The organism is Clostridium sp. L2-50 (assembly GCF_000154245.1).
GTDB lineage: Bacteria > Bacillota > Clostridia > Lachnospirales > Lachnospiraceae > Coprococcus.
On the sequence record NZ_DS480326.1, the window covers coordinates 1 to 115343 of the forward strand.

100 protein-coding genes and 1 riboswitch (1 of these 101 running past the window's edge) are annotated in these 115343 nt (G+C 42.2%); of the genes, 20 read left to right on the forward strand and 80 right to left on the reverse strand.

Translation table 11 applies throughout. The annotated features are described in order from the left end of the window. Nucleotides 1-35: 35 nt before the first annotated feature. The 3 genes from CLOL250_RS11140 to CLOL250_RS11150 all read left to right on the forward strand — a co-directional run bounded on the left by CLOL250_RS11140 (nucleotide 36) and on the right by CLOL250_RS11150 (nucleotide 5972). Nucleotides 36-2660 carry a heavy metal translocating P-type ATPase gene (locus CLOL250_RS11140; protein ID WP_044946100.1) on the forward strand — a complete coding sequence of 875 codons (2625 nt, stop codon included), beginning with the start codon at nucleotides 36-38 and terminating at the stop codon, nucleotides 2658-2660. Between the two features lie 82 nt (nucleotides 2661-2742). Continuing rightward, nucleotides 2743-4272, forward strand: a complete 1530-nt coding sequence (cls, locus tag CLOL250_RS11145; RefSeq protein ID WP_008402600.1) for a cardiolipin synthase — start codon at nucleotides 2743-2745, stop codon at nucleotides 4270-4272. Nucleotides 4273-4322: 50 nt separating this feature from the next. Further along, entirely contained in the window at nucleotides 4323-5972 is a 1650-nt protein-coding gene (locus CLOL250_RS11150; RefSeq protein WP_008402601.1) for an O-antigen ligase family protein, read from the forward strand. Nucleotides 5973-6020: 48 nt separating this feature from the next. On the opposite strand, the gene CLOL250_RS11155 is transcribed toward CLOL250_RS11150, so the two are convergent. After that, the gene (locus CLOL250_RS11155; protein WP_044944537.1) at nucleotides 6021-6953 is read right to left on the reverse strand and encodes a DDE-type integrase/transposase/recombinase; all 933 of its coding nucleotides are present in this window, start codon (nucleotides 6951-6953) and stop codon (nucleotides 6021-6023) included. A 218-nt stretch (nucleotides 6954-7171) separates the two neighbouring features. On the opposite strand from CLOL250_RS11155, the gene CLOL250_RS11160 reads away from it, so the two are divergent. From CLOL250_RS11160 to CLOL250_RS11175, 4 genes are all read left to right on the forward strand, one after another. Beyond that, nucleotides 7172-7837 carry a TetR/AcrR family transcriptional regulator gene (locus tag CLOL250_RS11160; RefSeq protein ID WP_008402602.1) on the forward strand — a complete coding sequence of 222 codons (666 nt, stop codon included), beginning with the start codon at nucleotides 7172-7174 and terminating at the stop codon, nucleotides 7835-7837. Next, nucleotides 7824-8654, forward strand: a complete 831-nt coding sequence (locus CLOL250_RS11165; RefSeq protein ID WP_008402604.1) for a class I SAM-dependent methyltransferase — start codon at nucleotides 7824-7826, stop codon at nucleotides 8652-8654. Before CLOL250_RS11160 ends, CLOL250_RS11165 begins: the two co-directional genes overlap by 14 nt. A gap of 21 nt (nucleotides 8655-8675) precedes the next feature. Beyond that, nucleotides 8676-9281, forward strand: coding sequence for an L-2-amino-thiazoline-4-carboxylic acid hydrolase (locus CLOL250_RS11170; RefSeq protein ID WP_044946060.1), 606 nt, complete (start codon nucleotides 8676-8678; stop codon nucleotides 9279-9281). 161 nt (nucleotides 9282-9442) lie between these two features. Then, complete coding sequence (locus CLOL250_RS11175; protein ID WP_008402607.1) at nucleotides 9443-10288, forward strand: M15 family metallopeptidase; 846 nt, start codon at nucleotides 9443-9445, stop codon at nucleotides 10286-10288. 114 nt (nucleotides 10289-10402) lie between these two features. Here the strand turns inward: CLOL250_RS11175 and CLOL250_RS11180 are convergent, their stop codons facing one another. Both CLOL250_RS11180 and CLOL250_RS11185 read right to left on the reverse strand, forming a co-directional pair. Beyond that, a complete protein-coding gene (locus CLOL250_RS11180; RefSeq protein ID WP_008402608.1) occupies nucleotides 10403-11125 on the reverse strand; it encodes a hypothetical protein in 723 nt (240 codons plus the stop codon). A gap of 237 nt (nucleotides 11126-11362) precedes the next feature. Continuing rightward, nucleotides 11363-11671, reverse strand: a complete 309-nt coding sequence (locus tag CLOL250_RS11185; RefSeq protein WP_008402610.1) for a leucine-rich repeat protein — start codon at nucleotides 11669-11671, stop codon at nucleotides 11363-11365. A gap of 80 nt (nucleotides 11672-11751) precedes the next feature. Here CLOL250_RS11185 and CLOL250_RS14245 point away from each other — a divergent pair, with 80 nt between their 5' ends. Further along, complete coding sequence (locus tag CLOL250_RS14245) at nucleotides 11752-11976, forward strand: hypothetical protein (protein WP_008402611.1); 225 nt, start codon at nucleotides 11752-11754, stop codon at nucleotides 11974-11976. 95 nt (nucleotides 11977-12071) lie between these two features. After that, the gene (locus tag CLOL250_RS14250; RefSeq protein WP_008402612.1) at nucleotides 12072-12566 is read left to right on the forward strand and encodes a hypothetical protein; all 495 of its coding nucleotides are present in this window, start codon (nucleotides 12072-12074) and stop codon (nucleotides 12564-12566) included. 186 nt (nucleotides 12567-12752) lie between these two features. Here the strand turns inward: CLOL250_RS14250 and CLOL250_RS11200 are convergent, their stop codons facing one another. From CLOL250_RS11200 to CLOL250_RS11290, 18 genes are all read right to left on the reverse strand, one after another. Then, the gene (locus CLOL250_RS11200; protein WP_008402613.1) at nucleotides 12753-13418 is read right to left on the reverse strand and encodes a V-type ATP synthase subunit D; all 666 of its coding nucleotides are present in this window, start codon (nucleotides 13416-13418) and stop codon (nucleotides 12753-12755) included. Between the two features lie 251 nt (nucleotides 13419-13669). Next, the gene (locus CLOL250_RS11205) at nucleotides 13670-15040 is read right to left on the reverse strand and encodes a V-type ATP synthase subunit B (protein ID WP_008402614.1); all 1371 of its coding nucleotides are present in this window, start codon (nucleotides 15038-15040) and stop codon (nucleotides 13670-13672) included. A gap of 4 nt (nucleotides 15041-15044) precedes the next feature. Continuing rightward, entirely contained in the window at nucleotides 15045-16808 is a 1764-nt protein-coding gene (locus tag CLOL250_RS11210; RefSeq protein WP_008402615.1) for a V-type ATP synthase subunit A, read from the reverse strand. Between the two features lie 21 nt (nucleotides 16809-16829). Then, the gene (locus CLOL250_RS11215) at nucleotides 16830-17150 is read right to left on the reverse strand and encodes a V-type ATP synthase subunit F (RefSeq protein ID WP_008402616.1); all 321 of its coding nucleotides are present in this window, start codon (nucleotides 17148-17150) and stop codon (nucleotides 16830-16832) included. Further along, the gene (locus CLOL250_RS11220; protein WP_008402617.1) at nucleotides 17143-18114 is read right to left on the reverse strand and encodes a V0D/AC39 family V-type ATPase subunit; all 972 of its coding nucleotides are present in this window, start codon (nucleotides 18112-18114) and stop codon (nucleotides 17143-17145) included. The genes CLOL250_RS11215 and CLOL250_RS11220 overlap by 8 nt, the downstream gene beginning before the upstream one ends. Nucleotides 18115-18127: 13 nt before the next feature. Continuing rightward, entirely contained in the window at nucleotides 18128-18721 is a 594-nt protein-coding gene (locus tag CLOL250_RS11225) for a V-type ATP synthase subunit E (protein WP_008402618.1), read from the reverse strand. A 51-nt stretch (nucleotides 18722-18772) separates the two neighbouring features. Continuing rightward, a complete protein-coding gene (locus tag CLOL250_RS11230; protein ID WP_008402619.1) occupies nucleotides 18773-19246 on the reverse strand; it encodes a V-type ATP synthase subunit K in 474 nt (157 codons plus the stop codon). A 5-nt stretch (nucleotides 19247-19251) separates the two neighbouring features. Next, nucleotides 19252-21300, reverse strand: coding sequence for a V-type ATP synthase subunit I (locus CLOL250_RS11235; protein ID WP_008402621.1), 2049 nt, complete (start codon nucleotides 21298-21300; stop codon nucleotides 19252-19254). Nucleotides 21301-21338: 38 nt separating this feature from the next. Next, nucleotides 21339-21632: a hypothetical protein gene (locus tag CLOL250_RS11240; RefSeq protein WP_186847325.1), complete on the reverse strand. Its 294-nt coding sequence runs from the start codon at nucleotides 21630-21632 to the stop codon at nucleotides 21339-21341. 851 nt (nucleotides 21633-22483) lie between these two features. Beyond that, nucleotides 22484-22912, reverse strand: a complete 429-nt coding sequence (gene rpiB / locus CLOL250_RS11245) for a ribose 5-phosphate isomerase B (protein WP_021944910.1) — start codon at nucleotides 22910-22912, stop codon at nucleotides 22484-22486. Between the two features lie 310 nt (nucleotides 22913-23222). Further along, entirely contained in the window at nucleotides 23223-24266 is a 1044-nt protein-coding gene (locus CLOL250_RS11250; protein ID WP_044946108.1) for an L-threonylcarbamoyladenylate synthase, read from the reverse strand. A 936-nt stretch (nucleotides 24267-25202) separates the two neighbouring features. Beyond that, a complete protein-coding gene (locus tag CLOL250_RS11260; protein ID WP_008402629.1) occupies nucleotides 25203-26705 on the reverse strand; it encodes a sodium:solute symporter family transporter in 1503 nt (500 codons plus the stop codon). A 2-nt stretch (nucleotides 26706-26707) separates the two neighbouring features. Further along, a complete protein-coding gene (locus tag CLOL250_RS11265; protein ID WP_008402630.1) occupies nucleotides 26708-27052 on the reverse strand; it encodes a YhdT family protein in 345 nt (114 codons plus the stop codon). Nucleotides 27053-27163: 111 nt separating this feature from the next. Beyond that, the gene (locus tag CLOL250_RS11270) at nucleotides 27164-28492 is read right to left on the reverse strand and encodes a lanthionine synthetase LanC family protein (RefSeq protein ID WP_008402631.1); all 1329 of its coding nucleotides are present in this window, start codon (nucleotides 28490-28492) and stop codon (nucleotides 27164-27166) included. An 84-nt stretch (nucleotides 28493-28576) separates the two neighbouring features. Beyond that, on the reverse strand, nucleotides 28577-29566 hold the full coding sequence (locus CLOL250_RS11275; RefSeq protein ID WP_044946064.1) for a PLP-dependent cysteine synthase family protein: 990 nt from the start codon (nucleotides 29564-29566) through the stop codon (nucleotides 28577-28579). 365 nt (nucleotides 29567-29931) lie between these two features. Further along, the gene (locus CLOL250_RS11280) at nucleotides 29932-31116 is read right to left on the reverse strand and encodes a MalY/PatB family protein (RefSeq protein WP_008402633.1); all 1185 of its coding nucleotides are present in this window, start codon (nucleotides 31114-31116) and stop codon (nucleotides 29932-29934) included. 107 nt (nucleotides 31117-31223) lie between these two features. Then, complete coding sequence (locus CLOL250_RS11285; RefSeq protein WP_044946111.1) at nucleotides 31224-32378, reverse strand: trans-sulfuration enzyme family protein; 1155 nt, start codon at nucleotides 32376-32378, stop codon at nucleotides 31224-31226. A gap of 372 nt (nucleotides 32379-32750) precedes the next feature. Continuing rightward, nucleotides 32751-33677, reverse strand: coding sequence for a LysR family transcriptional regulator (locus CLOL250_RS11290; RefSeq protein ID WP_008402635.1), 927 nt, complete (start codon nucleotides 33675-33677; stop codon nucleotides 32751-32753). 522 nt (nucleotides 33678-34199) lie between these two features. Here CLOL250_RS11290 and CLOL250_RS11295 point away from each other — a divergent pair. Then, nucleotides 34200-36815: a cation-translocating P-type ATPase gene (locus CLOL250_RS11295; protein WP_044946066.1), complete on the forward strand. Its 2616-nt coding sequence runs from the start codon at nucleotides 34200-34202 to the stop codon at nucleotides 36813-36815. An 87-nt stretch (nucleotides 36816-36902) separates the two neighbouring features. Here CLOL250_RS11295 and CLOL250_RS11300 read toward each other — a convergent pair whose 3' ends face one another. Continuing rightward, nucleotides 36903-37376: an NUDIX hydrolase gene (locus tag CLOL250_RS11300; protein ID WP_446714956.1), complete on the reverse strand. Its 474-nt coding sequence runs from the start codon at nucleotides 37374-37376 to the stop codon at nucleotides 36903-36905. A gap of 238 nt (nucleotides 37377-37614) precedes the next feature. Here CLOL250_RS11300 and CLOL250_RS11305 point away from each other — a divergent pair, with 238 nt between their 5' ends. Next, on the forward strand, nucleotides 37615-38061 hold the full coding sequence (locus CLOL250_RS11305; RefSeq protein WP_021944919.1) for a GatB/YqeY domain-containing protein: 447 nt from the start codon (nucleotides 37615-37617) through the stop codon (nucleotides 38059-38061). A 203-nt stretch (nucleotides 38062-38264) separates the two neighbouring features. Here CLOL250_RS11305 and CLOL250_RS11310 read toward each other — a convergent pair whose 3' ends face one another. Both CLOL250_RS11310 and CLOL250_RS11315 read right to left on the reverse strand, forming a co-directional pair. Next, the gene (locus tag CLOL250_RS11310) at nucleotides 38265-40373 is read right to left on the reverse strand and encodes a PTS sugar transporter subunit IIC/EAL domain-containing protein (protein WP_274922285.1); all 2109 of its coding nucleotides are present in this window, start codon (nucleotides 40371-40373) and stop codon (nucleotides 38265-38267) included. Between the two features lie 51 nt (nucleotides 40374-40424). Then, on the reverse strand, nucleotides 40425-42083 hold the full coding sequence (locus CLOL250_RS11315) for a putative polysaccharide biosynthesis protein (protein ID WP_008402642.1): 1659 nt from the start codon (nucleotides 42081-42083) through the stop codon (nucleotides 40425-40427). 198 nt (nucleotides 42084-42281) lie between these two features. On the opposite strand from CLOL250_RS11315, the gene CLOL250_RS11320 reads away from it, so the two are divergent. Further along, nucleotides 42282-42467, forward strand: coding sequence for a DUF4250 domain-containing protein (locus CLOL250_RS11320; protein WP_008402643.1), 186 nt, complete (start codon nucleotides 42282-42284; stop codon nucleotides 42465-42467). Nucleotides 42468-42635: 168 nt separating this feature from the next. Here CLOL250_RS11320 and CLOL250_RS11325 read toward each other — a convergent pair whose 3' ends face one another. Continuing rightward, nucleotides 42636-44123, reverse strand: a complete 1488-nt coding sequence (locus CLOL250_RS11325; protein ID WP_008402644.1) for an AI-2E family transporter — start codon at nucleotides 44121-44123, stop codon at nucleotides 42636-42638. Nucleotides 44124-44465: 342 nt separating this feature from the next. On the opposite strand from CLOL250_RS11325, the gene CLOL250_RS11330 reads away from it, so the two are divergent. Beyond that, nucleotides 44466-44915, forward strand: coding sequence for an NfeD family protein (locus CLOL250_RS11330; RefSeq protein ID WP_008402645.1), 450 nt, complete (start codon nucleotides 44466-44468; stop codon nucleotides 44913-44915). Between the two features lie 54 nt (nucleotides 44916-44969). Beyond that, nucleotides 44970-45905, forward strand: a complete 936-nt coding sequence (locus CLOL250_RS11335; protein WP_008402646.1) for an SPFH domain-containing protein — start codon at nucleotides 44970-44972, stop codon at nucleotides 45903-45905. Nucleotides 45906-46015: 110 nt separating this feature from the next. On the opposite strand, the gene CLOL250_RS11340 is transcribed toward CLOL250_RS11335, so the two are convergent. The 3 genes from CLOL250_RS11340 to CLOL250_RS11350 all read right to left on the reverse strand — a co-directional run bounded on the left by CLOL250_RS11340 (nucleotide 46016) and on the right by CLOL250_RS11350 (nucleotide 50601). Next, on the reverse strand, nucleotides 46016-46858 hold the full coding sequence (locus CLOL250_RS11340) for a deoxyribonuclease IV (protein WP_008402647.1): 843 nt from the start codon (nucleotides 46856-46858) through the stop codon (nucleotides 46016-46018). A gap of 149 nt (nucleotides 46859-47007) precedes the next feature. Next, nucleotides 47008-49299 (reverse strand): hydratase, encoded by a 2292-nt coding sequence (locus tag CLOL250_RS11345; RefSeq protein ID WP_044946070.1) that lies wholly within the window; start codon nucleotides 49297-49299, stop codon nucleotides 47008-47010. 120 nt (nucleotides 49300-49419) lie between these two features. Beyond that, entirely contained in the window at nucleotides 49420-50601 is a 1182-nt protein-coding gene (locus CLOL250_RS11350) for a transglutaminase domain-containing protein (RefSeq protein WP_274922286.1), read from the reverse strand. Between the two features lie 292 nt (nucleotides 50602-50893). Here CLOL250_RS11350 and CLOL250_RS11355 point away from each other — a divergent pair, with 292 nt between their 5' ends. The 4 genes from CLOL250_RS11355 to CLOL250_RS11370 are packed head-to-tail and all read left to right on the forward strand — an operon-like array spanning nucleotide 50894 to nucleotide 53903. Beyond that, nucleotides 50894-51469: a 2-oxoacid:acceptor oxidoreductase family protein gene (locus tag CLOL250_RS11355; RefSeq protein WP_008402650.1), complete on the forward strand. Its 576-nt coding sequence runs from the start codon at nucleotides 50894-50896 to the stop codon at nucleotides 51467-51469. Further along, the gene (locus CLOL250_RS11360) at nucleotides 51469-51771 is read left to right on the forward strand and encodes a 4Fe-4S binding protein (protein ID WP_008402652.1); all 303 of its coding nucleotides are present in this window, start codon (nucleotides 51469-51471) and stop codon (nucleotides 51769-51771) included. The genes CLOL250_RS11355 and CLOL250_RS11360 overlap by 1 nt, the downstream gene beginning before the upstream one ends. After that, nucleotides 51772-52953 (forward strand): 2-ketoisovalerate ferredoxin oxidoreductase subunit alpha, encoded by a 1182-nt coding sequence (gene porA / locus CLOL250_RS11365; RefSeq protein WP_008402653.1) that lies wholly within the window; start codon nucleotides 51772-51774, stop codon nucleotides 52951-52953. It abuts the gene before it with no gap. Between the two features lie 14 nt (nucleotides 52954-52967). Beyond that, nucleotides 52968-53903: a thiamine pyrophosphate-dependent enzyme gene (locus CLOL250_RS11370; RefSeq protein ID WP_008402654.1), complete on the forward strand. Its 936-nt coding sequence runs from the start codon at nucleotides 52968-52970 to the stop codon at nucleotides 53901-53903. A 270-nt stretch (nucleotides 53904-54173) separates the two neighbouring features. Here the strand turns inward: CLOL250_RS11370 and pnuC are convergent, their stop codons facing one another. From pnuC to CLOL250_RS11400, 6 genes are all read right to left on the reverse strand, one after another. Next, nucleotides 54174-54854 carry a nicotinamide riboside transporter PnuC gene (pnuC, locus tag CLOL250_RS11375; RefSeq protein WP_008402656.1) on the reverse strand — a complete coding sequence of 227 codons (681 nt, stop codon included), beginning with the start codon at nucleotides 54852-54854 and terminating at the stop codon, nucleotides 54174-54176. Between the two features lie 143 nt (nucleotides 54855-54997). After that, nucleotides 54998-55198: a cold-shock protein gene (locus tag CLOL250_RS11380; protein WP_008402657.1), complete on the reverse strand. Its 201-nt coding sequence runs from the start codon at nucleotides 55196-55198 to the stop codon at nucleotides 54998-55000. A gap of 135 nt (nucleotides 55199-55333) precedes the next feature. After that, nucleotides 55334-55882 (reverse strand): GNAT family N-acetyltransferase, encoded by a 549-nt coding sequence (locus CLOL250_RS11385; RefSeq protein ID WP_008402658.1) that lies wholly within the window; start codon nucleotides 55880-55882, stop codon nucleotides 55334-55336. A gap of 60 nt (nucleotides 55883-55942) precedes the next feature. After that, complete coding sequence (gene glgB, locus CLOL250_RS11390) at nucleotides 55943-58414, reverse strand: 1,4-alpha-glucan branching protein GlgB (protein ID WP_008402660.1); 2472 nt, start codon at nucleotides 58412-58414, stop codon at nucleotides 55943-55945. A gap of 18 nt (nucleotides 58415-58432) precedes the next feature. After that, nucleotides 58433-59116: a hypothetical protein gene (locus CLOL250_RS11395; RefSeq protein ID WP_008402661.1), complete on the reverse strand. Its 684-nt coding sequence runs from the start codon at nucleotides 59114-59116 to the stop codon at nucleotides 58433-58435. A gap of 473 nt (nucleotides 59117-59589) precedes the next feature. Then, nucleotides 59590-60096, reverse strand: coding sequence for a GNAT family N-acetyltransferase (locus tag CLOL250_RS11400; RefSeq protein ID WP_008402664.1), 507 nt, complete (start codon nucleotides 60094-60096; stop codon nucleotides 59590-59592). A gap of 194 nt (nucleotides 60097-60290) precedes the next feature. On the opposite strand from CLOL250_RS11400, the gene CLOL250_RS11405 reads away from it, so the two are divergent. Beyond that, nucleotides 60291-60575 (forward strand): DUF1294 domain-containing protein, encoded by a 285-nt coding sequence (locus tag CLOL250_RS11405; RefSeq protein WP_008402665.1) that lies wholly within the window; start codon nucleotides 60291-60293, stop codon nucleotides 60573-60575. A 79-nt stretch (nucleotides 60576-60654) separates the two neighbouring features. Here the strand turns inward: CLOL250_RS11405 and aguB are convergent, their stop codons facing one another. From aguB to CLOL250_RS11425, 4 genes are all read right to left on the reverse strand, one after another. After that, on the reverse strand, nucleotides 60655-61509 hold the full coding sequence (gene aguB, locus CLOL250_RS11410; RefSeq protein WP_044946072.1) for an N-carbamoylputrescine amidase: 855 nt from the start codon (nucleotides 61507-61509) through the stop codon (nucleotides 60655-60657). Between the two features lie 148 nt (nucleotides 61510-61657). Next, entirely contained in the window at nucleotides 61658-63307 is a 1650-nt protein-coding gene (locus CLOL250_RS11415) for an amidohydrolase (protein WP_008402667.1), read from the reverse strand. 20 nt (nucleotides 63308-63327) lie between these two features. Next, complete coding sequence (locus CLOL250_RS11420) at nucleotides 63328-64683, reverse strand: Na+/H+ antiporter NhaC family protein (protein WP_044946075.1); 1356 nt, start codon at nucleotides 64681-64683, stop codon at nucleotides 63328-63330. Between the two features lie 183 nt (nucleotides 64684-64866). Next, the gene (locus tag CLOL250_RS11425) at nucleotides 64867-65484 is read right to left on the reverse strand and encodes a cytidylate kinase-like family protein (protein WP_008402669.1); all 618 of its coding nucleotides are present in this window, start codon (nucleotides 65482-65484) and stop codon (nucleotides 64867-64869) included. Between the two features lie 242 nt (nucleotides 65485-65726). Between CLOL250_RS11425 and CLOL250_RS11430 the strand changes: the two genes are divergently transcribed. Then, a complete protein-coding gene (locus CLOL250_RS11430; protein WP_044946077.1) occupies nucleotides 65727-66479 on the forward strand; it encodes a helix-turn-helix transcriptional regulator in 753 nt (250 codons plus the stop codon). Here CLOL250_RS11430 and CLOL250_RS11435 read toward each other — a convergent pair. From CLOL250_RS11435 to rplO, 42 genes are all read right to left on the reverse strand, one after another. Then, nucleotides 66462-67484 (reverse strand): Gfo/Idh/MocA family protein, encoded by a 1023-nt coding sequence (locus tag CLOL250_RS11435; RefSeq protein ID WP_342413224.1) that lies wholly within the window; start codon nucleotides 67482-67484, stop codon nucleotides 66462-66464. The two genes, CLOL250_RS11430 and CLOL250_RS11435, sit on opposite strands and share 18 nt — an antisense overlap. Before the next feature lie 32 nt (nucleotides 67485-67516). After that, the gene (locus CLOL250_RS11440; RefSeq protein ID WP_008402675.1) at nucleotides 67517-68806 is read right to left on the reverse strand and encodes a dihydroorotase; all 1290 of its coding nucleotides are present in this window, start codon (nucleotides 68804-68806) and stop codon (nucleotides 67517-67519) included. A 727-nt stretch (nucleotides 68807-69533) separates the two neighbouring features. After that, nucleotides 69534-72263 carry an ABC transporter permease gene (locus CLOL250_RS11445; protein ID WP_008402678.1) on the reverse strand — a complete coding sequence of 910 codons (2730 nt, stop codon included), beginning with the start codon at nucleotides 72261-72263 and terminating at the stop codon, nucleotides 69534-69536. Between the two features lies 1 nt (nucleotide 72264). Further along, the gene (locus tag CLOL250_RS11450) at nucleotides 72265-72966 is read right to left on the reverse strand and encodes an ABC transporter ATP-binding protein (protein WP_008402679.1); all 702 of its coding nucleotides are present in this window, start codon (nucleotides 72964-72966) and stop codon (nucleotides 72265-72267) included. Nucleotides 72967-73066: 100 nt separating this feature from the next. Beyond that, a complete protein-coding gene (locus CLOL250_RS11455) occupies nucleotides 73067-73690 on the reverse strand; it encodes a TetR/AcrR family transcriptional regulator (protein ID WP_008402680.1) in 624 nt (207 codons plus the stop codon). Nucleotides 73691-74307: 617 nt separating this feature from the next. Then, complete coding sequence (locus tag CLOL250_RS11460) at nucleotides 74308-76545, reverse strand: hypothetical protein (protein WP_008402681.1); 2238 nt, start codon at nucleotides 76543-76545, stop codon at nucleotides 74308-74310. Between the two features lie 20 nt (nucleotides 76546-76565). After that, nucleotides 76566-78845, reverse strand: coding sequence for an efflux RND transporter permease subunit (locus tag CLOL250_RS11465; RefSeq protein WP_008402682.1), 2280 nt, complete (start codon nucleotides 78843-78845; stop codon nucleotides 76566-76568). A 238-nt stretch (nucleotides 78846-79083) separates the two neighbouring features. Further along, nucleotides 79084-79683, reverse strand: a complete 600-nt coding sequence (locus CLOL250_RS11470) for a TetR/AcrR family transcriptional regulator C-terminal domain-containing protein (protein ID WP_008402684.1) — start codon at nucleotides 79681-79683, stop codon at nucleotides 79084-79086. Nucleotides 79684-79744: 61 nt separating this feature from the next. Continuing rightward, nucleotides 79745-81826, reverse strand: a complete 2082-nt coding sequence (locus CLOL250_RS11475; RefSeq protein WP_044946081.1) for a heavy metal translocating P-type ATPase — start codon at nucleotides 81824-81826, stop codon at nucleotides 79745-79747. Nucleotides 81827-81854: 28 nt separating this feature from the next. Then, on the reverse strand, nucleotides 81855-82178 hold the full coding sequence (locus CLOL250_RS11480) for a DUF6110 family protein (RefSeq protein WP_008402686.1): 324 nt from the start codon (nucleotides 82176-82178) through the stop codon (nucleotides 81855-81857). 132 nt (nucleotides 82179-82310) lie between these two features. Further along, complete coding sequence (locus CLOL250_RS11485; protein WP_008402687.1) at nucleotides 82311-83642, reverse strand: MATE family efflux transporter; 1332 nt, start codon at nucleotides 83640-83642, stop codon at nucleotides 82311-82313. A 16-nt stretch (nucleotides 83643-83658) separates the two neighbouring features. Beyond that, on the reverse strand, nucleotides 83659-84489 hold the full coding sequence (locus CLOL250_RS11490; protein ID WP_008402689.1) for a glycosyltransferase family 8 protein: 831 nt from the start codon (nucleotides 84487-84489) through the stop codon (nucleotides 83659-83661). A gap of 240 nt (nucleotides 84490-84729) precedes the next feature. Beyond that, the gene (locus CLOL250_RS11495) at nucleotides 84730-86559 is read right to left on the reverse strand and encodes a fibronectin type III domain-containing protein (protein ID WP_044946083.1); all 1830 of its coding nucleotides are present in this window, start codon (nucleotides 86557-86559) and stop codon (nucleotides 84730-84732) included. Between the two features lie 221 nt (nucleotides 86560-86780). Further along, nucleotides 86781-88331, reverse strand: coding sequence for a response regulator transcription factor (locus CLOL250_RS11500; RefSeq protein ID WP_008402691.1), 1551 nt, complete (start codon nucleotides 88329-88331; stop codon nucleotides 86781-86783). A gap of 85 nt (nucleotides 88332-88416) precedes the next feature. Continuing rightward, nucleotides 88417-89556, reverse strand: coding sequence for a cation diffusion facilitator family transporter (locus tag CLOL250_RS11505; RefSeq protein ID WP_008402692.1), 1140 nt, complete (start codon nucleotides 89554-89556; stop codon nucleotides 88417-88419). A gap of 128 nt (nucleotides 89557-89684) precedes the next feature. Further along, nucleotides 89685-89779, reverse strand: a riboswitch (NiCo riboswitch). Nucleotides 89780-89932: 153 nt separating this feature from the next. Beyond that, nucleotides 89933-91708, reverse strand: a complete 1776-nt coding sequence (gene thrS / locus CLOL250_RS11515) for a threonine--tRNA ligase (RefSeq protein ID WP_008402695.1) — start codon at nucleotides 91706-91708, stop codon at nucleotides 89933-89935. A 448-nt stretch (nucleotides 91709-92156) separates the two neighbouring features. Continuing rightward, nucleotides 92157-92957, reverse strand: a complete 801-nt coding sequence (locus CLOL250_RS11520; RefSeq protein ID WP_008402696.1) for an SDR family NAD(P)-dependent oxidoreductase — start codon at nucleotides 92955-92957, stop codon at nucleotides 92157-92159. Between the two features lie 107 nt (nucleotides 92958-93064). Then, nucleotides 93065-94771, reverse strand: coding sequence for a putative bifunctional diguanylate cyclase/phosphodiesterase (locus CLOL250_RS11525; RefSeq protein WP_008402697.1), 1707 nt, complete (start codon nucleotides 94769-94771; stop codon nucleotides 93065-93067). A gap of 193 nt (nucleotides 94772-94964) precedes the next feature. Further along, nucleotides 94965-96053, reverse strand: coding sequence for an MFS transporter (locus CLOL250_RS11530; RefSeq protein ID WP_008402700.1), 1089 nt, complete (start codon nucleotides 96051-96053; stop codon nucleotides 94965-94967). Nucleotides 96054-96310: 257 nt separating this feature from the next. After that, nucleotides 96311-97213: a sensor histidine kinase gene (locus CLOL250_RS11535; protein ID WP_008402701.1), complete on the reverse strand. Its 903-nt coding sequence runs from the start codon at nucleotides 97211-97213 to the stop codon at nucleotides 96311-96313. Nucleotides 97214-97433: 220 nt separating this feature from the next. Further along, the gene (locus tag CLOL250_RS11540; RefSeq protein ID WP_274922287.1) at nucleotides 97434-98261 is read right to left on the reverse strand and encodes a metallophosphoesterase; all 828 of its coding nucleotides are present in this window, start codon (nucleotides 98259-98261) and stop codon (nucleotides 97434-97436) included. Between the two features lie 162 nt (nucleotides 98262-98423). Then, nucleotides 98424-99203 carry an amino acid ABC transporter ATP-binding protein gene (locus tag CLOL250_RS11545; RefSeq protein WP_008402704.1) on the reverse strand — a complete coding sequence of 260 codons (780 nt, stop codon included), beginning with the start codon at nucleotides 99201-99203 and terminating at the stop codon, nucleotides 98424-98426. Between the two features lie 12 nt (nucleotides 99204-99215). After that, nucleotides 99216-99902: an amino acid ABC transporter permease gene (locus tag CLOL250_RS11550; protein WP_008402705.1), complete on the reverse strand. Its 687-nt coding sequence runs from the start codon at nucleotides 99900-99902 to the stop codon at nucleotides 99216-99218. Between the two features lie 52 nt (nucleotides 99903-99954). After that, a complete protein-coding gene (locus CLOL250_RS11555; RefSeq protein WP_274922288.1) occupies nucleotides 99955-100746 on the reverse strand; it encodes a transporter substrate-binding domain-containing protein in 792 nt (263 codons plus the stop codon). A gap of 136 nt (nucleotides 100747-100882) precedes the next feature. Beyond that, a complete protein-coding gene (gene purM, locus CLOL250_RS11560) occupies nucleotides 100883-102133 on the reverse strand; it encodes a phosphoribosylformylglycinamidine cyclo-ligase (RefSeq protein WP_008402707.1) in 1251 nt (416 codons plus the stop codon). Nucleotides 102134-102324: 191 nt separating this feature from the next. Next, complete coding sequence (rpsI, locus tag CLOL250_RS11565; protein WP_008402708.1) at nucleotides 102325-102723, reverse strand: 30S ribosomal protein S9; 399 nt, start codon at nucleotides 102721-102723, stop codon at nucleotides 102325-102327. Nucleotides 102724-102740: 17 nt separating this feature from the next. Further along, a complete protein-coding gene (gene rplM / locus CLOL250_RS11570) occupies nucleotides 102741-103175 on the reverse strand; it encodes a 50S ribosomal protein L13 (protein WP_008402709.1) in 435 nt (144 codons plus the stop codon). A gap of 213 nt (nucleotides 103176-103388) precedes the next feature. Next, nucleotides 103389-104534, reverse strand: a complete 1146-nt coding sequence (locus CLOL250_RS11575) for a glycoside hydrolase family 3 protein (protein ID WP_008402710.1) — start codon at nucleotides 104532-104534, stop codon at nucleotides 103389-103391. Further along, nucleotides 104527-105264: a tRNA pseudouridine(38-40) synthase TruA gene (gene truA, locus CLOL250_RS11580; protein ID WP_008402711.1), complete on the reverse strand. Its 738-nt coding sequence runs from the start codon at nucleotides 105262-105264 to the stop codon at nucleotides 104527-104529. The genes CLOL250_RS11575 and truA overlap by 8 nt, the downstream gene beginning before the upstream one ends. Before the next feature lie 15 nt (nucleotides 105265-105279). Beyond that, nucleotides 105280-106080, reverse strand: coding sequence for an energy-coupling factor transporter transmembrane component T family protein (locus CLOL250_RS11585; protein ID WP_008402712.1), 801 nt, complete (start codon nucleotides 106078-106080; stop codon nucleotides 105280-105282). A gap of 108 nt (nucleotides 106081-106188) precedes the next feature. Next, nucleotides 106189-108117, reverse strand: a complete 1929-nt coding sequence (locus tag CLOL250_RS13475; protein ID WP_008402713.1) for an ABC transporter ATP-binding protein — start codon at nucleotides 108115-108117, stop codon at nucleotides 106189-106191. A 138-nt stretch (nucleotides 108118-108255) separates the two neighbouring features. After that, complete coding sequence (locus tag CLOL250_RS11595) at nucleotides 108256-108792, reverse strand: bL17 family ribosomal protein (RefSeq protein ID WP_008402714.1); 537 nt, start codon at nucleotides 108790-108792, stop codon at nucleotides 108256-108258. Between the two features lie 72 nt (nucleotides 108793-108864). After that, complete coding sequence (locus CLOL250_RS11600) at nucleotides 108865-109821, reverse strand: DNA-directed RNA polymerase subunit alpha (protein ID WP_008402715.1); 957 nt, start codon at nucleotides 109819-109821, stop codon at nucleotides 108865-108867. A gap of 129 nt (nucleotides 109822-109950) precedes the next feature. Further along, nucleotides 109951-110544, reverse strand: coding sequence for a 30S ribosomal protein S4 (gene rpsD, locus CLOL250_RS11605; RefSeq protein ID WP_008402717.1), 594 nt, complete (start codon nucleotides 110542-110544; stop codon nucleotides 109951-109953). A gap of 19 nt (nucleotides 110545-110563) precedes the next feature. After that, on the reverse strand, nucleotides 110564-110959 hold the full coding sequence (gene rpsK, locus CLOL250_RS11610) for a 30S ribosomal protein S11 (RefSeq protein ID WP_008402719.1): 396 nt from the start codon (nucleotides 110957-110959) through the stop codon (nucleotides 110564-110566). Between the two features lie 112 nt (nucleotides 110960-111071). Continuing rightward, nucleotides 111072-111440 (reverse strand): 30S ribosomal protein S13, encoded by a 369-nt coding sequence (gene rpsM / locus CLOL250_RS11615; protein WP_008402720.1) that lies wholly within the window; start codon nucleotides 111438-111440, stop codon nucleotides 111072-111074. A 245-nt stretch (nucleotides 111441-111685) separates the two neighbouring features. Further along, a complete protein-coding gene (gene rpmJ, locus CLOL250_RS11620; RefSeq protein WP_044946087.1) occupies nucleotides 111686-111799 on the reverse strand; it encodes a 50S ribosomal protein L36 in 114 nt (37 codons plus the stop codon). Nucleotides 111800-111978: 179 nt separating this feature from the next. Further along, nucleotides 111979-112197: a translation initiation factor IF-1 gene (gene infA / locus CLOL250_RS11625; protein ID WP_008402721.1), complete on the reverse strand. Its 219-nt coding sequence runs from the start codon at nucleotides 112195-112197 to the stop codon at nucleotides 111979-111981. Between the two features lie 48 nt (nucleotides 112198-112245). Then, nucleotides 112246-113013, reverse strand: coding sequence for a type I methionyl aminopeptidase (gene map, locus CLOL250_RS11630; RefSeq protein WP_044946089.1), 768 nt, complete (start codon nucleotides 113011-113013; stop codon nucleotides 112246-112248). Between the two features lies 1 nt (nucleotide 113014). Continuing rightward, complete coding sequence (locus CLOL250_RS11635; protein WP_021944968.1) at nucleotides 113015-113659, reverse strand: adenylate kinase; 645 nt, start codon at nucleotides 113657-113659, stop codon at nucleotides 113015-113017. Between the two features lie 171 nt (nucleotides 113660-113830). After that, the gene (gene secY / locus CLOL250_RS11640) at nucleotides 113831-115144 is read right to left on the reverse strand and encodes a preprotein translocase subunit SecY (protein ID WP_008402725.1); all 1314 of its coding nucleotides are present in this window, start codon (nucleotides 115142-115144) and stop codon (nucleotides 113831-113833) included. A 2-nt stretch (nucleotides 115145-115146) separates the two neighbouring features. Continuing rightward, a protein-coding gene (gene rplO / locus CLOL250_RS11645) for a 50S ribosomal protein L15 (RefSeq protein WP_021944970.1) crosses the window boundary here: on the reverse strand, nucleotides 115147-115343 show its final stretch. 244 nt of this gene lie beyond the right edge of the window; only the last 197 of its 441 coding nucleotides appear in the window; the start codon falls outside the window, past its right edge; its stop codon occupies nucleotides 115147-115149.

A 115343-nucleotide genomic window follows, 5' to 3' on the forward strand; every position in this document is an offset into this window, starting at 1 on the left:
ACATGATAAAAAAGCTCGATAAGAAGGTGAATGATTTGGATAAATATAACGTAACAGGAATGAGCTGTAGTGCCTGCAGCGCAAGTGTGGAAAAGGCAGTAAAGAAAGTGAAAGGGATTGACAGTTGTACAGTCAGTCTGCTTACAAATTCGATGACGGTAGAAGGAAAGGCTGATCCAAAAGCAGTTATCGAAGCAGTAGAGAAGGCAGGATACGGAGCCAGTCTGATGACAGGAGAAGACCGGAAGGATGCCGGGAAGAAGCAGGCGATGGATGCAGATGAACTGGATAATCATGCAGCTCTGCACAAGATGAAGGTCCGGCTGATCGCATCTATCGTTATGTTAATTCCGCTGATGTATATTTCCATGGGACATATGATGTGGGGATGGCCGCTTCCGGCGATCATCAGTGATAACCATGTCGCTATGGGACTGATCCAGATGTTATTTGCAATTGCGATCATGGTTGTAAACCAGAAGTTTTTTATTAATGGATTTAAAGGTGTGATCCATGGAGCACCGGGTATGGATACATTAGTAGCACTTGGCTCAGGTGCATCCTTTATTTACAGCACATATGTATTATTTGCGATGACAGATGCTGTGATGAGACAGGATAACGATCGTGTTATGACCTTGATGCATGATTTTTATTTTGAATCGGCAGCGATGATTCTTGCACTTATAACGGTTGGTAAGACTCTCGAGGAATATTCCAAAGGACGTACGACAGATGCCTTAAAGGGATTAATGAAGCTTGCACCCAAAACAGCTATTGTTCTTCGTGGTGAAGAAGAACAGGAAGTCGCTGCTGAGGATGTGACAGTCGGAGATGTATTTATCGTCCGTCCGGGTTCCAGTGTTCCGGTAGATGGTGTGGTTATAGAAGGAAACAGTGCGGTTGATGAGTCTGCTTTATCCGGTGAGAGCCTTCCGGTTGATAAAGCTGAGGGAGATAAGGTATCTGCCGCAACGATCAATAAATCCGGTTATCTGAAATGTCGGGCTACCAGAGTCGGTACAGATACGACCTTATCCCAGATCATTGAGATGGTCAGTGATGCAGCAGCAACAAAAGCTCCGATCGCAAAGATCGCAGATAAGGTATCCGGTATTTTTGTTCCGGCTGTATTGATCTGTTCTCTGATCACTATTATTGTATGGATCATTGCAGGAGAGAGCACAGGATTTGTACTTGCCAGAGGAATATCGGTGCTTGTGATCAGTTGTCCGTGTGCACTTGGACTTGCAACGCCGGTTGCCGTAATGGTAGGTAATGGTGTCGGAGCAAAACAGGGTATCTTATTTAAGAATGCAGCGGCACTTGAGATGACAGGAAAAACAGATGTGGTTATATTAGATAAGACAGGAACGATCACAAACGGAACGCCGGAAGTGGTAGATGTAGTTCCGGAAAATGGATACAGTGAGACAGATCTGCTTACCTTTGCAGCAAGTCTGGAGCAGTACAGTGAGCATCCGATCGGCAAAGCCATTATGGAATATGTCGGACAGAAGGAAATTAAGCCACAGAAAATCGAAGATTTTCAGGTGCTTCCGGGAAATGGACTCCGCTGTAGATTAAGCAGTGGGGCGGCTTCACAGAATGAAAGTGTATTTTATGCAGGACAGAACCATTCTCAGATATCAGATCATATTTTGCTGGGAGGAAATGAAAAATTCATCAGCCGGTATGTAACCTTATCCGAGACGGATAAGACACTGGCAGAAGAATTAGCCTCACAGGGTAAGACGCCGATCTATCTGGCAATCGATGAGAATAAACTGATCGGTATCCTTGCAGTTGCAGATACGATCAAAGATGATGGAATCCTTGCGATCAAAGAATTAAAAGAGATGAATTATTCAGTTGTTATGTTAACCGGAGATAATGCAAAGACAGCAGAAGCAATCGGTAAACAGGCAGGTGTTGACCAAGTGATCGCTGATGTACTGCCGGATGGAAAAGAAGCGGTAGTAAGAGAACTGATGAAGGAGCACCGTGTAATCATGGTTGGTGACGGCATTAATGATGCCCCGGCATTAACCCGTGCGGATATCGGTATGGCGATCGGAGCCGGAACCGATGTTGCGATCGATGCGGCAGATGTGGTACTGATGCGGGAAGGCCTTCGAACCGTTCCTGCAGCGATCCGGTTAAGTATGGCAACGATACGAAATATCAAAGAGAACCTGTTCTGGGCATTTATTTATAACATTATCGGAATACCGCTTGCCGCAGGTGTCTGGTATCCGATGTTTGGCTGGAAATTAAACCCGATGTTTGGAGCATTTGCCATGAGCCTTTCCAGTTTTTGTGTAGTAATGAATGCATTACGGTTGAATTTCGTGAAGATATATGTTAATAATAGTAAATACAGAATACACCAAAAAATGGGATCAAAAAATGTTGAGGGAAATAATAAGATAGAAAAGGAGACTGGTACGATGAATAAGACGGTGTATATAGAAGGAATGATGTGCGGACACTGCGAGGCAAGAGTGAAGAAAGCATTTGAGGCACTTCCACAGGTAACAGAAGCGGAGGTCAGCCATGAGAAGAAGCAGGCGGTGCTTACTTTAAGTGGCGAGTTATCCGATAAAGAGATTAAGAATACAGTGAAGGAAGCCGGATATAAGGTAACTTCGATCAAGTAAAATAGAAATACGGGATAAAAGATAAAATGGCAGGGCACGGTTTACTGTGTCCTGTCATAAATTAATAAGAAGGAAATTGTCTATGAAGAAACTATTGAACAGGTTATTTAGTCGAATGGTAATTACATGTCTGCTGGTAGCGGCGCAGTTGATCTTCTTTATGGTAGAAGTATTCAAGCTGCAGCAATACTATGTATTGGTGGCGGCTATTCTGCATTTGTTAAGTTTTATAGCTGTGATGCATCTGTTATTAAAGGATGTGAATCCGTCAATTAAACTGGCATGGATCGTTCCGATCCTGATGTTTCCGGTTCTCGGTGGTCTGCTTTATCTGCTCTATGGACATATCATTATGCCGAAGAAGTTAGAGAAATACATGAAGCATGCGGCAGAATGGGACTACGAGACGGATCTGTATGCCAATATGGCATATTTTAGTGATGTGATAAAAGGGCAGCAGCCATACCGGTTGTTCAAATATACAGAAGATTATGCAGGTTCGCTTGTATATCAGAATACGGATGTCCGGTATTATCCGATGGGTGAAGATGTCTGGCCGGATTTTGTTGATGATCTGAAAGAGGCAAAGAAGTATATTTTCCTTGAATACTTTATTATTAATCCGGGTGAAATGTGGGATACGGTTCTTGACATCCTAAAAGAGAAAGTAAAAGAGGGCGTGGAAGTCCGTCTGATCTATGATGACATCGGCTCAGTCTTTTATGTGCCAAAGTATTACTGGCGTGAGATGGGGAGCTATGGGATCAAATGTATGGCATTTAATCAGGTGGTTCCATTTCTGGCAACGATCTTTAATAACAGGGATCATCGGAAAATCGCGGTTATGGATGGTAAGGTTGCCTATACCGGCGGCTTTAATCTGTCCGATGAGTATATAAATAAGAAAGCGCCTTATGGCAAATGGAAGGATAATGGTATCCGTATGGAAGGTGATGCTGCATGGCGTTTTACAATCCTGTTTTTACAGCTGTGGAACAGTATCCGAAATGAAGATAAGCATATCTTAAGCTATCGTCCAACAGAGCAGAAGAAACATTTGAACGATGGATATCTTCAACCATATACGACAAATCCGCTCAAGAAAGAGCCGATTGGCGAGAACATATATATGCAGATGATCAATGACGCAAGAGAGTATGTATATATCTTTACACCATATCTGATCGTATGCAATGAGATGATGACAGCATTAAAGCTTGCGGCAAAGAGAGGTATCGATGTCCGGATCGTAACACCGGCGATTCCGGATAAGAAGATGATCTTTCGTATGACACAGTCGAGCTACAAAGAGCTGCTTCGTGCTGGCGTGAAGATCTATCAGTACACACCGGGATTTATCCATTCCAAATGTATCCTGACGGATGATAATCTGACATCGATCGGTTCTATCAATATGGATAACCGAAGTTTTTATCATCATTTTGAATGTGGTGTATTGGTATATGATTCCAGTATCATTGCAGAAGTGAAGTACGATATGGTTTCAACGATGAGGGAATCCGAAGAGATCACACTGGACTGGTGTAAGGAGCATATGTCAAGAATTACACTGGTGGATGCTTTCCTCAGACTGTTATCGCCACTGCTTTAAACAGAATTGGAAATAAATGAAAAATGCTTTTGTAGAATGGATATAAAAATATGGGAAAAGTAGATCAGAAGAACAAAAGAGGAGATATTTATAAGATAACGGATGCAGTGATCCATCTGTATCTGGTCTATATGTTTGTGATTTTTCCTCTGGTTCTGCATGATGGATATAAAGATATTACCATAACAAAATATAATTTTTTTAAGAACGGTGTTCTGGCACTTCTTATAATCATGGCACTGCTTCTGGTTCTGTATCTGACAGATCGTTCGGGAAATACAGGTCATCCGGGAAGTGATAGGGCAGTATCAAAAAAACATACCATACTGGCATCGGATGTCTTTATGGTTTTGTTTTTGATTGCAGGATTTTTTGCTTTTTTAGCAGCAAAGGATCGGATGGCGGCATTCACCGGGGAATTGGGAAGAAGATGCGGTTTCGCATTTTTGCTTCTCGTCGGAGCAGCCTATATCTGCGTGGCAGTAGGATGCAGCGTGAAAGAATGGATCTATCCGGTATTTGCCTGTGTGAGTGGACTTACATATCTGATGAGTATTCTGCAGCATCTGGAGATTGATCTGTTTCATCTGTATGCGTCGATTCGATTTGACCAGAGACCGATGTTTATATCGACATTTGGCAATATTAATATGTACGCAAGTTTTCTCTGCTTGACGATCCCGTTATTTATGGCGGCAGGCATGTATGCAGACAAATGCTGGAAGCGTGTGTTATATACATTCGTTTTGTTCCTTGGAGGAATGGCAGTTATTGCCGCAAATAGTGATGTAGCTTATATTGGTATCGGAGTACCGATGGTGGTGCTGTTATTAGCAGGGATAAGAAATCGGGTAAAGACATATGATGATCGTATGGTGATCGGACAAAATTCCACCTGTGACCCGTTTTTAGGTTGGCTTATAGGATATGCCGGTATCGTTCTTGGTTATACGGTGATGGCATTTCTTACGACCGGAACCGGAAAGGGATACGATAAGCTGACAGGGCTTGCAAAGCTGGTGGATCATCGCCTGATTTTAACAATTGAATCTATAGTGTTGGTGATAGGCAGTCTGCTCTACGGATGGGGCAGTAGAAAAAAGGCAGATTGTGTAGTTGCCCAAAAGAAAGGTTTAAGGTCTGTTAAGGATAAAAAGCAGGCATCTACAATGGGATGTTGGAAGGTAATATTTTGGAGCGTGGTTGGGATATTGATCCTTACTGCATTTGTAACAGTGGTAACAGGAGTCGGCAACCAGTGGGAGATATTTACCTTTGACGATGAATGGGGCAATTACCGGGGATATGTCTGGAACAGACTTTTCCGGATTTATCAGGATCTTCCATTTGTGAATAAGGTATTTGGTACGGGAAATGAGAGTATCTATACATTGATGTCCGCAAGGTACAGTGATGAGATGATAGAAGTGACAGGAACAGTCTATGACAGTGCACATAATGAATATCTGCAATATTTGGTAACTATGGGTATCGTTGGTCTTATCACATACCTTGGGCTTATCATTACGTCCATTGTGAATGGAGTGAAGCTGGTAAAGGAAAATCCTTTATGTATGCCGCTTCTTGCAGGCATGATAGGATATGTCGTACAAGCATTTGTAAATGTGGAACAGCCGATCACGACACCGTTTTTATTCCTGTTTCTTGCGCTTATGGCAGGAATGAGAAGGAGAAGTTGACAGGAGTTGACGGGATTGTGGAAGTACTGTAGGTTTGTCAAACATATGTTACACAGATGCCAGATAATCCTTTAGTACCTGATTTGGAGATTTCCATCCTAATGGACGCATAGGAAAGTTGTTATAATCCCTGCGATTATACACTTTCAACTGTTTGGCAAAGTCCTCAAAAGAATAAAAAGTATGAGTTGCATAAAAACGCTCATTATCCTTTCGGTGGCTTCTTTCAACTTTCCCGTTATGTCGTGGTGTAAAGGGTCGTATAACTTTATGGCGAATCCCATGCTGCTTCAGATGCACCTGAAATAGTGTGGGTTTATCACGGTGAGTGGTAAAACGATTTGTAAATTCTGCTCCATTATCAGTTTGGATACATTGAATGGGTAACGGAAAGGCTTTCACCAGATGCTCTATAAACATAGCAGAAGAATACGTGTTGTGTTCTTCAAAAGCCTCTACGAAACGCCATCTGGAATACTCGTCAATGGCAGTATACTGAAAGAATTGTTTGCCGATGACCTTGGGGTTTTTGAGGCATGCAGAAGGAACAAATTTTACATCAACCTGTATGCGTTGTCCCGGATAATCCATCTGTTCGTAAGGCTTTGGAATATATTTAGGATTTGGCGGATGAACTGCCATAATTCCCTGCTTACGGAGAAATCTGTATAGTCCAGGGATGGAACGGGAGTAACCACGCTGCTTGAGTTTAACCCAAAAGACAACAAGACCGGCATTGGGATTGCGTCTGCGCATATCAAAGATCAGCTTGATCTCTTCAGGGGTATGTTGGTTTGGATGATGATGGGGTCTGCGAGAGCGGTCACGAAGGGACTCAATAGAACCATCATAACGTCGTTTCCAACGATAAATGTATTGACGGTTGGTTTTATATTTGATAGCAGCTTTGGTGACACCAAACCTTTCAGCGTATTTGATTAAGGATAGACGATACCGCATATCTTGTGTTATAGTAGCCATAGCAGAGAACTCCTTTTTTGTTTTTTTGTTGTGGTGACTAAAATATAACACAAAAGAAGCATCTCTGCTTTTTTTATATTCAGTTGTAACACATGTATTGTAATCCTACAAAGATATTGGCTGTATTCAGCGTTTTAATCTTATATTCATTATTCTCTTGATTTCATTTATGATCTGTGCTATAAAGTAAACAGTGTTTACCATTTGAGCAAAAAGGAGTGAGAACAATCCGAGAAAGTACAAAAGCAACAAGAGAAGCCATCCTTACAAGTGCCAGAGAAATCTTTTTGGAATATGGTTATCAGGATGCTTCAATGCGAAAAATTGCAGCACGGGCAGGTATAACCCCGGGAGCGATCTATAAGCACTTCTCCGGTAAGGAGGATATGTTTGAAGAGATTTTTGCTGAAAGTGGCAATAAACTTATGCAACTCACAGAATCCATGTTAAATATAGATTTTTCTGCCATGTCTGATGACCAGCTGATTCAGATCTTATATTCACGAATATCGGTCCGCACCTTCGAACTGTTAGAAGGTGACATGCAGTTATTTCATATGCTGCTGAAAAATGATTCAGGTACATATCTGAACCGTTTTCGTAAAATCTATATCGACCGCTGCGTCCCATTCAGCCTGCAGTATTATTCAGAATTATACAGACGCGGGCTGGCATCAAATATGTTATCGGAGAAAACGATATACATGCTCTCATCTTCCGAATTCTCTATGGTCTGCGATTTAATCGCAGATGATGACTGTAAGAACGGAATCACATCTGAGAGCAAACAGGCATTTTTAGAGGCAATGAATATTCTGCTTCACGGACTGGAAGCGGAACTTGGAATAAGAAAACAGGAGGACCCAGAACATGGAAAAAATTAAGATTGAAAAAGGAACCGTACAGGAAACACTGTTGATTCCTCTGTATGGAAGAAAATATGCTATGGATCTCTATCCGGATCTCTTCATGGATCATGACTGCCAGGCGCTTTTCAATAGAATTGATTTTACAGTTCCGGACAATATGAAAGGTATGCTGGGAAATATCGGCTGCATTATGGGTGCGACCAGACAATATGATATGGCAAGCGCCTGTCGTGCTTATCTGAATGCACACCCAAATGCCTGTGTTGTAAACCTCGGCTGTGGCCTTGACACCACATTCCACCAGGTCGATAACGGAAAGGTCAAAGGCTACAATCTGGATTTTCCGGATACCATTGCGATCCGGAACGAGCTGCTCGGCAACCATGAACGGGAGTTCAACATTGCCTGTGATCTGAACGATATATCCTGGTTCGATCAGATCGATTTCCACCCTGAAGATGGCATCGTATTCTTTGCATCCGGCGTATTCTACTACTTTAAAAAGGCCGATGTGGAAAAGCTGTTTACCGCCATGGCAGAACATTTCATCGGTGGAAAACTGGTCTTTGATGCAACGAAGAAAAAAGGACTGAAAAGTATGCTGAAGACCTGGTTAAAGGGCTTTGAAATGAAAGATATCAATGTGTACTTCAGCGTAGACGATGTACATACTTTAAAGGAATGGAGTGGTCATATCTCATCTGCAGTGAGCAACCCATATCTGACAGGTTACCGTCCGCTGGACAAGCGCTATGGTTTTATTACAAATATAGTTTTCCGTTATCTGGATCGATCAAAAATGTGCCAGATCATCGAATTGGAATTTGACTAAAAAATATGGAGGCATCTCGATATGGAATATGGATTCACTCAGAAATTATTTGGATATTTCTATCACAACTCCTGTATGAAGCAGGCAGCAAAACAACAACTGGATATTGATAAAGAAGCAATCAAGCAGGAATATGTATCTATTATCAAAAATGCAAAGGGCATCGGCAAATCCAGACTTATGAGCTCCTATTGCATGGGCGCATATTTTATTGCCTTGAATCGTAAGACATCCCTGTCACCGGAAGTCTGCTATGAGCTGTACAAGAACGGCTTATCTGCCAACAAGCTGTTTCATATAGCGGTTGGAAATGCCGACAGCTATCTTGATAAAAAGAAGATGCCGGGCAGACTGAAATGGTCAGCAGATTCTCATTTGCGCCGATATGAAAATGACTGGGTCGTTGATATCATTGAGGGAACTCCTCAAGATGATTTTGAACTTGGCTACGACTATCATACCTGCGGTATCTGTAATCTCTGTCGGGATGAAGGATGCTTTGAACTGGCGAAATATCTCTGTCGGATGGACTATGTTCTCGCGGATATGATGCAAATGAAACTCACCCGGACGAAGACGATCGCTGAGGGCGCAGATCTCTGCGATTTCAGATACAGTAGAAAATAAATCGAAAAACGATATGTACAAATTAGCATAATCTGTCAAAAAATACAGTCGGTCATCCGTGCAAAAAGGATGCAGAATTGATTCATTTCTTATGCTTTTTTGAGTGCCTTTCTATGCAGTGCAGTTATAGACTTAACAGCAGTTACAAAGGAGGACACATTATGTTACATATATTCGGAAGTACGGTAAAGAAAAGAACTGTCATATCACTTGCCGTCCTTTACATAGTATTATTAATGATTGTAATCATCGCAGGAAAGATTAAGAAAATGAAATTGTCTTCAGAAAATATATCTGCTCCCACTACCGGCAGCGATGAAGTCACCGAACTGTCAGCACAGGCAGTACAAACTTCAACCCGGAGATCAGATAATAATTCAGAATCATCCGATCTTGATACTCAGGCAGTTCTTCAAACACTTGCTTCTGCTACAGAGGCGGAAAATAATGGGCTCTTAACTCTGGTCAATATGTCTCACACATTACCATCTGACTGGAGCGTAGATCTGGTACAGCTCCGAAATGGTCAATCCATTGACCGCCGTGCATATGATGGCTTACAGGCTATGATGGATGATGCCAGAGCCGAAGGTCTTGATCCACTTATCTGTTCGTCTTACCGGACACAGGAAAAGCAGGAACAGCTCTACACGAATAAATACAATTCTTATATCGAACAGGGCTATAGCAGTGATGATGCAAAAGCCTATGCCGCTACCTGGGTCGCCTATCCCGGAACCAGCGAACACCAGCTCGGACTTACCGTTGATATCTGTTCTGTCAGCAACCAGAATCTGGATGATTCACAGGGAGACACCGCTACCCAGCAATGGCTCATGGCAAACTGCTACAAATATGGTTTCATTCTCCGCTATCCTTCTGATAAATCCGATATTACAGGGATCTCTTATGAGCCATGGCACTACCGCTATGTTGGTAAAAATGTGGCACAGGAAATCCACGATAAAGGAATTTGCCTGGAGGAATATCTGGAAATACAGCAATAAATATAAAAAACTGTTCCTTGGTTTTACATTTATATTAGAAAATCCAGATACGGCATTTCTGCCATATCTGGATTTTCTACTAAAATATACATGTTACCTGTTCTGCCTATGTCTTTATTCTATGATTGCCTTAATCTCAGCTTCACTCATTTCGGTTACATCCATGATCTGCTCTAAGGAATAGCCTTTCTTATGCATTTTCAGGATAATATCAGCTCTTTCTTCAGATTTTCCTTCTAATCTTCCTTCAGACCTTCCAATGGCCTTGCCTCGTGCCTCGCCTATTTTTTCGCCTTCTGCTCTGCCAGCAATCATTCCCGCGGCTTCGCCCTTTACACATCCCATTTCTTCTACGCCTTCACTCAGATTGCACATGATCTTCACCTCTTCCCTTATACTGTGTCTGTCTACCGGTATGTCATACTCCTGTTTTATAAGCTTCAATTTTTGTTCTGCCGTCATTGTCTGCGACGCTTCCAGATTGATGATCATTTTTGCCAGTCCGTCCCGCATCCGTACATAGAAAATGATGTCAAAATACACCTTTCCCTCATCGATCTCGGAACTTTCTGTATTCAGCCCGACAATCCGTTCACCGGTTCCGGCATCTACCATTTCTTTGTTCGTTAATCCGGGTTCTACCGGAACCTGGCTGATATACGGTTCGCCCTCGATCAGCGAAGCGACCGTCTCTGCATCCATGCCTTTAAATTCATCGACTACCCGTATCAGTATATGCGCCAGTATGATCTTCTGTCCAAGCAGCCGCTTGGCGCTGGCATCATACTGTACTTTCTGATATGTCGCATCAGCGGAATATACTAATTCATTATCCATGTTCCATCTCCTTTCCTGACAGAACAGAATAACATGCGTATTTTTTTACTTAGTATATTGCCGCCATCTCTCCATGTTTGATGATAACGGATATCCGAGGGGAAAACAAGTTTAACCATAAAAAATCCGGATACAGTATCTCATATCATATAAAATATAACAAAACCCCTGCCTGCTATAGATTCATATATTTCTCATATCCATAACAGGCAAGGAGTTTATAAATTCAGTTCCTTATTATTTTATCTTCCATGTCTTTACATATCCGATGGATTTCTTTTTCAACTGTTTCTTTAAAGCAATCTTTGCTTTCTTTGTGCCTTTCACAGTAATGGTTGCTTTCTTATTAATGCCCTTGAATGCATTCTTACTGATGGTCTTCAGCTTTCCAGCCGTAACGGTGATCTTCTTCAGGTTCTTGCAACCAGAGAATGCTTCTTTACCGATCTTCGTTACATTGCTTCCGATTGTAACTGTTGTCAACTTCTTGTTACCCTTGAATACTTTATCGGAAACCGCAGTTACTTTATAAGTAACACCTTTCACTTTTACAGTTGCAGGAATGGTAAGTTTCTTGGCTTTCTTGTCGACAAAAAAGGCGCCGGAAATTAAGAGGAAACAAATTTATGTACAATGAAAATAAAAACAATAATATCATGACCACATCAGAATATAACAGGTCAAAGTCTTCTATTACAAATATTAAACAGCTTTTCCCATCCCGAACCAACGATGAATATCTATTAGAATTAAAGAAGAATCCATCCATTTACCGGACATATCTGAACTGGCCTGACAAATGGAAATCGCGCTTTCTCGAATTCATGGAAGGGAAGAAAAGTCTGCCTTGAACCTATGATCCATTTTTTAAGAAACTATCAGAGTAAAAGGGGAAAAGGGAAGTACATTCACCTATCAGGATCTGAAAACCGTTTATACGATCGTAATGTTTGAAAACAGCCCGAATGAATGTAAGACTGCCGACCTGGCTGACATTTATCTGCATCATGGAAAAACAGCATTTGATACCGGGATCAATCTTCGTCTTCTACAGGAATACTATGTCGTTGCCCTTGACGTCTTCCGAAAAAGTAAGTATTCTAAAGATATCAACGAACTTAACGCATGGTTATCCCTGTTAACAGCAACTACCATGGATGACCTTGCAGCACTGATATCCGACTATCCATGGATGGAAACTATCTGCACAGATATGTCTGAGTATCTGTATCACCCGGAGGAGGTTGTTACCATGTTTTCTGAAGCATTACGAAAATTGGATGAGAATACAGTCAACTACATGATCGATGAATTGAAAAAAGAACGGGATGAAGCCATCGCTGAAAAGAATGCAGCAGTATCTAAAATTAATGCTACCTTATCTGAAAAAAATGATGAGATTGCAAGATTAAAGGCTCAACTTGCTGAACGAAACAAATAAAATCTTATTTATATATAATAACAAGCAGAAAACTCCTGATATTATATTTGTTATGTAGCAAACCTATCCGAGTGCCGGTTCTTAGGCAGCGTCCCTTGCTGCCTTACGTACCGTTGCACCGAGGATAGAGCGCAAGCGTTTTGCGTAATAACAATGTATAATATCAGGAGTTTTCGTCCGTCTGCATCACTCAAATTGATGCTCTTTATAGTGATGGGCTTCCTCCAGCATCATATCCTTAACCTTCATGAGTCGCACCTGCGTGCTTCGCTCATTCTCATCAAGCTTCATACTGATATATCGGATGCCCTCCTTTGTCTCAGGAATGATAACATGCTCCAGTGCATTTACACGTCGTCTGGTCTTTTCGATCTCCGATGCCAGAAGCTGACAGGATTTCTCGATCTCCGCCAGTTTCAGCATATCCGGAAGAATATCAGCAAGTGACTTTACTGCATCATCCAGATCACCGGAGGTAAATGCAAAACCGTAAGAATAGATATCATTCTCATCCGCACTTTTTGTTGTATATTCAAATACCGGAATATCTACACTCATAACATTTCGATCCTTGCAGGTAAGCTGGACTTCCTGTTTCGGTGCCATCAGTGCCGTATGAAGGATCTGTTCAGACATGCCGGCTTTTGCTATGACAAAATTCGTATTGGCGGCCTTGATACCGACCTCAACCTTCTCTCGAAGCGCCATATTCTCTCTTGCCATATCAAGGAACTGCCGCATCAGCTCATCTCGTTTATCTTTTAACAACTTATGGCCTCTGGTTGCCGTAACAAGCTTCTTCTTTAAACGAGTCAATTCCATTCTGGTAGGATTTACCTGTGTAGCTGCCATTTTTGCCTCCTTATAAAGTCAACTCGAAGCGCTCCACCTCGCCTAACGGCTCGTAGCGCTCTTCCGTTTATTAACTCAAAGCGCTTCACCTCGCCTGACGGCTCGTAGCGCTCTTCCGTTTATTAACTCGAAGCGCTCCACCTCGCCTGTCGGCTCGGTGGGTTCTGTCGAACCATGCTCGTATCCTTGCAAATCGTCTGCTATGAGCAAGCTCAAGCATCCCATTTGCAAGTCTACTCACGCGCTTCTCGTTACTTTCCATAATACATATCTAACCACTTATCATCGATACGTTTCAGTTCTGCTCGAGGCAGGATCGATAACAGCTTCCAGCCGATGTTTAATGTTTCTTCGATACTTCTGTCTGTCTCATAACCCTGAGATACATATTCCTTTTCAAATGCTTCTGCAAACTTTGCATATAAAATATCGATATCCGACAATGCTGATTCACCAAGGATCGTCATAAGCTCCTTCGCATCCTTACCACGGGAATATGCCGCAAATAACTGGTTCATGGTGCTGGAATGATCTCCTCTTGTCTTTCCCTCACCGGTACCCTTATCCTTCAGACGTGACAGGGATGGAAGTACATCGATCGGTGGTGTTACACCCTTTCTGTAAAGCTCACGGCTTAAAATGATCTGTCCCTCTGTGATATATCCTGTTAAGTCAGGGATTGGATGTGTCTTATCATCCTCAGGCATGGTAAGGATCGGGATCATTGTGATACTACCGTTCTTGCCACGCTGTCTTCCTGCTCTTTCATATAAGGTTGCAAGGTCTGTATACATGTATCCGGGATATCCACGACGACCCGGAACCTCTTTTCGGGCTGCAGATACTTCTCGTAACGCATCTGCATAGTTTGTGATATCCGTCAGGATAACCAATACATGCATGTTCTTTTCAAATGCAAGATATTCCGCAGCGGTCAGTGCCATACGAGGGGTAGCGATACGCTCAACCGCAGGGTCATTTGCAAGGTTGATGAACAGTACAGTTCTGTCGATCGCGCCTGTCTCCTTGAAGCTCTCCGTGAAGAAGTTCGCTTCTTCGAAGGTGATACCCATAGCTGCAAATACTACGGCGAATGGTTCATCTGTTCCACGTACCTTAGCCTGTCTTGCGATCTGGGCTGCTAGCTTCGAATGTGGAAGTCCTGATGCTGAGAAGATCGGCAGCTTCTGTCCTCTTACCAGTGTATTTAATCCATCAATAGCAGAGATACCTGTCTGGATAAATTCCGATGGGTAATTTCTGGCTGCCGGATTCATTGGCAGACCATTGATATCTCTTCTCTCCTCCGGAAGGATATCCGGTCCTTTATCGATCGGTCTTCCCAGTCCGTCAAATACACGGCCAAGCATATCTTCTGATACGCCAAGCTCCATGCTTCGTCCAAGGAATCTTACTTTACTGTTTGAAAGGTTAATACCTGTTGAATTCTCAAATAACTGTACCAGTGCATCTTCACCATTGATCTCAAGAACCTTGCATCGTCTGACTTCGCCACTTGCAAGCTCGATCTCACCAAGTTCATCATAGGTGACATTTTCTACACCATGTACCAGCATCAGAGGTCCTGCAACTTCCTGTATGGTTCTATATTCTTTTGGCATGTGCTTAGTCCTCCTTTGCTATGGCTGCTTCCAGTTCCTGATGAAGTGCCTTTATGATCTTGTCATATTCTGCTTCCACATCTTCCGGATGTGTATATTTGAAACGTCCGATTTTCTCACGAACCTCCATGTTCAGAATATTCTTTATAGTTGCACCACTCTTCAAGGCCTCTGATGATTCCTCATAGAATGCCAGCACAAGTTCCATCATGCGGAACTGCTTATCCAGTGGTGTATAGGTGTCGATCTCATGGAATGAGTTCTGATGCAGGAAGTCCTCACGGATAGATCTGGCTGCTTCCATCTTCAGACGGTCGCCTGCAGATAAGGCATCCATACCAACCATCTTAACGATCTCGTCAAGCTCTGCTTCTTCCTGTAATAATGTCATAAGCTTCTGACGATCTTCCATCCAGTGCTCATTGACATTTTCCTCAAACCATTTTCCCATGTTATCTACATACAGCGAATAACTGGTCAGCCAGTTGATCGCCGGGAAATGTCTCTTATAAGCCAGTGCGGAATCCAGTCCCCAGAATACCTTAACGATACGAAGGGTTGCCTGTGATACCGGCTCTGAAATATCACCACCGGGAGGTGATACGGCTCCGATTACGGATAAGGCTCCGGTTCTTCCTTCCGAACCAAGTGTCTTAACCATACCGGCACGCTCATAGAACTGTGCCAGACGGCTTCCTAGATATGCAGGATAACCTTCCTCACCGGGCATCTCCTGTAAACGTCCTGACATTTCTCGAAGTGCTTCTGCCCATCTGGAAGTAGAGTCAGCCATCAGCGCAACGGAATATCCCATATCACGGAAATATTCTGCGATCGTAATACCGGTGTAAATAGAAGCCTCTCTGGCTGCAACCGGCATATCCGATGTATTTGCGATCAGAACGGTTCTCTCCATCAGGGAGTATCCTGTCTTCGGATCCTTCAGTTCAGGAAACTCGTTTAATACGTCTGTCATCTCGTTTCCACGTTCACCACATCCAATGTATACAACGATATCGGCTTCTGCCCATTTTGCAAGCTGATGCTGGATAACGGTCTTTCCACTACCGAATGGTCCGGGAACTGCTGCTACACCACCCTTTGCGATCGGGAAGAATGCATCGACAACTCGCTGTCCTGTGATAAGCGGCATAACCGGCGGAATCTTCTCTGCATAAGGACGACCCTTACGAACCGGCCATTTCTGCATCAGTGTCAGTTTCTTATCACCCTTTGCTGTCTCGATCACACATACAGTTTCTTCTACTGTGAAATCTCCGCTCTTGATCTCTTTTACAGTTCCTTCTATACCATATGGAACCATGATCTTCTGAGTTACGACAACTGTCTCCTGTACGGTTCCGATCACATCTCCAGCCTCTACCTTGTCCCCTGCCTTAACGCATGGAACAAATGGCCATTTGATGTCTCTCTTTAATGATGGAACTTCAACGCCTCGCTGCAAATTATTTCCACAGATTTTCATGATATCATCCAAAGGTCTCTGGATACCGTCATAGATACTGCTGATCAGTCCCGGTCCAAGTTCTACGGACAGCGGCATTCCGGTTGACTCTACCGGTGCACCCGGTCCAAGTCCTGATGTCTCTTCGTAAACCTGAACAGATGCCTGATCTCCATGCATCTCTATGATCTCGCCGATCAATCGGCTCTCACTTACTCTGACAACGTCATACATATTCGCGTCACGCATTCCCTCTGCGATAACAAGAGGTCCTGCAACTTTTTTTATCTTACCTGTTGCCACGTTTTCTGGTCACGCTCCTTCCTAGTTTTCACTGAACAGAATGTCCGAACCGACTGCCTGTTCTACGGATTTCTTTACTCCATTTATACCCGCGGATGTATTACCGGAAACTCCTGGAATCAGGATGATCGCCGGAAGCATCTGCGTCTTATATCTCTCTATCTCTTTCTTGATCTGCTCTGCCATGCTCTCTGTTACATAGATAACGGCATATCCACTTTCTGCCAGTCTTCTGAGCTGTGTACTGCCCTGTTCTGCATCGGATACCGGGAAGGTCTCAAGTCCCAGAGTCGCAAAGCCATAGATGCTGTCATATTCACCTAATACTGCAATTCTATACATACATTTCCCTTACCCTTTCCCTGATCGCATCATCCGGCAGATGATTTAACTTTCCGGTCAGGATGATCCTGACTGTCTTAATCTCATTCTGCCTTGCAAGTACATAAGCAACAAGTGGTCCGATCGTAAATGAATTATATTTCTGTGGCCGGATCGCCTCTATGATCCGGTTGTCGCACCAGCGTTCAAATGCGGATGAACTGTCTGATAATGCCGCAGCTCCACCGGAATACGGTGTTTCTTCCAGATATTTGATCACATCCGGCATGCCGGAAAGTGCTGCCCGCATCAGCCGTTCCACATTGAGCGTCTGACATTCCTCCATCGCACGTCTCATAAAATCCAGTCCTTTTTCTGTCTTTACAGAACGGACTGCGATCTTGATATTTGCAACTGCCACAACTGTCTCTGCATATTCTTTTAATAATGCATCTCCATTCTTCTCCGCTGCCGCAAGCATTGCTCGCATGGCTGCCCGGTCGATGATAACATCACACATCTGACCATCTCCGGTATGCACCAGACACTCATATGCCTCTAATGCGCATTCCCGCATAGATTCCGGTAATGACTGGAAATCTTTATTTTTAATGATCTCGACTAATGCTTCACCCGAAACAGATGCATTGTCATAAAATACATTTGCCTGAACTTCTCCGTCTACAACGGTTTTGATCGCTGCCTTCAGATTATGGAAACTATCCTGGATCAACAATACGTCAAATACTGTCTGATCGGATACCATCTCCTTGACCAGTGTCCATGTTTTTTCCAGTTCCCTGTTCAAAATGGTCTCTGCATCCTGCACTCCGGCTTCTGTATCACCCCAGCCTTTTTCACCTAAGAACTGAAGGCAGTCCGCATATGTTTTCTGGGCAATCAACTGCTCGATCACAGCCTGTGAAAACAGGGACATCTCAAGTGCCCGGATTCTGGCAACAGCATATATATATTTGTCTGCCATTTTTCTACCTCCCTTATGTGAATAACAGGGAATTTAATTTGTCTGCCATTTCTTCTTTCTGCGCATGGAACATGGCAGCTAATGAACAATTCTCCTCGATACCGCCATAGATCAGGATAAATCCTCCGTCTATATCACTGGCTTTATCTGCGAGCGTCAAATCTCCTCCATGTGCTTTTGCTATCTCTGATACCCGTTTTGCAAATCCTGCCGGAAGCCGCTCCATATCTTTGGCTGAGAAGCTGATCTGTCCACTCTTCGGCTGTACTGCATTTCCGATCATACGCTCCATCATATGGAAATATCTGTCAACTTCCATATCGATCATTCCGTTATAGGCTTTACCTATCACTTCATTGATGATCTCCTGCTTTGCCTTTAAGACTGTCTGGCGTTTCTTCAGGTCGGCAGAGGATTGTGCCCTTGCCATTCCGTCCGCTTTTACATGGCTGACCTTTTCAGCTGAACCCGCCTTGATCTTATCTGCTTCCACCTTTGCATCTTCTATAATCTGATCTGCCTTTTTCTGTGCATCTTCAAGGATCATATCGGATTGAGTGTTTGCTTCTTCCAGAATCTGTTCAACGATCTTCTCTAATCCTGTCATACAAATCCTCCTGTACTACTTGTTCAATCATGTTTCAAATCTGCGCCTGTTTTATACCGGTACACCATTAATTGCAAGAATTGATACGAGCAGAGCAAGGATTGCATATGTCTCTACCATTGCAGGGAAAAGCATTGCTTTACCGAACTGATCCGGTTTCTTTGCTACAATACCAACTGCTGATACAGCGGTTTTTCCCTGATGCATAGCGGATACAAGACCAACTAATGCGATTGGAAGACATGCTGCAAGGATCAGTAATCCGGTCGCTGTTGAAAGCTCTGCAGGAGCACCATTTAAAATACCAATCTTTGATAAAGCGATGAATCCTACCAGCAGTCCATAGATACCCTGTGTACCGGGAAGAAGCTGGATGATAAGAACCTTTGCGAATTTGCTTGGATCTTCACTTACTACACCTGATGCAGCCTGACCTGCGATACCTACACCGTAAGCAGATCCCATACCTGCCAAAATAACTGCTAATGCAGCTCCTGTTAAAGCTAAAACTGTACCCATTGTCATATTGATTATTCCTCCTTAATTTCCGGTTTACAGGTTTTCATGCCTGCATTCCCTATATCTATATATTTTGTATTTTCTTTAAATGGATGGAACGCTTCTCCGCCACCCTCATAAAACTTACCAAAGAATTCTACATACTGAAGTCGGCATGTATGAACATAAGCACCTAACATATTGATTGCAAGGTTAAATGTATGTCCGATGATGAATACCAGAATGAATACGATCGCGCCCAATATTCCATCTCCTACCATACTTCCCATCTGGTTGATAACCTGTGCGATAACACCGGTCGCAAGTCCCAGTGCAAGCAGTCTGGAATAAGATAACAGATCAGACAGCCAGCCTGTGATATTGTAAATGTCATACAAACCAAGTGCCAGTCGGAGCACCGGATTCTTATGACTTCTGCCGGACATCACAACGATGATCGCTGCACCTAAGATCGTAATGACATAGCTGAAGGTCTTAAGTCCATCTGAAAAATGGAAGCTTACCTGTGCGATCGATGCAAATAAACTGGTTGGCATCAGCATCAGTACCAGACCGATGATGAGCAGATACCAGGATATAACATCTGAGAAGAAGCCTACAAAATCTTTCTTCTTTAAACACATATAACCTTTTAACGCCAAACCGCCGAACAGATGGATCAATCCAAATAACAGGGAGAAGATCAGCATCTTCATCGGGTTGTCAAGCGGTGCAAACCATACCGGTGCGATCGTGATCTCATGATGGAAGAAGGTTCGTGATACGACTGCTACCACATCTCCAAAATATCCTCCAAACAAGATACCCCATATCAATGTCGATATACCGCAATATTCAAATAATGTCAGCGACTTCTTCATGCCATCTCCCATCTTCGGGAACTTCCGAAGCAGGATGAAACATGCAAGGAATATAATAAGTCCATATGCCGCATCCGATAACATCAATCCGAAGAAGAATACATAGAATAAACTCATCGGTGTCGTCGGATCCATCTCGCCTCTGGCAGGAAGTCCATAGGATTCCAGGATTCCTTCTGCCGATGCAAATGGCATCTTATTACTTAACTGTACCGGTGCCGGTTCATCCTCAGGTATCTCGCCGGTCTCGACCATCAACACGAAATTCTGATTCAGTTCTTCTTTTACCTTTTCCTCATCCCGTTCCAGCACATAACCGGTTATGATAAATGTGCTGTTCGACTGAAGCAGGGTTCCAAGCACCTGATATTTCTCAGCTCTGATCTTGTAATAATCGGATAAGGTCTTAAGTGCCTGCCTGCTTTCTGCAAATCCGGCAATCTGTTTTTTCAGATCCTCGATCTCATCCTCATACCCCTCTATCGTGAGTCGGTATTTCTTGATCTTATTCTCCGGCGTCCGTTTTGAAAAATACGACATCCGGGTAAATCCTTCTGCCCTTAAGGCTTCTTCCAGTCTTTCCGTCTCTGTTTTCAAACATACCACAAATATACATGTCTGATCTTTATCAGAAGATATCACCGTGATCTCATGAGCTGATAACTCCGGCTGCCTTTTTGCAACCAGTTCTTCTATCATATTCTCTGTAAGACCGGGTCCTAAGCTTCCCATGATCACATCTGTATGTTCGGTTCCGGTCGTATTGATCGGAACATCCATATTGATCCACGGTTTCAGTCCATCGATCGCAAGTTGACATTTGGCAATCTCTGCTTTACAGTTTCCAATCTTCTTATCCTTTTCCCGGATCTTCTGCACGATCATATTATAATCATGCCGATTCTCAACAATATCTTTATATACAGAATCGTCTACATCAGCTTTGCCTGCAAGTGCCTGCAGCATCGATGTCTTTTCCGGTGCATATCTGCCAAGGATCTCTAAAGCTTCGTCGGTATTCTGGACTCGTTTTTCATATTTGGAACGCTGACTGGTTGTGTTGATCTTCTTAAATACATCCGTCTCATCCCCACCGGCCCGGATCTCCAAAGCTCCCATGGACTGGAGTTTCTCCAATATGGCTTTTCTGTCTTTCTTCATGGCGCATATGTCAATCTTTTTTATAGCCAATACCGCCATAATGATTACCTCCCTTCTGCATCCTGATATTCAAGCATTTACAATAGCTGCTTGATCACAAGCTCTACGGCTTCACCCTCTCGCTCGGATGCACGTTTTTTTAAGGAAGCAATCTCGTCGGATGCTTCTTTCAAAGCTTTTTCTGCAAGATCAGTTTCCAGTTTCTTCTGGTCGACCGCGATAGCCGCCAGATCTGTTTTAGAACCTGCATTTGCATCTACGATCATCGCATTTGCCTTTTCCTTTGCTTCCGCCTGAATTGCTTCTGCTTTTTTACCGGCTTCTTTTACGATCTCGGCTGCCTTTGCTTCTGCATCTTCTAATGTCTTCATGGCTTCCTGTAGCATAATTTCTCCCTCCGTAATTATTAATCTCGGCATGAAATGCCGCTCTGCTAATATTTTATTATGTTAGTGTGCTCTTTTCAAGCAATATTTATCTTCTTTTATAGATTTTTCATCAAAAGATCATGAAATTTTACTGGTTTTTAAGGCATTTTTGACAAACAATACAAACTGTCAAATTTAGTTTAACCATTTTTCACGTCATTTTGCACAATTTTAAGGTAAAAATACAAAGACCGGATGAGGGCATCTATATCTTTATTTCGCAGAACACTCTCGCTCTGTTTTACACGTAGCGGTTCTAAGCTCACTGCTTACGCAGTTCACTAAGTACCGACGTGTAAAAATGTCTGCTACATAAAATATAGATGCCCTCATCCGGTCTTTTGTATTTTTATTCTACCACATTACCAGTATCAACTCGCCTGTCGGCTCAAACAAGCACTCGCATTTGCTGGTATATGCAGTTCATATCGAAATCCTCGATAATGTCTTCTGACTGCGGTCTTATTATATGATTGTTGTTATTTTACATACATTAAATCCCAATGCAAAAAACATCATCTATCAGGGCAGGATATATATACTTTATGTAGCAGACCTTTTCACACGTAACGGTTCTAAGCTCACTGCTTACACAGTTCACTAAGTACCGACGTGTGAAAAGGTCTGCTACATAAAGTATATACATTCCACCCTGATAGATGATGTTTTTCTTACTACTTATAATCTTCTATAAATTACATATCCCTTATCCGCAAATGTTCCAGTGCTAACTCGCCTGTCGGCCCAGACCGGCACTCACATTTGCTGGCATATGCAGTTTATAGTATTTTTCCTTACTCTTCAATCATCTTGATTCTTCTGATATGACGTTCGTCATTTGAGAATGGTGTATCAAGGAAGGTGTCAACAATCTTGAGTGCCAGTCCCGGTCCGGTTACACGGGCACCCATTGCAAGGATATTGGCATCGTTATGCTCTCTTGTCGCCTGTGCACTGAAGCAATCGCCACAAAGTGCCGCACGGATTCCCGGTACTTTATTTGCTGTAATAGAGATTCCGATTCCTGTTCCGCAGATCAGGATTCCTCGCTCACATTCTCCGTCTGCTACTGCATGTGCAACTTTCTTTGCATATACCGGATAATCAACGGATTCCTCGCTGTAGCATCCGTAATTCTTGTATTCCAGTCCTCTTTCTTCCAGATGCTTGATCACATCCTGCATTAATCCGTATCCACCATGGTCACATCCAAGTGCTATCATATTCTTTGTCCTGCCTTTCTTGTTTTCAAAATCTTTTCGGGTGGTTGTCACCCAACCCGTTTTTTCTATGTTAACTTTTTTCATTATATCGTGAGCATAGCTCACTCAATGCATTCCGTAAAATCAGCATCCTTGCAAGCAAATAATTTTGCATTCATTATATCATGTGCTTCGCACATTCTATGCATTCCGCAAAATCAACATCCTTGCGAGCAAATAATTTTGCGTTCATTATATCATGTGCTTCGCACATTCTATGCATTCCGCAAAATCAGCATCCTTGCGAGCAAATAATTTTGCGTTCATTATATCACACCGATATAATTCTATGTCCTGCTGCTTTGATCAGTCGGTTCATGATCGCATATCCCATATCACCTTCCCGGAAGGATTCACTGTAAATATAGTCTGCGCCGATATCATCACACAAACGAAGCAGCCGGTACAGGGATGAAGATACCGTAATTTCATTCTTTTTGCTTCCCGCATCAAGGACATTTTCACAGGAATATAAATCCGTATTTTCTGTATCACACAGAACTGCCGTCTTATATCCTTCTGCCTGCTTACAAGCAACCAGCTCTGCAATCTTTGCGGCAACCTTTTCCCGCTCACCCTCTACGATCGTGAGTTTTCCCTTCGGTGCATAATGTGTGTATTTCATACCCGGAGCTTTTGGTCTGACCTTCATATCCACGCTTTCCAGTGCCGGATCGATCATGACATCTCCTAAGATATTCTTGATCATATCCGCTGAGATATAACCCGGACGTAAAATTGTCGGACGATCGCCTGTCACATCTACGATCGTGGACTCAATTCCGATTCCAACCGGTCCGCCATCTAAGATCATATCAATCCTGCCGGACAGATCTTCCTCTACATGTGCTGCTGTTGTCGGTGATGGTCTTCCGGACAGATTTGCACTCGGTGCTGCAATATACACGCCTGAATCTTTGATCAGCTTCATAGCTGCCGGATGTGATGGCATACGGATCGCTACCGTTTCCAAACCGCCGGTTGTCTCATGCGGTACAATGTCTTTCTTTTTGAAAATGATCGTCAGTGGACCCGGCCAGAACGCTTCCATCAGCATCTGTGCCTGTGTGGATACCTCTGCCACCAACTCCCATACACTTGCCGTATCAGCAATATGTACGATCAACGGATTATCCGATGGTCTTCCCTTGGCACTGTAAATTTTTTCGGATGCCTTTGGATTTAACGCATCTCCACCTAGTCCATATACGGTTTCTGTCGGAAATGCAACCAGTCCACCACTTTTTAATATATCCGAAGCCTTCCGGAATAATTCTTCGTTTTCCAGATCAGCTTTCGCTACTATGGTTTTCATTTTAATTACCAGCCTTACCTGTATAGTCAGGCACATCGCCTGCCAGTCTCATTTTAGCCTTATCCCCTCACAGTGTCAACCTGTGAAAAAGAGCTTCCCGAATCATGGGTATAATCTCTATATTCTCACACTTATACCCTCTATTATATGCTACCATTGGGTATCGCACCTGTTTTTTCGTCTTCATACCAAATTTATTTAGCTTCGTCGGGTATTTTCCCCCAACATTCTTCCTAATACCCTCATCTAGCCTGCCTTGTGGGTATCGTGCGCTCATTTTCCATTCTATACCCATATCTAGCCTGCCTTGTGGGTATCGTGCGCTTATACCCTATCCCATACCCATATCTAGCCTGCCTTGTGGGTATCGTGCGCTTATTTTCCATTTCATACCCTCATCTAAGCCTGCCTTGTGGGTATCGTGCGCTCATTTTCCATTCCATACCCATATCTAGCCTGCCTTGTGGGTATCGTGCGCTTATTTTCCATTCCATACCCTCATCTAACCAGACACCTCGGGTATCATACTTACTCATCCATTGCCATACCCAGAAATCAAGCATCATCAAGCAATAACTCACATATACAAACACAAATATAGCCTGTCTGGCTGTTGACTAGATCGCTGCACTATGACATTCACGAGGATTTCGTTATGAACTGCATATGCCGGCAAATGTGAGTGCTTGTCTTAGCCCATCAGGGCGAGTTAGCACAGGAACATTTGCGAATAGGGGATATGAATTTCATAGGAACCACAGGGAGTTAACTGTAAAAAAATAAAATGAACGCTGCCATTACTATTATGTAGTAAGCCTTATCCACGGCCGGTACTTAGGTTGCGTACTTTGCAACCTTATGTACCGCTGCACGTGGATTAGAGCGAAAGCGTCTTACGAAATAATAGGTAATGGCAACGTTCATTTTGTTTCAAAGTTACTCTGCTATGGATGCATCTGCCGGATACTCCTTGCCGAACCATGTGGCGATCACGCGGTATGGGCACTTCGGTGTTGCAAGGCTGACAACCACCATGATGATCGTGGAGATCAGACAGGCAACGATACAGGAATTGAAACCAAGTGAGATTGGCAGAACGCCCATATCGATCAGGAGATATAAGCCAATACCACTGATGATACCTGCGATCGCGCCATACTCATTTGCCCGCTTCCAGAACAGTCCGAGAAGCAAAGTATGAAGAAATGCTACTGTCATACCACCGGTAGCATAAGTGATCAATGAAGCCAGAAGTTCCGGTGGATCACATGCAAATAAGAAAACAACTAGTGCAACAACGATAACACTGATAACATTTAACTTCTTTAATGTCTCCTGCTTTGCATCTTTATTGAACAGGTTCTTGTACAGATCACTGACGATCGTTCCTGCAAGAGATACGATCATTCCACCAACAGATGACTGAACCGCACCACATACACCGGCAAGAACCAGACCTGCTGCCCATGCAGGCATTACACTTACTGCAAGTGTCGGAATACCAAGGTCAGGAGTTGCAAGGCTTCCTTCCGGGAACATATATTTGATCGTGAAGCACAGACCATTCAAGCCAATGAGCCAGATTGCAACTACAACCGCACCAACCTTGATCGCACGATGCAGAGTCTGTGTATCCTTATAAGTAAGCGTTGTCATTGTTACATGAGGCATTGTACAGGTTGTGATACCCCATAAGAATGCAAATGAAAGAACCGTCTTTACACTTGCAGGTACGAACCAGTCCGGATTACTCTTAACTAATGACTGGATTGTCTCTGTATAGCTGAGATCTGTTCCGTTGATGCCCATGATAAATAAGATAATAACAGAAACTGTCATGATAATTCCCTGAAAAACAATCGCAGATGCAATGCCTTTAATACCACCCGTGATAGCTGCGATTATAACCAGTACAGTGAAAATAGCAAGTCCGATACGATAATCCTGACCGGTTAAGATCTGGAAGATTCTTCCGCCGCCGGTAATTGTAGATACGGCAAATGCGCCAAGGAAGAACAGGATAACCAGTCCGCAAAGCGCACCAACGATCTTACTGTTGTTATATCTGTGCATCAGAAGTTCAACAAATGTCTTGGAATCCGTTCTTCTGGCTACGATACCGACACGCTTACCGATCAGTCCGAGTACCATGAAGTTCGTGCACATGGACCAGAAACAGCAGACCATCCAGGTCGCACCAAATGTATATGTATAACCCGGTACACCCATGAATACTCCGGCACCGGCAACACCGGCTGATACCATCATGGCAGTTACAAGCACACCACCGCTTCTACCGCCGGTATAGAATTTGCTCAGGTAATCACCTTTTCCATTTGCCATTGCTTTTCTGGTAACAAGACTGTATACCAACTGGAAAATCGTATATGCGGCAAATACAGTAATGATTATAATTCTCTGATTTGTAGATAAGTTCATCTCTATTTGCCCTCCTTATGTTTTCTTTCTTTTAATTTTCCGTTTGGAGTAACATCCATGTCACGATATACAAATGTTACAACCAGAATAACCGCTACTACCATTGCGATCAAAATAATGATCTCATTAAAAATCCACTGTGGAAATCCAAGAATGTATTTGTACTTTGATACATCCTTACCGCCCACCAGATACAGGTTGGCGATCATCAGCACCATAAATACCAGATAGGTTCCAAGCGTGATCCAGAATTCCTTTGTTGTCTGGGTGAAACGCTCATCCGGCTCTATTGATTTCAAATCATAATCCCTGCTGTCAGGATCAATGTTGTTATTTATCTGACTCATCTTATGTGTCTCCTCTCAACGTAAGTTTTTGAATAATTATGAAACGAAAAAATCATTCACCGAGTAAAATAATCACTGTTATTTACGCATATAAAATCTTCAATCGTTTTATCATAGTTTGTTCTTCTCCGGAAATGGATCGTCCAGCATTCTTGTCGCATGGAACTGACCCTTTTCTGCAGAAGCAAGCTGCAGCAATACAGCTCCGATACCTGCTGCACCATCGAATAAACCGATCGGTGTACTTAATACATCCGGTGCGACACGGTCAAGTGCAAATCTCCATGCGCACTCTCTTCCTTCCGTACCGTCTGTGATCGTTGCTCCGTCTGTGATGACCTTACCGCACCTCTTTGCCTGTTTCAGATAAGTCTCATCACCAAATGCAGCCCACAGACCCAGATACATATTTAACAGGCCCGCAGTTCCGCAGCAGATATTGTAAGTATTCCAGTAGCCTTCTGTCCGAACCTCAGGTGCGCCTGTATCAATTACACCCTGTGTCAGCATATCGATATACCGCTTATACCGGTCTTCTCCTGTCATCTCATATAATTTATAGAAGAAACGATTTGTTCCCGCCGGGCCATGACAATAGCCAAGATAGAACAGATCCTTACGATCCGGCAAACCATGTGGAATCAGGCTTCCTGCCTTCATCTTAACCGCCTGTGCGATCATGAAATCCGCGATTCCCTTTGTCGCATCCAAGAACTTCTGATTACCGGATGCTTCGTACAGATTCAGCAATACAAATCCTATTCCTCCGGTTCCCATCGGAAAGTTCGGATCGATATAATCTTCTTTTGCTCCGAAGTAGACAGGATCTACACCCGGATACCAACAGGTTTCGTTTCCTGCATCATGCCTCTGCTCGAGGAAATTCTCTCCTGCTTTTGCGGCAAATGCTGTCCAGTCCCCTCTGCCAAATGTTTTTGCTGCATATAAGAAGAACAGAACCGTTCCGGCATCTCCTACGATACCCGGAAATGAAGTCCAGCTATAACCTTTGCCGTTTTTTCCGGGCTTTGCATCTGCCTTTGCAGACTCAATAATATCTGCCACAAATGTTTTATATTTCTCATTTCCGGTTGCCTTATAGAGCTGTATCATGGCAAAGCCTGCTCCGCTCCATCCACTGGAAAATGCATATTTTGAAAAGTTTCTTTTCAGATCCCGGTCATGATCAAAACGATAACGAATATATGTGGCTGCTTCTTCTGCCTCCTGCAGATAGCTCACATCATTCGTTGTCTGATATAATCCCAGAAGAAATACGATGATTCCGGACGCCCCGGCATACATACAGATCTCATCATAATAGATGGATCTTCCTTCTGCCGCATCCTGCAAAGACCAGTAGATACCTTCCGGTCCCTGTTTCTTCCGGCTGTTTATAAAATTCATGGTTTCTTTCGCATATGTAAGATAGTCTGCCATGTTGTCTCCTTCCTGTTCTATGTTTTATATTACATATATATGTTCTTGACCTTACCAAACAGAGGACGCTCCCGCTCGTTTCTTTTATTCCCCTGCATACATCCTGGTTGACAGATATTTGAATGCGTTGTCAGCCATGATGATCGCAATATTCTTTCCTGCTGCTTCCGGACGTTCAGCTATGATCGTTGCTGCCTTTAAAGCTGCCGCCGCTGACTGTCCGAGAAATACGCCATCACTCTTTACCAGTCTTCTTCCTGTCTCATAGGCATCCTCTGCTACGATATCCAGACATTCATCATATGGGACCTGCTCCGGATCGAAGAATACCGGAACACTCTGTGCCGGAACATCGTTAAATGCAAGTACGCCGTCGATCGTATTTGCTTCCGGATGATTGACATTCTTTCTGGACTGTACTGCCGGCTGTGCACCGATGATCTTGATATCAGAATTTTTCTCTCTGAAATATCTGGACAGACCAGCCAGTGTTCCACCGGTTCCGACCAATGCTACCACATAATCAACCTTTCCGTCTGTGTCCTCCCAGATCTCAGGTCCTGTTGTACGGTAGTGTGCTTCCGGGTTATCCGGATTTGTTCCCTGATCGATATAGAAGTAACCATGCTCATCTGCATATTTGTTCATGATAACGGTAAGCTTCGCCATGCTTAAGCCACCATTCTGCAGCATCTCCAGGAAGCCCGGCACATCAGCTGCCTGAAGCAGCTCTACACCATATGCTTTTAAGATCAGTGTACGTTCTACCGATACTCCCGGCTGAATCACTACTACATATTTATATCCTCTGGCATTTGCAAATGCTGCTGTTGCAATTCCTGTATTTCCGCTTGTGAAATCAAGGATTGTTCCGCCCGGCTTCAGCTTGCCTGATTTCTCTGCCTCTAAGATCATGTTAAGAGCTGCACGGTCCTTTACGCTTCCTGATGGATTGAAATACTCCAGCTTACCAAGGAGGTGGGCGTTCAGCCCTAACTCTTTTTCATAATTTACGAATTCTACCAATGGGGTATGTCCTACAAGTTCTGTAATTGATGAATGAATATTTGCCATTTTTCTATTTCTCCCTTTTCCTATCTGGTTAGTATGTTTTGTTGTCGTTATAAAACCCGGAAGCATCAACCTCCGGGTAAATGTCTGTTTGTCAGTCACCATCCAACTCTGGATAAATGATTTTCTCATCCGGCACATCTTATAGCGTTTCTTTATCATAGTATTAAAGTAGGTTTTATATGTTATGTGCCTATTATAGTGACAGTTCCATAATTTGTCAACCAGTCAAAATATTTTAACTGGCTATAACCACAGCTTATAACCGAACCAATCTGTAACTCTTATAACAGTTACACCGGCTAACGCTATTACATTGCGATTCACACCTTTGATGTTTTCTGCAAAACCATCATACTTGCCTGTGGTTATGCTGTGATCACTGCTTTCAGACGGTCAAGCGCCTCCTTGATCGTTGCTCTCGGACATGCCACATTGATACGTTCAAAGCCTTCGCCTACCTGCCCAAAGATCGCACCGCTGTCAAGCCACAGCTTTGCCTGATTCATGATCAGGTTCTCCCGTTCCTTCTCTGTCATTCCGAGTGCCCTGAAATCCAGCCACAGCAGATAAGTTCCTTCCGGCTCGATCAGCTTGATCTGTGGAAGTTCCTTTTTCAGGTAATCACGCACAAATGCGATATTACTCTCTACATATCTCATCATTGCCTGATACCATGTCTCGCCATGAGTATACGCTGCTTCACAGGCGGTAAGTCCCATTGCATTTAACTGGCTGTAGCCCGCCGCATCCACCTGCTTACGAAATACTGCGCGCAGAGTTCCATTTGGAATAAAGATATTCGACACCTGAAGTCCTGCCAGATTGAAGGTCTTTGCAGGAGAAGTACAGGTAACGGAGTTCTGTTCGAATTCTTTCTTGATCGTTGCAAATACCGTGTGCTGGTGGTCTCCGAAAACAAAATCCTCATGTATCTCATCACTTACAACTGTAACGCCATGCTTGATACAGATATCACCCATCTTTGTAAGCTCTTCTGCCGTCCATACACGGCTGACCGGATTATGCGGACTGCACAACAGGAACAGCACAACATGATTGTCAACGATCTGTTTCTCAAAATCATCAAAATCGATGTGATATTTTCCATCATCCCCAAGTACAAGATCATTGCTCACAAGCTTCCGGTTATTGTCACGGATCACTTCTGAAAACGGATAATAGACCGGCTGCTGGATCAGAACGGCATCCCCTGCCTTGGAATATGCTTTGACCGCCATCGCCAGTGCAAATACAACACCCGGTGTCTTTGTCAGCCAGCTTCGTTCCACCTTCCAGTCATGGTGAGCTTCCATCCATTTGCTGACCGCCTCGAAATAACTCTCTCTACTCTCCGTATAGCCAAAAATTCCATGCTGTACACGCTCTGTCAACGCATCCAGCACCAGACTCGACGTCTTAAAATCCATATCTGCAACCCAGAGAGGAAGTACATCCGCAGGCTTTCCTCTCCTCTCTGCAAAGTCAAATTTCAAACAGTCTGTATTTCTTCTATCTATTACTTCATCAAAATTCAGGTTTTTTTCTTCCATAATTATCCTCCCGTTATGTCTCAGATCCTATGCTGTAAATATATTTCCATATCAAAATATTTTTCAGGCAAATTACTTTTTCATCATTATTCATATATTACACTGTTTTATTCCCGAAAAGAATCAATTGCCTGTTTCAGATCCGCGATCAGATCCTTCTTATCTTCGATTCCTGCCGACAGACGCAGAACACTGTCTGTAATACCGTTCTTTATACGGATTTCCTCCGGTACATCCGCATGAGTCTGTGTCGTCGGATATGTGATCAAGGTCTCTACGCCGCCGAGACTTTCTGCAAATGGGATCAGCTTTAGGGATTCCAGTATATGGAGTGCCAGCTCCTTGCTCTCCACTTCAAATGTCAACATGCTTCCAAATCCACTCGCCTGGCTCTTACAGACCTCATAATTATTTGTTCCCGGTATTCCCGGATAATAGACATTCTTTACTTTCTTCTCCTGCAACAGGAATTCCACGATCGCCTGTGCATTTTCCTGTGCCTTCTCCATACGGATTGGCAGTGTCTTGATGCCACGAAGCACCAGCCAGCTGTCAAATGGCGCAAGTCCCGCGCCTGTCGTCTTTATGATATATCGTAATTTCTCCGAAAGCTCCGGTGTATTTACCACGATGAATCCGGCCAGCGTATCGTTATGTCCGCTTAAGAACTTTGTTCCGCTGTGCAGAATGATATCGGCTCCCAGTTCAAATGGCCGCTGGAAATACGGTGACAGAAATGTATTATCCACGATCAGCAGCAGATTATGTTTCTTTGCAAGTTCCGCCGTCTTGCGGATATCAATAACATTCATCATTGGATTAGTCGGTGTCTCGATATAGATTGCTTTTGTATTTTCTTTGATGTAGTTTTCCGGATCTTCCTCTGCAAAATTGATCCGGCTGAACTCAATACCATTTTTCTGATTAATATGATCAAATAAACGGATACTTCCGCCATACAGATCTGCTTCCGAAATGATATGGTCGCCCGGTTTGAAGATCTCCATCAATGTAGTAATAGCTGCCATGCCGGAAGAAAAAGCGAGAGCATCCAGTCCTCCTTCTAATGATGCAACGATCTTCTCCAACTGTTCTCTGGTTGGATTCTGGAGTCTGCTGTAATCATACCCCGTACTCTGTCCAACTGCCGGATGCGCATACGTTGCTGTCTGATAGATAGGAAAGCTGATCGCTCCCGTTCTGTCTCCTTCAAATTTTTTGTGATTTCCATATATACATTTTGTAGCAATTCCTGTATCCATAATAACCGTCATCCTTTCCTGCTGCCTGCGTTTTTGACTTATGATTTGTTCTGACAGGCTATTACTGACATTACCAATCAGGGAACGCTTCCGCTCGTTGAGCCCTGCAGCGGTACTAAGATGCTGCTTTCGCACCATCAAGTACCGGCGGTCTCAAATGTCCCTGTATTGGCAAGTCATAATAGCCTGTCAGAACAAACCATAAGTTCATGCATTATTTATACCATAGTATATCAGTAGGAATAGAATTCCGGTACTATGTATTTCTGTGAGCTGGTTATAAGTATCATTTATAGCCAGCTTGTTACTTGATTTTCATTTCCCCCGCTCCCTGCAGGCTCAGACCTCACAACAAAGAAAACGGCTGAGCATTTACTCAGCCGTCTTCTTTACATTTTCCTGTGTTCCGTATTGGGTCAGTATCTCGATATAGCGTCTGCCAAGGGTACTCAGCCGCATGCCTTTTCGTTTGATATAGCCGATCGTCATTTTCTCCTCCGTGTCAAGCGGAATTGCGCGGTAAGCACTACCGTTTAATTCTTCACAGATAATACCGGAGCACAAGGTATATCCGTTCATACCAACCATCAGATTCAGCATTGTTGCACGGTCATCTGCTTTGATGATCTGCTTGTATTCCAGAGTGCTGAATACTTCTTCTGCATAATAGAACGAATTTCGTTCGCCCTGTTCAAAGGAAAGGCAAGGATAATCTTTTAATTCTTCAAATGCGATCTTCTCTTTTCCTGCCAGCGGATGCTCGTTGCTCAGATACACGAATACATCACAGTCAAATAATTCCGTGAATTCCAGTCCGTTTTCTGAGAAGATCTTCTGCAAAGCCTTTCGGTTGAACTCATTTAAATATAAGATTCCAAGCTCACTCCGGTAGTCTCTTACAAACTCGATCACTTCATTTGTCCGTGTCTCATGCACAGCCAGTTCGAAATCATCCAGCCTGATCTCCTTTGCAAGCTCGATAAAGGCTTCTACCGCAAATGAATAGTGCTGCATGGATACACTAAATTTATTCTTTTTCTTTTCGTTATTTATGTATCGATCTTCGATCATCTGATTCAGTTCTACCATCTGTCTTGCATAGCTTAAAAACTCGTCTCCCTCCGCCGTGATCACGATACCACGATTGGTTCGGATAAATAATTCGATATTCAATTCTTCTTCCAGATCCCGTATCGTACTGGAAAGTGCCGGCTGGGATACATACAATTCTGCTGCCGCCTTATTCATGGATTTGGTATCTGCTATCTTTACAGCATAGACAAGCTGTTGTAATGTCATATCTGTGCCTCCCGATTGCTTCCTTATATGTTTTCTTTTTATACAGGTACTTTATGCTTTAATATACTATAAGACCTGTGTCCAAACAATTACGCTCATTGTACCACACCTCTTTTTTATTTTCGATATTTTCTGATCGATTTTATAAGATTCTGTCAAAGCATAGTTCTTCAAATCGAATTTTCCGGTAAAAAAATGGTTAAAACTTTCTAAAAACGGTTGACTAAGCTTTTCATACATGATAAAAATATATCATTCAAAAAGGGAGTAGTTTCATGCTGTGCATGTGCCGATTCTCGTCAGTACGCCTTAAAAGGCCGGGGATCGGATAACCGATATATACGTTAAAACGAGACTTTTTGTGCATATTTTTTGTGCACAAAAAGTCTCGTTTTTTATTATCAATTACAAAAAACAGCATGTACCAACCAAAATTTTTCCCAAAATACAAGCAGCATATTTGAAAAAACTACTGTTCATTATCTGTCTCAGGAAAAAAAGCAAAAGAAAGGACATGGTCTTATGAAAGAAATCTATCAGCTGAACAAAGAAGAATTATTCCGAACCTGCGGTAATCCGGAAGGACTTACCACTACAGATGCTAAAGAGCGACTTCAAACCTATGGTGAAAATACTCTGGTCGAGCAAAAGAAACAAAGCGTTGCTTCTGTCTTTTTTCACCAGTTTGCCGATCTGCTCGTTATCATCCTGATCGCTGCCGCGATCGTCTCTATGGCATCCGGCAACATTGAAAGTACGATTGTTATATTTGCGGTTATTATCATGAATGCGATCCTTGGTACGATCCAATATGTAAAGGCAGAAAAATCTCTTGATTCCTTAAAAGAATTATCTGCACCAAAAGCGAAAGTATTACGTGACGGAATCAAACAGGAGATTGCATCAAAAGACATCGTACCGGGAGACATCCTGCTCTTAGAAGCCGGTGATATGATCGTCGCTGATGGCCGTATCATCGAAAATTTCTCTTTACAGGTAAATGAAAGTTCTCTGACCGGAGAGTCTACAAATGTGGATAAAGACGACTCTGATATCACCGAGGATGTTGCTCTCGGTGACCGCATCAATATGGTATTCTCCGGCAGTCTTGTTACTTATGGTCGTGCAAATGTTCTCGTTACAGCAACCGGAATGCATACAGAAATGGGTAAGATAGCCACCCTTATGAATAATACAAAATCCAAAGCGACCCCACTTCAGATCAGTCTTGATAATTTCAGTAAAAAACTGGCAACAATCATTATGGTGATCAGTCTGATCGTATTCGGTCTCCGTCTGATGCAGGGCGAGAAAATACTGGATTCTCTGATGTTCGCAGTTGCCCTTGCTGTCGCTGCCATTCCAGAGGCTCTCGGTTCGATCGTTACGATCGTTCAGGCAATGGGTACCAGAAAGATGGCTGCCGATCAGGCGATCATCAAAGATCTGAAGGCGGTCGAAAGTCTGGGCTGTGTCTCTGTTATCTGTTCGGATAAAACAGGTACACTGACCCAGAACAAAATGACAGTTCAGCAGCTTTATACCTGTGATACTCTGTTAAATGCCGACCAACTGGATCTCCATATTCCGGCACATCGTTATTTTCTGTACAACTGTATCTTAAACAACGACAGCAGTATCCGGGATGGCAAGGATATCGGGGATCCGACTGAAACCTGTCTCCTTACGATGGCAAGGAAAACGAAACTATTTGATGTCGGTGTAACAGAAGAAGTTCTGCGTGATCTGATGCCACGTCTGGAAGAGATTCCATTTGACTCCGAACGGAAACTGATGAGCAGCAAATACCTATTGCACGGCGTACCTACACTTCTGACAAAAGGTGCAGTCGATGTTCTTCTTACCCGTATGGATTCAATCATCACAGAGGATGGTATCCGTCCGATTACAGAGAACGACCGCGACAGAATTCTGGAACAAAATATGCAATTTTCCAGACAAGGTTTACGGGTTCTGGCACTTGCCTATAAAGAATGTTCCGATTCGGAAGTTCTGACCGCAGCCTCTGAATATGGTTATACTTTTATCGGACTTGTATCCATGATCGATCCGCCAAGAGAAGAATCCATGGCTGCAGTTGCGGATGCTATCTCCGCCGGAATCAAACCGATCATGATAACCGGAGATCATAAAGTAACGGCAACCGCTATTGCCAGACAGATCGGTATCTTCCACGATGGTGATATGGCCGTAACCGGTCAGGAAGTCGACCGTATGACCGATGACGAACTTACAGATGTCCTTCCAAAGATCTCCGTCTATGCCAGAGTTTCACCGGAAAACAAGATCCGTATCGTTGATGCATGGCAAAAGAAAGGTCACATTGTCGCCATGACGGGTGACGGTGTAAACGATGCTCCCGCATTGAAAAAAGCAGATATCGGTGTCGCTATGGGAATCACCGGAACCGAGGTATCAAAGGATGCCTCAGCTATGATCCTTGCAGATGATAATTTTGCAACGATCATAAAAGCTGTCCTGACAGGAAGAAATGTTTACCGTAATATCATGAATGCCATCCTGTTCCTTTTGTCCGGAAACCTCGCAGCCATTCTGGTAGTTCTCTACTGCTCCATCATGGCGCTTGATACCCCATTCCAGCCGGTTCATCTGCTCTTTATCAATCTGCTGACCGATTCACTTCCGGCGCTTGCCATCGGTATGGAGCCATCCGATAAGAAATTACTTCGTAACAAACCGCGAGATCCAAAAGCAGGAATCTTCAATAAATCCTTCTCGCTCCAGCTTATTTGCTACGGTGTTCTGATCGGTATTGTTACAACCGTCGCCTTTTATCTGGGTGATTCCGTAAATGCCCTGACTGCCAGCACAATGGCATTTGCCACACTGACGCTTGCAAGATTGTTCCACGGATTTACATGCCGCAGCGAATCCTCTATTATAAAGATCGGTATCCGCTCCAACCTCTGGAGTGTCGCCGCTTTCTTCGCCGGTGTCCTGCTGCTTGGCTTTGTCCTGCTCGCACCATTTATGCATGGCTTATTCATGATTGCCGACCTGACAGTTAAAAATGTATTGAGCATTTTAGGGCTTGCATTTATCCCAACCTTTATTATCCAGATCACACGAATAATAAAAGAAGCTGTTCGTAAATAACTGCAGCGTCAAGACTTATGAAATGGTTGTATTGTGCCTGCAAAAGTCATGACTTATACAGAGTCGAATGCCGGCTGGCGTTTTCTTTTAATAAAACTCCAGTCGGTGTTCCACCAGCTCATCTCCTTCATAGACCAGCCGCAGAGTGAAGAAACGTTGTTCGTCTTCTAATAAGAGTTTCAAAAATATAGCATCTCCTGTCCAGGTCGGAAGAGATGGCACGATGCTTTTATCTACCCATTCCAGTTCTCCTTCATTGCAGGCGGTTAAGCTTCCGGTAAAGCCATCTGCTGTAAACAGACACATCAGCTCCGGCTCACAGACATCACTGATAAATGTGATCAGGCCACGGAACTGATAAGATGTCAGTGTCAGTCCTGTTTCTTCTTTTACTTCCCGAAGCAGGCAGTCTTCCGGTCCTTCTGTTTCTTCCGCATGTCCGCCGACTCCGATCCATTTATTCTTATTAATATCTTTCTCCTTCTTCGTACGATGAAGCATCAGATATTTTCCGTCTTTCTCTATATAACATAATGTTGTCATTTTCATAGTAAGTGACATAGCCTTTCATCTCCTGTTATTTGCCATATTTACCCATATGCGCTCATTATACCTTCCCCCCGGACAAATGCAACCGATAATTCAAATACAGTTGCCATATTGAAATTATCGCTTTTCCGGTGCTATAATAAGGAGCGACAGGTTGTAAACCTGTCCGATCACAATATGTGAAGCAATTACAAAACATCGACAGTTTTGCAATTACCTATATATAACTTTATACGGAGGTATGAATATAATGAGTAAAATTGATGAAGTCAGAAGCGAAATGATGGCCGCTATGAAGGCACATGATAAAGAGAGAAAGGACGCATTATCCGCACTCCTTACAGCCTTGAAAAATAAATTTATAGACAAACGTGCTGATCTGACAGAGGAAGAAGAAAATGAAGTTGTATTAAGAGAGATCAAGCTCGCAAAAGAAACAATCGATACAACACCTGCTGATCGTACCGATATTATAGATGAATGCAAGGCAAGAATCACTGTATTCGAAGAATTCGCACCAAAGATGATGGATGAAGCAGAGATCACTGCTACGATCAAAGAAGTTCTTGCAGGTCTTGGTATCGACGCTCCAACAGCCAAAGACAAAGGCAAGATCATGAAAGAGCTGATGCCTAAGGTTAAAGGCAAAGCTGACGGAAAACTGGTCAACCAGATCCTTACATCTATGATGGCATAAGCATACAAAGCCACCACACGATAACAGAAAAACTCCATGCCCGGTGTCTATATATTTTATGAAGCAGACCTATCCGGAACGTCGGTTCTTAACGAATCACCAACAGGTGATGAGTTTAGTACCGATACGTTCCGGATCGAACGAAAGTGTTCTGCGAAATAAAGATATATAGACACCGGACATGGAGTTTTTTAGTTTATGTCTCAGCTTTCATGTCCTGACCCTTTGATCCACGACATAAGTTCATCAAGTTTAATCGGCTTGCTGTAGAGATAGCCCTGGAATGCATCACAGCCAAGTTTTTTCAGTTCATCTCTCTGAGCTTCATTCTCTACATATTCAGCAATAATCTTGAATTTCAAAGATCTGCCCAGATAGACGATTGATGCAATGATATCACGATTCGTTTCATTATGAATAACGTCTCTCGTCAGAGATCCATCCAGCTTTACAATGTTAAAATACTTCGTCTGCAAATAAACCAGCGACGTATGTCCCATACCAAAATCATCGATCAGGAATCTGTGACCTTTCGCCTTCAATGCTTCAATCTTTTTCGTTATATCAATGGACGAAGAAAGTGCATCCTGCTCCGTGATCTCAAGTCCGAGCTGTACATTTGGAAACTGGTATTTCTGTACAACATTTTCGATACATGCTTCAATGCCATCCCATTCCAGAGATTCATTTGTAAGATTGACCGACATCTTGAAATCATCCGGTACGATATCCCTTACCTGTGCCAGTGCCGCACCTGCCGTATCAAAGATAAATTTCTCTAACGTACTAAGTACCTTCTTTTCCTTGGCAAGCTGTATGATCAACGGAGGATAGATAAATCCAAATTCCGGATGCTCCCAACGGATCAACGCTTCTGCACCAATGCACCTGCCATCACGGTTCACCTGTGGCTGATACACTAAGAACAATTCTTTCCGTCTGATTGCTTCAACAAGTTCATCTGCCAGGATACGGGCCATATGTCCGATCTCATCTTCACGCTTTGTATATGGTGAGATGGAATTGTTCTGCTCCTCGCGCTGCATCTCCTCCACCAGTCTTTTGACATCACGTTTCAGACGCAGTTCCCGCTGTTCTTCATACATACGAATAAATGGTTTATAAATACACACACCAATTGCCAGACACAGGATCTGCAAAACTGCTCCTGCCCAGGAACCGGTAGCCTGATACCCACTCAGAATAACAGGCGTCGTCCAATCAACTTCATGTATCACGTGCGGAACAAGTCCAAAGAACATTGCAGCATAAGTGACCAGATAATTCACCATCGGTACAAGCATAAATGGGATCAGTAGAATAGGATTCAAAATCACAGGAACTCCAAATAAGACAATTTCACTGATATTGAAGACCAAACTCGGTGCTGCCATATATGCAAGATTCCGAACACCCTTCTTTTTCGCAAACAACAGGATCGCAATCACCAGACACAAAACGGCTCCCACTCCTCCCAGAAGTACAAATACATCCTGCATTGTCTTGCTGAAAATTCCGGCTGTTATATCAGAAAAATTCTGCTTGATCACTGTGTCTAACATATTGTGTCCATGAATTCCAAAGAACCATAACGCATGTGTCAGAAAAATAATGACCACTCCTGCTCCCAGTCCATTCTGTAATGGCTTTAACAGGTAATCAAAAAAGCGTTCAACCAATTCCTGAAAACCGCTTACTCCAAATAATACCTGTAACAAAATTCGAAAAAACGCAAAAAATCCAATAATGACAACCGCCGGAGCAATTCCTTCGATTGCTTCAATATAGATACCGTCCGTATTCGTACGCTGATTTTTCACCTTGAAGAAACGACTGCTCTTCATTGTGTAATAGATCTTACCGGAAATAAGCGCAACAAACAGTGCCGTAAATGCATGCATATTGCTTAACGAATGAATGGAAAAATCATCGTACTGGATTCCGAAATACCCTACCAGAGCAGCCAGTGTGATAATTACTAAAATGATAATATTTCCTGTACCTTCATAGATTTCCTGCTTTCTCCGTTTCATAATGGCATAACTGACCGTTGTTGTTACTGCCAGAAAAACAGCAAAGAACTCATTAACACTGGCATATACGAAATTCAGAATTTCCAGTACATGTCCACCACACAATTTCGCTATAAACGTCTGATATGCAGGAATCGGTAGATTGATCAACATCGCCGCCAGGTACCCGACTACAAGAAGCGGGATCATCATGATCATACCCTGTCGGATCGCACCCAGCGCGCAGCTGCTGTCAAGCCGGTCTGCCATACGCATGATCATTTTTTTAAATTTGCTCATCTTTTGTTTTAGTGCAATAATCTGGGAGTTAATTATCACACGTTCCTTTCTCTACTCTCTCACCAGATGTAGTTTTTCTGCAAGCTTCAGGATCAGGGTTCCCTTTGGCATAGCAAGGATTTCTTCCTTCGTATATCCTCCGACTGCCAGAATAGCTGCTGCATAGAAAATAACTGCAAGCAGGATTGCCAGAACAACACTGACTGAATTCATATGGATCAGGTGGTAGAAGATCTGATAACTGCCCCATGCAACGATTCCCATAAATATCGACGCAACAGCAGGAGCAAGATAGATCTTCTTCACATCAAGCTTTGTAGACATATATTTGGATACAGATATATGGTTAAAGATACATGCCAGTAATGAATACAGGATCGTAGCCGCTACCAGACCGAACAGCTTCGCATCTGTAAATTTCAAAATAGCAGCAAGAAATACTAAATGGATCAACAATGCAAGTGTCGCATTCTTCACCGGCTCCATAACCTTTCCGATTCCCTGCAAGATACTGTTTGTAAGTGTTGATAATGAATAAAATACCACAGATATGCAGCCGGCAGTCAATGCCTTAAATACCAGCGGATCCGCGCCACGGAACAACAGCGTGATGATCGGTTCTGATAACACACCGATTCCGACAGCACATGGTATCGTCACCATCATCGTGATACTCATGGACTGATTGTATACATGATTCGTTTCCTCTTTATCACCCTTGGTAAATGCTCCCGAAATATTCGGTATCAGGGTTGTTCCAACCGCAGATGCAATTGATACCGGAAGATTGATCAGCACCATATACTGACCGGAAAAAATACCGTACAAATTTGCAGATTCAACACGATCTACATTTTTACTGTTTAAGACATTGTAGAAAATCTTCATATCTACGGTGGTCGTAATATTATACACAAATGCAGCAATAATGATTGGTGTTACGATCATTACGATCTGCCGGAATAACTTTCCATATGATTCTACATTCGACGAAACATCAGTCTCTACTGTCTCCATGATTTCTTTTCTTCTTCCTGCATATGCGATCAGAATATAAATAATTCCACAGAGAACACCTGCCCCTGTTCCCATTGCACTGCCTGCTGCACCATATTTTGCATGTTCAGAGGTTCCCGGTGCAAATGGTCTGGACATCAGATGGGCAGCCAGAACGCTGACAACTGCATTTGCAATCTGCTCTATAATCTGTGATATAGAGGTCGGAATCATCGTTTTATATGCCTGAAGATAGCCTCTGTAAATAGCAAGAAAGCCCGACAGAAATATTGTCGGTGCGAGGATCTGTAAGCTTAAAATCGCATTTGGCTGTTCCTTTACCAGAACCGGTGCAAATGCAAATGTCAGGATACCTGCCACCAACCCGGCAGATACTACATAGATAAAAGCGCATTTAAATACTCGTCTCGCATTTCTGTATTCTCCCAAGGCCAATTTCCCTGAAATGATCTTAGAAACCGCCGTCGGAATGCTGTAAGTTGCGATCATCAATATCATGGAATAGATTGCATACGCTGTACCATAATATCCGTTTCCCTCATCTCCGATAATCTGAAATAACGGCGACCGATATAAGAGACCGATCACTCGGGATAATATACCTGCACCTGCAAGTACTGCCGCCTGAAAAGCAAAATTTGTCCTCATACCGGACGGCTTCTTTATTTTCTTCTTTCCATTATCATTCTGCATGATTGTTTCTCCTGATTATTATGTAACCGACTACCAAGCGATCAGCTACCATTCTATCCGGTTGCACATATTTCCAGCGTCTGCTATACTGACATCGGAAATGGCACACGTTTCCAATACCCTATATATATACCAGTTTTTTATACTTATTACAAATAAAATATGTAAAAGATTTTTATAAAAGGAGGTTTTCCACCTATGGCTAATTCAAATATTCCAAAAGATCCTGTTATGCTCCTTAGTTTTATTAATATGAAGCTTCGCGATTTTTATCCGAGTCTGGATGAATTATGTGCAGATCTGAATCTGAATGTAAATGAAGTATCCGAAAAACTGGCATCTGCCGGCTTTAACTATGACGAAAAATTAAATCGATTTGTATGATAAGCAAGCAAGTAATTTTACTTTCATTTTATCTCATTACAAACGGAATGCCGGCAGAGCTATGACCGGGTATTTGTGTTTAAAATACCCCATAGATATCTGCCGGCTTATTCTATCACATAAAGCTACACTATATGTGCCCTGTCATTTCTGAATATGCTACGTTTCCTACATCTGATCATCTTTGTCGTCATCACTGCTCTTCTTTTCAGCTCCATGCTCCGTTGCTGCCAACTGATCATCTGCTTTCTCCGCATGCATCACTTTCTCAATCTGCTGATATAACCTCTTCGCATGTCGCTTCGCCTCACGTTCTGCCTTTGCAGCTGCTTTTTCCTCCGGAGTTTTTTTATGAAAACGGATATCCTCCTCTTCCTCTGTCAGATAGATTGGCTTTCCGGTTTCTTCATCGATCCGTTTGATTCGCTCAAATTCCGAGGACACCGATACCATATGCTTCTTTTCCAGCTTGTCGGTACATGTCTTATTGATATACATGTAGATACATGCAAATACCGGAACACCCAGCAGCATTCCGTAGAATCCGAAGATACCACCACCTACGATAACCGCGGTCAGAACCCAGAAGCTGGAAAGTCCCGTTACATCACCAAGGATCTTTGGTCCTAAAATATTTCCATCAAACTGCTGAATACACAGGATCATGATAAGCAATATGATACTCTTGATCGGATCTGCGATCAGAACAATAAACACACATGGGATCGCACCGATGATCGGACCAAAAAACGGAATTACATTTGTCACACCAATGATAACACTGATCAGCAATGCATATGGCATATCTACGATCGTTGTCAAAATAAATGTTATAATCCCGATTATGATCGAATCCACGATCTTACCATTGATAAACTGACTGAATATCTTATTTACACTTGCAAGTCCATCCAGAATGATATTCGCGTTTTTCAGTTTAAACAGTGCATAGACGATTTTCTTGCCTCTGGAAGCCAAATATTCCTTATTCGCCATCACATAGATAGATGCTACAATACCGATCAGGAAATTATAAATGAACTTCAATCCGCCCACAACACCGGAGCTGATATTCAATACAATCTTATCCAGATTCGGAACAACATCTGTATTTACCCATTTCTGTAAGCGGTCATATACAGTGTTTACGACATTCATTACCATTTCTTCGGATTCGCCAAGGTTCTTGAATTTATCATAAATGGTATTGATCGCCTTCATGATATTATTATAGTAATTATCCATATTGGATATAAGAAGATTGATACTGTCGATGACCTGTGGCACTACCATCCAGATCAAACCCGTGAGCAGACCAAGGAACAAAATGATCGTTATAATGATCGATATGGCTCTTGATACATGAAACAGTTTTTTCTTGTCTTTGATCACCCGATCCTGCAAGATCGTATGACACAGACGATCAAAAAAGATAAGCACCGGATTCAACAAAAAAGCGATCACAAAACCAATTATAATCGGTGCTGCCGCCCCGGTTATCGTATCCAATACCTTCCGAAAGCCTGTCCACTCCTCCAATATCTTATTAAATACAAGCGCTGCTGCAATTACCAGAAATATGATCGTTCCCGCCTTAAACAGCCGTCTTTTTCTTTCATTTCCCAATTTTGTCTGATAACCTTTCCCTTTCCACATTCAAAACCCAATATCAGATATGTCGTTTCATTCCATTCCTATAACAACACATCAATGGATTTATTCTTACATATAATTATAAACAACCTGAAAAAATTATATACTGTTTCAAAAAGTCAGGCAATAGAATTTCCCATTTTTAATAGATTTTAAATAGATTTAACCATGACTTTACCAAATCCAAAATCGTTCAAAAAATGAACCTTAAATAACCCTATATTTTTGAAAAAAGCATTGTCGACACTTTAGTTACATAGTAAAATAGTGACATGTTTAAGGGTTCTTAACAAACCACAAAACATATTTTACCTAAGACCGGGGAGGCATAAAGGAGGTGTTCTTATGGAAAATGAATTAATCTGTCAATTAATTATCTGGTCCGTTATCTTTATGGTCTGTATAATTATCGAAATCATTACTCTCGGACTTACAACCATCTGGTTCGCGGGAGGAGCTTTGGTATCTGCGATCTCTGTATTCTTTGGTACATCACTGATCATCCAGATATTGATCTTTGCAGTTATTTCATTAGTTCTTCTGTTTACTACAAGGCCTGTGGCTTTAAAACATTTCAAATTATCCGATATGGAAAAAACAAATGTTGAAAGTCTGGTCGGCAAACAGGTGATCGTATCTGAAACCATTGATAATCTAAAGGCTACCGGGCAGGTAAAAGTAAATGGTCTCGAATGGACCGCACGTGCTGCTGATGAAACTGATATTATTCCCCAGGGAACCGAAGTCACGATCAATGAGGTTTCCGGCGTAAAACTTATTGTCAGCAGAATATAATTTATTTAATTTGACAGATACTATATCTGTCGCCACTTAAAGGAGGTACTTATTATGGATTCACCACTCACATGGCTAGTAATTATCTTAGTATTCATTGCTATCATTATTATCTGCAGCACAATCAAGATCGTCCCACAGGCACACGCTTACGTTATCGAACGTCTGGGAACCTACTGCGGTACATGGTCCGTAGGTCTTCATATGAAGATGCCTATTATCGATAAGATCGCACGTCGTGTTACCTTAAAGGAACAGGTTGTAGACTTCGCTCCACAGCCGGTTATCACGAAAGATAACGTTACAATGAGAATCGATACTGTCGTTTTCTTCCAGATCACAGATCCAAAGCTTTTCTGCTATGGTGTTGAAAATCCGATCATGGCAATCGAAAACCTGACAGCCACTACTCTCCGTAACATCATCGGTGATCTCGAACTTGACCAGACACTGACATCCAGAGAGACGATCAACACAAAGATGCGTGCTACCCTGGACGAAGCAACTGATCCTTGGGGCATCAAGGTAAACCGTGTTGAGCTAAAGAATATTATCCCACCTGCAGCGATTCAGGATGCCATGGAAAAACAGATGAAGGCAGAACGTGAAAGACGTGAACAGATCCTGAAAGCAGAAGGTGAAAAGAAATCCGCAATCCTTATTGCAGAAGGTAACAAACAGTCCGTTATCCTGGAAGCAGAAGCTGAGAAGCAGTCACAGATTCTTCGCGCAGAAGCTAAGAAGGAAGCAACGATCCGTGAAGCTGAAGGTCAGGCACAGGCTATCCTCGCTGTACAGCAGGCAAATGCAGACAGTATCCGTCTCTTAAATGAATCTGCTCCATCTAATCAGGTTCTTACGATCAAGAGTCTGGAAGCTTTCGCAAAGGCTGCCGACGGCAAGTCAACCAAGATCATTATTCCATCTGATATTCAGGGTGTTGCAGGACTTGCAACTTCATTATCGGAATTAGTGAAAACAGAGAAATAAGATTGAACTGATTCATTGGTAATATTAAAAACTGCCACTGTCAGAATGAAGCCGTTATTGGGTAACCATTCTGATAGTGGCAGTTTTTATTTTATCTGTTATCCTTACAATTACTCCATGCTTTCATCCGCCCAGCTCTTTATCATTGCTATCTCTCTTGCATATCCTGCATCATCATTTGGTGTCTCTAAGATAAATGGTCTGCCTGCAAGCAATGGATGCGTTACGATCCGTTTTAATGCTTCTGCTCCGATCTCACCCTCTCCAATCTTCTGATGTCGGTCTTTGTGTGAATCTCTCACATTCATGCTGTCATTTAGATGAACAGCCTTTAAGCGGTCAAGTCCGATGATCTGATCAAACGTGTGAAGTACACCATCCAGATCTTCCACAAGATCATAGCCACCATCCCATGTATGACAGGTATCAAAGCATACCCCGATCTTATCCTCGCAGTCAACCAGCTCTATGATACGTTCCAGTTCTTCAAAATTTCTTCCGACTTCCGAGCCTTTGCCTGCCATTGTTTCCAGTAATACGACTGTACTCTGATCCGGTTTGATCGCATGATTTAATGCATCGGCAATTACCGGTATGGCTTCTTCTGCTCCCTGACCAACATGTGCGCCCGGATGGAAATTATAATAATTTCCCGGAAGATACTCCATCCGCTCCATATCATCCTTTAAGATATTACATGAGAACTCCCGAATATCCGGTTTTGCTGCACAGACGTTCATTGTATATGGTGCATGTGCGACCAGTTTTCCGAAATGATGCTCCTCCATCAGGGAACGTAACCGTTTCGCATCTGCCGGATCGATCTCTTTCGCCTTTCCGCCCCTTGGATTTCTTGTGAAAAATGCAAATGTATTTGCACCAAGTTTTAATGCCGCCTTTCCCATAGCCTCAAAGCCTTTGGAGGACGACAGATGATTTCCTATATATATCATGTTGTTTCTCTCCTTCTTATAATATAAATATGGCTATGTCATAAGACATAGCCATATTTGTGAAACCACCAGCAGCGGTTTCAACGCTTTTACAACTTCCACTTATAGGTAGGACTCACCTTGTAAGGAAATTATTATATTAGAATACCTTAGTTGTTCTTATAGTAGTTGATCAGGCAGCCATCCATGATGATCTGTCTCTCATCATCGGTCAGGCTTCCAAGCTTCAGGTCTAATTCCTTGAAGTCTTTATTTACCACATATGCCTTGATGATCTCGTCCTTATTCTGAACAGCCTCACGGATACCCGGAATAAATACATAATCATCATTATCAAATGCGAAATCTTCCTCCATGATGAATGGAAGCATACCCCAGTTGATCAGGTTGGATCTGTAACGCTTTGTTGCATATTCCTTGGCAATGTTTGCCCAGCCGCCAAGTACCTTCTGGCAGGAAGCAGCCTGCTCTCTGGCAGAACCATCACCCGGCTTTACAGCAAAGATCGTACTACCGTAACCGGTATTGGAACCTGTGATCTCACGATCTGCAAATTTTGCTTTGATCTCTTTCATCATAGGCTTCATGGATTCATCTGCTTTGCAGAAGCATCCAAGTTCTTCTCTCTTCTTCTCAACTGCCTGAATTGCCTTTGCACGGCCTACATATTCAGGATCCTTTCTGGATAAAGTGAACTCAGCAAGTCCAAGCGGATTTGAACGGTAGGAAGATGTCTCACCGGATGGAATAAGTTCATCTGTAGTTGTTACAGGATCGTTAATAACAGATGCAACCTTTAATAACAGGTTGTCTGTCAGTGCGATCATCTCAGGCCAGTCCTTGATATTCGGACCAAACTTGATCTCAACAGATGGATCAGCCTTGCCGACACCATTGTAAACTCGTCTGTCATAAATGGTCTTATCGAAGAAATATTTCTGTCCCTTGTATTCAACATCCAGATCTGTAGCTGCTGTAAGGTATCCCTTATTTGCTGCTGTAGCTGCGATCGAACGTGCATCCATAAGTGCAACGGATGAGATCTGACCATTCTGGATCTTGGAGCCTTCACGGTTCGGGAAGTTTCTGGTTGAATGACGGATTGATAATGCATTATTTGCAGGTGTATCTCCGGCACCAAAGCAAGGGCCGCAGAATGCTGTCTTAACGATCGTACCTGTCTCGATCAGGTCAGCCAGTACACCGTTCTTTGCAAGCTCCATATAGATAGGAGTTGATGCAGGGTATACAGATAATGTAAATTCATCTGCACCGATGCTTCTTCCACGGATGATATCCGCTGCCTGACAGATGTTCTCGAATCCACCACCGGCACATCCGGCAATGATTCCCTGTTCTACATATAACTTGCCATCACGGACTTTATCCTTTAATGTGAAGTCAACCTTACCGTCCAGACTAACCAATGCGCGCTTCTCGCAGTCGTCTAAGATATCCATCAGGTTTGCATTTAATTCTTCAATTGTATATGTATTGCTTGGATGGAATGGCATAGCGATCATTGGTTTTACCTTTGACAGATCCACATATACAACACCATCATAGTAAGCAACAGAACCCGGATTCATTTCCTTATATGCTTCCGGTCTGTAGTGTGTATCATACCACTCCTTGATCTTCTCATCTGTCTTCCAGATAGAGGACAGACAGGTTGTCTCGGTTGTCATTACATCGATACCGATACGGAAATCAGCAGATAATTTATCAACACCAGGTCCTACAAATTCCATTACCTTATTCTTAACATAACCGCACTGGAAAGTTGCACCGATAATCGCAAGAGCAACGTCCTGAGGACCTACTCCCTTTGCAACTTCTCCGTCCAGATAGATTGCTACTACACCGGGCTTAGCTACATCGTAAGTTCTGCATAAGAGCTGCTTTGCAAGCTCTCCGCCGCCTTCGCCGATCGCCATTGTACCGAGCGCACCATAACGGGTATGACTGTCGGAACCAAGGATCATTGCGCCACATTCTGCAAGCATTTCTCTTGCGAACTGATGGATAACAGCCTGATGAGGCGGAACATAGACACCACCGAATTTCTTTGCGCAGGAAAGACCAAACATGTGGTCATCCTCATTGATCGTACCACCAACTGCACATAAGGAGTTGTGACAGTTTGTAAGGACATAAGGGATTGGGAATTCTTTCAGTCCTGAAGCTCTTGCTGTCTGGATAATACCTACAAATGTTATATCATGAGAGGTCATCTTATCGAATTTGATCTTAAGATTGTCCATATTGTCAGATGTGTTGTGCTTCTCCAGGATACCATATGCCATAGTATTCTTTGCAGCTTCTTCCTTGGATGGAGCTGTACCTAACTTCTGTGTAAGGATCGCATTTGCATCGACATTGTCTTCTACAAGCTCTGTGCCATTTAAAAGATAAGCACCATTGTCAAATAATTTAATCATTCTATTTCCTCCTAATTTGTTGGTGATTCTTTTTCTCATTTTGTCAATCGCTGTTTATTTTAACACAAATCGGCATAGTTGTGAACAACTATGCCGATGAAAGTTTTCATTATAATATTTTTAATCATCCTGCTTCAACCGGAACCCTGAATGAGCACCACTGCCTTTATTCTGTGAAGCACTTTCAGCAGAATCCGCAGTCTGAGGTTGTTCATGATTCATGGTAGTCTCATCTACATTCTCTGCCATCTGTGTTGTATATGGTGCTGTCTGATAGTCCGTGACCGCATTTTCATTCGCCGGAACGGTCGCTTCATCTGTAAATGCACCTGTAACCACCTGCATTCTCTTATGGAGTTCTTCCATTCTCTGCGCTTCCTCCTGCGCTTCCAGACGGGCTTTCTCTAACTTCTTCCGTTTCATCTTCCGGTCAAGCAGCCAGATATATAATGCAAATCCTGCCGCAATCACTCCGATGATCGACCAGATCATGATCGCATTATAATTCGGGAACATTCTATAATATTCCGCTGCCGTCTTTCCTGTCACATCCATAGAGGTTTCTGCATCGGAACCGCCATGATCATGTCCCTGCCAGTCCGCATCAGATTTAAGGAAATAATCATATCCGACATTCTGTCCACCAAGATCATCCCATGTCAGATCGATATTATACCAGTGTCCATCCACCTGAACCCGATTCCACAGATGCTCGGATTCCAGTCCAAAACCATATTCACAGGTGACCGGGACTCCGGCTTTTTTCATAATGATATAAAATGCCAGCGCATATCCGTTACATGCCGAATCGCCTCTGTACAGAGTATTACATGCGCCACCGGATGAGCGGTTATATTCATTATGTAAGATAATATAATCATGTACCGCTTTCACCTTCTCGTAATCTGACAGCCCCTTTATCTTCCCCGAAATCTGTCCGGAACGGATAAATACAAGAAAGCTTTTTAACCGGCTCATATGATTGATCTTTACCGCTACTTTTTCTCCACCTGAATCCGGCGTATATACATAAGAAAATGCATAGAATTCTCCACCTGCATACATATTCTTTTCCATCAACTTGTCAAGGACCGACTGATAATCCATATACGGTTCCCCTGTTGTCTTTAGCGTAACCGTATTCTTATACCTTGAAGCGGCTGTTGCTACTGCATCATTGATCTCTTCGTATGTTGACAGTCTTCCTGTCGATACCGGCAGCATCTTTAAAACGACACAGTAAACAATAAACAACAGAATGATTCCCTCAATTACGATCTTTACTTTTTTCCCTTTTGACATTTTTCTCTCCTCTTTTTTTACATTCTTGATACGATTCATTATACCTCATTTTTCACTATTACAAAATCCTATTACCTGCACTTTTCCGTTTTTTATTCGTTCAAATTTCTTATCTTATTTACAAAAAAATTTTTATTTACTTCTTATTTATACATGATATAATAAAAAAGTCTACGTTTTATTAAGAAATTTTTTCAATAAACCTTCTATTTGTCTGAAATCATAAGGGAAATCATTTCTATATTCATTCTGACATATCGATGCGTTTATAGTCACAAGGAGAGATTAAAAAGTGAAAGATACGATTGAGATCAGATGGCATGGCCGGGGCGGCCAGGGTGCCAAAACTGCTGCTCTGCTGCTTGCAGACGTAGCTTTTAAAACAGGAAAATACGTTCAGGGTTTTCCGGAATATGGTCCGGAGCGAATGGGTGCACCGATCACTGCTTATAACAGAATCAGCAGCGATCCGATCCGCGTTCATTCCAATATCTACACCCCACAGTATGTTGTTGTCGTTGACGAGTCCCTCTTGGAATCCGTGGATGTAACCGCCGGATTAAAAGAAGATGGTGCGATCGTCATTAACACCCCAAAGACACCGGATGAGGTTCGTCCTCATTTAAATGGCTACAAAGGAAAAGTTTATACATTAGATGCCCGGGAGATCTCGATGCAGACACTCGGCAGGAACTTCCCGAATTCTCCTATGCTTGCTGCTATCGTTGCAGTCAGCGGTATCATGGAGCAGGATGATTTCCTTGCAGATATGAGACTTTCCTATCAGCATAAATTTGCAAAGAAGCCTGAGGTTATCGATGGAAATATGAAAGCCCTTGAGCTTGCATTTAAGGAGGTAACCAAGTAATGAGAACAGATATCAGCAGAATACATGAGAAAAGTAAATATACAGAGATCACCCCCGGTAACCATGTGTACGGCGGTGGTACTTCCAAAGCATTTAACACAGGTGAATGGAGAACTGCTACTCCTGTCATAGATGAGAGCAAATGTGTACACTGTCTGTTATGTGCACCGGTCTGTCCGGACAGCTGCATCCCGGTCGTAGGCGGCAAACGTCTTGACTTCGATCTGAACCACTGCAAGGGCTGCGGTATCTGCGCTTATCAGTGTAAGTTTGGTGCTATTACGATGAAGGAGGGCAAATAAATGGGTATCAGAGAACGTTTATCAGGAAATGAAGCGGTGTCTTATGCGATCAAGCAGATCAACCCGGATGTCATGCCGGCATTCCCGATCACCCCTTCTACAGAGATTCCACAGTTTGTTTCTACATATATTTCAAATGGTGAGATCGACACAGAGTTTATTCCGGTCGAGAGTGAGCACAGTGCTATGAGTGCTGCGATCGGTGCAAGTGCTGCCGGCTGCCGTGTCTTAACAGCAACCTCATCCTGCGGTATGGCGCTGATGTGGGAGGAGCTCTATGTTGCAGCTTCCAACCGTCTGCCGATCGCACTGGCTCTTGTAAACAGAGCTTTATCCGGCCCGATCAACATCAACTGCGACCACTCAGACAGTATGGGTGCAAGAGATACCGGATGGATCCAGATCTATGCAGAGAATAATCAGGAAGCTTATGATAATTTCGTACAGGCTTACCGGATCGCAGAGCACAAGGATGTCCGTCTTCCGATCATGATCTGTCAGGATGGTTTCATCACCAGCCACGCAGTTGAGAATATCGAACTGTTAGAGGATGACAAGGTAAAAGCATTTGTCGGTGAATACAATCCGGAACAGTACCTGTTGAATCCAAAGATGCCTATGGCAGTCGGTCCATATGCAACTTCTCCATTCTATATGGAATCCAAAATGAATCAGAACGAAGCTATGAAGAATGCCAAGCAGGTGATCTTGGATGTTGCGAATGATTTTGCAAAAATCTCAGGCAGACAGTACGGCTTCTTTGAGGAATATAAATTAGAGGATGCTGATTATGCGATCGTTATGATCGGTTCCGCAGCAGGAACGACAAAAGAAGCAATCGATGCATTACGCGCACAGGGCAAGAAGGTCGGCTTATTAAAGCTCCGTGTCTTCCGTCCATTCCCAGGTGAAGAAATTGCTAAGGCGCTGGCTCATACAAAGGCAGTTGCGATCTTAGACCGTTCCGAAGGCTTCCGTGCAGGCGGCGGTCCTTTATCCGCTGAGATCAAGGAGCACCTGTATGATATCGGAGCTTCTACAAAGGCTGTCAGCTATATCTACGGTCTTGGCGGCAGAGATTATACAACAGTGGAAGCAACCGATGTATTTAACCAGTTAGAGGAAATGATCGAGCAGGGCAAGACCATTCCACAGTATCAGTATATTGGACTTAGAAAGTAAGGAGGTAAGACAAAATGGCATATAATTTTAAAGAAGTAATGAACAAGCCTGAGCGTCTTGCTCCGGGTCATAGAATGTGTGCAGGCTGCGGCGGTACGATCGCAGTTCGTAATGTACTCCGTGCCCTTCATGAGGGTGACAAAGCAGTTATCGGTAACGCTACCGGATGTCTGGAGGTTTCCACCTTCATGTATCCATATACTGCTTACGAAGACAGTTACATTCATAATGCATTTGAAAATGCAGGTGCTACCCTCTCCGGTGTAGAGACTGCTTATCATGTATTAAAGAAAAAGGGTAAATTAGATGAAACATACAAATTCATAACATTTGGCGGTGACGGCGGTACTTACGATATCGGTCTTCAGTCTTTATCCGGTGCTATGGAGCGTGGTCATGACATGGTATATGTCTGCTACGATAACGGTGCTTACATGAATACCGGTATCCAGCGTTCTTCTGCTACTCCGATGTATGCAGATACAACTACCACTCCTGTCGGTTCCCAGTCAAACGGTAAGATGCAGAACCGTAAGGATCTGGCACAGGTTATGGCAGCTCATGATATCCCTTATGTCGGTCAGACTACTCTGCTTGGCAACATGCGTGATATCTATGAGAAATCCGAAAAAGCCATCTACACACCGGGTGCTGCTTTCTTAAATGTTATGGCTCCTTGTCCTCGTGGCTGGCGTTATCCTACCGAACAGATCATGGATATCTGTAAGCTGGCGGTTGAGACCTGCTACTGGCCTTTATTTGAAGTCATCGAAGGCAAATGGATCTTAAGCTATTCTCCTAAGAAGAAGCTTCCGATCGAGGACTTCTTACGGACACAGGGTCGTTTCAAGCATTTATTCAAGCCTGAAAATGAGCATTTACTCGTTCAGTATCAGGAGGAAGTGGATCGCCGTTGGGAGGATCTGCTGTTCCGCTGTTCGAAGAACTAATCACATACGAAAACGGACGAATCCCCTCTATGGTGTGTTCTACATATTCATTCCGCAAGTCGTTTGCACTCTATTCTAACGCAACGGTGCTAAGCTCGTCGCATATAGCGACTCACTAAGAACCGGCGTTAGAAAAGGCTTGCTTCATGAATAGTAAAACACACCATAGCGGGGATTCTGTTTTTTATTAGTCGATAACTTCTTCAGCTCCACAGCTACAAACTCTCTTGTGTAAAGTAATAGTACCAACAGCCCACTTTTTTCTGCATTTTACAGCTGTATCCGTTCCCGCCTCTTCCAACTGATATAGCCATACATATCATTGATAAAGAAGATACCGAAATTCACAACGACCGGAATATAGGCAGGGTTCTCCATCGAGGCAAGCACCCATAAAATGATCAGTACAATATCATTTGCCGCATACCATACTGCATAATACGAGGAACGGAGCATCGTAAGTGCTGCTGCCAGAAAACTGGTTATGATCGATATGGTGCTGAATATAATATTCGGAGTATCGAATACAACTAAAATATAATAAAATACTGCCGTTACGATCACGCCGGATATAATAAGCCCTATGATGTGCTTCCGGTTCAGCTTCTGGATCTTTACGACATTTCCGTTTCCACCGGACGGATTTCTAAGCCATGTGATCGTAGACCAGATCGCCATCGGCATTGTCATGCCAAGGTATGTGATCATCTCGCCCCAGTAATGGAACCGATAGGAAATGATCCCATAAAGGATGCTGAATATCACCATCAGGATCTGCGCCCATACATTTCCCTTTGCTGCAAAGATCAGCGAAGTTACACCTACCAATGCTGCTACCAGAGTCAGCAGATCAAAATCGGTTGTCAGCAGGTTCGATATGCATACAATACAAATAGATCCTAACCAGATGATCCATTCCTTTTTTGTTAATTCTTTCATTGGATTGTTCATGTTTTCTTTCTCCTGTGCCGCTATTCTAATATATAATCATGATTTCCGCAAGAAGCCGCAAAAAAATACCCCATGACGATCATCGGTTCTCAAAATTCTGAGTACCAATAATCTGTCATGAGGTATCTTCATTATGTATCAGCTTACAGCTTTGTTACATTTGCAGCCTGAGGTCCTTTTTCTCCCTCAATTACTTCGAACTCAACTTTGTCGCCTTCCTCCAATACTTTGAAACCAGACATATTTAAAGCTGAGAAATGTACAAAAATGTCATCACCATTCTCATCGCTGATAAATCCATATCCTTTTTTTGCATTAAACCATTTTACTGTACCTGTTTTCATTTGAATTTCCTCCTAAAACTTAATACCTGGAAAACTAAAGAGGCACAGAGCTTCTCGCTCTGTGCCTCTTTGCACTTCTCCTATATTATATTGCTTGGATTATCTTTTTGCAAGTGTTTTTTATAAATTTCTTTTTCATTGACCAAATCTTACATCCGGCATATCCTTCTCGTGCTCGCCGATCATCTTCTCCATCCAGATCATATCGTACCATTCACAAAACTTATAGCCGCTGTTATGAAAACGCCCAACCAGCGTAAAGCCCATTTTTTTATGGAATCTGTAACTGTCATCCGTCAGATGTCCGCTCTCTGCTGCCGGACTTGCGATACAGGCATTCATGTTCAGGATTCCCATTTCCTTCAGTAGTTTTTCCAGATTCTCATATAGGGCTTTGCCAAGCCCCAACTGCCTGCAGTCTTTTCGGATATATATCGTTGTTTCCACTGACCAGTCATATGCCTTTCTGTCTTTGAAACCTGCTGCATATGCATAGCCTGCGATCTTCCCATCCACGACTGCCTTTATGTATGGATACTTTGCTGAGATCTGCTCGATCCTGTTCCTGAATTCATCTACAGACGGTACTTCATATTCAAATGATATTGCTGTTTCTTCTACATAGGGTGCATAAATGGCGAGAAGCTCCTCCGCATCCGCTGTACTTACTTTTTCTATCTTCATGTCTTCTCCTTATGCCTACAAAAAATGCTGCACCGCACAAGTACGATCCAGCATTTTTTATTATTTCTTAGTAGTCTTCTTTGAAACTGCCGCTTTTGTCTGTGCAGGATTCGTCTTACTTACTGTTTCTTTTGTCTTTGTCGCAGCCGTCTTCTTCTCCGGCTCCTTTTTTACAACTTCCGTCGTCTCTACATTCTTCTTTTCCGTTGCAGTTTTCTTCGCAGCCGTTTTCTTCGCAGCCGCGCGTTTTGCTGCTGCCGCTTTCTTTTCTGCCTCTTTCTTCTTCAGAATATCCTCCGGTGTTACATCGGTGTAATCATATTCCAGAACAACAGTAGAAAGTGGCGGTACTGTTACACTGATCGAATAAGGCATACGTTCTGTCTTCTTATCGATTGCCTTAATCTTACCACTATTTAATCTGCCTGCTCCGCCAAACTGTACGTCATCGGAATTCAGAACTTCTTTATATGTTGTGAAGCAAGGTGCTCCAACTTCATAATTATCATATTCAACCGGCACGAAATTGCAGATAAATAACAACTGCTTACTTGGTGTAGAACCTCGACGGATAAATGAAACCACACCCTTATCCGGATGGTCACAGTTGATCCACTCAAAGCCCATCACATCGCTGTCATTTGCATATAACGCATCATTTGCATTGTACAGATTATTTAACGCTTTTACCCAACGCTGTACACCCTGATTCAACGGATTGTCAAGGACAAACCAGTCAAGACTTCTTGCCTCGCTCCACTCGCGCGGCTGTGCAAATTCCTGACCCATGAATAACAGCTTTTTGCCCGGATGACCATACATATAACCATATGCCAGACGAAGATTTGCAAATTTCTGAGGTTCGCTTCCCGGCATCTTATTGATCATTGAACATTTCAGATGTACGACCTCATCATGTGAAATGACAAGAACATAATTCTCTGCATATGTATAGGATAAGCTGAAGGTCAGCTTGTTATGGTTAAAGCTTCTGAAATATGGATCCATCTTCATGTACTCGAGGAAGTCATTCATCCATCCCATATTCCATTTGAACAGGAAGCCAAGTCCGTTCATGGATGCCGGAGCAGTCACACCGGCCCATGCAGTTGATTCCTCTGCGATCAGGAATGCTCCCGGATTCTTTTCTTCCATAATAGCATTGATATTCTGCAGCAGCTTAATTGCATCCAGGTTCTCATTGCCGCCATTTTCATTTGGAAGCCACTGTCCATCCTGCTTACCGTAGTCCAGATATAACATGGATGCAACAGCATCTACCCGTAACGCATCGATATGGAACTTCTCTACCCAGAAAAGTGCATTTGCAATCAGGAAGTTTGCAACCTCTGCTCTGCCATAATCGAAAATATAAGTACCCCAATCCGGATGCTCGCCTCTTCTTGGATCCGGATGCTCATAGAGCGGCATACCATCAAATCTGCCAAGCCCGTGTGCATCCTTCGGGAAATGTGCAGGTACCCAGTCTAAGATGATACCGATTCCCTTACTATGTAAATAGTCAATAAAATACATGAAATCTTCCGGTGATCCGTATCTGGATGTCGGTGCATAATAATTCGTTACCTGATAGCCCCAGGAACCATCAAACGGATACTCTGCGATACCCATGATCTCCACATGTGTATAGCCCATATCCTTTACATAATCCGCAACCATCGGAGCTAACTCTCTATAACTGAAGAAGCCGCTGTCATCGTCTTCAACTTTCTTTCTCCATGAACCGAGATGCATCTCATAGATGGTCATCGGCATCTTCATGCGATCTGTTCTGCTATAGGTTCTTCTCTTATTTACCCATGCGGTATCCTTCCACTTGTAGGACGTCAGATCTGCAACAACCGAACCATTGTCCGGACGCATCTGTGCCTGATTTCCGTATGGATCACTCTTATATAAGACCTCATCATAACGGGTCAGAATCTGGTATTTGTATACTGCACCGGAAAGCACATTTGGAATAAACAGCTCATAGATTCCACCGTTTGGTCGAAGCTGCATCGGATGTAAATTACCATCCCACATATTGAAATCACCGACAACGCTGACTCTCCGCGCGTCCGGAGCCCATACCGCAAAATAAGTTCCTTTTACGCCATCGATCGTCATCGGATGTGCTCCAAATTTATTATAGATCTCGTAGTGCTTGCCTTCCGCAAATAAATAAGAATCAAAATCTGAAATCTGGCTGTCAAATGCATATGGATCTGCTGTCGTAACAGTCGTTCCATCCTCATAAGTTGTTACCAGATTATATTTTGTTCCGCTAAATTCCTTCTTAGGGAAAAAGATCGCATAGAAGCCCTCATCCGTTACCTTCTCCATCGTATGAACTTTTTTACCTGTTCTGGATGTAACCTTCACTTCCACCGCATGTGGACGATAGGCTGTGATGATCTGTCCTTCCCCATATTCATGAATACCCAGCAGATGCTTTGGTGCATTCAATTTACCTGCGATCAGTTCATCATACAGTACCCAGTTGATCCAATCGTTGATTCTCTTGTTCATATAACCCTCCTGAATATATTAGAATTTGTGTGGCTGTGTCTTTCGCCAGCTTATCAGTCGTACTATGATCGTTATAACAAGTCCGGCAAGTATCACTCCTGTATAGATCAGGAACATCCGAAGTCCCAGATTATCCGGGATCAGCGAGATCAGTCTGTCATCCCCTGAGAAAAATACATCATACCTGCCTTTAAATACCATCTCACGAACGCCATAGAAAATGCCGCTTCCGGATACCGCAAGCAGGATCAGTGATACCATTCCGATCACACTTGCTGCAACGCCGCCCCATACGACACATTCATACATTCGTCTTTTCTTTACTGCCAGAAATCCTATGATAAGCAGGATCACCGACAGGAACATCATTCGTTTCGCCTCATCCTTCACCTTCTTCAACTGTCTAAGCTGCGTCAGGTTATAGTCGTAAAGCTTCACATTTCCTTTATCAAAATCAACATTATTTCCGGTTTCCTTCAGTCCATCCGCAATGATACTGTACTCCAGCCACGCCTCGAACTCCGTCAGAGCAGTTTCCGAACCATCTGCTTCATCTGTCTCAAATGTTCGTCCGGTCATCTCTGATGTGTACTCTGCCTCACTGATATTCACTCCCTGGAATGAGATAAACACCGCAGACGACACGATCAGCATTACAACTGCAATCGCAAGGATCACCTGAAAAAATCTATATTTAAACATGATTATCTATCCTGATTTCTATTCTAAAGTCTTATTTGACACATCAAATAAATTATATCGTTCTTATTACGCACATTAATTATTTTACCATTTTAATTGACTTGTGTAAAGAAAACATACTGCTTTCTTCATTATATATTTCTGCCACATACTGTCTTCGCTCTTAAATTTTATTTTATTAAACATATTACTTTGATCCATAAAGACTTGGCAGATAAGATAATTGCAGCATGCTAATATTTTAAATGTTCCGATACAAAATAAAAGCAATATAAAATGTTAAGACATCGCGAAGATTTCGTTATGAGGTTTGTGCTAACCGTCAGCATCAAGCCCATGTTTGAGTCCATAAGGACGAGTTTGGGCGACTGCTGACAAATCAGTTGCACGAACCGAATAGAAATCTTTACTGTCTTGCATTATATTATCTGACCGACATTCCATGTCTGAAATCAATTTTCAATTAACAACGATCATCTGCCAAGTTCACGCAGGTCAAAGTAATATGGGCAGATGTCTTCGTAATGGCCATCCTTCATGCGAAAGCCCCCCGGAATCGTTCCAAGCTGCGTAAATCCAAGCCTCTCATAGAGGTGCCTTGCATGCACATTCGTAGCCACCACCGCATTAAACTGCAGCACCAGATAATCATGCGCCTTTGCATGCGTCAGGCAGTCAGACACCAACTTCTCTCCGATATGAAGCCCTCTTACATCCGCATCTACCGCATAGCTGGCATTGCAGATATGACCGCAGCGTCCGACATTATTTGGATGCAGGATATAAAGTCCGAGCACCTTTCCTGTGTCTGTATCCTCTGCCACCGCGGTATAGGTCTGTCCTGCAAAGAATCCCCTGCCTGTCTCCTCTGTCAGGTCATCCTCCTGTGGAAAAGCAACTCCATCATCTACCACACGGTTCCAGATGCGGTTCATCTCCTGTATGTCTGAATCTTTATATTCTCTGATCTGTATATTCATCTTTCGTCCTTCTTTCTTATTTTATGCATCATTATAAGCCCGTATCAAACAGGCTTCAAGAATATAAATATAGACAATCCACAAAAATCATCTTAAAATGCATATAATGAAAATCTGCTTGACTGGAAACTGCGAAGGAACGAACTTCTTCTCTGTGAAAACAGTCTGTACGGATGAAAGGAGTATAACCACATATGTTATTTGAACTGATAAAAGATCATTTATTCTTAAGTATATATATCCTGATCAATCTGATCGTGTTTTTCCTGTATGGCATCGACAAATGGAAAGCCATTCATCACAAATGGCGCATCCCGGAAGCCCACCTGATCCTTGCCGGAGTATTCGGAATCTTTGGTGCCGTTCTTGGTATGCTGTTATTCCGACATAAAATCAGGAAGCCCAAATTCTACATTGGGCTTCCTGCAATCTTCATTCTTGAACTTGTGTGCGTGATCTTATACATAAAATATCATTGAAATATTTTTGCTTTTATGATCATTTGTCATTTGTGAATATCAGCTATTCATAAATAACGGCTATCCTATAAAAGTCATATTAATGATGCATCAGCGTTCCGTACATCTCCGGTCTGCGGTCACGGAACACGCCCCATTCTCTACGCATCTGTGCGATCGCATCCAGATCAAATTCATGGACAAGCACAGATTCTGTCTCACGGTCTGCCTCCTCCACGATCGTTCCGGTCTGATCTGCGATAAAGGAAGAACCGTAAAATGTCATTGAAGATTCATCGTCCGTCTCGGTTCCGATACGGTTCGATGCGATCACCGGCATAATATTGGCTGCTGCATGTCCCTGCATCGCATGCTGCCAGTGTGACTTGGAATCAACATTTAATGTAGGCTCGCTTCCGATCGCAGTCGGATAGAATAACAGCTCTGCGCCAAGAAGTGCCATGCTTCTGGCAGCCTCCGGAAACCACTGATCCCAGCAGATGCCAACGCCGATATCTGCATATTTTGTCTTCCATACCTTAAATCCGGTATCTCCCGGTGTAAAATAAAACTTCTCCGCATATGGAAGTCCATCCGGGATATGGGTCTTACGATATGTTCCAAGGATCGTTCCATCTGCATCAATGATCGCTATTGTATTAAATGCTGTATTTCCTGCCTTTTCATAAAAGCTGATCGGCAGAACAACCTGAAGCTCTTTTGCAACCTCGGTAAATCGTTTTACTGCTGCATTTCCTGAAAGTGGCTTTGCCAGATCAAAATATTCAAATTTCTGCTTCTGACAGAAATACGGAGTTTCAAATAATTCCTGTAACAAGATAATATTTGCACCTTCTGCTGCTGCCTTTCGAACCAGCTTCTCTGCCTTGTCTAACACTTCTTCTCTATTCCAGCTACAGCTCATCTGGGTAGCCGCTACCTTTACCTTTCTCATACTCATATCCTCCTGTTATCAAAATATCTATATACTGTTATCAGAACATCTTATTTCTTTATCCTATATTTTCTGCCATTGATTTCCGGCTTACCTTCTACTTACATCTGCCAAATCTATCTTCCACCGGTTGTCTGTTTTCAACGGCTTATATTCCACTCGCACCTGCCAGATTATTCAGTCTGTCATATATCGTCTGTCCCTCAAATATATTCCATACCACTTTGGTATCCGGTATCTTCTCAGAATCGATCGTAAACAGATTCCGATCCAGCACGATGAGGTTTGCACATTTGCCTTCTTCGATCGAACCGGTTCGGTCTTCTGCCTGATAGACGTAAGCAGCTCCGTAGGTATATCCTTTTAAGACTGTCGCCATATCAATGACCTCCCACGGATTCTGACCGGATATTCTTCCATCTGCATCCTTTCTGGTCACTGCCGCATAGATTGTCTGAAATGGATCTAATCCCACAACCGGATAATCCGTTCCGACTGCAAATGCCGCTCCTGTATTCATGATACTTTTCATCGGCCATTCATATCTGCACCGCTTCTTTCCAAGCCGCACGATCTTGTCATTATTGGACAGGATCAGATGATATGGCTGCATCGATGCTACAACATCCAGTTCCTTGAATCTCCTGATATCATCGGGATGAATATTTTCGATATGCTCGATCGTATTTCTGAGATCCTTTCTTCCGGTTCTTTTTTCCGCTTCCTCGTACATATCAAGCGCCATGCGCACAGAACCATCTGCGATACAATGAAGTCTGACCTGTATGCCTGCCTCATTTGCCGCAGTGATCTCCTCCTGCATCTTCGCTCTCGGCCAGAGCGGAAGTTTCTCCCCACAGGTATCCGGGCGGTCTGTATATGGCTCTAAGAGCAGTCCGGTATAAGTCTCCGTCACCCCATCAATAAACCCCTTTAAACCGGTGATCTGAAAATGTCTGGAATCCAGTTTTTCCTTCATCTCAAAGAACTTTTCAAATGAGGTATAGCCAAATAACTTCGTGTAGACATATACATTTGCATACAGCCCTTCTTCATCATCCAGCTTTTTCAGCAATTCATATTTCTTATAAGTCTCTTCTGTATAATCTTCTGCAAACATCTCACTTAAGCCTGCAACTCCGTTCTCCGCAAGTACCTGTTTGAAATGTCTGTGTATTTCTGTCATTTCTTCATCCGTAAAATCCATGAACTTTTCCATGGCGGGCGCATAGGCTTCCGGTTCGATCAACATTCCGGTAAGCTCTCCATCCGGGTAAGTCTCGATCATGCCATTTGCAAGACTCGGATTCGGTCTGATCCCGGCTTCAGCAAGTGCTGCTGAATTCAGCCACATGCTGTGTGCATCCGCACATTCCAGATATACCGGAGTATCCGGGAAATATGCATCCAGACTTCGCTTGTCCGGCATACGATCCTCCGTCCAGTTCCCGATAAACCATCCAGTTCCGCGGATTCGCTTCTGTCCGGGATGCGCCTTTACATATGCCGCCATCTGCTCCACACATTCCTGTTCCGAATGGCAGACATCCAAAATGTTGCATACATATTCACTTGCGGCTACCGCTCCGGTAAATATATGGGTATGTGCATCGATAAAGGACGGCATGACAAGCTTGTCACCCATATCGTATATCGGAACATCCGCCGGAACGGCATTTGTCTCATCATATGGCAGGAGCTTCTTGATCCTGTCACCTTTGATCCAGACAGCAAGCGGCTTACAGCTATCCGCCCGACCATCAAATACTGCCCGGCTCTTTATAATATATTCTGCCATATCACATGCCCCCTTTTACTCTAAACTATAAATCCACAGATCAGGAAACCAACGATCGACAACATAGCTGCGATCATAACATATGGAAACTGGGATACTGCATGTTCCATATTATCAATACCTGCACTGTTCGATGACAGAAGCGTTGCATCACAGTAGAAGCATGCATGGCTTCCAAATGCACCACCGGAGATAATTGCTGCCATGATCAGAACCGGGTTTGCGGAGATTGCTGCGCCAAGCGGGAATACGATCGGTGCAACGACTGCACTCATGCCCCAGAAGGATCCGGTTGCAAAACAAAGCGCCGCAACAAGGATAAATGTGATCATCGGGAACAGAGAGCCTGTTAATAATGGCTGTGCAAGATCGATTATATAATCTGTCATGTTAAGCTGTTCTGTTACCTTCTGCAATAAGAACGCAAGTACCAGTAAGGTAAGGGTTGGAAGCATATCCGCAAATCCCTTTACAATCACACCAAAGATCTCATTTGCAGCTATAATCTTTCTTGGAAGATACATCAGCATACAACATGCGATTGCAAGTACAACTGCCAGAAGAAGATCACCTGTGATAATGGCGATCGCTACAAGGACTGCCATCGGAATAACGAAATCCCAGATATTTCCGTCTTCTTCATAACCTGCACGGTCTTCATGATTGTACTTTCTGCTGGCATCACTGTAGACCTTTCCGGTCTCCTCTACACGCTTATATGCTTTCTTCATACCACCAAGCTTTGGCATGATTCCCATACAGAATAAAAATACGATCAATAATATAATGATTGGATAAAAACAGAATGGAATGGCACTTAAGTACGCTTTCATACCGGAGGTGAATCCGTATGCCTGCACACTCGGCTGATCAATAAACAGGCTTGCATAGAAAACTGCCCATGTTGAAAACGGAAGAAGTACACAGACCGGAGCACCTGTGGAATCCAGCATGAACGCCAGTGTCTCTCTCGGTATCTTACGTTTATCATAAACACCCTTCATACAGGCACCGATCGATAAAACGTTCAGATAATCATCTACAAAGATCAATATACCAAGTATAAATGTGGTAAGTAATGTCTTTCGCTCTGAATTACATAATTTGGAAACCAGCTTAGAAAAACCATAATTTCCCTTTGCTGTCTGAAGTAAGGCAATCAGGCTGCCGAACAATCCGCATACCACAACGATCCAGACATTTTCCGAAATCGTCTCCTGAAGCATCGTACACCATTGTGTCAGAAATGAACCTTTAAATAATAATGCCGCGCCGACCAGAGAACCCCCGATCATAAATTCTTCGCAGCGATGTGTCAGTATCGAACCGACAATTACGATCAGCACTATTAACAGTGCCACTAAGCCATGTGTCATAACCATTCTTCCTTTCTGTCTTGTATTTTTTCCTGTAAAACGAAAAAAGGCGTATCCGCAATGCCGTATGACATTACAGATACGCCTTCGTATCAACTGCTTTTAGTTTACAATTCCATTTACTTATTTACAATTATTATATATGATAAGTTTCTACTTAATTTTAATTACATCCAATCCTTATTAATCACTGATAAACTTCTCACGTACCAGTTCTGCCAGATACTTTGCAGTACCTTCTACACCGAGCAGACTGCTGTTGATCAGGATATCACAATGATTGATGTCTCCCGGCTTATATCCGGCATAATTCATGTGATAGGAATCACGCGCCTCATCAACGGCTACGATCATCTTACGGGCTTCATCGATTTCCAGTCCCATCGAATTCACACAATTCTCAACACGATCCGGGTACGGAGCATAGATGAATATATTCATCACATTGTCCATCTCACTTAAGATAAAGTCAGAGCAGCGTCCAACGATCACACATGAGCTTTTCTCTGCAAGAAATCGTATGATATTCTGCTGTGCATCGAAAATATCATCCTGTGTACTGTTCGTGCCACCGCCAAGCGGAAGTACCATTCTGGAAAACGGATTCTTGAAGATCTTCTTTGCGCTTTCTTCTTCTTCGTCTACAACAGAAGCGGGAAGCTTCAACTGCTTGGCTGCCTGATCCACGATATCTCTGTCGTAATACTCTATTCCCAGTTGTTCTGCCATCAGTTTTGCGATTGGTCTTCCAAGGCTTCCGAACTGTCTCGTAATTGTTATAACATATTTTTTATCCTTCATCCGCAACGCTTCCTTTCTCTGATCTCTTTTTCGTTTTATAGCTTATCTCAATTTCCTACTGTTTTTCAATTATTAATTTGAGGTAAATGCTAATCATTTTCGGTAGTATATACTTGAAAACAAGTATTTTGCAATATATAATTGTATTTATATAACTTTCAACCGGATGGCTTGCTACGCAAATGAAGCGGTCTTGGCATCTGCCTGAAAATCAACATCATTTCACGCGAAGGAGACCCACAATGGAAAAGAACAACTTTCTGATCTATAACGATATCGTATATACGCTGTACCAATGTAAATCCTATGAAGCACTGAGAGATGAATTTCTCCCAAGGCTTCGCCTGCTGATCCCATTTACTTATGCGAGCATTATCTCCGTCAATCCGGAAAACCGAACTGAGATCGTACCGACTCCGGTCTGCTTTCCTGATTATTTCTATGAAGCAGAACTGCTCTACATCGATCATATGAGTGAGGATCATCTGCTCTGGATCAACAATGTACGGGAATCCCAGCTTGTAAGAGAAAGCGATCTGGTAAATGATGATGTCCGTCTGAACTCTTCTCTCTATCAGCACTGTTATCAGAAATTCCATGTCTACGATTCCTTACAGTACAGCATGATCTGCAGTGGAGAATTCTCCGGTATCCTGACGCTGTTTCGGACCAAGATCGATGGGGATTTTACAGACGATGATATGTTCTTCTTCCGTTCTCTTGGCAAACATATCAACGTAACCTATGAACAGATCCTATATCCGGAAAAAAAGAAAGGCCATACCGCTCTTGCAAACCGTATCCCGGCACTTGCAAAAGGCTATGACCTTACTCCACGAGAGACAGAGATCCTGTCTCTGATCTTTTCATTTGCAAATAACGATGAGATTGCAGCCACTCTCGGGATCAGTGAGAACACGATCCAGAAGCACTTACAGAATATCTTCCGAAAGACCGGAACCTCATCAAAATGGGATCTACTCCGTCTTTCCTGATTCTTCCGGATAGACTAAGCCCCAGTTCTTTCGAAGGTCTGTCATGATATTCATGACATCTCCGGTAAAAGGCATCTGCATCCGGCTTACATCTCCGGACTGTACCGCTTCTTCCATATCCCGCATCTCATATTCAAGCGCACGCTTTGTTTCACCGGCTTCTACCGGTGTAACTGCTCCGCTTGCAGCATCTACGATAATCGCTTTATCAGCTCTTGGATATTCCATGATCTCGATATACCCTTTTTCGCAACTGATCATTGCACGCTTTGGCTGCTTTGAATGCATGGACAACGTAATAGCCGCCATCTGCTGTTCTTTATTCATCAGGATGATGCTTGCCTGCTCATCCGTCCCTGTCGGTGCGAACCGCACCTGACTCATCACCTGATCCGGTGTCTCTGCCATGAAGCTGCGCATCAGACTGAGTGCATATACTCCGATATCAAGCAATGCACCACCGGCAAGATTGATGTTAAAGAAACGATTATTCATATCATATTCTTTATAGCTTCCGAAATTCAACTGTATCATCTGAACCTTTCCGAGTTCACCGGATGATACGATCTCCCATAATTTCTTATATAATGGCATATGCCAGATCGTCATGGCTTCCGCCAGTATCACATGATGCTCCTCTGCAATCTGCAATGCCTCATTTAATTCATCACTGTTCAGCGTGATCGACTTCTCACACAATACATGCTTGCCGTTTGCAAGTGCCAGTCTCAGGAATTCAATGTGGGTATTATGTGGCGTTGTAATATAGATAATGTCGATCTCCGGATCTGTAAACATCTCATGAAAATCATCATATACCTTTGTTACATGATATTTCTCCGCAAATGCAACTGCCTTCTCATGGGTACGGTTTCCTACCGCATATAAGGATTTACCCATCTGTTCCAGTGCCTGTGCCATTTCATTTGCAATTACACCTGTACCAAGTACTGCCCATCTTAATTCTTTTGCCATTTCTTCTTCCTCCTGTGCAAAAAAATGTATGATTCCCTGTATGTACCCGTATCCCCTGTGTTCTAGTTCTCTGCTACGATCTTACCGTTGCAGATCGTGTAATGAAGCTTTCCCGGAAGTGTCCAGCCAAGAAATGGTGAATTCGAGGCTTTGGAATGGAAATGTTCAACGATCCATTCTTCATTTTCTCCAAATATCACAATATCGGCCGGTGCTCCTGCCTGGATGCTGCCCGGTGTCATCCGGTAGAACTCCATCGGGTTCTTACTCATCAGCTCCATAAGCTTCATAAGTGTGATGTAGCCCGGCTGTACCAGTGAACGGATTCCCAGTGCCAGTGATGTCTCAAGGCCTGTGATCCCACTCGGTGCCTGTGCCATCGGACGTGCCTTTTCTTCTGCACTGTGCGGTGCATGATCGGTTACGATCATATCGATCGTGCCGTCCTGAATACCTTCAATGATCTTCAACCGGTCCGCTTCTTCTCTGACCGGTGGGTTCATTCTTGCCATTGTTCCATAGGTCAGAACTGCATCCTCTGTCAGTGTAAAATGATGTGGTGTTGCTTCTGCATGAACATCCGCACCAAGCTTCTTTGCCAGCCTTACTAACTCAACGGAATTTCCGGAACTGATATGCTGAATACAGACAGATGCTCCTGTATGAAGGGCAAGGATACAGTCTCTTGCGACCATGACATCCTCTGCTGTTCTGGAAGCCCCACCATAGCCAAGCTGCTCGGATACTGCTCCCATATTCACACCTGCACCTTTTACAAATGCAGGATCTTCTTCATGCAGACTGATCGGCAGATCAAGCGCTTTCGCACGAAGCATTGCCTCCGTTAAGACTTCTTCATCCATGATCGGAATACCATCATCTGTAAATCCGGCAGCACCATGTTCTGCCAGCAGTTCCATATCCACAAGTTCTTTTCCCTTCAGATCCTTTGTAACGGTCGCCGTCTGGATCACATGGATCCCGGTCGTTTCCCCTTTTCTCTGAATATACTCAAGTGTCTCTACATTATCAACTGCCGGCTTCGTATTTGCCATACAGATAACCGTCGTAAATCCGCCATAAGCGGCAGCCTCTGCTCCGGTCTCGATGTCCTCTTTATAAGTAAAGCCCGGATCTCTGAAATGTACATGGGTATCGACCAGCCCCGGTGCAACCACCAGACCTTCCGCATCGATCACGCGAACATCACCTGTACCATACTTTTCCCTGCATGCTTCCGGATCTATCTGCTGTTCCACTTCTGTGATCACCGCACCATCAACCAGCACATCAAGCTTCCGATCTGTATTTGTCACAGGATCCACAACCCTGCCGTTCTTTATTAATAACATGCAATATCCTCCTGATATATACTATCCGCAGGCATGTGCCTGCACTGCCAGTTTACCACAGACCCACTTTTTCTGACAACTGCCAGTTGTATACCTATAAGGAAAATTACAGCCATCAGTCCCAACTGTATGCTATATACCACTATTCAAAAAACATGCTCGTTTTTCTATTTGAAACACATGCCCTATTCGCAGTAGCTCCGTGCAAACTCGCTCTTCGAGCTCAGACATACACTCGCTACTGCTGGCAATGTGTTTCAAATAACGACAAACTGAGCAATTGTTTTTTTGAACAGTGATATAGCATACAGTTGGAACTGATGGCTGTAATTTTCTTCTGCCAGTATGCATCATACAACTGTAAATGGTAATTTCTGATTCTTCTAAATAATGACTGAGTCCATTGAATTTCCAAAGTAGCATTATATATTTTAAGTAAAATACATATATATTTCCAGCAAGTTATATAACTTATAGCTATAGCGAGAAATTGTTTCCTTCTGCTACAGCTACAGGATATATGCAACTGCTATGAAAACAATTGCTCTATTTTTCGTCATGCGAAACACATGCCAGCGTCTGTGGGTGCATGTCTGAGCTCGAAGAGCGAGTTTGCACAGAACAGACGCGAATCAGGCATGTGTTTCGAATAGAAAAATGAGCATGTTTTCTGTAGTGCATATATCTTGCAGCTGTAACTGATAGAGACAATTTCTCACCCTTTCTCCTACTCGCGGTTTTTCAGCACTTCAGCAGGCACCATCTTGCGGATTCTGCGGATCAGCAGATGGTTGATGATGAAGTACAGGATCAGGATACCTGCGAAGATGGCAAGGTACATCCAGAATGGGAAGGACTTGTCGATACCGCAGGCAATATTCGGAACAAAGGCAGGCTCATAAGCCACATCCATGATCCATTTGGTCAGTGGAATCGAGATCAATGACCCTATCGTTATGATATAGAAATTACCATCCAGATACATCTTCTTCACTTCCTTATTTCGGTATCCGAAGATCTTAATCAACGCAATGTTGAAAGAAGACCGATCTATCATAACCTTCATCATCAGATACATAACAACAATGAAGATCAGAACAGATACTCCTCCGATCGTAAGGATCATTCCCTGCATTATATCCGAGAAGATACCGGCAGCCTTCTTCACATCGGTCTTTGTCGTTGTTGCATATAATCTTCCGGTCTCGACATCGAGTGCATGGTCGGAAAATACAACATTGAAATAATCCTCCGGTTCGTCGAATAACTCAAGTGCCTTGTCATATGGCATAAACACTATAAAGGATGGAGCATACTGCGCAACAGATGCGATCTCAAATGCATAGATCTTATCTGCTTCATCATCCTTTAGTGTCAGAATATCACCAACATCCAGACCGTATTTGTAAGCGATCGAAGAACTGATCGCAACCTTACTGGATGAATCTGACAGATCCACATCAAAGAACGGATTATTCTCTGTCAGTCCCATAACTGTTATGTCAAAGTTGTAACCGTAAATTTTCTTTTTCAGTGTCTTTGCATATGCCTCATATCCACCTTCCGGAACTTCCTCTGTCGGATATTTGTAGGTATACATATACTCATACTTTGTATCATTTACATAATCACGATTTACATTCGCACAGTAAGTATATATCTCCAGTGACATCATCGCCAGCAGAAGACTTACAAACATTCCAAATACTACCGTAAATCCGGTACGGCTCTCACGAAGCATCTGGCGGATCTTGAACAGATTCATGAAGCTCATATTTCCAAGCTTTATATTCTTGCCCTTACCAACCTTCTGCTCATTCCTGATCATTGTAAGAACCGGCTTCGACAGTCTCTTTCGGATAACCAGTGAATTAACGATTATAGAAATAACCGGTGGAACCACGATTCCATAAATGAACAGATATGGCATATAGATAACATCCAGATCCGGAAGGGAATAATAGTTGTAGCAGTCCTGCATCTGGATCGGCACACCAAGGCTTGAATATCCAAGCAGTGTTCCGATCAGACCTGAAACAAATGTGATCACAGTCGGAAGTGTTACATAATGTGCCATCAGATTCTTTCTCTTTACCCCAAGTGCATATAACGCACCGATAACGGCACTTTCCTGATCGATCGAATGTACAACGAACACTGATAATACATAAGAGATCAGTATCAACAGGATCGCACCTGCGATCGTACCAACGCTCCGGTATAATTCCTGATCACCGGAAGCCGCCTGAATTCTCGCATTATCCCCTGCCTTTACAAAAGTCATAAGGTTCTGTGCATCCTCTGAGAAGATGTCATCGATCATATCATCTGTCTCATCCTTTAACTCCTGAATACCATCCAGCAGTTCATTGGAACCATCTTCAGCTTCTTTTGTTCCGTCTGTATATTCTATAATTCCATCGTCAAATGCCTTAAGCTCCTTTAACTGTGACAACAGATCTTTATAAGAGAAACGCAGAATTGCATTGTCTGCACCATCAATCTCAGTCTGCAGAACAGTCTCAAAATTATCCTTTGTCAGTTCTTCTACACCATAATTCTTTAAGGTCTTATTTGCCTCCTTCAGATAAGCCTCAAAGATTTCTCCCGATGCATCTGTTAACTCTAAATTATGATCGGTCAGTTCAGCAAGTCCGTCCTTTAACTCTTTTACTCCATCTAACAGCTCCTGAATACCATCGGTCAGATCGTCCTTCTGTCCCATCGTACGATTCCAGTATTCTTGGAAAAATGGATCCTCTACATCTCCTGATGAGAACTCCAGATCCTCCAAACGGTCTTTTAATTCATCGTCCGTCATAGCACCATTTAACCGGTATGCATAATAATATTCCTCTGACTTTATACTTTTTTCTTCTGCACGAAGTGTATCGTATACGTCAGCTGCAACAAATCCTGTACCAAAATGCAGGCAGTCGCATCCGGTATCTCCCAGAGATTTTAATACGTTATCATAATCCGGTGTTGTCCCGATTCCGGTAATGGTAAATTCCCGTCCGCCAAATGTAAGCACATCACCTAATGATATATTATTCTTCTCTGCAAACTGGCGTTCTACCACCAGCTCATTTTTCTTTTCTGCAAGTGTACCTTTTACCAGATTAATCTTATTGATCTCATCTCTGTTTGCAAAGATACGGAGCGTATGATCTTCGTCGATCTCATAGTCCATATAGAACTGTGGCTCGATCGTCACACCATCGGCTTCCAGATCTTCCATTTCCTCATCCTTCATCGGTACGAACAATGAAAAATCTCCATCCTCAACACACTGTCTGCTGTCAGCATTCTCACTTCCGCGAATGATCGTCTCTGCTGCGCCGACCAGACTGACTACCAGATACATGGCAAGTATGATCAGAAGGGACAATGCCAGATATCTTGGAAGGTTGCTTTTGAAATCTCTCCAAATCCTTTTTCTCAATACTTTCTGCATCTTACAAATCCTCCAATTCTGCTGCCGGTACCTTTGTCTCATTGTAATAATCTTTCCTAATCTGACCATCCTTTACGATCACGACCTGATCGACCATATTCTTAATGGAATTATTATGCGTTACAATCAACATTGTCGTTCCATAGGTCGCATTGATCTTCTCCAGAAGGATCAGGATATCCCTTGATGTCTTGGAATCGAGTGCTCCGGTCGGTTCATCACATAAGAGCAGCTTCGGATTTTTGATCAGTGCTCTTGCGATCGCACATCTCTGCTGCTGACCACCGGACAACTGTGCCGGAAACTTATTCTGATGCTCTGTCAGTCCCAGTATCTCAAGCAACTCATCCATATTAAGCGGCTGATCTGTCAGATATTCACAGACCTGAATATTTTCCCGCACGGTAAGGTTTGGTACCAGATTATAGAACTGGAAGATAAATCCCAGATAATCTCTCCTGTAATCGGATAATTCATCTGCTTTCATACCTGCAATCTCGGTTCCATCCACCTTGATCGAACCGGACTCGATCGTATCCAGTCCACCGATACAGTTCAATAACGTAGACTTACCGGAACCACTGGTTCCCTGAATGACACACATATCGCCCTGCTTTACCTGAAGGGATACTCCCTTTAAAACCTGTATGTAGCTTCCACCTTCTCCATAACTTTTTTTTACATCTGATACCTCTAAATACATACTCGCTTCCTCCTGTTATTTTTTGCGCTTACATAACACCGTTATGTTGTTACCATTTTTTTAGCTATGCAAAATAAAATTTCACATAGCTTTTTGTTATCTATTCATCTCTCTGAAACAGTGCATACCATCCGGCAAGCAGATATTTCAATATGTCTCCCAGATGGGCAACTGCTTTTTCTTCATCAGGTTCATGTGTCAGCAAATGGACAAATGCATCGATCTGCATATGTGCCATCCAGTGTATCGTATAATCATCCGGTGCAGAAACTCCACACACCTTTGCCTGTGCGTCTGCCAGCATCCGGTAATTCTTCTCTGTAAATGCCACAAATTCATCAATACATCCTGCAAGACTTGATCCCTGACTCTTCGTCAGCAGAAGCTGTACCCGGTCATAGTTCTGATACAGTTCATGAATGATCCGCCGGGATGCATAGACGTCATCGCTGAAATCATCCTGCCCCTCCTGAAGCTCGCCTTTTACCTCCTGCAACTCCTGCTGCATATGTGCTTCCATCATCGTACGGATACTTCCAAGCACCGGTGCCACCAGTGAAGCAAATATATCATCTTTATCTTTAAAGAAGAAATATAATGCGCCGGTCGTCACACCTGCATTCTTACAGATATTACGGAGGGATGCGCCCTGATAGCCCTTCTCCATAAATTCATGCTCTGCGCTTGCAAGTAGCTTTTCTTTTGTCTCCCGATCGTCCTTCATCTCATCTCACCACCAGTTCTATTCCATTTCAACATATGAACAGTCATTCACATAACATCGTTATGTTACATCTAATATAAATATATGTCAAGCTTTTTTTTATGACAGCCGCTGTATTTTCGGCTAAACATTAAATCTGCTTGACGCCTTTACATGTTGCAACCGGCATTTCCGGTTCATATAACATAATTGCCGTTGCTTCCGTATAATAAAACCTCTACATAACGACGCTCACGCAGTTTTTCGTAATTTGAAACACATTGCCAGCATCTGCGGGTGCTTGTTTGAGATCGAAGATCGAGTTAGCACGGAGCAGGTGCGCATCAGGCATGTGTTTCAAATAGAAAAACAAGTGCGTCTCATGTAGAGATTTTATCAGGAGGAAGTAAGCGGCATATTCAGAATACAAAACCGGAAATGCACTTAGTACACATTAAAAGGGCTCCGGCATATATTCAAGGATTGATTCATTGAAAAACATGCGAAACCGGAGCCCCTATGTCAAACTATATTCTTTTTTCCTACTGCGGATGTCCTAACAAGGTATCCTTTTGTCTTAAATCGTAAACAAAATCCAACCAATGCTTTTTATAGGGCAAACGATTTTCATTTGTTAATTACTTGCTGATCGAATCTGTCTTGATGATGAACTTAACGCTGCCCTTCATATCATCTGAGATTCCACCGAAGGACTCGTAAGTTTCACCGGCCTTGATGACCTTATCACACTTCTCTGACAGAGAATCCAGATCATTTTCTGCATCATTTACTGCATCAACGATCTTATCTGTACCATCTGATAACTGCTTGCTGCCATCCTTTAAATCGCCACTTGCATCTGTAAGCTTTGTTGCGCCATCCTTTAATGTGCCTGCTCCTTCTTTCAGAGTATTTGCACCCTTGGACAAGCTTCCTGCACCACCATTTAACTTAACCATACCGGTATACAGATCCTTTGTTCCTGAATATACCTTCTGTAATCCGGAATTCAGTGTGGATGCTCCTGTTGCAAGCTTTCCTACACTTGTTTTTAAGGTTGTAAGCTGTGAACTGAAGGAGCTCAGCTTGCCAAGTACAAGATTTGCACCATATGAGATACCATCCTGATATGCTGTCGCATAACCTGACTTATAACCTTCTACATAAGCTGTACCATATGCTGACTGATAAGCTGTACCATATGCGCTACCATAGCCGGTTGTGAATGCATTTGTATAAGCTGTGCCGTATGCTGTACTATAACCTGATGTATAAGCTGTACCATAAGCTGTACCGTAACCTGACTTATAAGCTGCTCCGTATACATCACCATATGCAGTTGCAAATGCTCCCTGTAATGCAGCAAGTGTTGCATCATCCGGCTGAGAACCTGTCATCTGTGCATATGCAGATACAAATTTCTGGAAATAGGTTGCAAACTGACCGGATGCTTCGGATGCCACTGTTGATGTTGAAGGAGCTGCTGCCTGTGCTTCAGCTGCCACTGTAGAAGCAGATGGCGCTGCTGCCTGTGCCTCTTTTATAACCGCATCCTTAGATGGTGCTGCTGCCTGACCATTCTTCTGTGCCTCGGCAGAAACTGCATCCTTGTCAACGCTTGCTGCAATCTTATCTTTGTTTGCTGTCAGGTTATTTGTAATATTATTTGTGATCGTTGTCTTGATTGCTGATTTCTCTTTGTCACTTAATTCTGTCTTGGTTGGAAGGTTGATTCCTTTTACTGCCTTATTTAACTTTGCCAATCCATCACTGATCTGCTTTGATCCTGATAAAACACCATTATCACCTTCAAATGCTGCCTTTAATGTACCTGCACCTGTTGTAGCTGAGTCAACGCCCTGAGCCAATGTAAGAGATCCCTTGTAAAGATCATCTGCACCGGTCTTTACCCGTGAGATACCATCTGACATAGAAGACACACCATCTGTGTAGTCCTTGATTCCTGATACCAGAGAATTCATACCTTCACTGTATGTGTCGACCAGTTCGTTGATATCAGATTCAGCACCCTTCAGATCCTTGTTATCGCTGTCCTTGGATAAGAATCCGGTAGAAGCAACCGTCATTGTCATATCCAGAGAGAAATCTGTACAGTCTGCTGTAACCTCAAAGTAATCCGGAATCTCAACATCTAACTTCTGCAGATCCAGGCTGTCCTGAAGGCCGGGCATACCCATACCAACAACGATACTGTTGTTTCCATCATTTACAACCTGACCATTCTCAACCTTGATATTTGAGAATTTGTCATTTGATAAGATCATACCGGTTGCCATCAGGAAAGGAGTATATACATCTCCACTCTTTGAATTATTGACATATTCAAATCTCATCTTTACCTTGCCGCTCTTGCCTGCCAGCTGATCCGGTGTGATCTCCTGATCATCCAGATAATAAGTAACCTTAACTTCTACAGGAACCTGCTCCTCTGACTTGCCCTGATAATAAATGGAATTGCCATCTGCCTTCCATACAAGTTCTCCATTATTCTCTGTAAATGTCTCGTCGCCTTTTACATTCTCGATATCAGTCAGGTTACTGCTATCCTTAATGGTTGCCTCACCATCTGTGTTCTTTAACCACTCACTGACGATAACGTCCTGCTTATTACCTGCTGCATCAGCAATAACGTAAACGGTTTCATCTTTATCACTGTCTGTATTCTCGGAAAGTCCGATAGAATTCTCAAGTACATCTGACAATTCTTCATCGCTCTTACTCATGATCTCCGGGTTCTCTAATGTCTGTACATCTCCTGTTGCTGTACTGCCACAGCCTGTAACGGATAACATCATTGCACCACTCAGAGCGATCGCCATAAATCTTTTTCTTGCTTTCATATTTTTATAACTCATACTAATTACCTCCTAATTTACTACTGCCGGTCAGCAGGACCATTGGAATCATTATTTACATCTATATATTTATCATCGTCACTGTAACTGTCATCAAAATCATAGTTATCAAAGTTTCCGGATTTCTTCTTTGCAAATGGTCTGTCTTCATTCAGGAAATCATCATCTGCCGTTTTCTGTTCCGAAGCCGGATCAACATTTCCCGCTCCGGCATAAGCTGCTTTCTGTTTGCCGGTAATACCCTTGAATCCGATTGTTGTATGGATGATCAGCTTATCGAATAACATCAACGCTGCAGGAAGCAGGAAGATGACGACAAACATACTGATGATAGCTCCTCTTGCCATCAACGTACATAAAGAACTGATCATATCGATCTCGGAATAACAGCCAACACCGAAGGTTGCGGCAAAAAAGCTTAATGCACTTACGATAATGGAAATCATAGATGTCTGAAGTGCAACTGTAACTGCTTCTTTCTTAGCAAGGCCATTACTTCTCTCTCTCTTATATCTTGTTGTCATCAGGATCGCATAGTCAACGGTAGAACCAAGCTGGATCGTACCGATAACGATGGATGCGATGAATGGTAATGTTGTATTTGTAAATGCAGGAATACCCATATTGATAAAGATTGCAAATTCGATTACACATACCAGAATGATCGGAAGCGATACTGATTTGAATACGAATAAGATGATCAGCAGGATAACACCGATGGATACGGTACTTACTGTGTTAAAATCCTTATCTGTGATCTCGATCAGATCCTTTGTACAAGGAGCTTCACCGATCAGCATACCCTTACTGTCATATTTGTGAAGAATCGTATTGATCTCATCACACTGTGTATTTACTTCATCACTTGCTACTTTGTATTCTGACATGACTAACATCAGCTTCCATTCGCCATTGTCAAGCTTGGATTTCAAATCCTGTGGAATCATACTCTGTGGAATCATAGGACCAACTACAGATTCCAGACCAAGTACAGTCTTAACACCCTTGACATTCTTAATTTCTGAAATAACTTTATTAATACTCTTTTCATCCAGATTGCTGTCAAGCAGGATCATATGTGTAGAGTTCATATTGAATTCTTCTTCCAGCTTCTGGTTTGCCTGAATACTTGGAAGATCTTCCGGTAATGAGCTGTCGAGGTTATAGTAAACATCTGTATGTGTATAACCATATAACGCAGGAACCAGAAGGATCAGGAATAAGATATGGAAGATCCAGTACTTATTCACGATAAATTTGCTAAGCTTATCAAACTTAGGAAGTAAAGATCTGTGACAGGTCTTTTCAATCGGCTTATCAAAGATCAGGATCATGGATGGGAGTACGGTTACACAACAGATAACACCGATAACGACACCCTTTGCCATAACGATACCAAGGTCAAGGCCTAAGGTAAAGGTCATGAAGCACAGTGCAACGAAACCTGCTACTGTTGTGATCGAACTACCGATAACAGATGAGAAGGTGGAAGCAATTGCATCTGCCATAGCTTCTTTATTCTCTTTGCCATTTACTTTTTTCTCTTCCTGATAACTGTGCCACAGGAAGATCGAGTAGTCCATTGTTACACCCAACTGCAGGACTGCGGTAAGTGCCTGTGTTATGTAGGAGATCTCTCCTTTAAATACATTTGTTCCCAAGTTATATACAATCGCCATACCGATACTTAATAAGAAAAAGATCGGTACGAGGAAGGAATCCATAGTCAGTGATAATACGATCAGCGATAAGATAACTGCTATGGTTACATAGATTGGAACCTCTTTATCACACAGATCCTTGGTATCCGTTACAACAGCTGACATTCCGCTGATGAAACACTGCTTACTTGCAAGCTTTCTGATCTGAGTGATCGCTTCCATTGTCTCATCGGAAGACATTGTTGTTTTAAAGATAATTGCCATCATCGTGCAATCATCATTACGATATGCCTCTCTGATATCTTTCGGTAAAATCTCATCCGGAATAGCAATATCCATAATCGAGTCATACCAGATTACAGAATCAACATTGTCTACCTGTTCCATTTGTTTTTTTAATTTGACGACATCTTTATCGTCCATCCCTTCTACAAGGCACAGGGAGAAAGCACCCGTTCCGAAATCATCCGCCAGAATGTCCTGACCTTTCATGGTTTCGATATCCTTTGGTAAATATGAAAGTACATCATAGTTTACTCTGGTTTTCAAGAAACCAATCGCTGCCGGGATCAAAAGCAGGATACTGATAATTAAGATCGGTACACGAAGCTTTACGATCGCCTTTCCAAATTTGTTCATAGAATCAATCCTTTCGTTAATACAAAAAATGAACGGAAACCTTTTTCTTGCTTCCGTTCATAGAATATGATTATTTTGTTTGTTTGTAATTATACAAGATTTTAGGGTTGACAATTTTTTTGACATTTATCCGGAAATGTCAAAACGCATTCTAAAATAAGTATAAAAAAAGCCTGAACACCTGATAAATTCTATCATTTTCTGTACTGTCTGTTCACCAAGGTCTGTCCGGCTTCTGTTACTGTCTGTCATGATCGGATATATAGACTGCCTGCTTACACTTCTCAAGCATCTCCCTCATATAATCAGCCAGCTTCTCCGGTGCCATCTTCATACCACCCTTTGCCCATTCAACGATAATCCCACAGATCCCATATGCAAAGAACCGGGCAAATATGCCGCGTTCCTCGTTTTTCAGATGAGATTTCTCGTCTAACTTATCAATTGCCTCTTCAAAGGTCTGTTCTGCAACCTCAAGCATATACTGGATAATATAATCCTCTGCATGTTTGATCGTGTTAATATAGAACTTTTTCTCCTCCTGCATCTGTGTGAGGATCGCGCCTAATTTCTCATCCCAGTTCTCTAAGGATATCCCCTCCATATTAGGAGCAAATAATTCATTAAAATAGATCCAGACCAACAGTTCGTATTTGTCCTGAAAATGATAGTAAAATGTCTGTCTCTTGATTCCACATCGGTCTGCGATATCACTGATCGATATTTTGTCATATGGTTTCTCTTTTGTCAGTTCTTTTGCACTTAATGCAATCGCTTTCTTTGTAAGATTTGATTCCGGCATATTCGTATAACTCTTTCTATATAATAATATCCCCATATGTCTAAAATGCAGATTTTCTTCCGCACCTGAAACACATGGAGATAGTATAGCACATCTATTATAACTCGGGCAACATGTCTTTCATGCTGTTTAATCCGATCATCAAGGTTGATGTATTATGCAGAAGTGCAGATGTTGTCGGTGCGATCACACCCGCAACTCCAAGCACGATCAGCCCGGTATTAAACCCTACGATAAAACGATAATTTCTGTGAATCCGTTTCATAAGGAGATTTGCAAGTATCTTCAATGTCACAATCTCATCCAGACTGTCCGCATCGATTGTAATATCTGCGACCTCTCTGGCAATCTCCGCACCATCACTGATCGCGATGCCTGCATCTGCTGCTGAAAGTGCCGGCGAATCATTGATACCATCACCGATCATGATAACCTTTCTGCCTGCTGCCTTCTCTCGATCTACAAATGCAGCCTCATCCTCCGGCAGTACCTCTGAATAATATTCATCGACACCGACATGCTCTGCGATCGCCTTTGCAGTCCGTTCACAGTCACCGGTCATCATAACGACCTTGGAGATTCCAACCGACTTTAACCGTTCTACAATATCTGCAGATTCTTCCCTTAACGGATCCTCGATCAGGATTGCTGCCGCAAGCTCGTTATCGATTGCCAGATAGAGGTGGGAATATTCCGCCGGAAGATTCTCAAATACTTCTTCCATCCCCTCCGGTATCGTACATTTTTCGTCCTCAAATACAAAATGATAACTGCCGATGATCGCCTTGGAATCCCCAATTGTTGTCGAGATTCCATGCGCTACGATATATTTTACTTCTGAATGCATCTCTTCATGATCCAGATTTTTTCGTTTTGCCGCATCCACTACGGCTTTTGCCATAGAATGTGGAAAATGCTCTTCCAGACAGGCAGCAATACGAAGCAATTCGTCTTCACTTATTCCGTTAAAGGATACTACTCCCGCAACTGTAGGCTGTGCCTTTGTCAGCGTTCCGGTCTTATCAAATACGATCGTATCCGCTTCTGCTACCGCTTCCAGATACTTTCCGCCTTTAACTGTAATCTTACGGCTTCCTGCCTCACGGATCGCCGATAATACCGATACAGGCATAGCAAGCTTCAATGCACAGGAATAATCAACCATCAGGATCGCAAGTGCTTTTGTTACATTTCTTGTAAGCAGATAGGTAAGTATCGTACCACCTAAGCTGTACGGCACCAAACGATCTGCCAGATGCTCTGCCTTGCCTTCCAAATTGGATTTCAACTTTTCAGACTCATCGATCATCTGCGCAATCTTCTCATACCGGCTGGAACCGGATACCTCTTTTACTTCTATTATGAGAGAGCCTTCTTCTACCACTGTTCCGGCATATACCACGTTTCCTGCCGTACGTCTGACGGATACGGATTCTCCGGTAAGCGATGCCTGATTTACCATTGCTTCACCATCACAGACAGTTCCGTCAAACGGAATGATCGTTCCGACATTGACAACGACATGATCTCCTTTCGCGATCGTATCCGAATCAACCAATATCTCGTTATCCTCTGTCTTTAACCATACTTTTCCGACATTTAATGACATCGTACGTGCCAGATCATCGACCGACTTCTTATGTGTCCACTCCTCAAGCAGTTCACCGATTCCAAGCAGGAACATGATCGAACCGGCGGTCTTCATATCACCTCGTAAGACAGATACTCCGATGGATGTTGCATCCAGTACCGGAACTTCGATCTTGCCCTTTGTCAGCGTCTTAATACCTTTCCAGATATATTTAACAGACATCAGACCTGTGTAAGCTGCCGATATCGGGTATGGAAGAAACCATTTCCTTGCATAATGGAAGATGACCTTATCGATCAGCTTCTCCTGATACATCGCATTCGTCTCTCTGCCGCTTCGTTCCAGATAACCATTTGGGACTTTTACATCTTCATAATGAAATCTGCGAAGTCTGTCGATAATGATATCCGGATTTCCCGTATAACAGATCACTGCATCTGCCGTCCGGTCATACACCTTTGCCGAGCTGACCGGTTCAAATGACTCCAGATAATACAAGAGAATATCGGCTTCCTCATATGACATATGATTCTGACACATATGTACACGCAGTCTGCCCTTCATCTTATCTTTTATTATGAATTTCAATTCAGCTCATCCTCTTATCTGTTTTTTCTTATGCTTCTGTTTCTTCTGTACTCTCTGCCGCAGCTTCACATGCACACTCAGCAGTTTCTTCTGCTGTCTCAGCAGGAATATCTTCTACAACGACATCTTCTTCTGCTTCACGATCTGCATTGATCTGCTTTGCGCCCTGGTAAATGTCATCTACATTTTCCTGAATGGTTGTAGCTGTGTTCATAACACACTTCTTTGCACGAAGAGCCGCTGCTGTACAGTTTGTGTAAACCTTCTTTGCATCCTTGCTTGATAATACCTTGATACCTGCCGTACCAAACAATAAACCTGCTGCAAATATTCCAACTTTCTTAATATCCATGATAATTTACCTCCTGATTGTATTAATATATTTTGATGCACATTATAGCATCATTTCTTTTTTTTGCATGTCTTTTATCATTTTATTCACATATTTTTTACATCTGATCATTCGCAAACATGTACACTTGTTCTACTCGTGAACTATCATCTTATGTTGCCTGTAAAAGCTTCGATAAAACAGAAATCCTACTATAGTAGTGATTACCTCCGTAACCGGGAAAGTCAGCCAGAAATACACAAATCCGAATCTGGAAAACAGATATCCAAGCGGTACAAATAAGAACACAGTTCTCATAATGGTTAGAAACGAACTCTTAAAGGCTTCGCCGGTTGCCTGCAAAAAGACCGGATAAATCTGCGCACCTACCATCGGTATAAAACTGATCCCAATAAATCGGAATCCCTGTACTCCGATACGGATAACTTCGCTGTCCTTCGTAAATACAGACAGCATAGGGTCCGGAATAAATTCAAAGCATAACGTTCCGATGAACATCAATGCAATTCCCCATATAAATGCAACCGTCATCGTATGTTTACAACGATCAATACTCTTTGCCGCATAGTTATAGCTAATGATGGGTACAATGCAGGTCTGAAGAGCACCCAGTGGTATAAAGAAAAATGTCTGCCATTTGTAATACAATCCAAGTGCTGTCACTGCCTCATCGGAAAATCCTGCAAGGATCATATTCAATCCAAATATGTAAAATGTATACGTTGCCTGCATGATGATATTCGGAATTCCAAGAGCATAGATCCTGCGAATATCCTCGGGATATTTGCAAATAGACGGCGAACGGCGAAATCCCTTCTTCATAACAAGAAGTGCCGCAACAACCTGTCCTGTGATCGTTGCAAATGCAGCTCCTGCGATTCCAAGCTTTGGTATACCAAAAAGCCCAAAGATCAAAATCGGATCTAACACGATATTCGTGATAGCCCCTGCGATCTGCGCGATCATCGGCGTCTTCATATCTCCGTTTGCCTGAAGTACCTTTGTCCATATACTCTCTGTAAACAATCCAATACTGCCTACGCACACAATCCTTCCGTATGTAATTACATCAGCAATTACTGTATCCGAGTTTGTCTGCAACCGTGCATATGCAGGCATCAGCAGATAACAGCTTACTGCAAATAAGATCCACATAATGATCGCCAGACTAAAGCCGATGCCTGCTACCTCATCTGCCTTCTTATACCTCTTTATTCCCAGAAAATGTGCAATATTTGTATTGATACCAACGCCTGTTCCAACTGCCAGTGCGATCATCAGAAGCTGAACAGGATAAATGATCGATAACGCCGTCAGACCGCTCTCTGAGTATTTCCCGACAAATAAACTGTCTACTATATTATAAAGAGCCTGTATCAACTGCGCCAGCATGACAGGCGGTGCGATCTTAAAAAAAATCTTATTGATCTTTTCTGTGCCGTAAAAACTACTGTTTGTTTCCATTTTGTTTCCCCTGAATTTATTCCTTCACCTGTAATTTTTCTTCATCTTTTAATTCATGATAAAATGCATCCAATATACCCACATAATTTTTATTCCATGGCTTTTGTTTGCCACAGTAATGCAGGATTACTGCATTCTCGCGTACCCATGTTCTATCTATCTTCTCATGGTTCGGTTCCATATTATAAAATGCTATCATTCTGTCACTTAAATTATACCGCATGGTATCGATCAAACCGATATGTGTACCGTACAGTGCAGCAATGATATCCTGATCCGGTAAAGTCAATGTCTTTCTGTGTTCTTCCACAAATGTTCCCACTTCGTGAAAATCCTGTTTTTTTCTCAAAACATCCAGATTCATTAATATTACGCCCGTATTGATATATGGAACCTTTTCCTCTATTCCCAGTCTTAACCGGTTCATCTTATTTAAGAACTTTCTGATATGTGTACAAGCTAAAAAATAGTTATCTTCAAAATCCATCTCATACAGTTCCTTCAATGAACGAATGACAATTATATCCGCATCAAGGTACAGGATCCGATCCAATGTCTCCGGTAATAATGCAGATGCATATATTCTGTAATATATCTCCATCGGATAATGGTCTGTCTCCGGAAAATTCATATCTTTACGATACTTCATATCGATGAAATGAAATGTTACGGAATTCCCCTCTATATCTTTGTCATATCGTTCCAACTGTTTCTGATCATTCAGATCAAGATCAGAATGAATCACATATATATCATACCCACCTTCTGATGGGAAACGGATAATTGATCGTACACAATCATCCAGATGTTCCATAAAGCCCTTATTAATCGTAAATAATAAATTCATTTCATATACCTCATCCCATGATATTTTACTTCCGGCTTTTTACAATTTACTACTCTGAATATCTCCGGTCAATCCATAATTTCTGAATCGCGTGCAATAATTCTGTACCTTTATTTAAAATCAGATTAAGGCACACCAAAACTGCCGGCAGATAAAAATCTGCCGGCAGCCGTCTATTTCAGATCCCCAAACCTCAAACTTCTTTGGAATCCTTCCATGCCGCATTTACGCTTCATGAATTTATTTTGTTTTTACTGTCATCGCATTGCTCCAGTCTGAACAGATTTTTGTTGTCTTTCCATTCTTCTTCACATTCTTATAAGTACAGATCCGCACATAGTACTGTTTCTTTGTACTTAACTTTGTAATCTGTTTACTCTTTGCCTTATTGGAAGATACTGTTGTCAGGATCGAGCCTTTAAATGACTTATTGGTAGAACACTGAATGATATAGCCACTGGTGTTCTTCGTCTGCTGCTTCCAGTTGACCGTAACCTTTGCCTTTCCTGCCTTTACGGATTTGACCGTTGTTCCGGCAGGTGCGATACGAAATGTCCATGTCTTCTTGCCACTATATTTCTTACCCTTTAACTGAACCGTGACTTTATAGCTTCCGATCGATTTCCTTCCACTTGCATAGGTCACTGTATAGTCCGTACCGTTTTTCAGTTTTTTACCCTTGCTGTCCTTTACCGTGACAGTTGGCTTCTTCGCTTTCTTATCATATGTATAAATGCTCTTGCTAAGCTTTACACTGCTGATCTTATTGATCTTCTTTGTAGATAAAGTCTCGCCACAGGACTTGCATTTCGTTACAAGCTTTCCATCAGCACTAAAGGTTGCTTTCTTCTTTACACTCTGAGCCTGCTCCTTATGCTTGCATCCTGTCGTTTTCTTTGCTGTCAGATGATAGGATGTTCCTGATACATATATGTTCACATATCCCTTGATCGGCTCTCTTACATAGGATGCTGTATATCCGCTTCCCTCTTTGCCGAGATTATACCATTCATCCTGTGTAAGAATTACATTGTCGGAAGAAGGCTGACCGATATACCAGTCTGCTGCTTCTCCGTTTGAATCAGTGATCGATCCTATGCTGATCAGGTCACTTTTTACATAAGATATCACACCATTCTTAATATCAAGCTCAAATATGCATTTCTTACCGGTCTTATCTTCGATGTATTCCTGCTCACCTGAGGATTTACTCTTATAGGTATATGCTGATATCTCCTCCAAGGTTTTGTAATAGCCCATGTTCGATGGGTTAAATGCGGAATATCCATGTTCGATCTCATGTGCATAATAGAGATTCAAAGATTTGCAGTAGATCAGTTTATAGATATAATAGCTGGTATCATACATGTCTATCGCATATTTAGAATTCGCATCTCCATCCTTCATGTACACCTCAAATACAGAAGGCTCATCACTCAGACATACAACATGATGCATAATATACCGGTCTGTATATGCCGCCTCCGTCTTTAAAGTTTTGTCTGTGTCTGCATCGACACAGTTTTTATATTTCTCTGATATCGAGTTTACATAAAACGGCATCTTATCCGTTCCGGCGTAGACATCTACAACTGCCTTTCCGCTTACCTTGAGAACGGCTTTTGTACCCTCCGGCTGCATGGTAATTCCACAATTTTTTTCCTTGTTCTTATTAATCGTCAGAGTACCATCACCAAGAATCTCAACAGATCCGCCATAACCATAGCCCCATACAATAAGACTCTTGATCTGGTTATCACCCACCAGCTTGATCTTGAAGTCATCCCCCATCTCATTTGCCTCGATTGACATCATTGGGTGTTTATAATTCGTAAGCGTTAAGGTATTCGTCTTCTTATCATAAACTGCCCCTTTTACAGTCTCTGCTTTTTGTGAACCTGTAACATATACAAAATGATTTGTATTCGTTCCGCCCCGATCATAAATATTGATATACGCTGCACTATACTCTCCTGTATTTGGTCCATTTGCTGCCTGTGCTGTCATCACGCATCCAACCCACATGCACAAAACCGCCAGCATCAGAGATACCTTTTTGAAATGTTTCATACCCATTTCCTCCTTTCATGGTTATACTATGCCATGAAGTATATCTGATAAACTGGCGATTTATAAGTTTACATTTGTTCTTTTTTATATTTTTACCGCAATATCGTCACATAAATCCACTCAAAAGCAAGTTTTTATTAACAGGACTCACATCTTCCAGGATTGATCATCATATAGGCTTGAATCCAGTCCTATTCCAATCGTCAGACGCATTTATACCTTTATCGGTTTCTCCACGCATAATAGAACTGGATCAAGCCGATCCTTGACCTTGTATCTGTCTTTTCATTCAGCGATGAGATATGTTTATAGAGCGCAGTCCTTGAAATATACAGCTTTCCTGCAATATCCTGCACACTTTCATCCGATTCCAGAAGTTCTCTTAACACTTCCTGCTCTCTGTCTGTCAGACGATATTTCTCTGCAAATCGGGCAAAATAATCAACAGCGTCTGTACCGTCCGACCCTTTTATCACATTTTCCGATTCAATGTCGTGTTTTCCTGAAACCGAATCAAATACAGAACCCGTTGTTGCAGATGCAACTTCCACCGTAAGCCCATCCATATCTTCCTTACGTTCAAATCGTTCCTCTATGATATTCACGCGAAGCTGACTACTGTAAATGAACATCGCTATACTGATCATCACAAATAAAATAAGGATCACGATACTCGCAAAAAGCATCGGAGATAATCCCTCGCCGCTTACATTTTCATCTGCATTTACCGACATGGCATACGGCAGCATGGTTGAGATAAAGCCGACGATACCGGCTCCGATATTGTTAATAGCTCTGCCGAATCCTGCCCATAATGCAGGGACTCGCGTATAATAAGATACTTCCATAAAACCGGTTGTGAAGAACACAACGAAAAATCCTGCTGCCGGATAGAACACAAGCAGTCCCGCAAGGATCGAGCCACCTATACCGATCAATAAGATACAGAGCACGGATAAGACCGTCACACAGTACATGACCAGACTCATATATCTGCGTTTCTTCAGATCAAATAAAATTCCCGCAAGGATTCCACTTAAAGCCAGCAGAAGCCTCGGCCATTCACCTACATCGATCGCACCCTTTGCATGATAGTAAGTAACAATGTTATCCAGAGCCGCAAATATGAATGTCATTAAAAGGACACAACAAACCAGTGCTCCACAGGTAAGTCCCGGATGGATCGAAGCATTATTCTGCACTTCCGCCTCATCCTCTATCTTAAAACAATCCACAAGTATTACAAAGATCACAACAAATATCAGTAGCATAGATACCTGAATCCGATTGTCTGTGATCAGATTATTATTTACAAACTGAAGCAACAGACCTGCCGCATAAGCGGTTCCAACCATCAATGCCATATGATTGCTGTTTTTCAGGATATTCGCTGCCTGATCATGCACCTTACTGCCATACATACCCGCAAACAAAAAGAACACGCAACCCCAGATCAACAAACTCCGTTCCGATCTGTTACCTGTCATCATCCAAATACTTAACATACAGATCACTCCTAAAATAATCTGCATGACCATTCCTTGTCGGTTTTCCTGATAGTGTTTCAAAATCGGATAGACCAGAAATCCTGCTACACTGACTGTAAGAATAATGCTCTGTGCCCATACGACTCGACCTGCAGGTACCAGTTCCGCCATCCGATCATCAAAGAAATATTCCGTTCCCAGAAATAAAAAATTAAAAACTGCCAGTCCTGTTATGGCCAATATATAATTTCTGTATTTTCCCTTTTGATTCTTCTGCCCGGACATATATACTTCCCCATTATCTTTATAATTGTCTCATTTGTTCCCTGTCTTCCAATATTCACCCAGCGTAAACTATTCTGTTAATGAACTACGCCCTGTCCTCAAGGTCAAATGTAATTTTTGTCAAATATGTCTCTTTGTTTTCTTTTTGCAACCGTTCCGTCAGCTCCCGCACGATATTCTTTTCCTGCCCCTGCCATTCCGATGGAACAACCATATCAAAAACAAGTTCTTTCTTTCCCTCATGAGTGTGTACGCGGAAATCATGGATTGTTATTTCTGTATCTATTTGCTGCAGGATAGTAAGTACCTGATGGTGTATCTGATCAAGCTCTGCATCATCTGTGATAACCGGATCGTAATGAATGACCATATGCACACCAAATCGGTTCAGGCATTCCCGTTCGATGCGGTCAATCTCATCATGACACACCATTGGATCGATCTTCTTATCGATCTCTACATGAATACTTGCATACTGTCTGCCCGGACCATAATCATGTACCAACAGGTCATGGCAGCCAAGTACCAACGGACAGCTACTTATATATCCAATAAGCTGTTCCCGCAAACCGGTATTTGCACCTTCTCCAAGAAGCGGAGAGATTGTATCCTTTGCAAGCGAAATTCCACTTACAATGATAAAAACAGATACCAGCCCACCCATAAGGCCATCTATTTTCCATCCGCTGATATGTTCTACAACTGTTGCGGCAAGAACCGCAGCTGTTGTCAGCACATCATTTCTGCTGTCTGCGGCTGCAGCAAATAAGGTATTTGACTGAATCTTATCTCCCATCTTACGATAAAAGAACATCATCCAGAGTTTTACCAGGATCGAACCGATCAGCACAATGATCATCAGCATGGAAAATTCGATCGATGCCGGATGGATCAGCTTGAGTACCGATGTCTTTGCCAATTCAAATCCGATCACAAGGATCATAGCAGCCACAACCAGACTTGCCAGATATTCAAATCTCGCATGTCCGTATGGATGTTCTTTGTCTGCCGGCTTCTCTGCCAGCTTAAATCCGAGTAATGTTACAATGGAGCTTGCTGCATCCGACAGATTGTTCAATCCATCTGCAGTAATTGATGTAGATGCGGCCAACTTTCCGATCACAAGCTTGCTGCCTGCCAACAGCAGGTTACACAATACCCCTATGAAACCGGTCATCTTACCGACCGCTGCCCTTTTCTTAGAATCCTGATTTTCTTGTGCCATAATAGTTACCTCCGCATATATAAGATAACTTTATGCAACGCAATTAATAATCTTTCCATCAGATCAATAGAATTATCTCTGACCGGCTGTAGCCGGAATAATAAAAAACCTGCGGAACAAATAGTAACTACTGTCCCGCAGATCATAAATTCATTCTTTATCTGCTGCCACCCTGTGTGGCCCGGCCCTGTGGTCATCCCACCGCCTGCTCAGTTTGTACTGTAGATTGATATGCAGTGCAAAAAGTATTGATACATTATAGCATGCGGTTACCCATACATCAAGTGCCGGTTTCTGATATTTTGAAAGATGATATTTTGAAGGATCTGCCACCGGAAATCTGCTTCCGACGGCTTATCCTTATTTGTACTCTGTATTACTTGGATGCGGCAGGATTTAACTTCTTGGTCTTGATCTCATCCTGAAGCATTGCAAGAAATTCATCCATAGGAACAGTTGTTGTCTTCTGCTCACCATGAAGTCTGTAGCTGACAGTCTTATCATTTACCTCATTCTTACCAAGGATGATCAGATACGGAACCTTCTCAACCTGAGCAGCTCTTACACGATAGCCAAGCTTCTCTGCACGTTCATCGATCTCGACACGGATGTTGTTATCATCTAAGAAATCATACAGCTCATGTGCATATGCATTTAATTCCTCATCTTCATTCTTTACAGGAAGGATTCTGGCCTGTACCGGTGCTAACCAAAGTGGCAGATTTCCCTTTGTCTCCTCCAGAATGTATGCCATGAAACGATCTAAGGAACCAAGGATTGCTCTGTGAAGAACGACAGGAGTCTTCTTTGTACCATCCTTATCAATATATGTCAGGTTGAATTTTGCAGGAAGACAGAAGTCAAGCTGGCATGTAGATAATGTATATTCATTTCCGATCGCCGGCTTAACATTTACATCAAGCTTTGGACCATAGAATGCTGCTTCACCGATCTCTTCTGTGTATTCGATACCGATATCATCCAATACTTTACGGAGTGCGTCCTCCGCTGTATTCCACATCTCATCGTCATCATGATATTTCACCTTATCCTCAGGATCTCTTAAGGACAGAACACAACGATAATCTGTGATATTGAAATCCTTATAGGTGTCGAAGATCAAGTCAACAACCTGCTTGAATTCAGATTCGATCTGCTCCGGTGTTACAAACAGATGGGCATCGTTCTGACAAAAATGTCTGCCTCTCTCGATTCCCTTTAAAGTACCACTGGCTTCGAAACGGAAATCATGTGCAATCTCGCCAATACGGATCGGAAGATCTTTATAGGAATGCATTTTGTTTGCATAGATCATCATATGATGCGGGCAGTTCATTGGACGAAGCACGAAAGACTCACCCTCAACTTCCATTGCAGGGAACATATTGTCTTTGTAATGATCCCAGTGACCGGATGTCTTGTAAAGATTTACCGTACCAACACAAGGAGTCATAACATGACGGTAGCCAAGCTTTCTTTCCTTGTTCTTGATATAATTTTCAAGCTCCTGCCATACGATATAACCCTTTGGAAGGAACATAGGAAGTCCACGTCCAACCAGATCATCTGACATGAACAGATTCATCTCTTTACCGATCTTTCTGTGGTCACGGTCTTTTGCTTCCTCTAATAACTTCAGATGTTCTTCCAGTTCTTCTGCTGTAGGGAAGCATACACCATAGATTCTCTGCATTACATGGTTCTTGGCATCACCCTTCCAGTATACACCGGAATATTTTACTAACTTGAAGTTCTTGCATAATTTTGTGTTATCAACGTGTGGTCCGCGACAGAGATCTGTGAAATCTCCCTGATCGTAAACTGTAATATTTCCATCCTCTAAGCCTTCGATCAGATCCAGCTTGTAGAAATCATCCTTGAACATTTCAAGTGCTTCTGCCTTTGTAACCTCACGTCTGTAAATCTTCTTGCTCTCTTTACAGATCTTCTTCATTTCTTTTTCGATAGCTGCGATCACATCATCGTTTACAACATCATCGCCAAGGTCGATATCATAATAGAAACCTTCTTTTACAACCGGTCCAACCCAGAACTTTGCATGTGGATACAAATGCTTTACGGCCTGTGCCATAACATGGGCGCAGGAATGATTGAGCGTATTTAATCTCTCGTCTGCTTTAAAATCTACCATTTTCTTATTTCCTTTCTTTTACCTGAACTGACATCCCACCCAATGGTACAATGTCCGATAATTATTTGTACAGGAATCCTTCTGTTTCTTTGTCTATTGCACAAAAAACGCCCCTGTACAGACGTTTTTTCATCTATACAAGGGGCGATTATAATTCTTATATCGCGGTTCCACCCTTTTTATTTCCTGTGGAAATATCTCATTCATGATGATAACGGAATCACCGGACCGGATTAGGGCCGCTCAGAGCTGGTCTTCCTGAATGACTCCTCTAAGATACTTCCACCAAATGTATCTCTCTCTGTAGATTCTTCGTTCAGTACTGTTCTCATCAACACGTTATTCAAAGTATATTTCAACTGTTCCGCACTGTCAAGTAGCTTTTTCCGGTTTTATTATCATTTTTTTCTTATTGAATGATCTAAAGATTTTCCGTTAATACCTAAGACTATGGTCTCTGTCCAAGTCCGCCTTCCAGAGTGATCGTCTCTCCTGTCATATATTTGAAATCAGGGGATGCAAGCTGTACACATACACGTCCGATCTCAAGCTCTGAATCACCGAAATGACCCATCGGAGGTGTATGAACATTCTTGTCAAATGCATCCGGATATGCATTCTTGAACTGTTCTAACTGTGCTGTCCATGCAAGCGGGCAGATGATATTTACATTTACGCCATCCTTTGCCCATTCTGTTGCTGCAACTCTTGTAAGTCCACGAATTCCTTCTTTTGCTGCTGCATACGCACACTGTCCAAAGTTACCGAACAGTCCTGCACCGGATGCAAAGTTGATAACGGATCCCTTGCTCTCTTTCAGATATGGATAGCACGCTTTCATATAATAGAAGGTTGCATACAGTCCGGAATATAATGCCAGATTAAACTGATCTGTTGTATGGTCAGCAAGCGGAACACCGGATGCCGATGCCTGTGCATTATTAACCAATACGTCGATACTGCCAAATGTATCGATCGTCTGCTTTACAACATTTGCAACAACTGCCTCATTATCCGCACCGGCAGATACATCTGCTGCAACAGCCAGAACCTTTATACCATATAAGCGTTCCAGTTCTTCCTTTGCATCTTCCAACTTCTTCACATTTCGTCCTGTGATCACGACATTTGCGCCTTCTTTTGCATATGCTGTAGCGATACCGTAACCGATCGAACCACATCTGCCATCACTTAATACGGCACGTCCTCCACCTGTGACAATAACTGTTTTACCTGTTAAAAATCCCATTTTCTGTTTTCTCCTTATATTATTTGAAATCCGATACCTTCAGACTGCTTTCCGGCCTTATACAAATGTCCCAGTCCGTTTGTATCATATATAATGCTCATTATCTTCTATATCTTTCGATCATATCCTCCCACTGACAGCCTGCTTTCAAATGCACTCTGTTCTAATGGTTTATCATACAGATAGCCCTGTGCATGGTTACAGCCAAGTTCCAGAAGAAATCTTGCCTGCTCCTCCGTCTCAACTCCCTCGGTTATGACATTCAGATTCAACTGTCTTGCCATCTGAATGATACTCTTAATAATGATCTGATCCTGTGTTGAAAATGCCTCATGATTGATAAATGACCGATCGATCTTAATCTCGTTTACCGGGAAATCCCGAAGAACACTCAAGGTCGAACAGCCTGTACCAAAGTCATCAATTGATGTCGCAATACCTGCTTCTGACATATTCTTGATAAAGTCATACAGATCCTTCTGTTCACTCGCTTCTGTCGTCTCTGTTACTTCTATGATGATATACTTTGGATCAATATCATACTCTTTTATGATCCTTATAATTCGTTCCGCCAACATCCGTGGATCATGCCCAACCCCGGAAATATCATTTCTCGATATATTCACAGATATCGGAACAAGCTTATACCCTTTCTCAATCCATTCATTTATAGCCTCACAGACCCGCTTCAGAATATACAGATCCAGATGAATGATAAATCCATTCCTCTCCATGGTCGGAATAAACCGAAATGGTTGTATCACTTCTCCGTTATGAATCCATCTTGCAAGTGCCTCTGTACCTACGATCTGACCTGTCCGGATATCAACCTTCGGCTGATAATACACCTGAAATTCCCGTTTCTCCAACGCCTCAGGAAGCATCTGTTCCATCCGCTGAACATCTACTGTTTCTTCCAGCATCTTGTCCGTTAAAAACGCATACGGAAGCTTGTGCTGTCTGGCATAACTGACGGCAATCGACAAACCATTCATAATATTTCCGGGATCTCTGTCCTTTGCCGTTATCTCATAGGCACCTGCCGCTGCCGCTATATATACCGGAACGACCCGTCCCATATACTTTGCTGTTACCTCAACCTTTTCCAGAAGATGAAGGAACTCTGCCGTTCTGCTTTTCTTGACCAGCGCCATGAAATTATCTCCGCCCAGATGCGCCAGTGTCTCGTCCTCTGCCAGCCATTTTCTGACAGCGACTGCATAACGCTTGATCATCAGATCACCTTCTGCACCACCATACTTATAGCTGAGCAGTCCAAAGCTTTTCAGGTTAAAATAAAAGCCGTTGTACTGACAGATCGTCTGATCCTGCAAATGCTGCTGTATGATCCTGACAAAGCCTGCACTGTTAGGGAGCATCGTGATCAGATTACAATACGAATATTCTCTTGTCTTACGGATCAGTCTGGATCTCGTCACATGAAGATATAAAACCTCAAGGAGAAGAGCTATATCTTCTTTTTCTTCCTCGCTCCATTCTACATTTTCATATGGGAATGCCGTAAGCTCACAATATCCGTTTTCTACCGCTTGAAATGTCTTCTGATATTTGCCTTTCTCGGAATACAAGCCATCCCCGGCATAGAATACATCATGACGATCTTCATCCTGTACAGATTTGATATTTGCCTCAATGTGCAAATGTCCCGCTACCCTGCCGATCTTAAGCCGCTCAGCCAGAGGTTCGATCGCCTTTTTGAATCCATCAAATGTATTCTCAAACTGTAGTAATTCCTGTACATACAGTTCTATATCTTTTTTCTTAATTCTCTCTCTGATATCATCCACTGTCACGGGTGATCCTCCCTCTCATCTTTACTACTCTATACACCACAAAACTATTATTTTACATACAAACAATCATGTGTTTATTATAACATGCTTTTCACTTTTATGGGAAAAAGATAGTTTTTTGATAGATTTTGAACAGGTTGGAAATCACATGACAGGCGTTATTTCTTATATGACAAATATACAGGTGTTACAATTACCACCATGAAAATAGAATACCTGTAAGCGGTGACAACACGATCATGATCATGGAAAATGTAAAAGATTCCATAGAGATCAATGTTGCCCTCTGTTCCGAAGGGAACATATTCTGAAGTATCGTATTTGTTCTTACCTGTAATGCATCATCACTAAATGCCGCAATAAATCCACCTAATGTCATAATCACATAATTACCAGAATGTTCCACTGCTATACCAAGAAGAACAAGGAATCCGGTTAATACAAATACTGTTCTGTACCGTAAACGATCACACAACAGAATCACCCTTGCTCCAAGGATTCCTCCAAGTTCCATAATAAAGAGTGCCATTCCAAGCAAGGCATTTGGGATTCCACTCTCCGGCAGCTTAGCCTGTAAGAAAAATAACAGTAAAATATCCCCTGCTCCTACCAGCGAATTTACCAACATCAAAACTATTGCTCTCCTTGCATCCTTTAGAAACTGAATACTTTCCCACCAGCAGTCAACCAATGCACGGACAATTGTATTTGCCTTATGATCCCTGTGTTCTCTATGTTCCCATATTCTATTTAAAACAAATATCTGAACCAGACACATTAAAATATCCGTTCCATATGCGGCTCTATAACCAATGTATAACGCAAATCCTGCACACAAAGTTGATATTCCATTACACAAACGGTATATACTCAACTGATCTGATTCATATTTTGCATAATAGGATTCTTCTCCATAGATTTTTAAAGAATCATATGCTAAAGCATCTCCCGATCCTGATGAAAAATTGTAACTCATCGCATGAAGTGCAATAGACAGACATATCGTAAACAAATTCCCTGATGCGATCATAACAACATTTGCAATCATTCGTAAAATACTGCTCACAATCAACATATTTTTTCTTCCAAATACATCCGCAAATATTCCTGACGGTATCTCAAAAATAATGCTGGTTACATGAAAGACCGTTTCCACAAAACCTATTTCGACCAAACTATATCCTCTGGCAGCCAATATTGCCACCCAAGCCCCTGTTAAAGATAAATTTCCAAGGACGGATGATGTGTATAAATATCCTATTTGTTTTCTAATTGTGTTCATAAAAAAATCTCCTTATCTATTTTTCTTAAATGGATAAGGAGATAGTGTACTTTTTTATTACGTTTTATATCATTGTTCTGATATATGACTTGTTCTAAAAAAAGGCGCACTATCCCCGTAAGGAACACATGTATAACCTTTTTTCAGTTGTAGATTTGTCATTTTCCAGAACATAATCTTAATCCTTTCAATATCAACTCATAGAATTGTACGATTAGGATAGCATATCCTGCCTTCATTTGCAAGGGTATAAAAACTCACTTTATTCGCAGCATTACCGAAAACTGCTTATCTTTTACCTCTGCTGAAACCACATGCCCCAGCTTATCGGCCAGGCATTTTACAACATATAAACCAAGTCCTGCGCCTTCCTCCCGGCGGGAATTGCCACGGTAGAAGGCGTCAAATACATGGTCGATATCGATCTCATTGTCAGCCTCTATGTCATTCGTGAATGTAATGGATACTCCGTCCGCATCCTGTTGTAAGCAGACGCTGATTCTGGTATCCGCATATTTTCTGGCATTAGAAAAGAAATTTGTAAATATCCGGTTCAGCACTTTCTCGTTGCTCTGAACCCAGACTACACTTTCCGGTATGTCAAATGCTGCCTGAATCCCGGACTCCTGAATCCATTCATACTGCTCCAGCACAAGTGCTGTCAAAGTTCTTGCCACATCTATATTCCTGATGTCAATGGCTTCATCCTTTGCCTCTGCATAAGATACCTCAAAAAATGCATCCGACAACACACGGAGATACTCTGTCTTTGCGATCGCGATATCCAGATATTCCATATCCCGGTCGTCTATGCGTCCACCTTTTTTCATCAACTGCAGATATCCTTTTACTGCTGTAAGGGGTGTTCTGAAATCATGAGAAATGCCTGCGATCACATTTTTCAGTCTGGTTCTGTCCTGCTCCAGCGCACGGTTTCTCTCCTTGATCTGATCCGAATAATCATTTAACGCTTTTGCAAGAGCTACGATGTCACGATCAAAATATTCCACATGGATCTCCTGATCCACTCCTCCATGCAAGCGTTTCTGAAGCTTGGCTGCAAATATCCGCATCTGTCTTTTATATTGTATCAAACGTATAAAAAGGACTGCTGCCAGTAAAAGCAACAGTCCTGAAATTATGATATACCATTTATCCATGTATACAAATTCTCCTCAGGCTATCAAAGATCCAACACCCTAATTGAACCATCTTTTCTTATAGCTATTATATGATAACACATATGATTTCTATGTATTCCCGGTCGTCATATTTCTTTATCTTTGTCCGGTTTCCGCCATATATTCACAGATGAGATGATTGATCTCTCTGTCATCTTCAATCACAAGTAGCTTTGGCATATTGTTTCTCCATAAATCGTTAGTTTTTACATCTAAGCTCTACGCACACAACCTCCGGATAATTGAACAGGCGAACCGGAATTATGCTGTTGCCAAGTCCCCTGCTGACTATCATTTCTGTATCTGCGCGGTTATATTTTCCTGATGTGTATTCCGGTAAAAATCCCTGATCGGGTGCAACGATTCCCCCGACAAATGGAAGTCTGATCTGTCCTCCATGTGCATGTCCGGTCAAGACAAGATCAGCTTCGGCATTTGCATAGTTCTGAAGGTACTGTGGCTCATGTGCAAGTACGATGGATAATTCATTTTTCTGCTCCTGAAGCAGATTCTTTAATGTCTCATCACTTAAGTGCTGATCATCTAACCCTACTAACAGGAAAGAGGAATCCCCTTTCTCAATACGGACGGCTTCATCATCCAGATCATATGCTCCGGCAGCAAGAATCCCCTGCATCATCTGTTCATTTTCCGATGGATCAAGCCAATATTCATGGTTACCGGTCACATAATATACCGGTGCGACCTTCACTGCTTCTTCTACAAATGCTGCCGCATGTTCCACATTTGTATGATTGGAGTCCACCAGATCCCCGGTAATAACGATGATATCCGGCGAACAGCTTCGTATGGTTTCTAACAGCTTCTTATTCTCTTTTCCAAATGCAGCATTGTGCAGATCCGATATCTGTACGATCCGGTATCCATCGAGATCCGCACCAAGCTTTTCTGATTCATATGTATATGTAGTGATTACCAGATGCTTATTCTGATACAGACAAAACGGAATCAAAATAATGATTATAAGCATCAGAATCAGGATCTTTTTGTGTGGTATTTTTTTCATTTTCATCTATTCACGGTCACAAATAACCGCTCCCATCTTTTATCTATCGTCTTTACCCTGCGATACTTCCTGCCTGTAATATTTTGATACAAAAAATAACGCACGACAAATCTTATTCCTCTTATAGGATATAAAATCATTTGTCGTGCGTCAAATAAATAATTATGAATATGATGACAAGAACTGCTTCGTACGTTCCTGTTCCGGATTGTCAAATACCTCTTCCGGTCTGCCCTGCTCAAGTATATATCCATCATCCATGAATATAACCTGACTTGCCACGTCTCTTGCAAATGCCATCTCATGAGTGACAATTATCATCGTTGTCTTTTTCTCTGCAAGATTTCTGAGAACCTTCAGCACTTCGCCGGTAAGCTCAGGATCAAGAGCTGATGTCGGCTCATCAAAACACAAGATATCCGGTTGCATAGCAAGTGCTCTTGCGATCGCAACTCGCTGACACTGACCGCCTGATAACTGATGTGGATAATTGTTCATCCGGTCTCCCAGTCCCATCTGGCGCAGAAGATCTTCGCCCTGTACTCTTATCTCATCCAGTATGTTCTTTTTATTTGCCTTATAGTCCGGTCTTTCCTTTGCCAGAAGCTCTCTTGCCAGCATAACATTCTGAAGTGCTGTATACTGTGGGAACAGATTAAATGACTGAAACACCAGTCCAAAGTGCAACCGCTTCTTCCGAACCTCTGACTCCTTAAGTGTCTCCGGCTTATCCGTATCGAGAAGGATCTCATTATTTACACGGATAATTCCGTTATCCGGCATTTCAAGGAAATTCAGGCAGCGAAGCAATGTAGTTTTACCGCTTCCTGATGATCCTATGATCGACAGAACCTCTCCCTGCTCTAATGAGAAGCTGATATCCTTAAGTACATCGGTCTTACCAAACTTCTTTTTTATATGTTCAACCTCTAATATCGCCATACAGCTCCTCCTCTATCTGAAGAAATCCAGTTTCTTCTCTAATTTTCCAAGTAAAACAGTAAGTACACCATTCCAGATCAGATAATAGAATGCGCAGAAGAACAATGGCCATATCGCACCTGAGATTCCCTGTGAACCTTTCATGAACGCCTGTCCTGCCCAGATAATCTCCTGCAACGCAATGATACGTGCAAGTGATGTATCCTTAACCAGCGTAATGATCTCGTTGGACATTGCAGGTACGATCTTCTTTATCATCTGAAGAAGCTTAACCTTGAAGAATATCTGTCTTGGAGTCATACCAAGCACCAGACCTGCTTCCTCCTGTCCAACAGGAATTCCCTGAATTCCTCCACGATATATCTCTGAAAAATAGCAGGCATAATTCACGATAAACGATACCGATGCTGCCACAAATCTTCCGCCTTCGCCACCACCCCAAATCGGGTTATGGAATACAAGTCCCGGAAAATAATAGATAATAAGCATCTGGATCATCAGAGGTGTGCCTCGAACGATCCACACGATAAATTTCATAAGATAGCTGAGTGGCTTAAACTTTGACATAGAGCCAAATGCTATCAAAAGTCCCAGTGGAAATGCACCAAGCAAGGTCACAAAGAACAATTTTAAAGTTTGAATAAATCCTGTATTAAGCGCCCCAAGTACAATTGGGAGCTGTTCAAAAAACAAATCCATAATAATTTTCTCTCTAAGTAATAATCAAAATAACCGTCTTATAGTCTGTTAATTACTCTGTAAGTGCTGCCTGTACCTTGTACTTCTCTGCACATTTCTCCATAGATCCATCAGCCTTGCTGTCTTTGAAAAACTTGTTAAGCTCTGCTGCAAGATCAGAATCTTTTCTGAAACCTACACCATATTCCTCGCTGTTAAGGCCTACTGTATATGTAAGATTTGCATAGCCTGTGCCTTCTCCTACCATAGCTGCTGCCATAAGGGAATCGATAATTGCTGCATCAGATGTTCCTGCTGCAACTTCCATAAGTGCATCTGACTGTGCCTTAACTGCTGTATAATTAAGTCCAAGTTCCTTTGCCTGGTCTTCTCCGGCACTTCCTGCTTCTACAGCAAATGTAAGTTCCTTAATGCTGTCTACTGTCTGGTACTGATCTGCCTTGTCCTGTGGCACGATTACTACCTGTGCATTGTTGCAGTATGCATCAGAACATGCCATTGAGCTTGTAACCTCGTCTGTAAGTGTCATACCGTTCCATACACAGTCGATTGTCTTACCATCAAGCTCCATAATCTTGTTGTCCCAGTCTATCTCTACGAATTCTGCTTTCACGCCGATGCTCTCAGCAAATGCGGATGCCATGTCTGCATCAAATCCAATCCAGTTACCTGAGTCGTCTTTGTAATCCATTGGTGCGAAATCTGTAACACCAACAACAAAAGTTCCCTTTTCCTTTACGTATTCCAGATCACTCTTTGAGTCATTTGATGAATCTTTCTTTCCACAGCCAACCATAGAAAGTCCCATTACTGCTACTAAAACCAGTGCTACTAACTTTTTCATGATTATTTCCTCCTGAATATAATTAAAAAGATATATGCCTGCCCCTTCCTGGCGCAACACGATAACATAGTAACAGTTTATCACAATAAAGTCAAACGTAATCTTATGGTTTTTATGAATTTGTATTTTCCAAGAACTACAGCCAGTTAAGCCTGTTTTCAAATTTTACTTTGCGGTCTCCTGATTCTATAACTCCTATCTCATAGCAATCATAAAACCGACTGACATGATGCATTACTGCTGCCTTATCTTTTTGATTCGTCACAATATTAAAGCCTACACCACAATTAAACGTCCGCAGCATTTCTTCGTCACTGATATTCCCATTATTTCTGATATACTTAAATATGTCTAATATCTTTATTTTCGGCAGATCGATCTTTGCACTCAGTCCCTCCGGAATTATCCTGCACAGATTTCCTTCTATACCACCGCCAGTGATATGCGCCATGCCATGTATAACATCTTTATCAAATAAATCTTTGATTGATCTGTAGTATGGTGTATGTGGTTTCATAATCTGCTCTATAAAGGTTAAACCATCTATCTTATCCAGTTTTATCTGCGGCATTTTGTCCATCAATAACCGTACTAACGAATATCCATTTGTATGTAAGCCATTTGATGCAATTGCCAGAACTGCATCACCCTCTTTGATCTGGGAACCATCGATTACCTTTGATCGTTCAACAATTCCAGCAATACTTGAAGTAAGTACATATACGCCCGGGTCAACAACCAATGGCTGAATAGAAGTTTCCCCACCTACCAGAGAACATTCATTTTCTTTACATGCATCTGAAACACCCTTAACCAATGTCTTTATTGTATCCGCTTCCGCATTTCCACAAACAATCGTGTCAAGTACTGCCAACGGTTTTGCACCCATAACCACAATATCATTTACTAAGTGATTGACCATATCATGGCAAATAGATTCTGAATATCCATACTCTATCGCGAGTTTTTGTTTTGATCCGGGTTCTTCAGATTTTAATACCAGAACCGGATTTTCAATCTCCTGAAATTTTATATCATATAAAGAAGCAAATGGTCCCAGACCATTTAAAACGCGGTCATCCTTTGTATCCAAATGTTTTGCCATCTCTCTTTTAATGGTATCAGTATAGGTTATATCAATTCCCGCCTTACTGTAAGATAACCCTTCCGCATCTCTTTCACTCCCTGCCAGGATTTCATCAACAGACACATCCAACACAATTGCCAAATCTCTTAATATCTCAATATTGGGATAAGTTGTTCCATTTTCCCATTTTGAAATTGCCTGAAAAGAAACCTTTAGCTTATCCGCCAACTGCTGTTGCGTCATACCAAGACTCTTTCGTTTTCCCATTATAAAATTTCCAACTTTAATACTGTCAAGCATATAAATACCTCCGTTTTTATTTTATAATAGTTTACTTTGCAAGTACAAAACAATAACCGCAAAAGTGAGTTTCATGCAGGGATTCAACCATGCGTTGAAAATGCTTACAATTTTATAGAATCTGAGAAATAAAAAAATCCCATAGATACTGGATTTTTCCAATATCCATGGGACAAAAATCGTGTTTTGAATTATCGCTTGCTGAACTGTGGAGCACGACGAGCTGCCTTTAAGCCGTACTTCTTTCTTTCCTTCATACGAGGATCTCTTGTAAGGTATCCGGCCTTCTTGAGGATTGGTCTGTATTCTTCTGAATCAGCCTCAAGTAATGCTCTTGAAATACCATGTCTGATAGCACCGGCCTGACCTGTGAAGCCGCCGCCCTTTACGTTAACCATAACGTCGAACTTACCATCTGTACCTGTAGCAACTAATGGCTGCTTAACGATAACTTTCAGTGTATCAAGTCCGAAGTACTCGTCCATATCTTTCTTGTTGATTGTGATCTTACCAGTACCTGGAGCGATATAAACTCTGGCGATACTGCTTTTTCTTCTTCCTGTTCCATAGAACTTAGTTGTTTTAGCCATTGATGATATCCTCCTTCTTAGTACTTAATCTCTAAAACTTCTGGCTTCTGAGCCTGCTGCTTATGATCAGGTCCAGCGTATACATAAAGCTTTGTAATCATGTCTCTTCCAAGTGGTCCCTTTGGAAGCATTCCCTTAACTGCTAAACGGATAACATCCTCTGGCTTCTTAGCCATCTTCTCTTTTAATGTAGTCTCTTTCATTCCGCCTACATAATCTGAGTGGTTGTAGTAGATCTTCTGATCCATCTTCTTACCAGTAACCTTGATCTTGTCTGCGTTTACTACTATTACATAATCACCTGTATCGATATGTGGTGTAAATGTTGGCTTATTCTTTCCTCTTAAAATGCTTGCTATCTCTGATGATAAGCGTCCTAAAGTATGTCCTGTAGCGTCAACTACATACCACTTTCTTTCTATTGTTGATGGGCTTGCCATAAAGCTCTTCATCGTGGTACCTCCTAAATTATTTTCTAAAATATTAATATGGTATATCCTCAAATACGTTGTTTACCGGGGCATTGGTTCACACCGTATCTTTAAACTTCACACATTTGGACATTATACAATACTCATCCGTGTGTGTCAATAAACTTTCTTTATTTTTTCAGGCGTTTTTCTTTTATTTTTCAGCATTCATCTACCATTTCGCATTCAAATATGCTATCTGCGTCTGACCGCAAATCTTCCGTTCAGACCCCGGCGGTATTTCATCATGAGAATTCTTTTGACAGATGCATTGATCCGTTTTTTCGATATCCGCTTTGTCTTGTAAGCCCGAAGCAATGCCTGATATGTTTCTCTGTAATGCTCCGTGCAGAGAAGATCGTCTCCTGCCTGAACTGCTCTGACAGCACTCTCACCCTCACTTCCGGTAAAGCTCCGTACTCCTGCCATCGACAACGAATCCGTAACGATCACACCTTTAAATCCCATTGTATTTCTAATGTATTTGTTTACCTTCGGTGATATAGATGCCGGATTTTTAGAATCAAAACAATGTACAATATTATGGCTTACCATGATCATATCGCATCCCGACCGGATTCCCGCCTGAAATGGCTTCAGATCACGTTTTTTAAAACTGTTATAACTTCGGTAATCATGAATCAGGTTTGTATGCGTATCTCCATTATTTCCATAGCCCGGAAAATGTTTTAATGAGCTGATCATATCCTCCTGTTTCATGTTATTCACCACAAGATTAATATATCTGGAAGTATCCGCTGCATTTGTAGAAAAACTTCTATTGTAAATAAAGTTACTTGAATCATATGCAACATCGGCAACCGGTGCAAGATTTGTATTGATTCCAAGCTTTTTCAGAAATTTTGCTTTATTCTTCGTGTCTTTTACAATGCCATTCCATCCACCTGCGGAAAATACCGCTCTCGGTGATGCATATGACGTGGATCGGAACTGGCGATATCTGGATGCCCTTACAACAGTTCCGCCTTCTTCATCCACTGCAATCAACATCGGAATCTTTGACGCCTTTTGAATTCCATAAATTCTGTTTCGTAATGTATCAGGAGTACTGTTTGCAAAATCTTCCCCAAACAAAACATATCCGCCAAACTGATATTGCTTCTGGATATTAACTGCATTTTTAGCAGGAACCTTCACAAGGATCATCTGGGCTATCTTCTCCTCCCAGCTCATTTTCTTCATCCTGTCAGCTACACGTTGTTCTATATATTTGTCATTATCTTCATAATATCTGGCATGTACATCTGTGCCTGTGTCCGTACATATAATAGTCAGACATAAAAGCACACTCATACATATACAAACGATTCTTTTATTCATATCGGATCTCCACCAGTGTCAAGCCTTTCGCAACTGCGGTCGGTCCTGCCTTGCTCCGGTCTCTCGCTTCCAGGATCTCCTTCACCCGTTCAGGCTCCATCAGTCCGGTTCCGACCTGCATCAGAGTTCCTGCAATGATCCTTACCATATTATATAAGAAACCATTTCCCGTGATCCTGATATGAACCATGTCATCCTCTTTCGTCACATTTACCGCATAGATCGTCCGAACCGTCGTCTGCACCTGTGCACCTGCCGAACAGAAGCTCTTAAAATCATGCTCACCAACCAGATACGCCGCCGCCTGATTCATCCGCTCTATATCCATCGGATAATAGCAAAATGCCGCATATAACCGTTTTGACGGCATTTCAAACCGCCGGTTCAATATATTATATTCATAGGTTTTTACTGTATCTGCATATCTCGGATGAAAGTCTGCATCCACCTCGCAGGATTCCTGAATCCGGATATCGTCCGGAAGCCGCTGATTTAACGCAAAGGAAAACTTATCCCCCGGTATCCGGGATTCAGTGTCAAATACTGCCACATTTCCACAGGCATGTACGCCTGCATCCGTCCTGCTGGCTCCGATCACCTTGATATCTTCCTGCACCAGTTCGCTGATCGTCCGGTTCAGCACTTCCTCTATCGTTATTCCATTGTCCTGTACCTGCCAGCCATGATAATTTGTACCATCATAGGCTACCACCAATTTTACTCGTTTCATTTTCCCGGTTCCCTGTTATAAATATATCTTCATCAAGATTAATCCTACCACATAAACCACCAGCAGACCATATGCAAATGCATCTTTTTTACTATATCTCAACGGTTTCATGCTAGTACGGCATTCACTTCCGTGATAACATCTGGCGTCCATCGCATATGCCAGATCGGTTGCACGTCGGATCGCAGATGCAAATAACGGAATAAATATCTGGGTATAGCTTCGTATCCGTTTGAAAACATTTCCATTTTCAAAATCTGCTCCACGCGAAAGCTGCGCTTTCATAATTTTGTCCAATTCTTCCATCAGAATCGGAATAAAACGAAGCGTAATTGAAAGCATCAAGGCCATATCTGATACCGGAACACGGAAGATCTTCAGGAATCCAAACAGCTTCTCCAAACCTGCTGTAAGTGCCAGCGGAAGTGTTGTATATGTCATGATCGATGAGCCAATAATCAGATATACGAAACGAAATACTACAATTCCGGTCGTCTTTAAGCTGCCGGTCGTGATATGAAATCTCCAGATGCTGACCAGAACCCTTCCATCACCATTAAACAGACTGAAAAATGCTGTAAATAATATAAACGCCCAGACAACCTTAAGTCCCCGGCAGATAAAAGATAACGGGACACGGCTTAATGCTACATACACAATAAGAAATGCTGTTGCAGCAAGAAAAGTCCACAAATCCCTGCACCAGAAGATCGTAACCGCATATACGATCGTGAGCACCAGTTTTGTTCTGGCATCCAGCTCGTGAATCGGTGATCTGGTATTATAATATTGTCCGATCGTAATGTCTCTTACCATGCTTCTTTCCTCTATATTATCTGATAACTATCCACTTTCTCATGCTGTGTTCATGTTTTTGAAATGTCACCATCAATCTCTATAGCTTCATTAATTTTATATCTCTTCTTATATATTCTTTAGCCCACTAAGTTCCTCAATCACGCCCGCCATGCTTCTTGCTGTGAGTCTTATCTCCGGCAGTAATGCCTCCCTGAACACCGCCATTTCCGGCATCTCTAAGCCAAGTTTTTCTACAATCTCCGGCGTTCCAAATGCCTGCTCTACTGCTCCATCATAGACCAGCTTTCCCTGTCCCATAACCAGTATACGATCTGCAATCTCATACACATCCTTCATGTCGTGTGATACAAAGATTACAGTTATATTCCGTTCTTCATGTAATCTGCGGATCAGTGCAAATAATTCCCGTTTGGATTTCGGATCCATGCCGGCAACCGGCTCATCGAGAATAAGAATCTCCGGCTTATATGCAAGGATTCCTGCAAGTGCTACACGCTTCTTCTGTCCGCCTGAAAGGTCAAACGGAGAATATTCAAAATATTCCTCTGATATATTCACAAGTGCCAATGCTTCCCTTGCCGCCTGTTCTGCTTCTGCTTTCGACATCCCGAAGTTCAATGCGCCATACATTACATCCGCTAACACCGTACTTTCAAATAACTGATACTCCGGATACTGAAACACAAATCCAATCTTCTTCCGCAATTCTTTCAGATTCTTCGTCTTTCCTACATCAATTCCATCAACCTTAAGTGTTCCCCCCATCGGACGGTAAATACCGTTTAGCATATATAACAGCGTACTTTTCCCGGAACCGGTCTGTCCTGCCACCGCAAGGATCTCTCCTTTTCTGATCTGAAATGACACCTGATTTACCGCAGGAACCAGTACCGCACCATCCTTATAAGAATACTCCAGATTATCAGCCTCGACCAAGATATCTTTTTTTATCCCGGCATCCAATAACATACCATTGTGTTCTTCTCTATCCATGTTATTTCTATTATCAAGGATATCCTCATGTATTCCATCCTCATTTTTACTTGATGGTATATCTTTCTGCGCCGAATTAAAATGTTCTGCTGCTTCTTGTCTGTTTACAAAAGATTTTTCATCACGCAAACATGCCTTTATCCTGTCCGCAGCATCCTTTACCGACAAGAGCCCCTCTTTTCTATCAACCAACGCACTTTTTGCGTCTTCATCCAAATTTTTGACAAATGTCTTATCATCGGAATAATCTACTTTCAACTCATGCAACAGCTTATATGGCAATAAACTGTCAAGACCAAGCTGCTCTAACTTCTCTACCTGTGGATAAATCTCATATGGTGCGCCAATCAACTCTACATTTCCATCATCCATTACATAGATCTGATCTGCCCGAACCGTTTCCTCCATCCGATGTGTGATCATAATGATCGCAATGCCAAACTCCCGGTTCAAATGATATAAGGTATCAAGTATCTGTCTACTTCCCACAGGATCGAGCATGGCAGTTGCTTCATCCATAACGATACATTCCGGTGACATGGCCATCACAGATGCGATTGCCAGTCTTTGCTTCTGTCCACCGCTTAGATGTGATACATTTCGTTCCAGATATGCCTCCATCCCTGTCAATCGAAGTACTTCGTTGATTCGCTCCCATATCTCCTCTGCTTCAAAGCCCAGATTTTCCAAACCAAATCCTACATCTTCCGCAACCGTATTTCCTACCATTTGGTTGTCCGGATTCTGAAAGATCATCCCGACTGCACGACGGATGGCCAGCAGATCATCTTCCCGGCTCGTATCTAATACATCAGCATCTCCCTGTATCCATACCGTTCCCTGATTTGGTGCATATAAGCCATTCAGGTGTCTGGCAAATGTTGACTTTCCCGAACCGTTACGTCCAAGAACGGCAATGATCTGTCCCTTATGGGCAACAAAATCCATATCCTTCACAGCCCATTTTTCACCTGTAACATTTCCATCCTTGTCCTTGATATTAAATTTATGTCCAAGCTTTTTCACCTGAATAAAACTCATGTACACGCTCCTATGTTTCTAAACAAATACGATAATTCCATCGAATCAACATCTTTGCAAATATAAAGTCTGCATCTTAGTATAATAAAAAAGCTGCCAAATACACATACATGTACCTGACAGCCCTTATGTTTATAATTATACTAACTCAAGAATAACTTCCATTGCAGCATCGCCCTTACGCTGACCGATCTTGATGATTCTTGTGTAACCACCCTTACGTCCTGCGTACTTTGTACCGTACTCATCGAATAACTTGCTTGTTAAATCAACTTTCTTTGTACCGGCTTTCTTTCCGGCAGCATCTGTAGGAACTTCAACAACCGGATATAATACCTTAAGCATTTCTCTTCTTGCATGAAGTCTTGAAGGCTGATCCTTCTTGATGGTCTTTTCTACTTCATCATATACAGTAACTTTCTTACCATCAACAACTTCCTTCACTCTCTTACCATCTTTATCTTTCTTAGCAACCTTAGCGGTAACGGTAACTTCATCATAGTTATCCTTTTCCTTAACTGCTAATGTGATAAGCTTCTCTGCAATCTTAACAACTTCCTTAGCTCTAGCTTCTGTTGTTCTGATCTTACCATGGTATAATAACTGTGTTACCTGGTTACGAAGTAATGCATTTCTCTGTGCGCTTGCTTTTCCAAGTTTTCTATACATTGCCATTTTTATTTATCCTCCTTACCCTTGCGGGTCTTCACTGTGCTTACTATTATTCGGCTTGAGTGGTAAAAAGTATTATTCCTCACTGTCATTCAGTGATAAGCCTAATTCTTTCAGCTTAGCTAATACTTCATCTAATGACTTACGACCGAGGTTACGAACTTTCATCATATCCTCCGGGGTCTTATTGATCAATTCTTCAACTGTATTGATACCGGCTCTCTTTAAGCAGTTGTATGAACGAACTGATAATTCAAGCTCATCAATATTCATTTCCAGAACCTTTTCCTTCTCATCTGTTACGCTCTCAACCATTACATCAACGGATTTTGCGTTCTCAGACAGATCAACGAACAGGTTCAAATGTTCTACAAGGACTCTTGCAGCGAGGCTGACAGCCTCATCCGGTGCGATAGCACCATTTGTAAATACATCAAGTGTCAGCTTATCATAATCTGTAACCTGACCAACACGAGTATTCTGAACTGTAAGATTAACTCTCTCAACCGGTGTATATATAGAATCAATAGCGATGACATCAATCGGTGCATCTGCTTCTTTATTCTTATCAGAACCAACGTAGCCTCTGCCGTTGCCGATGGTGAGTTCCATCTCAAGTCTTGCATCCGGGCCACTAAGATTTGCAATTACAAGATCAGGATTGATGATCTCGATATCGCCGTCTACATGAATATCAGATGCTCTGACAACACAGTCACCAGCTACATCGATATAAGCCTGCTTCGGCTCATTTGTTAATGAATTGTTCTTTATTACTAAAGACTTGATATTCATAACGATCTCAGTTACATCTTCCTTTACTCCGGGAATAGAACTGAACTCATGTAAAACACCTTTAATCTTAACGTGTGTTACTGCTGTACCAGGTAATGAAGAAAGCATAATTCTTCTTAATGAATTACCAAGGGTTGTACCATAGCCTCTCTCTAAAGGCTCTACTACAAACTTACCATACTTGTTATCATCTGAAATCTCAACTATCTCAATTTTTGGTTTCTCAAACTCAAACATTTAAGCCCCTCCTTTATGGGTAATTAACTGGTATACTCCAACTTTGCAAATATCATAAATATATTCTGCATCCAGACATCCACACGGGTAAATCCCGGATGGATGTACGGATGATCATATTTATTCTTATTACTTGGAATATAACTCGACAATAAGGGTCTCGTTTACAGGAACATCGATCTGCTCTCTGTTTGGCTTCTCAACTACTTCTCCACAAAGGTTTTCTCTGTCAGCGGTTAACCAACCTGGAACTAAATGTCCTTCTGTTGCAGCAATGATATCCTTATATCTCTGTAAGGATTTGCTCTTCTCTCTGATCTCGATCTTGTCTCCGGCCTTTACCTGGTATGAAGGAATGTTAACACTCTTTCCATTAACAAGTACATGCTTGTGATCTACAATCTGTCTTGCTTCTCTTCTTGTTCTTGCAAAACCTAATCTGAAGATAACATTATCAAGTCTTAACTCAAGTAATGTCATAAGGTTAGGACCTGTTAAGCCCTTCTGCTGCTCTGCCTTAGCGTAAAGGTTACGGAAAGGCTTCTCTAATACACCGTAAATGAACTTAGCCTTCTGCTTTTCACGAAGCTGTAAACCATACTCACTTACTTTTCTGTTTGCTCTTGTTGATTTTCTATTTGATTTCTTGTCAATTCCGAGATACATTGGCTCCATGCCTAAAGATCTGCATCTCTTAAGAACTGGGGTTCTATCTACTGCCATCTTACTCTGTACCTCCTAATTAGACTCTTCTTCTCTTTGGTGGACGACAACCATTATGTGGAACTGGTGTAACGTCTTTGATACTTACAACATCGATACCGCAAGCTGCGAGAGCACGGATAGCTGCTTCTCTACCTGAGCCTGGGCCTTTTACCATAACATCAACAGTCTTTAATCCGTAAGGAGCAGCAGCCTTTGCAGCTGTCTCAGCAGCCATCTGAGCAGCATATGGTGTTGACTTCTTAGAACCCTTGAATCCTAAACCGCCAGCACTTGCCCATGAAAGTGCATTACCTTCAGCGTCTGTTAATGTAACGATTGTATTATTGAAAGATGACTGAATATGAGCCTGTCCGTGCTGAACACTCTTTCTGACACGCTTCTTAGCCACTTTTTTAGTAACTTGCTTAGCCATTAACTCTTAAACCTCCTATGGTTTTCCAAATTTATACAAATGTACTTTATCTTCTGCCCGGTGCAGAAGATCTCTTATCTTCTACTATATATAAGAACAAATGAAAACAGTATTATTTCTTCTTGTTTGCTACTGTCTTCTTAGGTCCCTTACGTGTTCTTGCGTTTGTCTTTGTCTTCTGTCCACGAACAGGAAGTCCCTGTCTATGACGCTTACCACGGTAGCATGCAATTTCCTGTAAACGCTTGATGTTAAGCGCTACTTCTCTACGTAAATCTCCTTCAACAGTCTGTGTTGCATTGATTACTTCGCTGATTCTTCTTACTTCATCATCAGTCAAATCATTACAACGTGTGTCAGGATTAACATTTGCTTCCTTAAGGATACGCTGTGAAGATGCCAAACCTATACCATATACATAAGTAAGACCAATCTCAACACGCTTGTCTCTTGGTAAATCAACACCTGAAATACGAGCCATTCTAATTAACCTCCGTAAAAATTCTTCTGTCCGGCATATCGGATCTCGACATATCTCAACATGAAAATGCTGAGGTGAAATGCATATGTTTCCATCTCGCTGCCTATTTTTTTATTTTTACTAGCATATAATGATTATGCTACAGCCGCTTTTAAAATTTACAACACATCCGTGTGTGTTGATACATAAAAAACAAGATATCATATGGATGGGCTATCATCCGGATACCCAGTTTCTTTTTTTGATTAACCCTGACGCTGTTTGTGCTTTGGATTCTCGCAGATAACTCTAACGATTCCCTTTCTCTTGATAACTTTGCACTTATCGCACATAGGTTTTACTGATGCTCTAACCTTCATTAGAAAATCTCCTTTCAAAAAAAGTCCGCTACAAATAGGCATTCTATCATTTTTCACAATAGAATGCAAGTCCCATTTTCTGTTTTTTTCATATTAATGGGTTTATTATGATAAATCACATCCCATAAAGGGAATATCTTTGCAGGATGTTCATTACATACCTCTTTATATAGAAGAATTTATTTATCTCTCCAAACAATTCTTCCCTTTGTCAGGTCGTATGGTGATAATTCAATTGTTACCTTATCACCCGGAAGGATCTTGATATAATTCATTCTGAGCTTACCACTAATGTGTGCTAAAACCTTATGACCATTCTCGATCTCTACTTGAAACATTGCATTTGGTAACTTCTCGATTACTGTTCCTTCTACTTCAATTACGTCTGCCTTTGACATTTTTAATCCTCCTTAAAATCCTTGAGATTTTGAATCCATTTTTTATTTCTATAATTCCAATCCTTCTGCCTGCGACAAGATGATCGGTCTGTCCTCTGTAATAAGGATCGTATTCTCATAGTGTGCTGCATTGGACCCGTCCACGGTTACAACCGTCCAGTCATCATCCAGCCAGTCTACTTCATAATCACCTGCTGTTATCATCGGTTCGATTGCAATCGTCATTCCCGGTTTCAGCTTCGGTCCTTTTTTGATTGTTTCAAAATTCGGTATTTCCGGATCCTCGTGAAGATTTGCTCCAACACCATGTCCAACCAGGTCTTCTACGATTCCATATCCAAATTTTAAAACATACCGCTCTACAGCCCTTCCGATATCTCGAATATGATTTCCCGGAACAGCAACCTTCATTGCTTCGAAAAAGCTCTGCTTAGTTACTGCAATCAGATGCTCATTTTCCGGTGAAATCTTTCCTACTCCGTAAGTTCTTGCTGCATCGGAGTGATATCCTTTATAGATAACTCCTGCATCAAGACTTACTATGTCGCCCTCTTTCAGAAATCTTGTCTTTGATGGTATACCATGAACAACTTCTTCATTCACTGATACACAGATAGATGCCGGATAACCATTATAATTCAGAAAAGAAGGAATACAGCCATAACTTCTGATCACTTCTTCACCAAGTTTATCAATTGCATAGGTTGTGATTCCCGGTTTGATCGCCTTCTTCAGCTCCTCATGTGTGAGAGCAAGAATTCTGCCGGCTTCTTTCATCAATTCAATTTCTCTCTCAGATTTTATAGATATTGCCATTTTATTCACCTAAAATCTTAACGATTGCTGCAAATACATCATTCATATCCATTGTTCCGTCAACTTCTTTTAAGATACCCTTCTTAGCATAGAAATCGATCAATGGCTGTGTCTGCTCATGATATACTTTCAGTCTGTTTAATACTGTTTCCGGCTGATCATCATCTCTTAAGATAAGATCGGATGAACATACATCACATTTGCCTTCTACTTTTGTAGGGTTATATACAATATGATATGTTGCACCACAGCCAACACATGCACGTCTTCCGGACATTCTGCGAACGATGTTCTCATCCGGTACTTCTACATTGATAGCATAGTCTACAGAATCACCGATTGCTGATAATGCTTTGTCAAGTGCCTCTGCCTGTGGAATTGTTCTTGGGAATCCATCAAGGATATATCCCTTTGCGCAGTCGTCTGCTTTGAATCTGTCGATTACAAGATCTACAACTAATTCATCCGGAACAAGAAGTCCCTTATCCATATATTCTTTTGCCTTTGCTCCGAGTTCTGTTCCGTTCTTGATGTTTGCTCTGAAAATATCTCCTGTTGAGATATGAGGTACTCCGTACTTCTCAGCGATCATTTTAGCCTGTGTACCTTTGCCTGCGCCTGGTGCACCTAACATAATTATCTTCATATATAACCTCCATTTTTTATTTTCCTGCGGGATACATTCATTGCAATCCCTCCTGTTATCAGCCCGTCCTCCAAATGAACAAGCCATAGATACTTATACTATAATACACGAATAGGAAGTGCACAAGTGTACACTCCCATTTTTCGTGTTTTTTATATCTTTATCTTACAATTAATCTAATAAGAATCCCTGATAATGTCTTACTAACATCTGTGATTCCAGACTCTTCATGGTTTCAATTACAACACCAACTACGATGATGATGGATGTTCCACCGAATGAAACATTTACACTGAAAAATCCGTTAAAGAACATTGGAATCATCGCAACGATCAAAAGACCAACTGCTCCGATAAATATAATATAGTTCAGTATTTTATTTAAATAGTCCTGGGTTGGCTTACCCGGTCGGATACCCGGTACAAAACCACCGCTCTTCTTCATATTATTTGCAATCTCCATCGGATTGAAGGTAATTGCTGTATAGAAATAAGCGAAGAAGAACACAAGTAAGATATATACTGCCAATCCAAGGAATCCCCAAGGATAGTTCGCATTAAACCAGTATGACTGGCTCATTCCCTGAAGGATCTTAGCACCGACACCGGATGGACTCTTTCCAAATAAACTTGTTATAATAGAAGGAATCGCCATCAGTGAAGAAGCGAAGATTACAGGAATAACGCCTGCTGTATTTACCTTAAGTGGAATGTTGGAGGACTGACCTCCCATCTGCTTTCTACCCTGAACTTTCTTTGCATACTGTACAGGAATCTTTCTTTCAGCTCCCTGAAGCATACATACAAGAATGGTTACACATACAACAATTGCAACAACCAAAAGTGCAATTAGACACATTCTGACCGGATCTTTGTCTTTGATGAACTGTGTGTAAATATTCTTGAAATCATTTGGCATGGTTGATACGATGTTGATCAACAGGATAATGGAAATACCATTTCCCACACCACGATCTGTTACACGCTCGCCAAGCCACATTACAAACGCACTACCACCGGTAAGGATAACGATCATTGTCAATACTGTCCAAAAATTGTAGCTGTCCATGAATCCTTTTCTTCCGAAATTGATCGCAAGACCTGCACTTTCCAGAATTGCGAGACCGATCGTTAAAAAACGGGTAATTGCTGTAATTTTCTTTCTTCCGTCTTCACCATCTTTCTGCATCTCTTCCAGAGCAGGAATTGCTATGGTAAGAAGCTGAATGATAATGGAAGCTGTAATATATGGTGTTACGTTCAATGCAAATATTGACATCTGATCGAACGATCCTCCGGTAAATGAGCTGAACAGATTAAAAGAATCTCCAAGTGCATTGCTCAGATACTCTTTAATTGCATCAGCACGGATTCCCGGTACAGTAATCAGGCTTCCCAGCCTGACTACTATAAGAACAAAGAATGTGTATAATAATTTCTGTCTTAATTCCTTTACTTTGAATGCATTGATAAAGGTTTTAAACATTATTAGATCACCTCTGCTTTTCCGCCAAGAGCTTCAATCTTCTCGACTGCTGACTTTGAAAAAGCATTTGCCTTAACTGTAAGCTTCTTTGTTAACTCTCCATTTCCAAGAATCTTAACTCCATCACGTGGATTCTTTACGATACCGCATTCAACAAGTGTATCTACTGTAACCTCTGCTCCATCCTCGAAACGATCAA

What these genes read in the sequence shown, in the direction of transcription:
- cls (WP_008402600.1), top strand. Translation starts at nt 2,743, where the DNA reads ATGAAGAAACTATTGAACAGGTTATTTAGTCGAATGGTAATTACATGT.
- CLOL250_RS11150 (WP_008402601.1), top strand. Translation starts at nt 4,323, where the DNA reads ATGGGAAAAGTAGATCAGAAGAACAAAAGAGGAGATATTTATAAGATA.
- CLOL250_RS11155 (WP_044944537.1), bottom strand. Translation starts at nt 6,953, where the DNA reads ATGGCTACTATAACACAAGATATGCGGTATCGTCTATCCTTAATCAAA.
- CLOL250_RS11165 (WP_008402604.1), top strand. Translation starts at nt 7,824, where the DNA reads ATGGAAAAAATTAAGATTGAAAAAGGAACCGTACAGGAAACACTGTTG.
- CLOL250_RS11170 (WP_044946060.1), top strand. Translation starts at nt 8,676, where the DNA reads ATGGAATATGGATTCACTCAGAAATTATTTGGATATTTCTATCACAAC.
- CLOL250_RS11175 (WP_008402607.1), top strand. Translation starts at nt 9,443, where the DNA reads ATGTTACATATATTCGGAAGTACGGTAAAGAAAAGAACTGTCATATCA.
- CLOL250_RS11180 (WP_008402608.1), bottom strand. Translation starts at nt 11,125, where the DNA reads ATGGATAATGAATTAGTATATTCCGCTGATGCGACATATCAGAAAGTA.
- CLOL250_RS14245 (WP_008402611.1), top strand. Translation starts at nt 11,752, where the DNA reads ATGTACAATGAAAATAAAAACAATAATATCATGACCACATCAGAATAT.
- CLOL250_RS14250 (WP_008402612.1), top strand. Translation starts at nt 12,072, where the DNA reads ATGTTTGAAAACAGCCCGAATGAATGTAAGACTGCCGACCTGGCTGAC.
- CLOL250_RS11200 (WP_008402613.1), bottom strand. Translation starts at nt 13,418, where the DNA reads ATGGCAGCTACACAGGTAAATCCTACCAGAATGGAATTGACTCGTTTA.
- CLOL250_RS11205 (WP_008402614.1), bottom strand. Translation starts at nt 15,040, where the DNA reads ATGCCAAAAGAATATAGAACCATACAGGAAGTTGCAGGACCTCTGATG.
- CLOL250_RS11215 (WP_008402616.1), bottom strand. Translation starts at nt 17,150, where the DNA reads ATGTATAGAATTGCAGTATTAGGTGAATATGACAGCATCTATGGCTTT.
- CLOL250_RS11220 (WP_008402617.1), bottom strand. Translation starts at nt 18,114, where the DNA reads ATGGCAGACAAATATATATATGCTGTTGCCAGAATCCGGGCACTTGAG.
- CLOL250_RS11225 (WP_008402618.1), bottom strand. Translation starts at nt 18,721, where the DNA reads ATGACAGGATTAGAGAAGATCGTTGAACAGATTCTGGAAGAAGCAAAC.
- CLOL250_RS11230 (WP_008402619.1), bottom strand. Translation starts at nt 19,246, where the DNA reads ATGACAATGGGTACAGTTTTAGCTTTAACAGGAGCTGCATTAGCAGTT.
- CLOL250_RS11235 (WP_008402621.1), bottom strand. Translation starts at nt 21,300, where the DNA reads ATGGCGGTATTGGCTATAAAAAAGATTGACATATGCGCCATGAAGAAA.
- CLOL250_RS11240 (WP_186847325.1), bottom strand. Translation starts at nt 21,632, where the DNA reads ATGAAGACATTAGAAGATGCAGAAGCAAAGGCAGCCGAGATCGTAAAA.
- rpiB (WP_021944910.1), bottom strand. Translation starts at nt 22,912, where the DNA reads ATGATAGCACTTGGATGTGACCATGGTGGATACGGATTAATGCAGGAT.
- CLOL250_RS11250 (WP_044946108.1), bottom strand. Translation starts at nt 24,266, where the DNA reads ATGAAAACCATAGTAGCGAAAGCTGATCTGGAAAACGAAGAATTATTC.
- CLOL250_RS11260 (WP_008402629.1), bottom strand. Translation starts at nt 26,705, where the DNA reads ATGAACTTATCTACAAATCAGAGAATTATAATCATTACTGTATTTGCC.
- CLOL250_RS11265 (WP_008402630.1), bottom strand. Translation starts at nt 27,052, where the DNA reads ATGAGTCAGATAAATAACAACATTGATCCTGACAGCAGGGATTATGAT.
- CLOL250_RS11270 (WP_008402631.1), bottom strand. Translation starts at nt 28,492, where the DNA reads ATGGCAGACTATCTTACATATGCGAAAGAAACCATGAATTTTATAAAC.
- CLOL250_RS11275 (WP_044946064.1), bottom strand. Translation starts at nt 29,566, where the DNA reads ATGGCAAATATTCATTCATCAATTACAGAACTTGTAGGACATACCCCA.
- CLOL250_RS11280 (WP_008402633.1), bottom strand. Translation starts at nt 31,116, where the DNA reads ATGGAAGAAAAAAACCTGAATTTTGATGAAGTAATAGATAGAAGAAAT.
- CLOL250_RS11285 (WP_044946111.1), bottom strand. Translation starts at nt 32,378, where the DNA reads ATGGATACAGGAATTGCTACAAAATGTATATATGGAAATCACAAAAAA.
- CLOL250_RS11290 (WP_008402635.1), bottom strand. Translation starts at nt 33,677, where the DNA reads ATGACATTACAACAGCTTGTCTATGCTGTAAAGATAGCAGATACCAAA.
- CLOL250_RS11295 (WP_044946066.1), top strand. Translation starts at nt 34,200, where the DNA reads ATGAAAGAAATCTATCAGCTGAACAAAGAAGAATTATTCCGAACCTGC.
- CLOL250_RS11300 (WP_446714956.1), bottom strand. Translation starts at nt 37,376, where the DNA reads ATGTCACTTACTATGAAAATGACAACATTATGTTATATAGAGAAAGAC.
- CLOL250_RS11305 (WP_021944919.1), top strand. Translation starts at nt 37,615, where the DNA reads ATGAGTAAAATTGATGAAGTCAGAAGCGAAATGATGGCCGCTATGAAG.
- CLOL250_RS11310 (WP_274922285.1), bottom strand. Translation starts at nt 40,373, where the DNA reads ATGAGCAAATTTAAAAAAATGATCATGCGTATGGCAGACCGGCTTGAC.
- CLOL250_RS11315 (WP_008402642.1), bottom strand. Translation starts at nt 42,083, where the DNA reads ATGCAGAATGATAATGGAAAGAAGAAAATAAAGAAGCCGTCCGGTATG.
- CLOL250_RS11320 (WP_008402643.1), top strand. Translation starts at nt 42,282, where the DNA reads ATGGCTAATTCAAATATTCCAAAAGATCCTGTTATGCTCCTTAGTTTT.
- CLOL250_RS11325 (WP_008402644.1), bottom strand. Translation starts at nt 44,123, where the DNA reads ATGTGGAAAGGGAAAGGTTATCAGACAAAATTGGGAAATGAAAGAAAA.
- CLOL250_RS11330 (WP_008402645.1), top strand. Translation starts at nt 44,466, where the DNA reads ATGGAAAATGAATTAATCTGTCAATTAATTATCTGGTCCGTTATCTTT.
- CLOL250_RS11335 (WP_008402646.1), top strand. Translation starts at nt 44,970, where the DNA reads ATGGATTCACCACTCACATGGCTAGTAATTATCTTAGTATTCATTGCT.
- CLOL250_RS11340 (WP_008402647.1), bottom strand. Translation starts at nt 46,858, where the DNA reads ATGATATATATAGGAAATCATCTGTCGTCCTCCAAAGGCTTTGAGGCT.
- CLOL250_RS11345 (WP_044946070.1), bottom strand. Translation starts at nt 49,299, where the DNA reads ATGATTAAATTATTTGACAATGGTGCTTATCTTTTAAATGGCACAGAG.
- CLOL250_RS11350 (WP_274922286.1), bottom strand. Translation starts at nt 50,601, where the DNA reads ATGTCAAAAGGGAAAAAAGTAAAGATCGTAATTGAGGGAATCATTCTG.
- CLOL250_RS11360 (WP_008402652.1), top strand. Translation starts at nt 51,469, where the DNA reads ATGAGAACAGATATCAGCAGAATACATGAGAAAAGTAAATATACAGAG.
- porA (WP_008402653.1), top strand. Translation starts at nt 51,772, where the DNA reads ATGGGTATCAGAGAACGTTTATCAGGAAATGAAGCGGTGTCTTATGCG.
- CLOL250_RS11370 (WP_008402654.1), top strand. Translation starts at nt 52,968, where the DNA reads ATGGCATATAATTTTAAAGAAGTAATGAACAAGCCTGAGCGTCTTGCT.
- pnuC (WP_008402656.1), bottom strand. Translation starts at nt 54,854, where the DNA reads ATGAACAATCCAATGAAAGAATTAACAAAAAAGGAATGGATCATCTGG.
- CLOL250_RS11380 (WP_008402657.1), bottom strand. Translation starts at nt 55,198, where the DNA reads ATGAAAACAGGTACAGTAAAATGGTTTAATGCAAAAAAAGGATATGGA.
- CLOL250_RS11385 (WP_008402658.1), bottom strand. Translation starts at nt 55,882, where the DNA reads ATGAAGATAGAAAAAGTAAGTACAGCGGATGCGGAGGAGCTTCTCGCC.
- glgB (WP_008402660.1), bottom strand. Translation starts at nt 58,414, where the DNA reads ATGAACAAGAGAATCAACGATTGGATCAACTGGGTACTGTATGATGAA.
- CLOL250_RS11395 (WP_008402661.1), bottom strand. Translation starts at nt 59,116, where the DNA reads ATGTTTAAATATAGATTTTTTCAGGTGATCCTTGCGATTGCAGTTGTA.
- CLOL250_RS11400 (WP_008402664.1), bottom strand. Translation starts at nt 60,096, where the DNA reads ATGAATATACAGATCAGAGAATATAAAGATTCAGACATACAGGAGATG.
- CLOL250_RS11405 (WP_008402665.1), top strand. Translation starts at nt 60,291, where the DNA reads ATGTTATTTGAACTGATAAAAGATCATTTATTCTTAAGTATATATATC.
- aguB (WP_044946072.1), bottom strand. Translation starts at nt 61,509, where the DNA reads ATGAGAAAGGTAAAGGTAGCGGCTACCCAGATGAGCTGTAGCTGGAAT.
- CLOL250_RS11415 (WP_008402667.1), bottom strand. Translation starts at nt 63,307, where the DNA reads ATGGCAGAATATATTATAAAGAGCCGGGCAGTATTTGATGGTCGGGCG.
- CLOL250_RS11420 (WP_044946075.1), bottom strand. Translation starts at nt 64,683, where the DNA reads ATGACACATGGCTTAGTGGCACTGTTAATAGTGCTGATCGTAATTGTC.
- CLOL250_RS11425 (WP_008402669.1), bottom strand. Translation starts at nt 65,484, where the DNA reads ATGAAGGATAAAAAATATGTTATAACAATTACGAGACAGTTCGGAAGC.
- CLOL250_RS11430 (WP_044946077.1), top strand. Translation starts at nt 65,727, where the DNA reads ATGGAAAAGAACAACTTTCTGATCTATAACGATATCGTATATACGCTG.
- CLOL250_RS11440 (WP_008402675.1), bottom strand. Translation starts at nt 68,806, where the DNA reads ATGTTATTAATAAAGAACGGCAGGGTTGTGGATCCTGTGACAAATACA.
- CLOL250_RS11445 (WP_008402678.1), bottom strand. Translation starts at nt 72,263, where the DNA reads ATGCAGAAAGTATTGAGAAAAAGGATTTGGAGAGATTTCAAAAGCAAC.
- CLOL250_RS11450 (WP_008402679.1), bottom strand. Translation starts at nt 72,966, where the DNA reads ATGTATTTAGAGGTATCAGATGTAAAAAAAAGTTATGGAGAAGGTGGA.
- CLOL250_RS11455 (WP_008402680.1), bottom strand. Translation starts at nt 73,690, where the DNA reads ATGAAGGACGATCGGGAGACAAAAGAAAAGCTACTTGCAAGCGCAGAG.
- CLOL250_RS11460 (WP_008402681.1), bottom strand. Translation starts at nt 76,545, where the DNA reads ATGAGTTATAAAAATATGAAAGCAAGAAAAAGATTTATGGCGATCGCT.
- CLOL250_RS11465 (WP_008402682.1), bottom strand. Translation starts at nt 78,845, where the DNA reads ATGAACAAATTTGGAAAGGCGATCGTAAAGCTTCGTGTACCGATCTTA.
- CLOL250_RS11470 (WP_008402684.1), bottom strand. Translation starts at nt 79,683, where the DNA reads ATGGGGATATTATTATATAGAAAGAGTTATACGAATATGCCGGAATCA.
- CLOL250_RS11480 (WP_008402686.1), bottom strand. Translation starts at nt 82,178, where the DNA reads ATGGATATTAAGAAAGTTGGAATATTTGCAGCAGGTTTATTGTTTGGT.
- CLOL250_RS11485 (WP_008402687.1), bottom strand. Translation starts at nt 83,642, where the DNA reads ATGGAAACAAACAGTAGTTTTTACGGCACAGAAAAGATCAATAAGATT.
- CLOL250_RS11490 (WP_008402689.1), bottom strand. Translation starts at nt 84,489, where the DNA reads ATGAATTTATTATTTACGATTAATAAGGGCTTTATGGAACATCTGGAT.
- CLOL250_RS11495 (WP_044946083.1), bottom strand. Translation starts at nt 86,559, where the DNA reads ATGAAACATTTCAAAAAGGTATCTCTGATGCTGGCGGTTTTGTGCATG.
- CLOL250_RS11500 (WP_008402691.1), bottom strand. Translation starts at nt 88,331, where the DNA reads ATGTCCGGGCAGAAGAATCAAAAGGGAAAATACAGAAATTATATATTG.
- CLOL250_RS11505 (WP_008402692.1), bottom strand. Translation starts at nt 89,556, where the DNA reads ATGGCACAAGAAAATCAGGATTCTAAGAAAAGGGCAGCGGTCGGTAAG.
- thrS (WP_008402695.1), bottom strand. Translation starts at nt 91,708, where the DNA reads ATGGTAGATTTTAAAGCAGACGAGAGATTAAATACGCTCAATCATTCC.
- CLOL250_RS11520 (WP_008402696.1), bottom strand. Translation starts at nt 92,957, where the DNA reads ATGGGATTTTTAACAGGTAAAACAGTTATTGTCACAGGTGGAGGACGT.
- CLOL250_RS11530 (WP_008402700.1), bottom strand. Translation starts at nt 96,053, where the DNA reads ATGAACACAATTAGAAAACAAATAGGATATTTATACACATCATCCGTC.
- CLOL250_RS11535 (WP_008402701.1), bottom strand. Translation starts at nt 97,213, where the DNA reads ATGGATAAATGGTATATCATAATTTCAGGACTGTTGCTTTTACTGGCA.
- CLOL250_RS11540 (WP_274922287.1), bottom strand. Translation starts at nt 98,261, where the DNA reads ATGAAAAAAATACCACACAAAAAGATCCTGATTCTGATGCTTATAATC.
- CLOL250_RS11545 (WP_008402704.1), bottom strand. Translation starts at nt 99,203, where the DNA reads ATGGCGATATTAGAGGTTGAACATATAAAAAAGAAGTTTGGTAAGACC.
- CLOL250_RS11550 (WP_008402705.1), bottom strand. Translation starts at nt 99,902, where the DNA reads ATGGATTTGTTTTTTGAACAGCTCCCAATTGTACTTGGGGCGCTTAAT.
- CLOL250_RS11555 (WP_274922288.1), bottom strand. Translation starts at nt 100,746, where the DNA reads ATGAAAAAGTTAGTAGCACTGGTTTTAGTAGCAGTAATGGGACTTTCT.
- purM (WP_008402707.1), bottom strand. Translation starts at nt 102,133, where the DNA reads ATGCTTGACAGTATTAAAGTTGGAAATTTTATAATGGGAAAACGAAAG.
- rpsI (WP_008402708.1), bottom strand. Translation starts at nt 102,723, where the DNA reads ATGGCTAAAACAACTAAGTTCTATGGAACAGGAAGAAGAAAAAGCAGT.
- rplM (WP_008402709.1), bottom strand. Translation starts at nt 103,175, where the DNA reads ATGAAGAGCTTTATGGCAAGCCCATCAACAATAGAAAGAAAGTGGTAT.
- CLOL250_RS11575 (WP_008402710.1), bottom strand. Translation starts at nt 104,534, where the DNA reads ATGAATAAAAGAATCGTTTGTATATGTATGAGTGTGCTTTTATGTCTG.
- truA (WP_008402711.1), bottom strand. Translation starts at nt 105,264, where the DNA reads ATGAAACGAGTAAAATTGGTGGTAGCCTATGATGGTACAAATTATCAT.
- CLOL250_RS11585 (WP_008402712.1), bottom strand. Translation starts at nt 106,080, where the DNA reads ATGGTAAGAGACATTACGATCGGACAATATTATAATACCAGATCACCG.
- CLOL250_RS13475 (WP_008402713.1), bottom strand. Translation starts at nt 108,117, where the DNA reads ATGAGTTTTATTCAGGTGAAAAAGCTTGGACATAAATTTAATATCAAG.
- CLOL250_RS11595 (WP_008402714.1), bottom strand. Translation starts at nt 108,792, where the DNA reads ATGGCAATGTATAGAAAACTTGGAAAAGCAAGCGCACAGAGAAATGCA.
- CLOL250_RS11600 (WP_008402715.1), bottom strand. Translation starts at nt 109,821, where the DNA reads ATGTTTGAGTTTGAGAAACCAAAAATTGAGATAGTTGAGATTTCAGAT.
- rpsD (WP_008402717.1), bottom strand. Translation starts at nt 110,544, where the DNA reads ATGGCAGTAGATAGAACCCCAGTTCTTAAGAGATGCAGATCTTTAGGC.
- rpsK (WP_008402719.1), bottom strand. Translation starts at nt 110,959, where the DNA reads ATGGCTAAGCAAGTTACTAAAAAAGTGGCTAAGAAGCGTGTCAGAAAG.
- rpsM (WP_008402720.1), bottom strand. Translation starts at nt 111,440, where the DNA reads ATGGCTCGTATTTCAGGTGTTGATTTACCAAGAGACAAGCGTGTTGAG.
- rpmJ (WP_044946087.1), bottom strand. Translation starts at nt 111,799, where the DNA reads ATGAAGGTTAGAGCATCAGTAAAACCTATGTGCGATAAGTGCAAAGTT.
- infA (WP_008402721.1), bottom strand. Translation starts at nt 112,197, where the DNA reads ATGTCAAAGGCAGACGTAATTGAAGTAGAAGGAACAGTAATCGAGAAG.
- map (WP_044946089.1), bottom strand. Translation starts at nt 113,013, where the DNA reads ATGGCAATATCTATAAAATCTGAGAGAGAAATTGAATTGATGAAAGAA.
- CLOL250_RS11635 (WP_021944968.1), bottom strand. Translation starts at nt 113,659, where the DNA reads ATGAAGATAATTATGTTAGGTGCACCAGGCGCAGGCAAAGGTACACAG.
- secY (WP_008402725.1), bottom strand. Translation starts at nt 115,144, where the DNA reads ATGTTTAAAACCTTTATCAATGCATTCAAAGTAAAGGAATTAAGACAG.